The organism is Streptomyces sp. NPDC006235 (assembly GCF_040613735.1).
Taxonomy (GTDB): Bacteria; Actinomycetota; Actinomycetes; order Streptomycetales; family Streptomycetaceae; genus Streptomyces.
The window spans coordinates 1-115,343 of the sequence record NZ_JBEXSR010000004.1 but is presented as its reverse complement, the minus strand read 5'-3'; the positions used below and the strand labels follow the sequence as shown (position 1 = coordinate 115,343).

General features: G+C 71.4%; 94 protein-coding genes and 3 pseudogenes. 48 read left to right on the top strand and 49 right to left on the bottom strand.

Features of this window, described 5'->3' with window-relative positions; all coding sequences use genetic code 11:
• The first annotated feature begins 96 nt into the window (after positions 1-96).
• The 3 genes from ABZ192_RS06585 to argF all read left to right on the top strand — a co-directional run bounded on the left by ABZ192_RS06585 (position 97) and on the right by argF (position 4,231).
• Entirely contained in the window at positions 97-1,788 is a 1,692-nt protein-coding gene (locus ABZ192_RS06585; RefSeq protein ID WP_356923413.1) for an HEXXH motif domain-containing protein, read from the top strand.
• A 109-nt stretch (positions 1,789-1,897) separates the two neighbouring features.
• The gene (locus ABZ192_RS06580) at positions 1,898-3,121 is read left to right on the top strand and encodes an arginine deiminase (RefSeq protein WP_356923412.1); all 1,224 of its coding nucleotides are present in this window, start codon (positions 1,898-1,900) and stop codon (positions 3,119-3,121) included.
• A gap of 102 nt (positions 3,122-3,223) precedes the next feature.
• Entirely contained in the window at positions 3,224-4,231 is a 1,008-nt protein-coding gene (argF, locus tag ABZ192_RS06575) for an ornithine carbamoyltransferase (protein WP_356923411.1), read from the top strand.
• A 6-nt stretch (positions 4,232-4,237) separates the two neighbouring features.
• On the opposite strand, the gene ABZ192_RS06570 is transcribed toward argF, so the two are convergent.
• Positions 4,238-4,705, bottom strand: a complete 468-nt coding sequence (locus tag ABZ192_RS06570) for an ATP-binding protein (protein ID WP_356923410.1) — start codon at positions 4,703-4,705, stop codon at positions 4,238-4,240.
• A gap of 310 nt (positions 4,706-5,015) precedes the next feature.
• On the opposite strand from ABZ192_RS06570, the gene ABZ192_RS06565 reads away from it, so the two are divergent.
• Both ABZ192_RS06565 and ABZ192_RS06560 read left to right on the top strand, forming a co-directional pair.
• Entirely contained in the window at positions 5,016-5,843 is an 828-nt protein-coding gene (locus tag ABZ192_RS06565) for an enoyl-CoA hydratase family protein (RefSeq protein WP_356923409.1), read from the top strand.
• A complete protein-coding gene (locus tag ABZ192_RS06560) occupies positions 5,828-8,185 on the top strand; it encodes a bifunctional salicylyl-CoA 5-hydroxylase/oxidoreductase (protein WP_356923408.1) in 2,358 nt (785 codons plus the stop codon). Before ABZ192_RS06565 ends, ABZ192_RS06560 begins: the two co-directional genes overlap by 16 nt.
• Here the strand turns inward: ABZ192_RS06560 and ABZ192_RS06555 are convergent.
• Positions 8,169-8,996, bottom strand: coding sequence for a PaaX family transcriptional regulator C-terminal domain-containing protein (locus ABZ192_RS06555; RefSeq protein ID WP_356923407.1), 828 nt, complete (start codon positions 8,994-8,996; stop codon positions 8,169-8,171). The genes ABZ192_RS06560 and ABZ192_RS06555 overlap by 17 nt on opposite strands.
• A 1-nt stretch (position 8,997) precedes the next feature.
• The gene (locus tag ABZ192_RS06550) at positions 8,998-10,644 is read right to left on the bottom strand and encodes an AMP-binding protein (RefSeq protein WP_356923406.1); all 1,647 of its coding nucleotides are present in this window, start codon (positions 10,642-10,644) and stop codon (positions 8,998-9,000) included.
• A 128-nt stretch (positions 10,645-10,772) separates the two neighbouring features.
• Between ABZ192_RS06550 and ABZ192_RS06545 the strand changes: the two genes are divergently transcribed.
• Together ABZ192_RS06545 and ABZ192_RS06540 are read left to right on the top strand one after the other, a co-directional pair.
• Complete coding sequence (locus tag ABZ192_RS06545) at positions 10,773-12,293, top strand: acyl-CoA dehydrogenase family protein (protein WP_356923405.1); 1,521 nt, start codon at positions 10,773-10,775, stop codon at positions 12,291-12,293.
• A complete protein-coding gene (locus tag ABZ192_RS06540; protein WP_356923404.1) occupies positions 12,290-12,688 on the top strand; it encodes a RidA family protein in 399 nt (132 codons plus the stop codon). The genes ABZ192_RS06545 and ABZ192_RS06540 overlap by 4 nt, the downstream gene beginning before the upstream one ends.
• 18 nt (positions 12,689-12,706) lie before the next feature.
• On the opposite strand, the gene ABZ192_RS06535 is transcribed toward ABZ192_RS06540, so the two are convergent.
• Positions 12,707-12,901: a DUF5999 family protein gene (locus ABZ192_RS06535; protein WP_356923403.1), complete on the bottom strand. Its 195-nt coding sequence runs from the start codon at positions 12,899-12,901 to the stop codon at positions 12,707-12,709.
• A 287-nt stretch (positions 12,902-13,188) separates the two neighbouring features.
• Here ABZ192_RS06535 and ABZ192_RS06530 point away from each other — a divergent pair.
• The 6 genes and pseudogenes from ABZ192_RS06530 to ABZ192_RS06505 form a co-directional block, all read left to right on the top strand.
• A pseudogene (locus ABZ192_RS06530) lies at positions 13,189-13,430 on the top strand (DUF6299 family protein); the annotation flags it as partial.
• Between the two features lie 113 nt (positions 13,431-13,543).
• On the top strand, positions 13,544-15,136 hold the full coding sequence (locus tag ABZ192_RS06525) for an ABC transporter substrate-binding protein (protein WP_356923402.1): 1,593 nt from the start codon (positions 13,544-13,546) through the stop codon (positions 15,134-15,136).
• A 20-nt stretch (positions 15,137-15,156) separates the two neighbouring features.
• A complete protein-coding gene (locus ABZ192_RS06520) occupies positions 15,157-16,125 on the top strand; it encodes an ABC transporter permease (protein ID WP_356923596.1) in 969 nt (322 codons plus the stop codon).
• Entirely contained in the window at positions 16,115-17,014 is a 900-nt protein-coding gene (locus ABZ192_RS06515) for an ABC transporter permease (RefSeq protein WP_356923401.1), read from the top strand. The genes ABZ192_RS06520 and ABZ192_RS06515 overlap by 11 nt, the downstream gene beginning before the upstream one ends.
• Positions 17,015-17,430: 416 nt before the next feature.
• Complete coding sequence (locus tag ABZ192_RS06510) at positions 17,431-18,435, top strand: ABC transporter ATP-binding protein (protein WP_356923400.1); 1,005 nt, start codon at positions 17,431-17,433, stop codon at positions 18,433-18,435.
• On the top strand, positions 18,428-19,081 hold the full coding sequence (locus ABZ192_RS06505; protein WP_356923399.1) for an ATP-binding cassette domain-containing protein: 654 nt from the start codon (positions 18,428-18,430) through the stop codon (positions 19,079-19,081). The genes ABZ192_RS06510 and ABZ192_RS06505 overlap by 8 nt, the downstream gene beginning before the upstream one ends.
• A 6-nt stretch (positions 19,082-19,087) precedes the next feature.
• Here the strand turns inward: ABZ192_RS06505 and ABZ192_RS06500 are convergent, their stop codons facing one another.
• The 6 genes from ABZ192_RS06500 to ABZ192_RS06475 form a co-directional block, all read right to left on the bottom strand.
• The gene (locus ABZ192_RS06500; RefSeq protein WP_356923398.1) at positions 19,088-19,399 is read right to left on the bottom strand and encodes a metalloregulator ArsR/SmtB family transcription factor; all 312 of its coding nucleotides are present in this window, start codon (positions 19,397-19,399) and stop codon (positions 19,088-19,090) included.
• Between the two features lie 72 nt (positions 19,400-19,471).
• The gene (locus tag ABZ192_RS06495; protein WP_356923397.1) at positions 19,472-19,771 is read right to left on the bottom strand and encodes a hypothetical protein; all 300 of its coding nucleotides are present in this window, start codon (positions 19,769-19,771) and stop codon (positions 19,472-19,474) included.
• 150 nt (positions 19,772-19,921) lie between these two features.
• Positions 19,922-20,686: a class I SAM-dependent methyltransferase gene (locus ABZ192_RS06490; protein ID WP_356923396.1), complete on the bottom strand. Its 765-nt coding sequence runs from the start codon at positions 20,684-20,686 to the stop codon at positions 19,922-19,924.
• 113 nt (positions 20,687-20,799) lie between these two features.
• Positions 20,800-21,996 (bottom strand): aminotransferase class V-fold PLP-dependent enzyme, encoded by a 1,197-nt coding sequence (locus ABZ192_RS06485; RefSeq protein ID WP_356923395.1) that lies wholly within the window; start codon positions 21,994-21,996, stop codon positions 20,800-20,802.
• A 5-nt stretch (positions 21,997-22,001) separates the two neighbouring features.
• The gene (locus tag ABZ192_RS06480) at positions 22,002-23,321 is read right to left on the bottom strand and encodes a pyridoxal-phosphate dependent enzyme (RefSeq protein ID WP_356923394.1); all 1,320 of its coding nucleotides are present in this window, start codon (positions 23,319-23,321) and stop codon (positions 22,002-22,004) included.
• Positions 23,318-24,784, bottom strand: coding sequence for a Y4yA family PLP-dependent enzyme (locus ABZ192_RS06475; protein ID WP_356923393.1), 1,467 nt, complete (start codon positions 24,782-24,784; stop codon positions 23,318-23,320). The genes ABZ192_RS06480 and ABZ192_RS06475 overlap by 4 nt, the downstream gene beginning before the upstream one ends.
• 1,083 nt (positions 24,785-25,867) lie before the next feature.
• Between ABZ192_RS06475 and ABZ192_RS06470 the strand changes: the two genes are divergently transcribed.
• Positions 25,868-26,506 (top strand): Hsp70 family protein, encoded by a 639-nt coding sequence (locus tag ABZ192_RS06470; RefSeq protein ID WP_356923595.1) that lies wholly within the window; start codon positions 25,868-25,870, stop codon positions 26,504-26,506.
• Between the two features lie 1,102 nt (positions 26,507-27,608).
• Entirely contained in the window at positions 27,609-28,229 is a 621-nt protein-coding gene (locus ABZ192_RS06465; RefSeq protein ID WP_356923392.1) for a hypothetical protein, read from the top strand.
• A gap of 52 nt (positions 28,230-28,281) precedes the next feature.
• On the opposite strand, the gene ABZ192_RS06460 is transcribed toward ABZ192_RS06465, so the two are convergent.
• Both ABZ192_RS06460 and ABZ192_RS06455 read right to left on the bottom strand, forming a co-directional pair.
• Entirely contained in the window at positions 28,282-28,812 is a 531-nt protein-coding gene (locus ABZ192_RS06460; RefSeq protein WP_356923391.1) for a DUF488 domain-containing protein, read from the bottom strand.
• A gap of 64 nt (positions 28,813-28,876) precedes the next feature.
• Positions 28,877-29,653, bottom strand: coding sequence for an SDR family oxidoreductase (locus tag ABZ192_RS06455; RefSeq protein WP_356923390.1), 777 nt, complete (start codon positions 29,651-29,653; stop codon positions 28,877-28,879).
• 128 nt (positions 29,654-29,781) lie between these two features.
• Between ABZ192_RS06455 and ABZ192_RS06450 the strand changes: the two genes are divergently transcribed.
• From ABZ192_RS06450 to ABZ192_RS06440, 3 genes are all read left to right on the top strand, one after another.
• Entirely contained in the window at positions 29,782-30,654 is an 873-nt protein-coding gene (locus ABZ192_RS06450; protein WP_356923389.1) for a helix-turn-helix transcriptional regulator, read from the top strand.
• Positions 30,651-31,496, top strand: a complete 846-nt coding sequence (locus ABZ192_RS06445; RefSeq protein WP_356923388.1) for an oxidoreductase — start codon at positions 30,651-30,653, stop codon at positions 31,494-31,496. The genes ABZ192_RS06450 and ABZ192_RS06445 overlap by 4 nt, the downstream gene beginning before the upstream one ends.
• Positions 31,497-31,603: 107 nt before the next feature.
• On the top strand, positions 31,604-32,080 hold the full coding sequence (locus ABZ192_RS06440; protein ID WP_356923387.1) for a cupin domain-containing protein: 477 nt from the start codon (positions 31,604-31,606) through the stop codon (positions 32,078-32,080).
• A gap of 88 nt (positions 32,081-32,168) precedes the next feature.
• Here the strand turns inward: ABZ192_RS06440 and ABZ192_RS06435 are convergent, their stop codons facing one another.
• The 4 genes from ABZ192_RS06435 to ABZ192_RS06420 all read right to left on the bottom strand — a co-directional run bounded on the left by ABZ192_RS06435 (position 32,169) and on the right by ABZ192_RS06420 (position 36,234).
• The gene (locus ABZ192_RS06435; RefSeq protein WP_356923386.1) at positions 32,169-32,945 is read right to left on the bottom strand and encodes a hypothetical protein; all 777 of its coding nucleotides are present in this window, start codon (positions 32,943-32,945) and stop codon (positions 32,169-32,171) included.
• Between the two features lie 110 nt (positions 32,946-33,055).
• Entirely contained in the window at positions 33,056-34,198 is a 1,143-nt protein-coding gene (locus ABZ192_RS06430) for a hypothetical protein (RefSeq protein ID WP_356923385.1), read from the bottom strand.
• A gap of 221 nt (positions 34,199-34,419) precedes the next feature.
• Positions 34,420-35,949 carry a UDP-N-acetylglucosamine 1-carboxyvinyltransferase gene (locus ABZ192_RS06425; protein ID WP_356923384.1) on the bottom strand — a complete coding sequence of 510 codons (1,530 nt, stop codon included), beginning with the start codon at positions 35,947-35,949 and terminating at the stop codon, positions 34,420-34,422.
• Between the two features lie 84 nt (positions 35,950-36,033).
• The gene (locus tag ABZ192_RS06420; protein ID WP_086602445.1) at positions 36,034-36,234 is read right to left on the bottom strand and encodes a DUF4236 domain-containing protein; all 201 of its coding nucleotides are present in this window, start codon (positions 36,232-36,234) and stop codon (positions 36,034-36,036) included.
• A 263-nt stretch (positions 36,235-36,497) separates the two neighbouring features.
• On the opposite strand from ABZ192_RS06420, the gene ABZ192_RS06415 reads away from it, so the two are divergent.
• Entirely contained in the window at positions 36,498-39,296 is a 2,799-nt protein-coding gene (locus ABZ192_RS06415) for an aconitate hydratase (RefSeq protein WP_356923383.1), read from the top strand.
• A gap of 93 nt (positions 39,297-39,389) precedes the next feature.
• On the opposite strand, the gene ABZ192_RS06410 is transcribed toward ABZ192_RS06415, so the two are convergent.
• From ABZ192_RS06410 to ABZ192_RS06385, 6 genes and pseudogenes are all read right to left on the bottom strand, one after another.
• Positions 39,390-40,742: a sugar ABC transporter substrate-binding protein gene (locus ABZ192_RS06410; protein ID WP_356923382.1), complete on the bottom strand. Its 1,353-nt coding sequence runs from the start codon at positions 40,740-40,742 to the stop codon at positions 39,390-39,392.
• Between the two features lie 61 nt (positions 40,743-40,803).
• Entirely contained in the window at positions 40,804-42,111 is a 1,308-nt protein-coding gene (locus ABZ192_RS06405) for a sugar ABC transporter permease (RefSeq protein ID WP_356923381.1), read from the bottom strand.
• On the bottom strand, positions 42,102-42,881 hold the full coding sequence (locus ABZ192_RS06400; protein ID WP_356923380.1) for an ATP-binding cassette domain-containing protein: 780 nt from the start codon (positions 42,879-42,881) through the stop codon (positions 42,102-42,104). Before ABZ192_RS06400 ends, ABZ192_RS06405 begins: the two co-directional genes overlap by 10 nt.
• A 14-nt stretch (positions 42,882-42,895) precedes the next feature.
• A complete protein-coding gene (locus ABZ192_RS06395) occupies positions 42,896-43,978 on the bottom strand; it encodes a substrate-binding domain-containing protein (RefSeq protein ID WP_356923379.1) in 1,083 nt (360 codons plus the stop codon).
• Positions 43,979-44,531: 553 nt separating this feature from the next.
• A pseudogene (locus ABZ192_RS06390) lies at positions 44,532-47,021 on the bottom strand (SpoIIE family protein phosphatase); the annotation flags it as partial.
• 308 nt (positions 47,022-47,329) lie between these two features.
• Positions 47,330-48,421, bottom strand: coding sequence for a lytic polysaccharide monooxygenase (locus tag ABZ192_RS06385; RefSeq protein ID WP_356923378.1), 1,092 nt, complete (start codon positions 48,419-48,421; stop codon positions 47,330-47,332).
• A 257-nt stretch (positions 48,422-48,678) separates the two neighbouring features.
• Here ABZ192_RS06385 and ABZ192_RS06380 point away from each other — a divergent pair, with 257 nt between their 5' ends.
• Positions 48,679-49,107, top strand: a complete 429-nt coding sequence (locus ABZ192_RS06380) for an MmpS family transport accessory protein (protein WP_356923377.1) — start codon at positions 48,679-48,681, stop codon at positions 49,105-49,107.
• Positions 49,108-49,418: 311 nt separating this feature from the next.
• Here ABZ192_RS06380 and ABZ192_RS06375 read toward each other — a convergent pair whose 3' ends face one another.
• Positions 49,419-50,417: an acetylxylan esterase gene (locus tag ABZ192_RS06375; RefSeq protein WP_356923376.1), complete on the bottom strand. Its 999-nt coding sequence runs from the start codon at positions 50,415-50,417 to the stop codon at positions 49,419-49,421.
• 249 nt (positions 50,418-50,666) lie between these two features.
• On the opposite strand from ABZ192_RS06375, the gene ABZ192_RS06370 reads away from it, so the two are divergent.
• The 6 genes from ABZ192_RS06370 to ABZ192_RS06345 are packed head-to-tail and all read left to right on the top strand — an operon-like array spanning position 50,667 to position 57,411.
• Positions 50,667-51,659: an ABC transporter permease subunit gene (locus ABZ192_RS06370; RefSeq protein ID WP_356923375.1), complete on the top strand. Its 993-nt coding sequence runs from the start codon at positions 50,667-50,669 to the stop codon at positions 51,657-51,659.
• Positions 51,653-52,525: a carbohydrate ABC transporter permease gene (locus ABZ192_RS06365; protein WP_356923374.1), complete on the top strand. Its 873-nt coding sequence runs from the start codon at positions 51,653-51,655 to the stop codon at positions 52,523-52,525. Before ABZ192_RS06370 ends, ABZ192_RS06365 begins: the two co-directional genes overlap by 7 nt.
• A gap of 23 nt (positions 52,526-52,548) precedes the next feature.
• On the top strand, positions 52,549-54,204 hold the full coding sequence (locus ABZ192_RS06360) for an extracellular solute-binding protein (RefSeq protein WP_356923594.1): 1,656 nt from the start codon (positions 52,549-52,551) through the stop codon (positions 54,202-54,204).
• On the top strand, positions 54,201-54,728 hold the full coding sequence (locus tag ABZ192_RS06355) for a hypothetical protein (RefSeq protein WP_356923373.1): 528 nt from the start codon (positions 54,201-54,203) through the stop codon (positions 54,726-54,728). Before ABZ192_RS06360 ends, ABZ192_RS06355 begins: the two co-directional genes overlap by 4 nt.
• A complete protein-coding gene (locus tag ABZ192_RS06350) occupies positions 54,725-55,408 on the top strand; it encodes a hypothetical protein (RefSeq protein WP_356923372.1) in 684 nt (227 codons plus the stop codon). Before ABZ192_RS06355 ends, ABZ192_RS06350 begins: the two co-directional genes overlap by 4 nt.
• On the top strand, positions 55,405-57,411 hold the full coding sequence (locus ABZ192_RS06345) for a beta-galactosidase (protein WP_356923371.1): 2,007 nt from the start codon (positions 55,405-55,407) through the stop codon (positions 57,409-57,411). The genes ABZ192_RS06350 and ABZ192_RS06345 overlap by 4 nt, the downstream gene beginning before the upstream one ends.
• 19 nt (positions 57,412-57,430) lie before the next feature.
• Here the strand turns inward: ABZ192_RS06345 and ABZ192_RS06340 are convergent, their stop codons facing one another.
• Complete coding sequence (locus ABZ192_RS06340; RefSeq protein WP_356923370.1) at positions 57,431-59,413, bottom strand: alpha-glucuronidase; 1,983 nt, start codon at positions 59,411-59,413, stop codon at positions 57,431-57,433.
• 20 nt (positions 59,414-59,433) lie between these two features.
• Positions 59,434-63,231, bottom strand: a complete 3,798-nt coding sequence (locus tag ABZ192_RS06335; protein WP_356923369.1) for a GH92 family glycosyl hydrolase — start codon at positions 63,229-63,231, stop codon at positions 59,434-59,436.
• A gap of 367 nt (positions 63,232-63,598) precedes the next feature.
• On the opposite strand from ABZ192_RS06335, the gene ngcE reads away from it, so the two are divergent.
• The 9 genes from ngcE to ABZ192_RS06290 all read left to right on the top strand — a co-directional run bounded on the left by ngcE (position 63,599) and on the right by ABZ192_RS06290 (position 76,048).
• Positions 63,599-65,053, top strand: coding sequence for an N-acetylglucosamine/diacetylchitobiose ABC transporter substrate-binding protein (ngcE, locus tag ABZ192_RS06330; RefSeq protein WP_356923368.1), 1,455 nt, complete (start codon positions 63,599-63,601; stop codon positions 65,051-65,053).
• Between the two features lie 42 nt (positions 65,054-65,095).
• A complete protein-coding gene (locus ABZ192_RS06325) occupies positions 65,096-66,022 on the top strand; it encodes a sugar ABC transporter permease (protein WP_356923367.1) in 927 nt (308 codons plus the stop codon).
• Positions 66,022-66,945, top strand: a complete 924-nt coding sequence (locus tag ABZ192_RS06320; protein WP_356923366.1) for a carbohydrate ABC transporter permease — start codon at positions 66,022-66,024, stop codon at positions 66,943-66,945. Before ABZ192_RS06325 ends, ABZ192_RS06320 begins: the two co-directional genes overlap by 1 nt.
• A gap of 564 nt (positions 66,946-67,509) precedes the next feature.
• Positions 67,510-68,721, top strand: coding sequence for an ROK family transcriptional regulator (locus ABZ192_RS06315; RefSeq protein WP_356923593.1), 1,212 nt, complete (start codon positions 67,510-67,512; stop codon positions 68,719-68,721).
• A 133-nt stretch (positions 68,722-68,854) separates the two neighbouring features.
• Complete coding sequence (locus ABZ192_RS06310; protein WP_356923592.1) at positions 68,855-69,955, top strand: sugar ABC transporter substrate-binding protein; 1,101 nt, start codon at positions 68,855-68,857, stop codon at positions 69,953-69,955.
• A 188-nt stretch (positions 69,956-70,143) separates the two neighbouring features.
• Positions 70,144-70,935 (top strand): ATP-binding cassette domain-containing protein, encoded by a 792-nt coding sequence (locus ABZ192_RS06305; RefSeq protein ID WP_356923365.1) that lies wholly within the window; start codon positions 70,144-70,146, stop codon positions 70,933-70,935.
• Positions 70,932-72,224 carry a sugar ABC transporter permease gene (locus ABZ192_RS06300; RefSeq protein WP_356923364.1) on the top strand — a complete coding sequence of 431 codons (1,293 nt, stop codon included), beginning with the start codon at positions 70,932-70,934 and terminating at the stop codon, positions 72,222-72,224. Before ABZ192_RS06305 ends, ABZ192_RS06300 begins: the two co-directional genes overlap by 4 nt.
• A 255-nt stretch (positions 72,225-72,479) precedes the next feature.
• A complete protein-coding gene (gene dxs, locus ABZ192_RS06295) occupies positions 72,480-74,411 on the top strand; it encodes a 1-deoxy-D-xylulose-5-phosphate synthase (RefSeq protein WP_356923363.1) in 1,932 nt (643 codons plus the stop codon).
• A 137-nt stretch (positions 74,412-74,548) separates the two neighbouring features.
• Positions 74,549-76,048, top strand: coding sequence for an amino acid permease (locus ABZ192_RS06290; RefSeq protein ID WP_356923362.1), 1,500 nt, complete (start codon positions 74,549-74,551; stop codon positions 76,046-76,048).
• Between the two features lie 464 nt (positions 76,049-76,512).
• Here the strand turns inward: ABZ192_RS06290 and ABZ192_RS06285 are convergent, their stop codons facing one another.
• Complete coding sequence (locus ABZ192_RS06285; protein ID WP_356923361.1) at positions 76,513-76,884, bottom strand: NTP pyrophosphohydrolase; 372 nt, start codon at positions 76,882-76,884, stop codon at positions 76,513-76,515.
• An 82-nt stretch (positions 76,885-76,966) separates the two neighbouring features.
• Between ABZ192_RS06285 and ABZ192_RS06280 the strand changes: the two genes are divergently transcribed.
• Entirely contained in the window at positions 76,967-77,983 is a 1,017-nt protein-coding gene (locus ABZ192_RS06280; RefSeq protein WP_356923360.1) for a hypothetical protein, read from the top strand.
• A gap of 69 nt (positions 77,984-78,052) precedes the next feature.
• On the opposite strand, the gene ABZ192_RS06275 is transcribed toward ABZ192_RS06280, so the two are convergent.
• The 4 genes from ABZ192_RS06275 to ABZ192_RS06260 form a co-directional block, all read right to left on the bottom strand.
• Entirely contained in the window at positions 78,053-80,182 is a 2,130-nt protein-coding gene (locus tag ABZ192_RS06275; RefSeq protein WP_356923359.1) for a 3-hydroxyacyl-CoA dehydrogenase NAD-binding domain-containing protein, read from the bottom strand.
• Positions 80,179-81,396, bottom strand: a complete 1,218-nt coding sequence (locus ABZ192_RS06270; protein WP_317923974.1) for an acetyl-CoA C-acyltransferase — start codon at positions 81,394-81,396, stop codon at positions 80,179-80,181. The genes ABZ192_RS06275 and ABZ192_RS06270 overlap by 4 nt, the downstream gene beginning before the upstream one ends.
• Before the next feature lie 192 nt (positions 81,397-81,588).
• A complete protein-coding gene (locus tag ABZ192_RS06265; protein WP_356923358.1) occupies positions 81,589-82,623 on the bottom strand; it encodes a LacI family DNA-binding transcriptional regulator in 1,035 nt (344 codons plus the stop codon).
• Positions 82,620-84,989 (bottom strand): glycoside hydrolase family 2 protein, encoded by a 2,370-nt coding sequence (locus ABZ192_RS06260; RefSeq protein ID WP_356923357.1) that lies wholly within the window; start codon positions 84,987-84,989, stop codon positions 82,620-82,622. The genes ABZ192_RS06265 and ABZ192_RS06260 overlap by 4 nt, the downstream gene beginning before the upstream one ends.
• 164 nt (positions 84,990-85,153) lie before the next feature.
• Between ABZ192_RS06260 and ABZ192_RS06255 the strand changes: the two genes are divergently transcribed.
• From ABZ192_RS06255 to ABZ192_RS06245, 3 genes are read left to right on the top strand one after another with little or no spacing between them, the layout of a single operon-like run.
• The gene (locus tag ABZ192_RS06255) at positions 85,154-86,467 is read left to right on the top strand and encodes an ABC transporter substrate-binding protein (protein ID WP_356923356.1); all 1,314 of its coding nucleotides are present in this window, start codon (positions 85,154-85,156) and stop codon (positions 86,465-86,467) included.
• Positions 86,467-87,417, top strand: a complete 951-nt coding sequence (locus ABZ192_RS06250; RefSeq protein WP_356923355.1) for a sugar ABC transporter permease — start codon at positions 86,467-86,469, stop codon at positions 87,415-87,417. The genes ABZ192_RS06255 and ABZ192_RS06250 overlap by 1 nt, the downstream gene beginning before the upstream one ends.
• The gene (locus ABZ192_RS06245) at positions 87,414-88,244 is read left to right on the top strand and encodes a carbohydrate ABC transporter permease (protein ID WP_356923354.1); all 831 of its coding nucleotides are present in this window, start codon (positions 87,414-87,416) and stop codon (positions 88,242-88,244) included. The genes ABZ192_RS06250 and ABZ192_RS06245 overlap by 4 nt, the downstream gene beginning before the upstream one ends.
• 86 nt (positions 88,245-88,330) lie before the next feature.
• Here ABZ192_RS06245 and ABZ192_RS06240 read toward each other — a convergent pair whose 3' ends face one another.
• The 3 genes from ABZ192_RS06240 to ABZ192_RS06230 all read right to left on the bottom strand — a co-directional run bounded on the left by ABZ192_RS06240 (position 88,331) and on the right by ABZ192_RS06230 (position 91,470).
• Positions 88,331-89,623 carry a ribonuclease D gene (locus ABZ192_RS06240; protein WP_356923353.1) on the bottom strand — a complete coding sequence of 431 codons (1,293 nt, stop codon included), beginning with the start codon at positions 89,621-89,623 and terminating at the stop codon, positions 88,331-88,333.
• A 186-nt stretch (positions 89,624-89,809) separates the two neighbouring features.
• Positions 89,810-90,472: a response regulator transcription factor gene (locus ABZ192_RS06235; RefSeq protein ID WP_003993737.1), complete on the bottom strand. Its 663-nt coding sequence runs from the start codon at positions 90,470-90,472 to the stop codon at positions 89,810-89,812.
• A gap of 323 nt (positions 90,473-90,795) precedes the next feature.
• On the bottom strand, positions 90,796-91,470 hold the full coding sequence (locus ABZ192_RS06230; protein WP_356923352.1) for a DUF3000 domain-containing protein: 675 nt from the start codon (positions 91,468-91,470) through the stop codon (positions 90,796-90,798).
• Positions 91,471-91,571: 101 nt separating this feature from the next.
• On the opposite strand from ABZ192_RS06230, the gene hemE reads away from it, so the two are divergent.
• The gene (gene hemE, locus ABZ192_RS06225; RefSeq protein ID WP_356923351.1) at positions 91,572-92,639 is read left to right on the top strand and encodes a uroporphyrinogen decarboxylase; all 1,068 of its coding nucleotides are present in this window, start codon (positions 91,572-91,574) and stop codon (positions 92,637-92,639) included.
• Position 92,640: 1 nt separating this feature from the next.
• On the opposite strand, the gene ABZ192_RS06220 is transcribed toward hemE, so the two are convergent.
• A complete protein-coding gene (locus ABZ192_RS06220) occupies positions 92,641-93,465 on the bottom strand; it encodes a rhomboid family intramembrane serine protease (RefSeq protein WP_356923350.1) in 825 nt (274 codons plus the stop codon).
• Between the two features lie 134 nt (positions 93,466-93,599).
• On the opposite strand from ABZ192_RS06220, the gene ABZ192_RS06215 reads away from it, so the two are divergent.
• Entirely contained in the window at positions 93,600-93,932 is a 333-nt protein-coding gene (locus ABZ192_RS06215) for a hypothetical protein (RefSeq protein ID WP_356923349.1), read from the top strand.
• A 129-nt stretch (positions 93,933-94,061) separates the two neighbouring features.
• On the opposite strand, the gene ABZ192_RS06210 is transcribed toward ABZ192_RS06215, so the two are convergent.
• The gene (locus ABZ192_RS06210; RefSeq protein WP_356923348.1) at positions 94,062-95,453 is read right to left on the bottom strand and encodes an FAD-dependent oxidoreductase; all 1,392 of its coding nucleotides are present in this window, start codon (positions 95,451-95,453) and stop codon (positions 94,062-94,064) included.
• A gap of 27 nt (positions 95,454-95,480) precedes the next feature.
• Positions 95,481-96,482, bottom strand: coding sequence for a DUF4349 domain-containing protein (locus ABZ192_RS06205; protein ID WP_356923347.1), 1,002 nt, complete (start codon positions 96,480-96,482; stop codon positions 95,481-95,483).
• Positions 96,483-96,653: 171 nt separating this feature from the next.
• On the opposite strand from ABZ192_RS06205, the gene hemG reads away from it, so the two are divergent.
• Both hemG and hemQ read left to right on the top strand, forming a co-directional pair.
• Positions 96,654-98,117, top strand: coding sequence for a protoporphyrinogen oxidase (gene hemG / locus ABZ192_RS06200; protein ID WP_356923346.1), 1,464 nt, complete (start codon positions 96,654-96,656; stop codon positions 98,115-98,117).
• A 5-nt stretch (positions 98,118-98,122) separates the two neighbouring features.
• Positions 98,123-98,866, top strand: a complete 744-nt coding sequence (gene hemQ / locus ABZ192_RS06195) for a hydrogen peroxide-dependent heme synthase (RefSeq protein WP_356923345.1) — start codon at positions 98,123-98,125, stop codon at positions 98,864-98,866.
• On the opposite strand, the gene ABZ192_RS06190 is transcribed toward hemQ, so the two are convergent.
• The 4 genes from ABZ192_RS06190 to ABZ192_RS06175 all read right to left on the bottom strand — a co-directional run bounded on the left by ABZ192_RS06190 (position 98,867) and on the right by ABZ192_RS06175 (position 104,090).
• Entirely contained in the window at positions 98,867-100,537 is a 1,671-nt protein-coding gene (locus ABZ192_RS06190) for an alpha/beta hydrolase (protein WP_356923344.1), read from the bottom strand. It abuts the gene before it with no gap.
• Positions 100,538-100,673: 136 nt separating this feature from the next.
• A complete protein-coding gene (locus ABZ192_RS06185; protein WP_356923343.1) occupies positions 100,674-101,432 on the bottom strand; it encodes a TIGR04222 domain-containing membrane protein in 759 nt (252 codons plus the stop codon).
• 86 nt (positions 101,433-101,518) lie between these two features.
• Positions 101,519-102,265, bottom strand: a complete 747-nt coding sequence (locus tag ABZ192_RS06180; protein WP_356923342.1) for a DUF4142 domain-containing protein — start codon at positions 102,263-102,265, stop codon at positions 101,519-101,521.
• Between the two features lie 388 nt (positions 102,266-102,653).
• A complete protein-coding gene (locus tag ABZ192_RS06175; protein WP_356923341.1) occupies positions 102,654-104,090 on the bottom strand; it encodes a DUF692 domain-containing protein in 1,437 nt (478 codons plus the stop codon).
• A gap of 202 nt (positions 104,091-104,292) precedes the next feature.
• Here ABZ192_RS06175 and ABZ192_RS06170 point away from each other — a divergent pair, with 202 nt between their 5' ends.
• A complete protein-coding gene (locus tag ABZ192_RS06170) occupies positions 104,293-104,832 on the top strand; it encodes a potassium channel family protein (RefSeq protein WP_356923340.1) in 540 nt (179 codons plus the stop codon).
• Between the two features lie 13 nt (positions 104,833-104,845).
• Here the strand turns inward: ABZ192_RS06170 and ABZ192_RS06165 are convergent, their stop codons facing one another.
• The gene (locus ABZ192_RS06165; RefSeq protein ID WP_356923339.1) at positions 104,846-105,292 is read right to left on the bottom strand and encodes a hypothetical protein; all 447 of its coding nucleotides are present in this window, start codon (positions 105,290-105,292) and stop codon (positions 104,846-104,848) included.
• A 68-nt stretch (positions 105,293-105,360) separates the two neighbouring features.
• The gene (locus ABZ192_RS06160; protein WP_356923338.1) at positions 105,361-106,122 is read right to left on the bottom strand and encodes a peptidyl-tRNA hydrolase; all 762 of its coding nucleotides are present in this window, start codon (positions 106,120-106,122) and stop codon (positions 105,361-105,363) included.
• A gap of 42 nt (positions 106,123-106,164) precedes the next feature.
• On the opposite strand from ABZ192_RS06160, the gene ABZ192_RS06155 reads away from it, so the two are divergent.
• Both ABZ192_RS06155 and ABZ192_RS06150 read left to right on the top strand, forming a co-directional pair.
• A complete protein-coding gene (locus ABZ192_RS06155) occupies positions 106,165-107,031 on the top strand; it encodes an ATP-binding cassette domain-containing protein (RefSeq protein WP_356923337.1) in 867 nt (288 codons plus the stop codon).
• Positions 107,028-107,699, top strand: coding sequence for an ABC transporter (locus ABZ192_RS06150; RefSeq protein WP_356923336.1), 672 nt, complete (start codon positions 107,028-107,030; stop codon positions 107,697-107,699). Before ABZ192_RS06155 ends, ABZ192_RS06150 begins: the two co-directional genes overlap by 4 nt.
• On the opposite strand, the gene ABZ192_RS06145 is transcribed toward ABZ192_RS06150, so the two are convergent.
• The 3 genes from ABZ192_RS06145 to ABZ192_RS06135 all read right to left on the bottom strand — a co-directional run bounded on the left by ABZ192_RS06145 (position 107,691) and on the right by ABZ192_RS06135 (position 110,305).
• Complete coding sequence (locus ABZ192_RS06145; RefSeq protein WP_010034064.1) at positions 107,691-107,870, bottom strand: hypothetical protein; 180 nt, start codon at positions 107,868-107,870, stop codon at positions 107,691-107,693. The genes ABZ192_RS06150 and ABZ192_RS06145 overlap by 9 nt on opposite strands.
• Before the next feature lie 18 nt (positions 107,871-107,888).
• Entirely contained in the window at positions 107,889-108,722 is an 834-nt protein-coding gene (locus ABZ192_RS06140) for a polysaccharide deacetylase family protein (RefSeq protein ID WP_356923335.1), read from the bottom strand.
• Between the two features lie 62 nt (positions 108,723-108,784).
• Complete coding sequence (locus ABZ192_RS06135) at positions 108,785-110,305, bottom strand: FAD-dependent oxidoreductase (RefSeq protein ID WP_356923334.1); 1,521 nt, start codon at positions 110,303-110,305, stop codon at positions 108,785-108,787.
• A gap of 85 nt (positions 110,306-110,390) precedes the next feature.
• Here ABZ192_RS06135 and ABZ192_RS06130 point away from each other — a divergent pair, with 85 nt between their 5' ends.
• Complete coding sequence (locus ABZ192_RS06130) at positions 110,391-110,819, top strand: metalloregulator ArsR/SmtB family transcription factor (protein WP_356923333.1); 429 nt, start codon at positions 110,391-110,393, stop codon at positions 110,817-110,819.
• Positions 110,816-111,301 (top strand): SRPBCC domain-containing protein, encoded by a 486-nt coding sequence (locus ABZ192_RS06125; RefSeq protein WP_356923332.1) that lies wholly within the window; start codon positions 110,816-110,818, stop codon positions 111,299-111,301. Before ABZ192_RS06130 ends, ABZ192_RS06125 begins: the two co-directional genes overlap by 4 nt.
• A gap of 27 nt (positions 111,302-111,328) precedes the next feature.
• On the opposite strand, the gene ABZ192_RS06120 is transcribed toward ABZ192_RS06125, so the two are convergent.
• The 4 genes and pseudogenes from ABZ192_RS06120 to ABZ192_RS06105 form a co-directional block, all read right to left on the bottom strand.
• Entirely contained in the window at positions 111,329-112,213 is an 885-nt protein-coding gene (locus tag ABZ192_RS06120; protein ID WP_356923331.1) for a PPK2 family polyphosphate kinase, read from the bottom strand.
• An 86-nt stretch (positions 112,214-112,299) separates the two neighbouring features.
• On the bottom strand, positions 112,300-113,685 hold the full coding sequence (locus ABZ192_RS06115; protein ID WP_356923330.1) for a PhoX family protein: 1,386 nt from the start codon (positions 113,683-113,685) through the stop codon (positions 112,300-112,302).
• Between the two features lie 90 nt (positions 113,686-113,775).
• Positions 113,776-114,657 (bottom strand): slipin family protein, encoded by an 882-nt coding sequence (locus tag ABZ192_RS06110; RefSeq protein WP_356923329.1) that lies wholly within the window; start codon positions 114,655-114,657, stop codon positions 113,776-113,778.
• A gap of 170 nt (positions 114,658-114,827) precedes the next feature.
• Positions 114,828-115,343, bottom strand: a pseudogene (locus ABZ192_RS06105) (SulP family inorganic anion transporter); the annotation flags it as partial.

Sequence of the window (115,343 nt, the reverse complement as noted above, 5' to 3'; positions counted from 1 at the left end):
GGCCGCCGACCGTCCCGACGGCAGAGCCCCGGTGCGACACCCGCACACGCACCGGGGCCCCCGCATGTCCGCCAACCCGACCGGAGGTCCGCGACGATGACCAGCGAGCAGCACCTCGCTCCCTTCCGCATGCCGGACCGGCTCTTCGCGGAGCTGGCCGCCGGAGGCGGCTCCGCAACGGCCGTCGCCTTCCTCGAACGGGCGGAACGCGCGCGGCGGTTGCTGCTCCTGCGCACCCTCCTCGGCCACCTCGACGCCCTGCCCACCCCCCTCACCCCGGTCGCCGAGGCCTGGCGAGTGCTCAAGGAGGCGGCGGAGGAGTCCCCGGAGCCGGTCGAACGCCTCCTGCTGGCCCCGGCGACGGGAGGCTGGCTCTCACACATGCTGCGCCGGGTGCACGGCACGGCGACGGGGCCGCCGATGTGGGCGGAGGCGGGACACCTGTGTGCGCTGGCCCTCTCGGCCTCCCTGCAGGCGGGCACGGCGGCGGCCCTCGACGTTCCCCTCACCAGCGGGCGGCTGCCCCTGCCCGGTCTGGGCATGGCCCGGCTCCCCGGCGCGAGAGAGGGCCTGGCGGTCGGCCGGGCCACGACGGCCGGGGGAGAGCTGACGGTCACCGGGCCGGGGCGCACGACCGGCTCGGTGCGGATGACCTGCCGTCCGGTGACGCAGCGTGCCGACGCCGAAGGGGACACCTGGCTCCCGCTGCGGACCCTCACCCACACCGGCCCCGACGGTACAGCCCCCGTCACCGTCGTACTCGAAGACCTCGACCCCTACCGCGATCTCGACGACCACCTGCCGCCCGCCCGGCTCGACGAGGAGGAGGCCCAGGAGTGGCAGCGGTTGTTCGGGGAGGCCGCGCGGATCCTCGCCCGTCCGGGCATACCGGGCCCCGGGCGGGTCGACCCCGCCATGATCCGGGCGATCGTGCCCTTCGGGCGCACCGCCGTCAGCCCGCCACCGCCGCCCTTCGTGCAGGTGTCGGCCTCCAGCGGTGACTCCTTCGGCGGCATGCTCATCGTCCGTCCGGCCTCCGCGCTCGCCCTCGCCGAGACCTTGGTGCACGAGCTTCAGCACAGCAAACTCGCCGCCCTGCTGCACCTGTTCCCGCTGCTGGAGGACGACCGGGACGAGCGCTACTACGCTCCCTGGCGCACCGACCCGCGCCACCTCACCGGCCTGCTGCACGGCGCGTACGCCTTCACCGGCGTCGCGGGCTTCTGGCGGGACCGGCTGGCCGGTGCGCAGGGAGGCGAGGCGGTCGAGCGGGCCGCCTACTTCTTCGCCCTGCGCCGTCTGCAGAGCCGCCTGGCCGTGCGCACCCTGCTGACCAGCGGCCGGCTGACCGTACAGGGCCGGGCCCTCGTGTCGGGCCTCGCCCGCACCCTGGACGGCTGGCTGCGCGAGCCGGTCCCGCACGCCGCCCTCACCCGGGCCCGTACGGCCGCCGCGCTGCACCGCACCGAGTGGCGGTTGCGCAATGTCGCCCCGCCGTCCCCGGGACACGAAGGCCCCCGCTTCCGCCCCGACCGCACCTCCTGGCCCGATGTGCGCACGCACGCCTTCGCCACCCGCCCCGCCGCCCCGCACACCGCCGACGAGTACCTCGCCGCCGGGGACGCGACCGCCGCGCTCGCCCGGTACGCCGGACAACTGGCCGCCGACCCCGCCGAGCCGCACGCCCTGGCCGGCTGGATCGTCGCCCGGGCCGCGCTCGACCCCGGCCGGGAGACGCGGCGCATGCTGGCCCGGCCCGAGCTGCTGCAGCCGCTGCCCAGCGGCTGACCGGGGGCGTCCCGGCCCGGGCCGATTGTCGTCAGGCAGACGCAAACAAGAGTTCGCCGAAACGCGCGAGCAGCGCGTCAACGGGCGCTGTGATGGTCAGGATGGAGGCATGGCTTACCACGTCCACTCCGAGGCCGGGCGGCTGCGCCGCGTCATCCTGCACCGGCCCGATCTCGAGCTCAAAAGGCTCACCCCCAGCAACAAGACCGCGCTGCTCTTCGACGACGTGCTGTGGGTGCGCAGGGCCCGCGCCGAGCACGACGGGTTCGCCGACGTGCTGCGCGACCGGGGCGTCACCGTCCACCTCTTCGGTGACCTGCTGGCCGAGGCTCTGGAGGTCCCGGCGGCCAGGACCCTCGTCCTGGACCGGGTCTTCGACGAGAAGGAGTACGGCCCGCTGGCCACCGACCACCTGAGAGCCGCCTTCGAGAACCTGCCCGGGGCGGAGCTGGCCGAGCTCCTGGTCGGCGGCATGACCAAGCGCGAGTTCCTCGACGTGCACCCGGAGCCGACCTCGGTGCGCTTCCACGTCATGGAACTGGACGACTTCCTGCTGGACCCCCTGCCGAATCACCTCTTCACCCGCGACACCTCCGCGTGGATCTACGACGGCGTCTCCATCAACGCGATGCGCTGGCCCGCCCGGCAGCGCGAGACGGTGCACTTCGAGGCGATCTACCGGCACCATCCGCTGTTCCGCGACGAGACCTTCCACCTCTGGTCCGAGGGGCAGGCCGACTACCCGTCCACCATCGAGGGCGGGGACGTCCTCGTCATCGGCAACGGGGCGGTGCTCATCGGCATGAGCGAGCGCACCACGCCCCAGGCCGTCGAGATGCTCGCGCACAAGCTGTTCGCCGCCGGTTCCGCCGAGACGATCGTGGCCCTCGACATGCCCAAGCGGCGTGCCTTCATGCACCTCGACACCGTGATGACGATGGTCGACGGCGACACCTTCACCCAGTACGCGGGGCTCGGCATGCTGCGCTCGTACACCATCGAACCGGGCGTCGGAGAGAAGGAGCTGAAGGTCACCGACCATCCGCCGGAGCACATGCACCGCGCGATCGCCGCCGCGCTCGGCCTGAACGAGATCCGGGTGCTGACCGCCACCCAGGACGTGCACGCGGCCGAACGCGAGCAGTGGGACGACGGCTGCAACGTCCTGGCCGTCGAACCCGGCGTCGTGGTCGCCTACGAGCGGAACGCCACCACCAACACCCACCTGCGCAAACAGGGCATCGAAGTGATAGAGATCCCCGGCAGCGAGCTGGGGCGGGGCAGGGGCGGGCCGCGGTGCATGAGCTGCCCGGTCGAACGGGAGGCCGTATAGCCACTGCCGTGCAGGCACCCATGCCGTATAGGCATGCTGGGTTTCGTATAGTATTCCAGTAGTCCTGCCCGTCCCCGTCCCGCCGTATCCCTGGAGCTCCCCATGGCGACAGTCCCGACCGCCCTCGCCGGCCGCCACTTCCTCAAGGAGCTGGACTTCACCGAGGAGGAGTTCCGCGGCCTGGTCGAGCTGGCCGCCGAGCTGAAGGCCGCCAAGAAGGCCGGGGCCGAGACGCAGTACCTGCGGGGCCGGAACATCGCGCTGATCTTCGAGAAGACCTCCACCCGCACCCGCTGCGCCTTCGAGGTCGCGGCCGCCGACCAGGGCGCCTCGACGACGTACCTCGACCCGTCCGGCTCGCAGATCGGCCACAAGGAGTCGGTGCGCGACACCGCGCGGGTGCTGGGCCGGATGTACGACGGGATCGAGTACCGGGGCGACAGCCAGCAGAACGTGGAGGAACTGGCGGCGCACGCCGGTGTGCCCGTCTACAACGGGCTCACCGACGACTGGCACCCCACGCAGATGCTCGCCGACGTGCTCACCATGACGGAGCACTGCGCCAAGCCGCTGACCGGGATGACCTTCGCCTACCTGGGCGACGCCCGCTTCAACATGGGCAACTCCTACCTGGTCACCGGCGCCCTGCTCGGCATGGACGTGCGTCTCGTCGCCCCGAAGGACTACTGGCCGGCCGAGGAGGTCGTCGACCGGGCCCGCGCCCTCGCGGAAACCAGCGGCGCCCGCATCACCCTCACCGAGACCCTGGACGAGGGCGTCCGTGGCGCCGACTTCGTCGCGACCGACGTCTGGGTCTCCATGGGCGAGCCGAAGGAGGTCTGGGCCGAGCGCATCACCGCCCTCGCCCCGTACGCCGTGACCATGGACGTCCTGCGCGCCACCGGCAACCCGGACGTGAAGTTCCTGCACTGCCTGCCCGCCTTCCACGACCTCGGCACCAAGGTCGGCCAGGAGATCCACGCCGCGTACGGCCTGGAGTACCTGGAGGTGTCGGACGAGGTCTTCGAGTCGGCGCACTCCGTCGTCTTCGACGAGGCGGAGAACCGCCTGCACACGATCAAGGCGGTGCTGGTCGCGACCCTCGGCTGAACCGCGTCAGGCCGACGGCCGCCGCTGGGCCGGCACCACGGGCAGCCGGAACCACACCGCCTTGCCGGACTCGGTCGGCCGGTGCCCGCACGACGAGCTCAGGGTGCGGATGAGCAGCAGACCCCGCCCGTGCTCCTGCCAGGGGTCGGGCATCCCGCCGGACGGACAGGTCAGATCGCCGGGCGGCCGCGGGTCGGTGTCGTGCACCTCGACCTGGCAGCCCGACGGCATCAGCTCCACCACCAGCTCTATCGGCGTCTCGCCGGAGGTGTGCTCCACGGCGTTCGCCACCAGCTCCGCCGTGAGCAGCTCCGCCGTGTCGCGGTCCGCCCCGTGCTCCAGCTCGGTCAGCGCCGTACGGACCAGGGCACGGGCCACGGGCACCGCCGCGGCGGTGTGCGGCAGTGCGACGCGCCAGGAGGCGGGGGCTGAGGGGAGTTCGTACAAGGCGGGTCCGTTCATGGAGCAGGACATCCTGCTTTCAACCTTATGAATGGTACGGGGCCACTCTTCCGTGGCCTTCGAGGGGCACTGCCGGGGGACCCTGCGGCCCCCTTGCCGCACGGCTTACCCAGGTGAACGGGGTGCCGCGCACAGCTGCTCCCGCCGTTACGCCGGTGTGGACGATCTGTGACGGATGTGACCTGCCCGGGTCACGCCCGGCTCCCCAGGGAAGTCCTACCCGGACGGTCTATCGCGCACTCATGACGACAGTCACGGATAAGTGATAACTTCATGGGGTAGAGCTCAGTGAGGCAGTGCCCGCCCGAGGAGGCCGCACGTCATGAGTCCCTTCACCGGCTCCGCCGCCCGCACCCCGAGCTGGGAGCACCTGCGCGTCGACCTCACCGACGGTGTCGCCACCGTCACCCTGGCCCGCCCCGAGAAGCTCAACGCGCTCACCTTCGGCGCCTACGCCGATCTGCGCGACCTGCTCGCGGAGCTGTCCCGGGAGCGGTCCGTGCGAGCCCTGGTGCTGGCCGGCGAGGGCCGCGGCTTCTGTTCCGGCGGTGACGTCGACGAGATCATCGGCGCGACGCTGTCCATGGACACCGCCCAGCTCCTCGACTTCAACCGGATGACCGGCCAGGTGGTCCGCGCCCTCCGGGAGTGCCCCTTTCCGGTGATCGCGGCGGTCCAGGGCGTGGCGGCCGGCGCCGGAGCGGTCCTCGCCCTGGCCGCCGACTTCCGCGTGGCCGACCCCACGGCCCGCTTCGCCTTCCTCTTCACCCGCGTCGGCCTCTCCGGCGGCGACATGGGCGCGGCCTACCTCCTGCCCAGGGTCGTGGGCCTCGGCCACGCCACCCGCCTCCTGATGCTGGGCGACCCGGTTCGCGCCCCCGAGGCGGAGCGCATCGGCCTGATCAGCGAACTGACGGAGGAGGGCCAGACGGACGAGGCGGCACACCAACTGGCCCACCGCCTGGCACAGGGCCCGGCCCTGGCGTACGCCCAGACCAAGGCCCTCCTCACGGCAGAACTGGACATGCCCCTGGCGGCATCAGTGGAACTGGACGCCTCCACCCAGGCCCTCCTCATGACCGGCGAGGACTACGCGGAGTTCCACGCGGCATTCACGGAAAAGCGCCCCCCGAAATGGAGCGGACGGTGAGTGCACGTCCCTCAGGGGCGCGGGGAACTGCGCGACCAGCCCCCACGCACCCGCGGCCGCCCAGCAACACAAGCCACCCCCTACGCGTGGCCATCATCGGCGGAGGCCCCGGCGGCCTCTACGCCGCCGCCCTCCTCAAACGCCTCGACCCCACCCGCGACATCACCGTCTGGGAACGCAACGCCCCCGACGACACCTTCGGCTTCGGAGTCGTCCTCTCCGACGAAACCCTCGGCGGCATAGAACACGCAGACCCCCACGTCTACGAGGCCCTCCAAAGACACTTCATCCGCTGGGACGACATCGACATCGTCCACCGAGGTGTCCGGCACACCTCGGGCGGCCACGGATTCGCCGCACTCGGCAGAAAACGCCTCCTGGAGATCCTCCACACCCGCTGCCGCGAACTCGGCGTCGACCTCCGCTTCCACACCGAGGCCCCGCACGACCTCCCGCGAACCCACGACCTGGTCATCGCCGCGGACGGCATCCACAGCAGCACCCGCGAGGCCCACGCGGACGTCTTCCGCCCTCACGTCACCACCCACCGCTGCCGCTACATCTGGCTCGCCGCCGACTTCCCCTTCGACTCCTTCCGCTTCGAGATCGCCGAGACCGAACACGGCGTGATGCAGCTCCACGGCTACCCCTTCGCGCCGGACGCCTCCACCGTGATCATCGAGATGCGCGAAGAGGTCTGGCACGCGGCCGGCTTCGACGAGCTCGGCGAGGTCGAGTCGATCGAACGCTGCGCCAAGATCTTCGCGGAGGCACTGCGCGGCCGCCCCCTGACGTCGAACAACTCCGCCTGGACGATCTTCCGCACGGTCGTCAGCGACCGCTGGTCGCACGGCAACGTCGTCCTCCTCGGCGACGCCGCCCACACCGCCCACTTCTCCATCGGCTCCGGCACCAAGCTCGCCGTCGAGGACGCCCTGGCCCTGGCCGCTTGCCTGGAGGAACAGGACACCCTGGACGAGGCCCTGAGCGCGTACGAGGCGGAGCGGCGGCCCGTCGTCGCCTCCACGCAGCGCGCGGCCCGGGCCAGCCTGGAGTGGTTCGAGAACCTCGCCCTGTACCTGGACCAGCCGCCCCGCCAGTTCGCCTTCAACCTCCTCACCCGCAGCCGCCGCGTCACCCACGACAACCTGCGGCTGCGCGACGCCCGCTTCACCGAGGCGGTGGAGCGCGACTTCGGCTGCCCGCCCGGCACGCCCCCGATGTTCACCCCGTTCCGGCTGCGCGGACTGACCCTGCGCAACCGGGTCGTCGTCTCGCCCATGGACATGTACTCGGCGGTCGACGGCGTCCCCGGCGACTTCCACCTCGTCCATCTGGGCGCGCGGGCCATGGGCGGGGCCGGGCTGGTGATGACCGAGATGGTGTGTGTCAGCGAGGCGGGCAGGATCACGCCCGGCTGCGCCGGCCTCTACACCGGCCGGCAGGCCGAGGCCTGGAAGCGGATCACGAACTTCGTGCACGAGCGGGCGCCCGGCACGGCGATCGGCGTGCAGCTCGGCCACAGCGGCCGCAAGGGCTCCACGAAGGTGATGTGGGAGGGCATGGACGAGCCCCTGGAGGAGGGCAACTGGCCGCTCGTGGCCGCGTCCGCGCTGCCGTACAAGCCGTTCAGCCAGACCCCGCGCGAGCTGTCCCGCGCCCAGCTCACCGACATTCGCGAGCAGTTCGCGGCCGCCGCCTGCCGCGCCGCCCGGGCCGGATTCGACCTGCTCGAACTGCACTGCGCCCACGGCTATCTGCTCTCGGGCTTCCTCTCCCCGCTGACCAACCGCCGTACCGACGCCTACGGCGGCTCGCTGGACAAGCGGCTCCGCTTCCCGCTGGAGGTGTTCGACGCCGTACGGAACGCCTGGCCGGGGGAGCGGCCCATGACCGTCCGGATCTCCGCCACCGACTGGGCCGAGGGCGGGACCACCGCCGAGGACGCCGTCGAGATCGCCCGGGCCTTCGCCGCGCACGGCGCCGACGCGATCGACGTGTCGACCGGGCAGGTCGTGGCGGAGGAGCGGCCCGAGTTCGGGCGGTCGTACCAGACGCCGTTCGCGGACCGGATCCGCAACTCCACCGGCATCCCGGTGATCGCGGTCGGCGCGATCTCCTCCTGGGACGACGTCAACTCCCTGATCCTGGCGGGCCGCACCGACCTGTGCGCCCTGGCCCGCCCCCACCTCTACGACCCGCACTGGACGCTGCACGCGGCGGCCGAACAGGGCTACACGGGCCCCGGCGCCGTCTGGCCGGCCCCGTACCGCGCGGGCAGCCGCCGCCCGCAGACGGGCCGCACGGACGCGCCCAAGCCGCGCCTCACTCTGGGGAGCTGAGCAGCCCCACGAACTCCGCGCCCGCGTCCCGCAGCCGCTCGTGCAGGCCCTGGAACACCGCCGCCGACCGGGTGCCCGGCCAGTCCTCCGGGAGCAGTTCGGACGGCAGGCCGGGGTCGGTGTACGGCAGGTGGCGCCAGGAGTCCAGGGCGAGGAGGTAGTCGCGGTAGGCCTCCTCCGGCGGGGTGTCCTCGCGCGTCTCCCAGTCGTGCAGCACGCGCGCGTGGCGGTCGAGGAACGCCTCGTGCTCCTTGGCGATGGCGGCCAGGTCCCACCAGCGGGCGACGGCATCCGCGGTCGGGGCGAAGCCGAGGTGGTCGCCGCGGAAGAAGTCGACGTACGCGTCCAGCCGCAACCGCTGGAGCGTGTGCCGGGTCTCCTCGTACAGCCGCGCGGGCGCGATCCACACGCCCGGCGCGGCCGTGCCGAAACCGAGACCGGCCAGCCGGGAGCGCAGCACGTGCCGCTTCTGCCGCTCCGACTCCGGCACGGAGAACACGGCGAGCACCCAGCCCTCGTCCTCGGGCGGCGCCGTGGCGTAGATGCGCCGGTCGCCGTCGTCGAGCAACTGCCGGGCGTCCGGGGACAGTTCGTACCCGGCCGCGCCCTGGGCGGTGCGGGCGGGCACGAGCAGTCCGCGTCTCTTCAGCCGCGACACCGAGGAGCGTACGGACGGGGCGTCGACCCCGACCGCGGCGAGCAGCCGGATCAGTTCGGCGACGGGCACGGGACCCGTCGCGAAGCGGCCGTACGCGCCGTAGAGCGTGACGATGAGAGACCGTGGTGCATGCTGGTCGGACACGTTGATCATCTTAGGTCGTTCGGGTCACTCCCGGTCGTTCCCGGTCGTCTTCGGTGCCGCCGTCCGGGAGCCCGCCCGCGCGCAGCCTGAACCGCTGCAGCTTGCCGGTGGCCGTGCGCGGCAGCGCGTCCAGGAAGACGATCTCGCGCGGGCACTTGTACGGCGCCAGCTCGCTCCTCACGAAGGCGCGCAGCGCCCCGGCGTCCCGTTCCGCGCCCTCCTTGAGCACGGCGAAGGCCACCACGACCTGCCCGCGGGCCTCGTCGGGCCGTCCCACGACCGCCGCCTCCACCACGTCCGGGTGCCGAAGCAGCGCCTCCTCCACCTCGGGCCCGGCGATGTTGTACCCGGCCGAGATGATCATGTCGTCGGCGCGGGCGACGTACCGGAAGTATCCGTCGGGTTCGCGGACGTAGGTGTCCCCGGTGACGTTCCAGCCGCCGCGTACGTACTCCCGCTGCCGCGGGTCGGCGAGGTAGCGGCAGCCGACCGGTCCGCGCACCGCGAGCAGCCCCGGCTCCCCGTCGGGCACCGGCTCGCCGTGCTCGTCCTGCACGCGCGCCTGCCAGCCCGGCACGGGAACGCCCGTCGTGCCGGGCCTGATCCGTTCGTCGGCGGCGGAGATGAAGATGTGCAGCAGCTCGGTGGCGCCGATGCCGTTGATCAGACGCAGGCCGGTGCGTTCGTGCCAGGTCTCCCAGGTGGCCGCCGGCAGGTTCTCGCCCGCCGAGACGCAGCGGCGCAGGGACGAGACGTCGTGCCCGTCGAGCTCGTCGAGCATCGCGCGGTACGCCGTCGGGGCCGTGAACAGCACGGACACCCGGTGCCGGGCGATGGCCGGCAGCAACTGCTTCGGACCGGCCTGTTCGAGCAGCAGGGCACTCGCCCCGGCCCGCAGCGGGAAGACCACCAGCCCCCCGAGGCCGAAGGTGAAGCCGAGTGGGGGGCTGCCCGTGAACACGTCGTCGGCGCGCGGCCGCAGCACGTGCCGGGAGAAGGTGTCGGCGATGGCCAGGACGTCTCGGTGGAGGTGCATGCAGCCCTTGGGACGGCCGGTGGTGCCGGAGGTGAAGGCGATCAGCGCGATGTCGTCGGCCGCCGTGTCGACGGCCTCGTACGGGGTGCCGGGTGCCGGGCGGTTGAGGAGGTCGTCCGGGGCGTCACCGCCGTAGACCGTGATCCGCAGGTCCGGGATCTCGGCCTTGGCGAGGTCGTCGACGGACCGGATGTCGCACAGCGCGTGCCGGACCCGGGCGATCTCGCACATCGTGCTCAGTTCGTGCGGGCGCTGCTGGGCGAGCGCGGTGACCGCGACGGCCCCCGCCTTCAGCACGGCCAGCCAGCAGGCCGCCAGCCACGGTGTGGTGGGGCCGCGCAGCAGCACGCGGTTGCCGGGGACGACGCCGAGTTCGCCGGTGAGCAGGTGGGCGATGCGGTCGACGCGGGCGCGCAGATCGGCGTACGTCCACGCCTCTCCGGCCGGGGTGAGGAACGCCGGGCGGTCGCCGGGCGGGCCGCTGAGCAGTTCGGCGGCGCAGTTGAGCCGTTCGGGGTAGCGCAGCTCCGGCAGGTCGAAACGGAGCTCGGGCCATTGGTCCGGGGGTGGCAGATGGTCACGGGCGAAGGTGTCGACGTGGGCCGTACCCCGTGGATTCATACGATTCGCCCCCTTGGCGTGGTGGGCTCGCCCCAGGAGCGTATCGTGTTGGTGACGACAGTCAACGGTCCGCGATAGCCTCGGAGTGGCCCGGCCGGGAGGCAGGGGTGGCGGAGAAGGGACCGGCGATGACCGCATTCTCGCTCGAACCGGCACAACTCGCCTGGTGTGCCGAGCTGCGCGCCCTCGCCGCGCAGCGGCTGCGCCCGCTGGCCGAGAAGGGTGAACCGGGCCGGGTGAACCGGGCTCTGCTCACCGAGCTCGGCGGCCTCGGACTGCTCGGCCGCCTCTTCACCTCCGGCGCGCTCGACCTGTGCCTGATGCGCGAGTCCCTCGCCTACGCCTGTACGGAAGCCGAAACGGCCCTGGCCCTCCAGGGCCTGGGCGCCCACCCGGTCCACGCCCACGGCACGCAGACCCAACGCGCCCGCTGGCTCCCTCGCGTGGCCGACGGCAGCGCGGTGGCGGCGTTCGCGCTGAGCGAGCCGGGGGCGGGGTCGGACGCGGCGGCACTGGACTTGCGCGCGGAGCGGGACGGCTCACCGGGGGTGGCTGCCGGCGGTGGTGCACCGGGAGAGGCGTCCGGTGCCGGCTCACGGTGCTGTTCGGTCTCCGGTGGCAGTGCTGGGGTGGTGGTCGACGGCGGGTTCGCGGGCGGGGCGCCTTCCGGCGGTGCGGTGGCCTCCGGCGGGAACGCTCGGGCGGCGGCCGACGGTGGTTCCCGGGGGCGGGCCGCGTCCGACGGTGCTCGGGAGCAGGCCGGGCCCGATGGTGCTCAAGGGTCCCGGGCCGGTGGCGGTGGCTCACCGGGTCCGGCGGCACCCGACGGCAGTGCCCGGGGCGCGCGGGCCCCTGCCGGCGGATCTCCGGGGTCCGGGCGCTCGGTCCAGGGCGCACCGGCTCCGGCCGAACTCGCCGCCGACCCCGACGGCTCCGCCCGCTGGCGTCTCACCGGTGCGAAGTGCTGGATCTCCAACGCGCCCGAGGCCGACTTCTACACCGTCTTCGCCCGGACCACCCCGGGGGCGGGGGCGCGCGGCGTCACGGCCTTTCTCGTGCCGGCCGACCGTCCGGGCCTGACCGGTGCCGGGCTCGACATGCTCTCCCCGCATCCCATCGGTGCCCTCGACTTCGACGCCGTGCCGGTGACGGCCGACGACGTGCTCGGCGAGGTGGACCGGGGGTTTCGGGTCGCCATGGGGACGCTCAACCTGTTCCGCCCCAGCGTCGGCGCCTTCGCGGTCGGCATGGCGCAGGCGGCCCTCGACGCGACCCTCGCGCACACCGCCGGGCGGGACGCCTTCGGCGGCAAGCTGAGGGACCTCCAGGCCGTCTCCCACCAGGTCGCCGAGATGGCCCTGCGCACGGAGGCGGCCCGGCTGATGGTCTACGCGGCGGCCGCGGCGTACGACGAGGACGCCCCGGACGTCCCCCGGCGCTCCGCCATGGCGAAACTGCTCGCCACCGAGACCGCGCAGTACGTCGTCGACACGGCCGTCCAGTTGCACGGCGCCCGCGCGCTGCAACGCGGCCACCTGCTCGAACACCTCTACCGGGAGGTGCGCGCCCCTCGCATCTACGAGGGCGCCAGCGAGGTGCAACGCGGCATCATCGCCAAGGAGTTGTACGCCCAGAAGGGGGCCGAGTGACCACCGAGCGCGTCAACCCGCCCGAGCTGTCCCCGCCGGCCGGCTTCTCGCACGCCGTCGTCGCCTCCGGCTCGCGGGTGGTGTTCCTGGCGGGGCAGACCGCCCTCGACGGCGACGGCAAAGTGGTCGGCGCGACCCTGCCGGAACAGTTCGAGAAGGCCCTCACCAACCTGCTGTCCGCCCTCGCGGCGGCCGGCGGCACCCCGTCGGACCTCGCCCGCGTCACCGTCTACGCCACGGACGTCGAGGCGTACCGCGCGCACGCGCGTGAACTGGGCCGCCTGTGGCGCGAACGGGCCGGGCGCGACTACCCGGCCATGGCCGTCGTCGAGGTCGTCCGGCTGTGGGACGAGGAGGCGCTGGTGGAACTGGACGGCTTCGCGGTACTGCCGTAGGGCGGGGCGGCCTTCCGGTCAGGCCGCGACGGTCAGCCGCTGCACCGCCACCCGGCGGGGTTCCAGCACGCGTCCGTCCGGCAGCAGTTCACCGGTGTCGTCGAAGACGATCGCCCCGTCGCACAGCAGGCTCCACCCCTGCTCGGGGTGGGCGGCAACGACGTGCGCGGCGGGGGAGTCGGTCGCGGGGCACAGGGGCTGGTGGGCACACATGGCGCACCTCCACGTCGGTAGGGCCATCCGAACGGTTCGTACGGCTCTTACGGACAGACCATCCTCCCGTTCGGAACTCATCGGAACGGCGCGGCGCGAAGCGTGACAGGCCCCGGACATTCCCCGGACGGTTCCACGACGCCCGGTGCGGACTCGCCACCGAGGGGGGTGAGGGTCATGGGTGCCGGGCCGGAGGCCCGGTACGAGTGGAAGCCGTAATTCCACTCCTTTCGGGAGTTTCCCCCAGGCGTCTACGTCCCCTTCTCGGCGCGGCGGCCGGTGCCGCGCTGCTCCTGCTCACCGGCACCGCCGCGACGCCCGCCACCGCCGCGCCCACCCCGTACGAGCCGTGACGGTCGACCCGGTGGGCCGGATCGCCGCCGACGGCACCGTCACCCTCTCCGGCGCCTACCGCTGCCAGAGCTCCAGCGGCCCGGTCTTCGCCAGCTCCTCCGTGAGCCAGGGCGTCTCGACGACCCGATACGGCATCGGCGGCACCCGGGCCGTGTGCGACGGCGCCCTGCACCGCTGTCCGGTGACCTGGGCTCCCCTCGTCGCGGTGGTGCGCGACGGCCCTTCTTGACTGTTTAATTGCGAGGTCTATGCAAGAACCTGACTACAGCAACAACGGGGTGAGGTCACATGTCGACCCGTCGGATACGAGGGGCCGCCGTCATGGCGGCGCTGGCCACGGCGGTCACCGCCTGCTCGGCCCCCAGCAGCGGCGGCCGCCAGGGCGACGGCACGTCCGCCGGCTCCGTCGTCATCGGGGTGGCCTCCGAGCCGGACACCCTCAGCCCGCTGCTCGGCTACGGCAAGGACGGAAACTCCAAGATCTTCGACGGGCTCCTCGCCCGCGACGCCGACCTGAAGCTGAAGCCCGCCCTGGCGGCCGCGCTGCCCGAGGTCACCGACGGCGGCCGCACCTACACCTACACCCTGCGCGACGGGGTCGAGTTCAGCGACGGCGAACCGCTCACGGCCGACGACGTCGTCTACACGTACCGCACCGCCCGCGACCCGAAGACCAACAACACCTTCAAGAGCGAGCTGGACGCCGTGAAGGAGGTCCGGGCGAGCGGCGACGACAAGGTCGTCTTCACGCTCAAGTACCCCTACGCCCCCTTCGCCGCCCGCACGGTCCTGCCCATCGTCCCCGAGCACGTCGCGGGCGAGCAGGACCCCAACACCGGCTCCTTCAACACGAAGCCGGTCGGTACCGGCCCGTACGTCCTGGCGAACTGGAGCCAGGGCGAGAAGCTCACCTTCAAGGCCAACCCCCGCTACTGGGGCGGCGAGCCGAAGGTGAAGACCTTCACCATGGCGATCATCGGCGACGACAACGTACGCGCCACCCGGCTGCGCTCCGGCGACCTCGACGGTGCGGTCCTCCCGCCGAACCTCGCCGCCACGTTCAAGAGTGACGACGGCAAGCGCACCTACCAGGCCCGTTCCTACGACTTCCGGGCCGTCACCCTCCCCACCGCGAACAAGGTCACCGGCGACCGCGCGATCCGCCGGGCCCTCGACGCCGCCGTGGACCGCGAGGCCATGGTCGGCAAGATCCTCGACGGCGCGGGCCGCCCGGCGTACGGGCCGCTGCCCGCCGACGACCCCGCCTTCACGAAGGACATCGAACGCCCCCAGGACCTCGGCAAGGCCGCGAAGATCCTGGACGAGGCCGGCTGGAAGCCCGGCGAGGACGGCATCCGCGCCAAGGACGGCAGGCGCGCGTCCTTCACCCTGCTCTACCCCTCCGGCGACAAGGTCCGCCAGGACCACGCCCTCGCCTACGCCTCCGACGCCAAGAAGGCAGGCATCGACGTGCGGGCCGAGAGCGCCACCTGGGAGGTCATCGAGCCGCGGATGAAGGACGACGCGGTTCTCGCGGGCTTCGGCAGCACCGGCGACCCCGACTTCGGCCTCTACACCCTGCTGCACTCCTCCTTGGCCGGCGACGGCTTCAACAACATGGCCCACTACGACAACCCGGCCGTGGACCGCGCCCTCGACAACGGCCGCCGCAGCCAGGACCCGGCCGAGCGCAAGGCCGCCTACGACAAGCTCCAGCGCGCCCTCGTGCAGGACCCCGGCTACACCTTCCTCACCCACATCGACCACCTCTACGTCCTCGCCGACCGCTGGGACGGCCTGAGCACCCAGCTGGAGCCGCACGAGCACGGCTTCGCCAGCGGCCCCTGGTGGAACATCGAGGACTGGCAGCCGAAGAAGTGACCCGCCCGCCCTGGGGAGCGATGGCCCGGCTGGCGGGGCGGCGGGCGCTGTTCGCCGTCCCCGTCCTGCTCGTCGTCACCTTCGGTGTGTTCGCCATCGCCGCCGCCTCCCCCTTCGACCCCGTCAAGGCCTACGCCGGCACCGCCGCCCTCGGCGCCGACCAGCAGACGCTGGACCGGCTGCGCGAGAACCTCGGCGCCGACGAGCCCTTCGCCGCCCGCTGGTGGCACTGGCTGACCTCCGCGCTCACCGGCGACCTCGGCCACTCCGGCGTGCTGCGGCAGCCGGTCGCCCAGGTGATCGGCGAACGCCTCGTGTGGTCCGCGCTGCTCTGCGCGGTCGCCTTCGCCGCCGCCGTGCTGGTCGGCACGCTCCTCGGCGTGCTCGCCGCCCGCCGCCCCGGCTCGGCCGTCGACCGGACCGTCACGTCCCTCGCGTACACCCTGGAGGCGGCCCCGGTCTTCTGGATCGCGCTGCTCGCCGTCTGGCTGTTCGCCCTGCAATGGGACGTCCTCCCGGCGGGCGGCCTGACCGACACCGGCAGCGAACAGGTCACGCCCGGACAGGTCGCGAGCCACCTGGTGCTGCCCGCCGGTGTCCTCGCGGTCTCCCAACTGCCGTGGTTCACGCTCTACGTCCGCCAGGGCGTCGGCGACGCCCTGGCGGAGGACCACGTACGCGGCGCTCGCGCCCGCGGCCTGAGCGAACGCACCGTCCTGCTCGGGCACGCCCTGCGCTCCGGACTGCTGCCGGTGTTCACTCTCATCGGCTCCCGCGTGCCCGAACTCATCACCGGGGCGCTGCTGGTAGAGAGCGTCTTCAGCTGGCCGGGCATCGCGTCCGCCACCGTCGAGGCGGCCACCGCCGTCGACTTCCCGCTGCTCGCCGCCCTGACGACCCTGGCCACCGCCGCCGTGCTCGCCGGCAACCTGCTCGCCGACCTGCTCTACGGACTGTTCGACCCGAGGGTGAAGCTCAGTGACATGTGACGCACCGGCGTCCGCCGGTTCCCCGGCCGGGACCGAGTGGCGGTCGCACGGCCCGAAGCGCCGCTCCACCCGCGCCCTGCGCGTGCGGACCTCGGCCGTGCTGGTGGCCGCGACTGTGCTCGCCGTGCTGCTCGTGCCGCCGCTGGTCCAGCTCGACCAGCAGGCCGTCGACCTGGCCGCCAAGCTGGAACCGCCGTCCTGGGCCCACCCCTTCGGCACGGACGACGTCGGCCGCGACCTGCTGCTGCGCTGTGTCTACGGGCTGCGCGTCTCGCTGCTCGTCGGAGTGGCGGCGGCGCTGACGGCGACCGTGGTCGGCACGGCCGTGGGAGCGACGGCCGGTGCGCTGGGCGGCTGGGCCGACCGTGCGCTGATGCGGGTGGTCGACGCGTTCTCGTCCGTGCCGCATCTGCTGCTCGGCATCTTCATCGTCGCCATGTTCCGCCCCGGCGTCTGGCCGGTCGTGATCTCGGTCGCGCTCACCCACTGGCTGTCCACCGCGCGCATCGTCCGGGCCGAGGTGCTGTCCCTGCGCTCGAGGCCGTACGTCGACGCCGCGGTCTCCGGCGGGGCGTCGCGATGGCGGGTGACGGTACGGCACCTGCTGCCCGCGGTCGTTCCCCAAGCCGCCCTCGCCGCCGTACTGATGGTGCCGCACGCCATGTGGCACGAGTCGGCGCTGTCGTTCCTCGGCCTCGGCCTGCCCACGCACACGGCGAGCCTCGGCTCCCTGATCCAGACCGCCCGCGGCTCCCTCCTCGCCGGCCAGTGGTGGCCGACCCTCTTCCCGGGCCTCTTCCTCATCGTCCCGACCCTCGCCATCGCCGGACTCGCCGGCGCGTGGCGGGAGCGGATCAACCCCCGACACCGATCGGAGCTGATGCTGTGAGCAGCGGAGTTGGGCCTGTGCCGGCTGGCGGTCCCGTGCCCGTGCCGGGTCGAGGCGGCCCTGGGCCGGGCGGCAGCGGTGCCGCGCCGCCCCCAGGGGCTCCCCTGCCGACCGGAGGGGCTCCCGTGCCGAGTGCGGGCGATCCTGTACTGGCCGGAGCCGGCCCTGTGCCGGCCGGAGATGAGGCCGCGCCGCCCGGAGATGAGGCCGCGCCGCCCGGAGGTGACCCCAGGGCGGACGGAGGTGATCCCGCGTCGGCCGGAGATGAGCCTGTACCGACCAGAGATGACCCCGAGCCGCCCCGAGATGACCCCGGGGCGGACGTAGGTGACCCCGCGCCGGACGGTGACCCCGCGTCGGCCCGCCGCATTCCCAGGCCCGCTGGAGTCGGGCGCGCGGTCGCCCCCGGCGCCGGGATGAGCGCCGCGGGTGGGGCTGGGACCGCCGGAGGCGATCCCGTGCTGTCGGTGCGCGGGCTGTCCGTGCGGTTCCTGATGCCGGGCGGGCGACGGGTCGCCGCCGTGACCGGAGCCCGATTCGACGTGGCGGCGGGGGAGTGCCTGGCTCTGATCGGGGAGAGCGGCTGCGGCAAGTCCGTGCTGGCGTCCGCCCTGCTGGGACTGCTCCCCGGTAACGCGCAGACCGCCGGGTCGGCCCTTCTCGGCGACCTGGACCTGCTCAGCGCCGACGAGCGGACCCTCGCCCGTACCGTGCGCGGCCGGCTGGTCGGACTCGTGCCGCAGAGCCCGGCCGCTCATCTCACACCCGTGCGCACGGTCCGCTCCCAACTGGAGGAGACGGTCGCCGCGCTGACCGCGACCCGGGGACGCGCCGCCCTGCGTGCCGCCGCCGAGGCCGCCGCCGAACGGGCCGCGTTCCCGGCCGACCACCTCGACCGCCACCCCCACGAGCTGTCCGGCGGCCTCGCCCAGCGAGCCGCCACCGCCCTCGCCCTCGTCGGCGACGCGCCCCTGCTGCTCGCCGACGAACCGACCACCGGACTCGACCGCGACCTGGTGGACCGTACGGTCGACGAACTGCGGCGGCACGTCGACGAACCGGGGCAGGCGAACGGAGCCGGACGGGCGCTGCTGATGATCACCCACGACCTGGCCGCCGCCGAACGCATCGCCGACCGGGTCGCCGTGATGTACGCGGGCCGGATCGTCGAACTGGCCGACGCCGCCGACTTCTTCGGCTCGCCCGGCCCCCGCCACCCCTACAGCCGCGGCCTGCTCCAGGCCCTCCCCGACCGTGCCTTCACGCCCATCCCCGGCATGCCGCCCGAACTCGGTGACCTGCCCGAGGGCTGCGCCTTCGCCGCCCGCTGCGACCGGGCCACCGACACCTGCGCCGCGCCGCCGCCGGCAGGCGCGGTCGCCTGTCACCACCCGTACGTTCGGGAGGACGTCCGTGCTTGAACTGCGCTCCATCACCGCCGGATACACCAGGAACGCGCCGGTGTTCCGGGGCGTCTCCCTGACCGTGGCACCGGGCGAGGCCGTCGGCCTGCTCGGCCCGAGCGGCTGCGGCAAGTCGACCCTGGCGCGCGTCGCGGCACTGCTGCACCGGCCCGACTCGGGCACCCTCCTCCTCGACGGCACACCCGTACGGAACTGGCGCCACCGCGCCCCGCGCGCCCTGCGCACGTCCTTCGGGGTCGTGCTCCAGCAGGCGCGGCTCTCCGCCGACCCCCGGCTGCCGCTCACCGATCTGATCGCCGAACCCCTGCGCGCCACCGGCCGCGGCGAGGACATCCCCGAGAGGATCGCGGAGCTGGCGCCCGCCGTCGGCCTCACCCCGGACCTGCTGACCCGGCGGCCGCACGAGGTCAGCGACGGCCAGCTGCAACGCGCCTGCCTCGCCCGCGCCCTGGTGCTGCGCCCCCGCCTGCTGGTGTGCGACGAGATGACCGCCATGCTCGACGCCTCCACCGCCGCCGCCCTGGTCGCGGCCGTCGAGGACTACCGCGCCGCGACCGGCGCCGCCCTGCTGGCCGTCGGCCACGACCGCACGCTGCTCGGCCGCTGGTGCGACCGCACGGTCCACTGGGAGAGCCTGGCCTGAAACGCGCTATTCCTGTGCGTGCCGGATGGCGTCCAGCACGATGTGCGCCACATGGTCGTCGGTGAGGGTGTACCGCGTCTCGCGGGCCTGACGCCGGGCGCTGACGATCCGGGACGTGCGCAGCACCCGCAGATGCTGGGAGACCAGCGGCTGGCTCACGCCCAGCGCGGTCACCAGCTCATGGACGTACTTGCCGCCGCCGGACAGTTCGCGCACGATCCCCAGCCGTACGGGCGAGGCCAGCGCGCGCAGCAGCTCGCTCGCCACCTGCAGGGTCTGGTCCGGCTCGTCCGTCGGAGGAGAGGGCGTCGTTGTCATATGCACACATTAGCATATGACAACGATTTCCAGTATGTCGGCCAGGTGCCTCGGTCGTGCCGGGCAGGTGCCTCAGTGGTCGTCCCAGTGTCCCTCGTGGGCGGCGTGCCGGTGACCGTCGTGCACGTAGTCGGTGTGGTCGTCGTGCCGCACGGCCATGTGGCCGCAGTTGTCGCCGTGCTGGTGGTCGTGGTTCTGGTGCACCGCGTGGCCGCCGTTCGCGCACTCGTCGACGTGGTCCTCGTGCATCCGGTGGATGTGGCCGTCGTGGGCGTAGTCCGTGTGGTCGCCGTGCGGGAAGGCGACGTGGCCGCAGTCGTCGCCGTGGGTGTGCGCGTGGTTGTCGTGGGTGAGGTGTTCGGCGGTGGTCATGGGGGTGGCTCCTCGCGTGTGCTCGTGCTGCCCACGGCGCTCCGGCCGGGGCTGTCATGGCGACATTAACATATAGCGATTCCTGCATGTATTGTCCGGGCGGCCGGCGCCGCCCGCCAGCCGGGGGGTGGCGCAGGGGTGACGCCCGGGTCAGCGAACCGCGACGACCACGCAGCTGTCGCCGTACTGCCAGACCGGGCCCGCCGTGGCGAAGCCCGCCTGCCGCAGCAGCTCCAGATGGGCGGAGAGGGGCAGTTCGGCGGGGCGGCCGGTGCCCGCGGGCGCCTCGCGGCGGCGGCGCTCGGCGAGCAGGTCCGCCAGCTCGGGGTCGTCGGCGACGGCGGCCCACCAGGAGCCCCAGTCCTCGTGCGCGAACACCCGCTGCCGGTCCGCCCGGCACCGCCCGACGTGTGCGGCGATCCCGGCCGGGCCCGTGTCGTCCTGGGGGAGATGGTCGCCGTTGACCAGGACACCGCCGGGCCGCAGCAGCGCGGCGAGCTGCCGGTAGACGCGCAGCAGGGTGTCGCGGTCGAGGTAGTGCAGGGCCGTCGTGGAGACGGCCGCGTCCAGGGGCCGGTCCAGGTCCAGGGCCCAGGTCCAGCCGGGTGCGCCGATCTCGGCGTCGACGTAGCGGGCCGCGTCCGGGTGGTGGGTCCGGCCCAGCTCCAGCAGCACGGGATCCCGGTCCACGGCGACGATCTCCGCGTCCGGCAGCCGCCGCACCAGCCGGGCCGCCAGGGAGCCGGGCCCGCAGCCCAGGTCGACGACGAGGGGCCGGGAGTCCTGCCCGGCCGTCACGTGCTCGACGACATCGGCGATCACCGTGAACCGCTCCTCGCGGTCCACCGCGTACCGCCGCTGCTGGAGCTCCCAGCGCTCCACCCATCGCTCCGCCGTCGCCAGACTCAGCCCCATCCGGTCGCGCCACCTTGCCGTCTCGCACCTGATCCTTGCCGGTCCGAGCCTACAGGTGGAAACGGTTCCCATTACGCCTAGTTGGGGGAGTCGCCTACGCCTGGTCGGGGGAGTCACTGGAGTGAAGCCAGGACGGACAGCAGTCGGTCGATCTCCTCAACGGTGTTGTACACATGCAGACTCACCCGGACCGAACCGGTCTTCTCGCCCGCGTCGCCCTGGCAGTGGTGGTCCGAGCGGACCATGAAACCGTGGCTGAAGAGGATGAACCCCAGATCGCCCGAGTCGATGGCGCGGTGCCGCAGGGTGACGATGCCCTGGCGCCGCTGCACGGTCGAGTCGGCGGCCAGGCTCAGCGGGCAGCCGAGGATCTCGTAGGCGTCCAGATGGCGCAGCCCCTCGGTGAGCCGGGCCGCCAGGGCGACCGTCCACTCCTCGACGCGCTCCACACCGGCGGCGTCCAGCCAGTCCAGGGCCGCTTCGAGCGAGGCGATCCCGACCGTGTTCGGCGTGCCGCTCCACCCGCCGGGCGTGAACGCCGGGCCGCGCTCCTGCCGGGCCCACACCGCCCCGGACCCGGGCAGGGCCAGCGCCTTGTGCCCGGAGAAGACGACGAAGTCGACGTCCAACTCGGCCACGGACACCGGCAGATGCCCCACGCTCTGCGCCGCGTCCAGGCAGATCACCGCGTCCGGGCCGACCGCCCGGCGGATCCGCTGCACGTTCATGTCGCCGCCGTAGACATGGTGCACATGGGTCGTGGCGACGAACCGCGTGCGCGGCCCGGCCCGTTCGGCCAGCGCGCGGTGGTCGTAGTCCCCGGAGCCGCTCTGATACGGCATCGGCACCACTCGGACGTGCGTGCCCTCGCGGGCGAGCAGCCGCTGGACCTCCCGCCACGGCGCGATGTTGGCCTGGTGGTCGGCATCCGGTACGACGATCTCGTCACCGTCGCGCAGGAACCCCGGCAGCCAGTCGCGGGCGATCGTGCGCAGCCCCTCCGTCGTGCCGCTCGTGAAGTGGACGGCGGAGCGCTCCGGTTGCCGGTCTCCCAGGAACCGGGCGACGCGCTCGCGGGTGCGCTCGACCAGCTCCGTCGTCCGGTTGGCCCATGTGTAGGTGCCGCGTGCCGCGTTGGCGTTGCTGGTGGTGAGGTACCTCTGCACGGCGTCCAGCACGGCCTGCGGCTTCTGCGCCGTCGCCGCGCTGTCCAGGTACGCCAGCTCCGGGTGGCCGGTGACGATGGGGAACTGGGCGCGCAGCGCCTGCTGCCACGGGCGCAGATCCTCGCGGATCGCGGGTGCGGTCATGGCGGTCAGTCCCGCACCAGGGGCGCGCCCGCGTCCCGCCAGGCGATGATGCCGCCGGCCAGGCTGCGCACGTCGGGATGGCCCATCCGGGTCAGCAGCGCCGCGTACCGGGCGGACTGCTCGCCCACCGGGCACGCCAGCAGCACCGGACGGCTCCGGCTGAACGGCAGTCCGCCCTGGAGGAGTTCGGCGAACATCTCGTCGACGATGTTGACCGACCCGTCGATGTGCAGCGCCGCGTACGCGTACGGGCTGCGCAGGTCGACCACGAGCGGTCCCTCGGAGTCGATCCACCGCCGGGCCTCGGCCACCGTGACCGACGGCGCCCCGCCGACCTCCGCCTCGGTGAGATCGGCCGGCGAGTTCTTCCGGGGCGGCCGGCCCAGCAGGTCGGGCCGCCGCTGCCGGACGTAGCTCAGATAGCTCTCCACGCGGTCGCAGACGATGAACACCGCCGTCCGGCGCTCGGTCAACTCCTCGTCGACGGCGCGCAGATGACGGACGGCCCCGTGGTAGGCGGCGCCGCCGGTGGGTCCGCCCAGGATGCCGCAGCGGCGGTTCAGGGTCAGCATCCCCTCGATCGCCTCGTCGGAGCTGACCGACTCCATCGTGTCGTACGTCTCCGGGTCGAACAGGCCGACCTCCTGCACCTCGTCGATGGTGCGGATCCCGGGGATGAAGTCGGACTTGGCCGCGACCAGCCCGACCACCCGCACCGAGGGGTCCTCCTCCCGCAGGGCGCGGGCCACGCCCGTGGAGGAACCGGCCGTGCCCACACACGCGACGAACCAGTCCGGCACCCGGCCGTCCAGGTCCTTGACGATCTCGGGGCCGGTGCCGGTGAGATGCGCCTCGGTGTTGCGCGGGTTGAAGTACTGGTCCGTGTGGAGGTAGGCGCTGCCGGAGGCGGACAGCGTGCGGTGGAAGAGGGTCAGCGGATCGTCCGTCGCGGTCGGGTCCAGGCACTCGCTCTGCCCCGGCAGCTCCTCGATCTGAGCGCCGAGCAGCAGCAGGAGGTCCTTGATCTCCGGCACCCGCATCCGGTTGGTGACGCTCTTGAAACCGAGGCCGTGCATGCCCGCCAGGACCGCCAGTGCCTTCGCCGTGTTGCCGCTGGACAACTCCACGACCTGGCTGCCCTGTTCGACCGCCTCGGTCAGCAGCGGACGGGCCATGTTCCAGGCCGCCCGGTCCTTGACCGAGCCGAAGGGGTTGAGCATCTCCAGCTTCGCGAACAGGTCGATGTTGCGCAGGCCGTGCACGGCCGGGTCGATCCGTACCAGAGGGGTGTTGCCTATCGCATCGGTGATGCTGTCGTACCTCACTGAGCTCCCCCCGAGGGCGTGATCGGCCAGAACTGCTCGTCCAGGCACCAGCGCCAGGCGTCGCCGTCCTGCCAGGCGGCGACCTTGCGGGCGGCGGGCTGGTGCTGGGCGCGGGTGGCGTGGAAGTCCATGGCGTAGCCGGCGGTGTTGGCGAAGGCCAGCAGGTCGCCGGGGGCCGGACGGCGCGGCAGGAACACCGTGCGCCGCGTGATCAGATCGGTCTCCAGGCACAGGCCGCCGAAGAGGTGCACGGCGACGGGCCCCTCGCCCGGCCCGGCTCCGCTTCTGGGGATGACGACCGGGTCCATCAGTACTCCGTGGTCCTCCAGGGCGATGTCGTCCGCCTTCGCGGCCAGCCGTACGAGCAGTGCGCCGTCCGCCTCCTGGGAGCGGACCTCCAGCACCCTGGCCAGCGTCAGCCCGCACTGGTCCAGCAGCGCCCGGCCGGGCTCGCTGTGCAGGTCGTACAGGTGCTCCAGCAGCAGGGAGGCCAGCGGGTGGCCGCCCAGCGAGGCGGCGGGCTGCGCCAGCAGTTCGTCGAGATAGGCCGCGCCGGCGACGGACCGGTGGGCGGGGTAGAGGCCGAGCGCGCCGCGCAGGGTGCCCGCTTCGTTGCGCAGCCCGTAGCCGTGCCCGCCCCAGGTCAGCGGCGGGCGGCGGCCCAGGACAGCGGCCGTGAGCGCGCTCGTGTACGCCTCCCACTGCTCCCGCTCGGCCAGGTAACTGACGCCGAACCCGCCCCCGATGTCCACGGCCCGGGGCCGCAGCCCCCGGCTCCGGCACGCTTCCAGGGCCGCGAGGGAACCTTCGAGGGCGGTCGCCTTCTCCGCGACGCTCGTGGTGTCCAGGTGGTAGGCCACGCCCGTCGGCTCGACCGCGTCGCCGTGCCGCTCGACCGCCTTCAGCAGGGGATCCAACTCCCGTACGGGCGTGCCGAACCGGCTGCGCCGGCTCAGCATCTTCACCCCCGACGTCTCGAAGCCCGACAGCCGCAGCAGCACCCGCACCGGAACGAGCGCGTGCCCCCGCACCAGTGCGGCGAGCTGATCCAGTTCGGCGACGCCGTCGACGCCGACCGTGACGCCCGTACGGGCCGCGAGCCACAGGAACTCGGGGTTCTTCGGACCCGTGGCCATGATCCGGTCGGGTGTGAAACCGGCCCCCAGCGCGTGCTGCAACTCGCCCAGCGACGCGACGTCCACGCCCGCGTCCGTGGCGGCCAGCCGGCGCAGCAGCGCGCTGGACCGGTTCGCCTTGTGGGCGTAGTAGACCTGGCCGGACAGGTGGTGCCCGCGGTACACGGCGCGGAACCGCTCCAGGTTCTCGGCGACCTGGTCCGGCACCACGACGTGCAGGGGTGAGCCGAGCGCGTCGGTGAGCGAGTGCAGTGTCCCCGTCGCCGTCAGGAGCGACCCGAGCCGTGGTTCCAGTCGGGGTTCGAGATACAAGGGCCGGCCGTCCATGCGCGCTCCCTCCCCTGTAGCGGCTACGCCCGGCATCCGGGCACGTCCGACACTCCCCGCGTTTCGCCGTATAGCCCATATCCATTCTTCGGTCGCTTTACGCCCTGTAAGGCCCGGGCCTGTCCCCGCGCCGGTGTGAAGCGGATCACGGTTTGGCCGGGCGGCGCGCGCCGGGCGCGAGGCCGAGGCATCCGCCGTTCGGCCGGGACTTCGCAGGTCGGGCCGGTGGGTCGGGGCCGTTCGGCCGATGCGGCGGCCCTCCGCCACGACGCGGAGTGGGGGGCTGCCCGCGGCCCCCCCACCAGGGGTCCGGGCCGGACGAGTTCGCGTGCCGGAACGGGGCGTACGCCCCCTGCCCACGCCGGCCCCGGCAGTCCGGGAGGGGTCCCGGCAGGGCCTTCCTACCCTGGCGTCCCGCGCCGCCGCACCGGCGGACGGGGCGCAGTGGACCGGCGACGTCGCGGGTGGTTTCACCGGTGGGGAAGGTGCGTGAGCCCCGTGCTCGACCGCACGCAGGACACGGCGACGGGCGTGGGCAGCGCCCTGCTCCGGCAGGGGCAGCGGACCAACTCGGCGCTCGTCGTGGACCGCAGGCTGGGCGAGGGCGCATTCGCCGAGGTCTACCGGGTGCGGCACCACATCCTCGGGCGGCAGGCGCTGAAGCTGTTCAAGCACGTGGCCTCGCTGGAGGCGACGTCCCGATGCTCGACGAGGCCCGGATCCTGTCCACCCTCGGACACCCCAACGTCATCCGGGTGTTCGACGCCGGCACCGTGCAGACCGCCGGGCTCGGGGAGCACTGCCCCCTGGTCCGGAACCGACCGCCGCCGCCATCGCGTACGGCGTGCAGGACGCCTCGGAGTCCACCCACTGGATGGTGTTCGACCTGGGCGGCGGCACCTTCGACGCGGCCGTGATGAGCAAGCGCGACGGTGAACTGCAACTGCTCCAGCACATCGGGCGACCCGCGCCTGGGCGGCAAACTCATCGACTGGGCCATCGTGGAGGACCTGCTCGTCCCCGCCGTCCGGCGCGACCTGGCTCTGTCCGGCTTCGCCCGGCGCGACAACCGGTGGCGGGCCAATTTCGCCAAGCTCAAACTGGCCGCGGAAGACGCCAAGATCGAGCTGTCCCGGCGCGACACCTACGACATCGTCCTCGACCTCGCCGACGGCGAAGGCGGCACCCCCCTTCGAGTACACCCTCACCCGGGGCGCCCTCGACGACCTCGCCCAGCCCTTCTACACCCGCGCGATCAAGCTCTGCCGGGACGCCCTCGCGGAGAGCTCCCTGCGGCCCGACCACATCGACCGGCTCCTGCTCGTCGGCGGGGCGACCCCCGCCCCGGGTTCACCGTGGAACGCTCCGACGGCACCGGCACCGGCACCGGCACCCGGCAGCGGCTCGCCCCGGACACCCTGTCGATCACCCACGCCCAGGTGCTGCCCGGCGACGCCGTCCTCACCAGCACCCTCGGCATCGGCAAGGCCGACGGCTCCTTCGCGCCGATGCTGCGCAAGGGCACCGCCCTGCCGGCCTCCGTCACCAAGACGTTCGAGACGTCCATCCCGCTGCGCCGCTCCCAGCCCGACGCCGTCATCCGCATCCCGCTGCTGGAGGGCGAACGCCGGCGCGCCGACCGCAACACCCGCGTCGGGCTGCTGGAGATCCGGCCCCGGGACGTCCGCTTCGACCTGCCCGCGCAGACGCCCGTCGAGGTGACCTTCGAGATCAGCGCGACGAACCGGGAAGTCACCGTCACCGCCGACATCCCCGTCGCCGACGCCCAGTTCGAGGCGGCCATCGACCGCTCCCAGCTGGTGGCGCCCACGCACGACGAACTCGTCGACCGGCTGCACGACTTGGAGCAGCGCACGCACGCCCTGCGGGAACGCGCCGAGGAGGTGCACTCCGAGCAGGCCCTCACCCAGCTCGACGACCTGTCCGACGACAAGGCCTTCGGCCATCTGCGCAAGGAGGTCGACGCGGCGGCCGTCGACACGGGAGCGGCCGGTACCAGCGACCGGCGCATCCGCGACCTGGAGGCCCAGCTCGACGACGTCGAGGAGGCCATCGGCATCCCCGGCCTCCAGCACGAGCTGTGGGACCTCCTCAACAACTGCGAGGACCTCATCGAACAGACCGGCGGCGGACCGGCCGAACGCCGCGAACTGGAGAACCTGCGCACCCGCGCGACCAGCGCCGGCGAGGACGGCAGCCCGGCCGGACTGCGCCGGCTCGCCGACCGGGTGCGCGACTTCCAGGTCGACCTCCTGCGCCGCAGCGACCAGTGGGACTTCCTCGTCTTCCAGTCCCTCGTCGACCTGCGCGACGAGATGACCTCCGCGCCCAGGCCGACGCCGCGATCGCCGACGGCCGCCGAGCCGTCGCCGCGGGCGACCGCACGGCCCTGTCCGCCGTCAACCAGCGCCTGCGCCGCCTGCTGCCTCCGGGGGTCTCGGAGGAGCGGCGGATCGACGGGGTGCAGGAGAGCCGGTGAGCCACATGAGCGACCAGACGGGCGCGCTCGACGTCGTACTGCTGGTGTCACGGGCCGGATGCTCGCCCGGTCCGGGGAACCGGACGGTGCACTCCGGCTGTTGCGGGAGCGTACAGGGGACGTTACTCACAGTCTCCCCAGAGCCTCCATCAGCCGCACGCGCGTACGGCTGCTCGGCGAGGTCCAGGACGCCCTGTGACGGGCCGGTGACATTCGGGACGAACCCGTAGCGGGTGTACGGGGCAACGTAGTCGGGGGGTGACGGGTCGTAGTGGGTGCAAGGGCTGAAGCCCGCGCGTTCACACGAAGACCATGGGGGAAAGCATGAACGTCCGTACCCGAGGCATCCGTACCGCCGTGGCCGCGCTGGCGGCCGCCGCCGGTGTCGCCGCACTCGCCGTCCCGGCCACTGCCGTCACCGCACCGGCCTCCGACACCCCCCGGTTCCTGGAGCCGGCCGAACTGCCGCCGCACCCGACCTCGCCCTGGTACGCCGGTCCCGTCACCGCCGGCCAGCCGGACCCGCTGCCGGCCTGCGTGGGCGACGCCCTGCCGTCCATCGCCTCGCACCGCTCGTACTGGACCGAGTACGACACCAACGCCCAGCAGATCACGGTCGTGGAGCGCAGTGAACAGCGGGCCAAGGACTTCGCGGCGCTGCTGCGCAAGGACCTCGCCGGCTGCGCGAAGAAGCTGATGGAGCAGGACCCCGACATCACGGCGACGCAGAGGTACTACGGCCGGCTGAACGTCGAGGAGGGCGCCCATGTCTACGGCGTCCACACCGCTTCGGCGTGGGGTTCCTCCGACATCGGCCTGTTCTCGGTCGGCCGCGACGGCACGACCGTGACGGTCGTCCGCTGGGGCCAGATGGGCAACTTCCAGCACGCCCAGGTGTCCGACTTCAAGGCCACCACCGTCACGGCGGTCAACAAGCTGTACTGACAGTGACTGCCAGGACTGCCAGGACTGCCAGTCACTGTCAGTACTGACGGGCTCAGTCGCGCCCGTCGTACACGAGAAGCCCGTCGTCGCGCAGCCGTGCGCCGGGCGTCGGCGCGTGAGCGCTGAGACGCCCGTCGTGCATGAGGTGGTGAGCCGGTACGCCGCGCGCGAGTACCGCGAAGTCGGCGATCAGCCGGCGGTGGCAGCGCCACCACACCGCCTCGCTGCACATCACGGCGGTGCGGACGTGCGCGGCCTCGCGCAGCACCCGGTCCATCGCGGTGACGAACTCGGGGGTGCGGGTGTGGGCGGCGTAGCCGCGGAAGGAGGCGTTGCGCCAGACGGTGTCCGGGCTGTCCGCGGGAGGCGTGCGGAACCCGCCGAGAGCGGGTTCCCACCGGTAGGCGATGCCGCGGCCCGGCATCCACTCGGCGAGCCGCCGCCGCGACAGATCGGGGTCGCGGCGGCTGCCGGGAGCGGTCCGCACGTCCACGACGGCCGTGACACCGGCGTGGCCCAGCAGCTCGGCGATCCGGTCCCGGTCGGCCGTGCTGTGCCCGAAGGTCAGCAGAGGCACCTCCACAGCGCCGGACTTTCCCGTCCTGGCGGTCCTACACCTGACACCCGGTCGATGCCCGGGGCGCGGATCATCCCTGCCGCACCGGTACCACGACCATCTCCGCGACATTGACGTGCGGCGGCGCCGACACCGCGAAGGCGATGGCCTCGGCGATGTCCTCGGAGGCCAGGGGCTCCACGCCGGTGCGCAGGCGGGACAGGGCCTCGCGCATTCCGAGGTCCTGCATGTCCGCCCCGAGTTCGGTGCCGGTCACGCCGGGCTCGATGTTCTTCACGCGGACACCGCGCGGCCCGAGTTCGGCCCGCAGGTTGCGGGTGAGATGGGCGACGGCCGCCTTGGTGGCGCAGTAGACGGACCAGTCGGGAAAGAGGGCGTGCCCGCCCACCGAGCCGACGTGGACGAGGTCCGCCGGGCCGCCGCGGGCGCCCGCGGCGAGGAGGTCGTCGGCGAAGGCGCGGGAGGTGTGCAGCAGGCCCCGCAGATTGACGTCGATCATGCGGTCCCACTCGTCGGCCCGGCCGCGTTCGAAGGGTGCGCCGAGCATGACGCCGGCGTTCGCGACGACCAGGTCGACGGCGCCGAGCGCCTCGCTGACGGCGTGCGCGGCCTCGGGCACGGCCCCGGTGTCGGTGAGATCGACGGCGACCGGCAGGACGGTTCCGGGAGCGTCGCGGCGAAGTTCCCCGGCCAGAGCCTTGAGGCGGTCCTCGCGGCGGCCCAGCAGCGCGACGCTCGCGCCGCCGTCCGCCAGGCGGCGCGCCGTCGCGGCACCGATCCCGCTGGAGGCGCCGGTGACGACCGCGACCCGGCCGGTGAGGGGGAGGGAAGGGGAGGTGTGTGTCATGCCGTCCACCGTGCGTGCGCCGTGCACGCTCGACCAGGCCGCACCGCCCGGAGGAGAGCGGATCGTAGGAGTGGCGCGGCCACCTTGCGGGCTCCCGAGGTCCCACGGCCGGACCTACGGTGGAGGACATGAACAGCGACAACGGCCTCGGCCGGTTCCTGAGTGCCCGGCGTGCCCTGGTCAGCCCCGAGGAGTCGGGGCTGCCGACCGGGAGCCGGCGCCGGGTGGCGGGGCTGCGCCGGGAAGAGGTCGCGATGCTGGCGGGGGTGAGCACCGACTACTACGTCCGCCTGGAACAGGGCCGGGAACGGCACCCCTCGGCGCAGGTGGTCGACGCGCTGGCCCGGGCCCTGCGCCTGGAGGACGACGCGGTCGAGCACCTGCACCGGCTGGCACGCCCCGTCGCCGCCCGCCCGCGTGGCCGTACGCGGCCCGAGCTGGTGAGCCCGGTCCTGCTGCGCATGATGGAGGGCTGGCACAGCACTCCGGCGGTGGTCCTGGGCCGCTGTCTGACCGTGCTGGCCCACAACGCCCTGGGACGTGGGCTGTTCGCCGGTCACACTCACAGCGGTGACCTGCTGCGACTGGTCTTCCTCGACCCGGACGCGCGGGAGTTCTACCCGGACTGGGACCGCGTGGCGGTCAATACGGTGGCCGGGCTGCGGGCCGCCGCCGGGACGGGCCACGACGACCCGCTGCTCATCGCGACCGTCGGCGAACTGTCGTTGAAGAGCGAGGAGTTCCGCCGACTCTGGGCCCGCCACGACATCCGCCAGAAGACCCGTGAGACCAAGCGCTTCCGGCACCCGCAGGTCGGTGAACTGACGCTGGACTACGAGTCGCTCACCGTCAACAGCGCCCCCGGCCAGCAACTCGTCGTCTACCAGGCCGCCCCGGGCAGCCCGTCCGAACAGGCGCTCACCCTGCTGGGCAGCCTCGGTGCCGGCGAGCGGCACCCCACCGATACGACCACGGAATCAACCAAGGACTCTCGCACATGAACGACAGCACGCCCGTCTGGCTCATCACCGGCTGTTCCAGCGGCCTCGGCCGCGCCCTCGCCACCACCCTCCTCGAACGCGGCCACCGGGCGGCGGTCACCGCTCGCGATCCGCGCGCCGTCGCCGACCTGGCCGCAGGCCACGGCGACCGGGCCCTCGCCCTGGCCCTCGACGTCACGGATCCCGCTCAGGTCACCGAAGCCGTCGAGCGGGCGGAAGCACGGTTCGGGCGGATTGATGTCCTGGTGAACAACGCCGGCTACGGCTATCTCGCCGCCGTCGAGGAAGGGGAGGACGCGGAGATCCGGGCCCTGTTCGACACCAACGTCTTCGGGCTCGTCGAGACCACCCGGGCCGTCCTGCCGGGCATGCGCGCCCGCCGGGCCGGTCACATCGTGAACATCTCCTCCCTCGGCGGCCTGGCGGCCTTCGGAGCCACCGGTTACTACCACGCCACCAAGTTCGCGGTGGAGGGGCTGTCCGAGTCGCTCGCCGCCGAAGTCGCCCCGCTCGGCATCGGGGTGACGATCGTCGAGCCCGCCGCGTTCCGCACCGACTGGTCCGGCCCCTCCATGCGCCAGTCGGCCACCGAGATCGAGGACTACGCGGCGACGGCCGGCGCACGCCGTGCCGCCACCCTGGCCACCTACGGTCACCAGCCGGGCGATCCACTGCGCGCGGCCGCGGCCGTCATCGACGCCGTCGAGTCCCCCGAGCCCCCGTTGCGCCTGCTGCTGGGCAAGGCCGCGTACGACATCGCCACCGCGCGGCTGGACACGCTCCGGGCCGGCTTCGACACCTGGCGGGACGTCACCGTCGGCGCCGACTACCCGGCAGCCTGAACGGCTGATTCCAGGCACGCGAACAAGCCAACCCGGCCCCAGTCCCTGGTGTGCCCCCTCCCCTCGGGTGATGATTGAATCATTAACTAAACCGGAGGAGGACTCGGATGAGCATCGCCCTCGTGCGCAACCCGGGCGAAGGCACCCTCTACCGCTACTACGACAGCGTCCAGGAGCAGGTCGTGTCGGCTTCCGAGACGAACGGAGTCGTCAGCGTCCTGCGGCTGACCATGCGCCAGGCGGACGCGCCGCCCCTGCACACCCACAGCCGTGAGGACGAAAGCTGGGTCGTTCTGTCCGGCCGCGTCCGGTTCTGGGTCGGCTCGGCCTCACTCGACGCGTGCGACGTCCATGACGCCGAGCCGGGCGCCTACGTCTTCGGCCCCCGGTCGGTCCCTCACACCTTCCAGCCGCTCACCACGACGGCGGACCTGCTGGTCATCAACAACCCCGGCGCCATCGAAGGCTACTTCCGGTCGGTCGGCCCCGCCGACGCGCGTCATGACACGGACCACGCCGAGATGCTTGCCCGGTACGGGGTGACACTCCTGGACGCTCCGCCCACGCGGCCACGTTCGTCGTGACCCGCATCCGTCGTCCAGATGTCCCGGAAGAGACCTGTGGCTTTCTGACCCGCCGCCGTGGGCCGACGGCGAGCAGGGCGTCGCGGAGCTATTGCGGCAGTTGACGCACCTGACCGTCGTCTGTCACCTCGTAAAGGTCGACGCGCAGGAGCCGCCGCACATGTGCCGGGACACGCTCGGCGGCCTTGACCGATGAGGTCGGCACGACCAGCGCGTACCGTACTTCCGGTGACTCGCCGGTCATACGGCGCAGGAGCTGCCCGTAGGCGATGTCGGCGTCGATGCCCTTCTCGCTGGTCCGTCCCCTGGCTTCGCACACCAGCCGTTCGCTGCCGCGGACCGCTTCGAGATCGGTCCAGCGGTCCGTCGGGTCCACCGGTGTCCAGCCCTGGGCCAGGAGCCAGGTGCGAAAGGCGTCCGTGACCCGCTCCTCGTCGCTGTCGCGGGCCAGGATCTTCCTCAGCGCCGATAGGTCCGCCTCCGGGTTGCGGCGCAGGCGGCCGCGGCTGTCCGCGTCGAGGTCGGCGGGGCGGACCACCACCAGCCGCAGGCCGTGGGCGGGGATCTCGGTGTCGCGTCGGGCGTCGTACAGAGCCCGCTGCTCGCCCCGGTGGACGCCGCTGATGGTCAGCCTGTCCGGCTTGTCGAAGTGCGGCACGGGCTGGTCGTGCTGCAGTTCCCGGTATTCGACGACGAGTCGGTGCCCAGGCCAGTAGGCGTCGACGGGCAGTTTGGCCCGCCGCCCGCTCGTCCCGGCGTCACCCAGCAGCCAGTCGAACTTGTGCTGGGCCAGGGCCGCTTCCCCCAGCACCTTGTTGCACAGATCGACGACATACGCTTCGTCGCTTTCGGGTCTCTGTCCCATGGTCGGCATGATGTCACCGGCTGACGGCACCGAGCGGCTCAGTCGTCGAGGCGCGGCTACTGCTACATGACGGACCAGGGGATCGTCATGCCCGGGGCGCGCGGGTCCGGTCAGGCTGCTTGGGCCTGCGTCGCGGCTGGGGCAGACGGTTGCGGGCGGGCGCGCAGCCGCACGGTCAGCGCGCTCACACAGCCGGCGAGGGTGCCGAAGACGAGCGCCGCAGACACACCTGAGCCCACGGAGACGTAGTACAGCAGTGGCCCGCCGGTGCTGCCCTGATAGGACAGCAGCGAGTTCCAGATCCCACTCACTCCGACGCCGAGGGTGGTGGCGGCGACGGCGCCGAGCGCATAGGCAGGGTAGGTCACGCGGTCGAGCAGGACGGCCAGCAGCCGCAGACCCCACCAGACCAGGGCGAGCAGCGCCACATCACCCAGCCGGTACAGCAGCCAGCGTCCGTCGAGGGAGCTGGTGGGCATGGCCCAGGCGCTGAGCTGGACCCACTGCCGCAGCAGATCACCGGGCTCGGACAGCCGCCCTCCGCCACCGAACCCGGTCTGGATGCGCCCGGCGACCCGGTCGTTGGAGAGCACGATGAGGGCGAAAGCGACCACAGCGGTGCCCAGGGTCGCGGCGAGCCGGGCGGTGGCGGTGGTCGGCACGGCCGGGCGTGGTTCTGCTGTCGCCTCGCGCCGCAGCAGGGTCATCAGGCCGGTGGCCGCCGCTGCGGCCACCAAAGCGGCACCCATCGGGAGTTCGCGGCCCTGGGACATGGCGCTCGCGAGGTTGGGGAGCAGCCGGAATGCCGCCGAGCCGCCGGAAGCGACCATCCACGGCGCGGAGACGGTGACAGCCAGCATGGCCGCCGCGATGCCCCAGCCCCACAGGGCTGCCACGGTGACCACAGCGCGCCTGACACCGTGCCCCGAGAGCCGACGCAACAACGGCAGCGCGCCGCAGGGGAAGAGAAGGACGAGCGCTGCGTAGCGCACCCGCATGGCGCTCTCTCTCAGAGCCGCGTAGTCCGCGCCGTGACCGACCGCGCCGGCGGGATCGGTGAACTGAGTTGAGGACGGGAGGTCGGTCGACCACGGCATCGTCCACGCCAACAGGCGGTTTGCCTGGTCGGGGCCGAAGAAGCGCGTGGCGCCGGGCAAACTGAGTGCGTGGGCGCTGGAGCCCGCCCACCAGAGCAGTCCAGCCAGCAACAGCGCCCCGAAGAGCGCCGGTCCAAGCGCACGCCGATACGCCATTGCTTGATCCCCCCTCTGCCCGCTGCTGCGGGTTCCGCTTCCGCCCGGTCGGCGGAGGCATGACAACGGCGACAGATGTACCAGACACTGAAGGCGCGGTCACCTTCGTGGGGCAAGAGCCGGGTCCCGGCCCGAAGTCCCAGAGAGGTCCCAGACGTGCCGCCGCACCCCTCCAGACCTGCATCAGCGCAGGTTGGGCAGGGTGCGGCGGCACCCGCTGGTCAGATGTCCCGGAAGATCTCGATCTGCGCCCCGATCGAGTTCAGCCGCTCCGCCAGGTCCTCGTAACCCCGGTTGATGACATACACGTTGCGCAGCACCGACGTGCCCTCCGCCGCCATCATCGCCAGCAGGACGACCACCGCGGGGCGCAGGGCCGGCGGGCACATCATCTCGGCGGCGCGCCAGCGGGTCGGGCCCTCCACCAGGACGCGGTGGGGGTCCAGCAACTGCAGCCGGCCGCCCAGGCGGTTCAGGTCCGTCAGGTAGATCGCGCGGTTGTCGTAGACCCAGTCGTGGATGAGGGTCTTGCCCTGGGCGACCGCCGCGATCGCCGCGAAGAACGGGACGTTGTCGATGTTCAGGCCGGGGAACGGCATGGGGTGGATCTTGTCGATCGGCGCCTCCAGCTTGGAGGGCCGGACGGTGAGGTCCACCAGCCGGGTGCGGCCGTTGTCGGCGAAGTACTCGGGCGTGCGGTCGTGGTCGAGGCCCATCTCCTCCAGGACCGCGAGCTCGATCTCCAGGAACTCGATGGGCACGCGGCGCACCGTCAGCTCCGACTCCGTCACCACGGCCGCGGCCACCAGGCTCATCGCCTCGACCGGGTCCTCGGAGGGGGAGTAGTCCACGTCGACGTCGATGGTGGGCACGCCGTGCACGGTGAGCGTGGTGGTGCCGATGCCGTCGACCTTGACGCCGAGGGCCTCCAGGAAGAAGCACAGGTCCTGGACCATGTAGTTGGAGGAGGCGTTGCGGATGACGGTGGTGCCGTCGTGCCGGGCGGCGGCGAGCAGCGCGTTCTCGGTGACCGTGTCGCCGCGCTCGGTCAGCACGATGGGGCGGTCGGGACGCACCGAGCGGTCGACGATCGCGTGGTACTGGCCCTCGGTGGCCGCGATGTCGAGACCGAACCGGCGCAGCGCGATCATGTGCGGCTCGACCGTGCGCGTACCGAGGTCGCAGCCGCCGGCGTAGGGCAGCTTGAAGTGGTCCATGCGGTGCAGCAGCGGACCGAGGAACATGATGATGGAGCGGGTGCGGCGGGCCGCGTCCGCGTCGATGGCCGACAGGTCCAGCTCGGCGGACGGGACGATCTCCAGGTCGACACCGTCGTTGATCCACCGGGTGCGGACGCCGATCGAGCCCAGCACCTCCAGGAGGCGGTACACCTCCTCGATGCGGGCGACGCGGCGCAGCACCGTGCGCCCCTGGTTGAGCAGCGAGGCGCACAGCAGCGCGACACACGCGTTCTTGCTCGTCTTCACGTCGATGGCGCCGGACAGCCGGCGGCCGCCGACCACCCGCAGGTGCATCGGACCGGCGTAGCCGAGGGACACGATCTCGCTGTCGAGGGCCTCCCCTATGCGCGCGATCATCTCAAGGCTGATGTTCTGGTTGCCGCGCTCGATCCGGTTCACGGCGCTCTGGCTGGTTCCGAGCGCCTCCGCCAGCTGCGACTGGGTCCAGCCCCGGTGCTGCCGGGCGTCACGGATGAGCTTGCCGATGCGTACGAGGTAATCGTCTGCCATGCGGTCGAGGTTATCTCAGATATGAGATGGCACCCGGCCGGGGGGTCCGTTCGGGTGACGGGAAGTCAATCCTCCCCGGTGGCTTCAGGGTCGGCGACTCGTGCGCGTGCGTCGCCACCCGAAAGGTCCGGGCAAATCCATGGATGTCGTACGACGTCCCGTACTGCTGCGGGTGTAACGCGGGCCGTTCTTTCCGCCGCCGGTCGTGATGGACCAGGAACGCTTGTTGATGTTCAGGCGCACCCCCGGAAGGATCCGGAAACTCTTGCGGAACGTGAGCGGCATGCCTGTCTCCCCTCCATTTGTGGTGTGGACTCCTGGTTCGGATACCCCGGAGAGGGATGGGCATGACCGCGTGGCGGACGCCGGGGCATGACCTACCGGCCCCGGTGTACTAGAGTTATCTCGACATCGAGATATCTGCCGGGGAGCACCGCAGCCGCCAGCCCGGTAAGGCGTACCTAACTTAGCCTTACCTTAGCGGATCGGCCGAGATGCCGTGGCGGCAGGATCGTGGTGGTACGCGCACATCAATGAAGGAGACTGTCGTGTCGGCGAACAGCTTCGACGCCCGCAGCACGCTGCAGGTGGGCGACGAGTCGTACGAGATCTTCCGGCTGGACAAGGTGGAGGGCTCGGCCCGCCTTCCGTACAGCCTCAAGGTCCTGCTGGAGAACCTGCTCCGCACCGAGGACGGCGCGAACATCACCGCCGACCACATCCGTGCCCTCGGCGGATGGGACTCGCAGGCCCAGCCCAGCCAGGAGATCCAGTTCACGCCGGCCCGCGTGATCATGCAGGACTTCACCGGCGTTCCCTGTGTCGTGGACCTCGCGACCATGCGTGAGGCCGTGAAGGAGCTGGGCGGCGACCCGGCGAAGGTCAACCCCCTCTCCCCGGCCGAGCTGGTCATCGACCACTCCGTCATCGCCGACAAGTTCGGCACGAACGAGGCCTTCGCGCAGAACGTCGAGCTGGAGTACGGCCGCAACAAGGAGCGCTACCAGTTCCTGCGCTGGGGCCAGACCGCCTTCGACGACTTCAAGGTCGTCCCGCCCGGCACCGGCATCGTCCACCAGGTGAACATCGAGCACCTGGCCCGTACGGTCATGGTCCGCAACGGCCAGGCGTACCCCGACACGCTCGTCGGCACCGACTCGCACACCACCATGGTCAACGGCCTCGGTGTGCTGGGCTGGGGCGTCGGCGGCATCGAGGCCGAGGCCGCCATGCTCGGCCAGCCGGTCTCCATGCTCATCCCGCGCGTCGTCGGCTTCAAGCTCACCGGTGAGCTCACGCCCGGCACCACCGCCACCGACCTCGTGCTGACCATCACCGAGATGCTGCGCAAGCACGGCGTCGTCGGCAAGTTCGTCGAGTTCTACGGCGAGGGCGTCGCCGCCACCTCCCTGGCCAACCGCGCCACCATCGGCAACATGTCGCCGGAGTTCGGCTCGACCGCCGCGATCTTCCCGATCGACGACGAGACGATCAAGTACCTCAAGCTCACCGGCCGTTCCGAGCAGCAGCTCGCCCTCGTCGAGGCGTACGCCAAGGAGCAGGGCCTCTGGCTGGACCCGGCCGCCGAGCCCGACTTCTCCGAGAAGCTGGAGCTCGACCTGTCGACGGTCGTGCCCTCCATCGCCGGCCCGAAGCGCCCGCAGGACCGCATCGTCCTCGCCGAGGCCGCCCAGCAGTTCGCGAAGGACGTCCTCAACTACGTCGACGCCCCCGTCGCCCAGCAGGCCGCCGCCTCGGCCTCCCCGGTGGACGAGGCGAGCGCCGAGTCCTTCCCGGCCTCCGACGCCCCGGCCTACGGCAGCCAGGAGAACGGTGCCGGCGCCCCGCAGCACGCCGACGGCACCGGTGCCGTCGTCCCGTCCAACCCGGTCACCGTCACCGCCCCCGACGGTACGAAGTACGAGCTGGACCACGGCGCGGTGACGGTCGCGGCCATCACCTCCTGCACCAACACCTCCAACCCGTACGTCATGGTCGCCGCCGCGCTGGTGGCCAAGAAGGCGGTGGAGAAGGGCCTGACCCGCAAGCCGTGGGTCAAGACCACCCTCGCCCCGGGTTCCAAGGTCGTCACCGACTACTTCGAGAAGGCGGGCCTGACCCCGTACCTCGACAAGGTCGGCTTCAACCTCGTCGGCTACGGCTGCACCACCTGCATCGGCAACTCCGGCCCGCTGCCGGAGGAGGTCTCCAAGGCCGTCAACGACCACGACCTCGCGGTCACCTCGGTCCTCTCCGGCAACCGGAACTTCGAGGGCCGGATCAACCCCGACGTCAAGATGAACTACCTGGCGTCCCCGCCGCTGGTCGTGGCCTACGCGCTCGCCGGTTCCATGAAGGTGGACATCACCCGTGACGCCCTGGGCACCGACCAGGATGGCAACCCCGTCTTCCTGAAGGACATCTGGCCCTCCGAGGCCGAGGTGAACGAGGTCGTCGCCAACGCCATCGGCGAGGACATGTTCTCCAAGTCCTACTCGGACGTCTTCGCGGGCGACGCCCAGTGGCAGGCGCTGCCGATCCCGACCGGCAACACCTTCGAGTGGGACCCGCAGTCCACCTACGTGCGCAAGCCCCCGTACTTCGAGGGCATGACGATGGAGACCACCCCGGTCTCCGACATCTCCGGCGCCCGTGTGCTGGCCAAGCTGGGCGACTCGGTCACCACCGACCACATCTCCCCGGCCGGTGCCATCAAGGCCGACACGCCGGCCGGCAAGTACCTCACGGAGCACGGCGTCGAGCGTCGCGACTTCAACAGCTACGGCTCGCGCCGAGGCAACCACGAGGTCATGATCCGCGGCACGTTCGCCAACATCCGCCTGCGCAACCAGATCGCGCCGGGCACCGAGGGCGGCTACACGCGTGACTTCACGCAGGAGGGCGGCCCGGTCTCCTTCATCTACGACGCCTCGCAGAACTACCAGGCCGCCGGCATCCCGCTGGTCGTCCTGGCCGGCAAGGAGTACGGCTCCGGCTCGTCCCGCGACTGGGCCGCCAAGGGCACCGCGCTCCTGGGCGTCAAGGCCGTCATCGCCGAGTCCTACGAGCGCATCCACCGCTCGAACCTCATCGGCATGGGCGTCCTCCCGCTGCAGTTCCCGGAGGGCCAGTCCGCCGAGTCCCTCGGCCTGACCGGTGAGGAGACCTTCTCCATCTCCGGCGTCACCGAGCTCAACGAGGGCACCACCCCGCGCACGGTGAAGGTCACCACCGACACCGGCGTCGAGTTCGACGCGGTCGTCCGCATCGACACCCCCGGCGAGGCGGACTACTACCGCAACGGCGGCATCATGCAGTACGTGCTGCGCAGCCTGATCCGCAAGTAAGCGGACCCGTAAGGCAGTTCAGTGAAGTTCGAGGGCCGCGTTCCCGGGTGACCGGGGGCGCGGTCCTCGCCTTGGTGCAGGTCCTGGACCGGGTCACTCGCCCCGGTACTTCGCCGCCGCCGCGTGTGCGAGGTCCTGCGATTTCTCCAGGGCCTTGTCCACCGACTGCTGCCCGGCGATGGCCGCGGCGATCTGTTCGGAGACCGCCGTACCGAGCACGGCGAACTCGGGGATGCCGAGGAAGCCGATACCGCTGTAGGGGCGGGGGCCGACGCCGGGGTTCTTCGGGTCGGCGGAGTCGGTCGCCGCCGTGTACTCCTGCCGGTACCAGGCGTCGGCCGCCTGCTGGTACTGGGGGTTGGAGTAGAGCGACTTGCGGTTCCCGGCGGGCGCCGCGGTCCAGCCCACCTCCTGCCCGACCAGCTCCTGGTACTCCTTGGAGGAGGCCCAGGAGATGAACTCCCAGGCGGCGTCCTTGTTCTCGGCCGCCTGCTGGATGCCCCACGCCCAGGTCCACAGCCAGCCGGCCTTCTCGGTCCGGTCGTGCGGGGCCGGGACGTAGCCGACCTTGCCCTTGACCGCGGAACCGTCGGCCTCGATCGACGAGGCCAGCGACGTGGCGTCGTACATCATGGCGCACTTGCCCTGGACGAACCTGTCGAGGATCTCCAGCACGCCCGTCCGGTGGGCGCCGGGCTGACCGTGGGAGCGGAGCAGGTCGACGTAGAACCCGACGGCCTTCCTGACCTCGGGGGAGGTCAGGCGCGCGTTCCAGTCCATGTCGTACCAGGCGCCGCCGAAGGTGTTGACGACCGTGTTGAGGGGGGCGAGGTTCTGGCCCCAGCCGGGCAGGCCGCGCAGGCAGATGCCGCTCGCGCCGTCGGTGCCGTCGACCCGGGCGGCGAGGCCGGCGACCTGCTGCCAGGTCGGGTTCGGCGGCATGGTCAGGCCGTCCTTGCGGAAGAGGTCCTTGCGGTACATGAGGAAGGAACCCTCGCCGTAGAACGGCTCGGCGTAGAGCTTGCCGTCCTCGCCGGTCAGTGAGGACACCAGGTTGGGGAAGACGTCGTCCTGGTCGAAGTCCTCGTCCGCCTTCACGTAGGAGTCCAGCGGGGCGAGCCAGCCGTTGTCCGCGTAGATCGGCACCTCGTAGGCGCTCACGCTCGCCACGTCGTAGGTGCCGGCCTGGGTCGCGAACTCGCGGTTCATCCGCTCCCGCGCCTCGTTCTCCGGCAGCAGGGTGTAGTCGACCGTGATGCCCGTCTGCGCGGTGAAGTGCCTCTTGGTGAGCTTCTTCAGGGTCTGCATCTGGGACGCGTCCATCGCGAGCACCCTGATGTCGGCCTGCTCGTCGCCAGGCGCGTCCGTGTCACCGCATCCGGCGAGGACCAGGCCTGCGACAGCCGTGGCGGCCACGGCCGCCCGGGCGAGGCGACTGCGTTTCATGACACTCCGGCCCCTACCCATCTTTGCTGTTTCATAGGCATTTCGGGACAAATCGTATTACTCAGGAACGGCCCCGCCGGGCCGCCGCGCGTCTGGAGAGCGCGTCGGCCGCGACGGCGGCCAGCAGCACCCCACCCGTGATCATGAACTGCACGGCGTCCTCCACCCCCAGCAGCCCCATGCCGGAGGCGACCGACTGGATGACCAGCACGCCGAGCAGCACGGACCAGGGCGAGCCACGCCCGCCGAACAGGCTCGTACCGCCGATGACCGCCGCCGCGATCGCGTTGATCAGCAGCATCCCGGAGCCGGCCGCCCGGGCCGTCGTGGGGCTCGCCGAGGTCAGGCCCGAGGCCACGAACAGCCCGCCGATCGCGGCCAGCGTCCCCGACAGCATGAACATCGCGACCCGCACCCGCTCCACCGAGATGCCCGCCCGGCGCGCCGCCTCGACGCCGCCGCCGAGCGCGAACACCCGCCGCCCGTACCGCGTACGGCGCAGTACGTAGTCCGAGACGACGAGAACCACCAGGAAGATCAGCAGCGCCAGCGGCAGCCCCTGGAAGCGGTTGAGCGTGTAGGCGGCGGTGAAGGCGAGCGCCGCGAGGACACCGGTGCGCACCCAGATCTCGACCGGCGGCCGGTACGGCATCCCGGCGGCCCGGTGCCGGGCACGCTTGTGGTGGGCGGCCAGGACGTACCCGGCCGTACCGAGCGCAGCCACCGCGTAGGCCGCGATGTCGTCCCCGAAGTGCCGGCTGGTCAGGGAGGCGACCAGACCCTCCTCGTCGATGTTGATCGTGCCGCTCGCGCCCAGCAGGTCGAGCGTCAGGCCGTTCCAGATCAGCAGCCCCGCGAGGGTCACGACGAACGCGGGCACGCCGAGCCAGGCGAAGAAGAACCCGTGGAAGGCGCCCACCGCCATGCCCCCGGCGATCGCGACGAGCACCGCGAGCCACTCCGGCATCCCGTGGTTCACGTTCAGCACGGCGAACACGGCACCCGCCAGCCCGCTGACCGAACCGACCGACAGATCGATCTCCCGGATCAGCAGCACGAACACGATGCCGACGGCGACCAGGCCGGTCCCGACGATGTCCACGCTGATGTTGGACAGGTTCCGCGGCGAGAGGAAGTTGTCGTCCAGCGCCTGGAAGAGGCAACAGATCAGGATCAGCCCGGCGATCACCAGGAGCGGCCCGCGCTCGCCGTCCCGCACACTGCCGCGCATCTCCAGGGCGTAGCGGCGCAGCGTGCCGGACCAGCCGCGGATGTGCGGCGGACGGCCGGACTCGACCGGCGTCCCGGCGCCACCGCCCGGCGCGGTCGGCCCGCCGCCGCGGTGCGGCCCGCCCCCGGTCACGGCCACGCCTCCTCGCCGCCCTTCGCGCGATGTGCCACGGCGTTGTCCGCCGCCCCGGTGACGGAGGAGATGATCTGCTCCTGCGTCACGGTGCTCACATCGAACAGACCGTTGTTGCGGCCGAGGCGCAGCACGGCGACCCGGTCCGCGACGGCCTTGATGTCGCCCATGTTGTGGCTGATGAGGATGATGGCCATACCGCGGTCGCGCACCTCCTCGATGAGGTCGAGCAGATGGCTGGTCTGCTCGACGCCCAGGGCGGCGGTGGGCTCGTCGAGCAGCAGGACCTTGGGCGCGCCCATGAGCGAGCGGGAGATCGCGACGGCCTGCCGCTGCCCCGCGGACAGCGCCGCGACCGGCATCCGCACGTCGGGGATACGGATCGACAGGGTCCGCATCAGGTCGCGGGCCCGGCGCTCCATCTCCACCTCGTCGAGGATGCCCACCCGGTCGATCTCCCGGCCGAGGAAGAGATTGCCCACGACGTCGAGGTTGTCGCACATGGCGAGGTCCTGGTAGACGGTCGCGATGCCCAGGGCGTGGGCGTCGTGGGGGCGTTTGATCTGCACGAGGTGCCCCTCCCACTCGATGACGCCCCGGTCGGCGGGACTGACGCCCGAGATCACCTTGATCAGCGTGGACTTGCCGGCGCCGTTGTCGCCCGCCAGGGCCACGACCTCACCGGCCCGGACCTGGAGATCGACGTCCACGAGAGCCTGCACGCCACCGAACCGCTTGGAGATGCCGCGCAACGCGAGTACGGGCGGATGGGCCACGGGGATCACCTCCCTCACCGGGTGAGCCCGATCCGGTCGCAGGCCGGCCGGAGCTTCGGAGTGCAGATCTGGTCGATCGTGTAGATGCCGTCCCGGACGAGCGTCCGCCCGATGGTCTCGGCCGTCACGGCGACCGGGTCGAGCAGCACCGCCGGGACGTCCCGCGTGGTGGGGCTGTCCACGGTCGACGTCACGAGCACGCCCAGGTCGTTGCCGCGCGCCAGGGCGACGGCCATGGCGGAGGCCGCCTCGGTCTCCTGCCGGAAGGGCTTGTAGACGGTCATGTACTGCTCGCCCTTGACGATGCGCCGCACGGCGTCGAGGTCGGCGTCCTGGCCGGTGACCGGGGGCAGCGGCGAGACGCGGGCGCTCTTGAGCGACGCGATGACGCCGGCGGCGATCGAGTCGTTGGCCGCGAGCACCCCGTCGATCTGGTTCGGGCCGAGGGAGCTGATCGCGGCGGACATGTGGTCATGCGCGTTCTCCGTGCGCCAGCCGAGGGTGTTGTACGACTTGAGGATCCGCACCTTGTCCCGGAGGACGGACCGGGCGCCGCCCTCGTACCAGGCGGCGTTGGGGCTGGACGGGTCGCCGTTCACCATGACGACGCCGCCGTCGTCGGCCCGGGCCCCCATGCCCTTGAGCAGCGCCTCGCCCTGGAGCCTGCCGACCCGGTCACCGTCGAAACTGACGAAACCCGAGATCGGGCCCTCGGCGAGCCGGTCGTAGGCGACGACCGGGATGCCCGCGCGGTCCGCCGCGCGGACGGAGGAGCGCAGCGCCTTGGGGTCGACGACGTCCAGGATCAGGACGGACACACCCCTGGTGATCATGGAGTTCATCTGCTGCCGCTGGCTCGCCGCGTCGTTCTCCGCGTTGGCGTACAGGACCCGGCAGTCGGCGCACAGCTCCTTCACCCGCTTCTCGATCATGGGCTTGTCGGACTGCTCCCAGCGGGGCACCGCGCGGCTCGGCAGCAGCAGCCCGACGGTGAACCCGCCCTCGCCCGCGCCGCCGTCCTCGCTGCAGCCGGCCAGCGCCACCGCCATGACAGCCGCGACGAGTCCGGCCCCCACCCGCCACCTACGGCCGCTCATCCCGCCCCTCCCTCCTGGACCCGGCGTCGTCCCCGGCGGCGCCCCGGCCCTGGCTCGCCCTCGTGTCGGGGCGCCCGACCTGGCCCTCATCGCGATCCGGAGTCCGGGCTCCGTTCGGTTCCGGGTTCGGGTTCCGGTTCTGGTTCCGGCCCTGGGCCCGGTCGTCATGGCTGTCCCGGGCGCTGCCGTCGCCCGGGCCCGGGCCCGACTCGCGGTCACGGTCACGGTCGCGGTTGCGGTTCCGGCCCGATCCGGGGGGCTGGCCTTCGCCCGGGTTCGGGTTCCGGTTTCGGTCCCGGGCCCGGTCATCGTGACTGTCCCGGGCGCTGCCGTCGTCCGTGCCCGGCTCGCGGTCGCGGTCCCGGTTCCGGATTCGGCCTGAGCCCCTGGTGCCTCCCCTCCGGTCGCGGCTTCGGCCCATGACCCAGTCCCGGCTGCGGCCGATGCCCCAGCCCCGGTCCCGGGACGGCTGCGGTTCCTCCGTCGGCACGATCGCCGGCGCCGCCTCCGGCGCCGGTTCCGCTTCCGGTTCACCGTCCGCCTCCGGGCGGGACACGACGATCTCGCTCCACACCTGCTTGCCGCCGCCGACCGGCACCGAGCCCCACGCCGCCGACAGCGCCTCGACCAGGAAGAGCCCACGGCCGCCGGTCGACTCCCAGTCGACGACCACCGGCTTGGCCGGCGCCCGTGGCGAGGAGTCGCTCACGGTCACCCGCAGCCGGTCCGCGGCCAGGGTCAGGTCCAGCCGGAGCGCGCCCTGCGTGTGCACGAGCGCGTTCGTGACCAGTTCCGACACCACCAGCAGCACGGTGTCGGCCTCGTCCACGACGCCCCACGACCGCAGCGTGCGCGCGCTGAACCGGCGGGCGTGCATGACCGCGTCCGGCAGCCGCCACACGACCCAGCCCGCCCGCACCGGCCGTACCCGCATCCCGTCGTAGCGCAGCAGCAGCAAAGCGACGTCGTCCTCCCGGCGCCCGGCCTCGCCCAGCAGGTCGTCGGCCATCCGCCCCGGGTCGGCAGGATCCGCCGCGGCGAGCAGCTCGCGCACGATCCGCATGCCCTCGTCCAGGTTCAGTTCGGCCGACTCGACCAGGCCGTCCGTCACCAGCGCGAGCACCGAGCCGGGCGCCAGTGCCAGCGCCGTCAGCGGGAACTCCGCGTCCTCCAGCACGCCCAGCGGAAGCCCGCCCTCGACCGCGATCTCCTCCGTGCCGCCGTCGGGATGACGCACCAGCGGGGACAGATGTCCGGCCCGCACGAACAGCGCGTTGCCCTCCTCCATGTCCAGCTCGACATAGCAGCACGTGGCGAACAGGTCGGTCTCCATGCCCACGAGCAGCCGGTTGGCGTGCGCGACGACCACGTCCGGCGGATGACCCTCCACCGCGTAGGCCCGGACCGCCGTGCGCATCTGGCCCATGATCGTCGCGGCCCCGGCACTGTGCCCCTGCACATCCCCGATGACCAGGGCGACCTTCCCCTCCGACAGGGCGATCACGTCGTACCAGTCGCCGCCCACCTGGAGGCCGCGCCGGGCGGGCAGATAGCGGGCCACAGCGATGCCCCCGGGCAGCTGGGGGAGGCGGCGCGGCAGCAGGCTGCGCTGGAGCATCGTCGCGAGTTCCTGCTCGGCGTCGTAGGCGTGCGCGCGGATCAGGGCCTGCCCCACGAGTCCCGCGGTCGCCGTCAGCAGGGCCCGCTCCTCGGGCGCGAACTCGTGCGGCGCGTCCCAGCCGACCAGGCACACCCCGGCCACCCTGCTCTTGGCCGGCAGCGGCAGGACCGCGAGTCCGCCGGGGCCGATCCCCGCGAGGCCGGGTTCCAGCGCGGTACCCGCCGGCCACAGGCTCATCCGCCCGTCCCGCAACGCCGCATGGAGCGTGGGCAGAGCCGTGACCGGCGCGTCGGGCCACTCCGAGCGCCACTCGGAACGCCACAGCTCCGGCCAGGCACCGGCACCCGGCGGATCGAGCACGGTGACCGCCAGCCGGTCCTCCAGCAGTTCGGCGAGCGCCACCCGGTCGGCACCCAGCGGCTCGCGCAGCGCGGCGACCACCACGCGACTGACGTCCCGGACGGTCGTGGCGTCGTCGAGCGCGGCCGTCAACCACTGGATCCGGGCGACGTCGCTGGCGCTCCGCCGCAGCACCGGGGCCGCGGTCACCACGCCCAGCACCCGCTCCGGGGCACCGTCGGGCCGCTTCAGCACCCGGCAGCTCAGGCGCAGCCAGCACAGTTCACCGGTGGCCCGGCGGGTCCGGAACTCCAGCTCCCGGCGCCCGGGGGTCTGCGGGGACGGTTCGATGACCGACAGCAGCGCCGGGACGTCCTCCGGGAGGCTGTACGAGAGCAGGGTGTCGGTCTTGCCGTCGAAGCCGCCCTCGGGGATACCGACCAGTTCGAGCAGCGCCGGGTCGGTCTCGACCAGCCCGGTGCCGGGTGTCAGGGCGAAGGAGCCCACCCCCAGGGCACGCAGCGCGGAATCCAGCAGGGGCGTGGGGGCGGACCGGTCGGCCTCTCCCCGGAGCCGCCCGGAGACCGCCTCGGCGTACCGCTCCAGGAACTCGCGCTGCTCGGCGCCGAACCCCTCCCCGGACTCTCCCACCACGGCCAGGCACCCCAGCCACCCGCCGGCCGCGCCCAGCGGCACCGCCCCCAGCGGCGCGCCCGTGGCCCCGCCCTCCTGCCGGCCCGCGAGCCACAGCGGCCGCCCGCTGCGGAAGGCCTCGACCACGGCGGACCCGCTGTCCCCGGACACCGCCGCATAGCCAGGCGCCGGAGTGGGCGAGGTGCCCCCGCCGTGCCGCACCCGGCCCGGCAGCCCGTACCGCTCCGGCTCGGCACCGGCGGACTCCACCAGCTGGAGCTCCGCCCCGTCCTCGCTCCGTACGTACACCGCCGCCATCGCCACTCCGGCGAACGCCAGGACCCGCTCCCGCGCGGCGGACTCCGGCGTGGGGCCGGGCGAACCGGCGCCCCCGTTCCCCGGCACCCGAAGACCGGGAACCGCGGCCTGGGCATCGCCGTAATGGGGCATGTCCGCATCCACCTCCCGTCCATGCCGCAGCCACCGGCAGGTGGGAGTCCCCGGAACTCAGGCGACGACGACGCGGAGGATCCACGCCCACGTGAGCGGCAGGACACCCTCACAACAGAATCGCATACCTGGATAACAGCGACATATGGGATGGAGGCAGGGGATCGGGCCAGGGGCCCCGTCATCCAGGGCGACAGGTCGCTCGGGGACCAGGAGACCGGCTGATGAGGCGCGGGGAAGCGTGAGCAGCCTGCTGCGGCGAACGGGCCCGGTGACCGACGTCCACCGGGCCCGCCCGCAGCGACGGTTCAGCCGACCCGGCAGGGCAGGCTCGTCGTGCTGTCACCGCCCGAGCCCGAGACGGTGTATCCGAACGTCGCACTCCTGCCCGGATCGAGGGAGCCGTTCCAGCCGGCGTTGTGGACCATCACCGACTGGCCGTTGTAGGTGGCGTTGCCGCTCCACAAGCTCTCGATCTTCTGGCCGGACGGCAGCGTCCAGTCGACCATCCAGCCGAGCATCGGGACGGTGCCGGTGTTGGTGACGGTCACCTCGGACTGGTAGCCGCCGTTCCAGCTGCCGGTCGTCTTGCGGGTGGCCGTGCAGGTGCCGGGCACCGGCTCGGACGGGGTGCCCGGCTGCTTGATGCCGGTCACCTCGCCGTTGCCGCCGTCGAAGACGACGTCCGAGCAGGAGTAGAAGGTCTCCTGGCTGTCGGAGCGCTGCCAGACCATGTAGATGATGTGGCGGCCCGACTTGCCCTCGGGGAGCTTGCCCGTCCAGGCGTAGTTGGCCTCGACCGTGCCCGGGGAGCCGTTCAGCGGCGGGTGGTCGACGCTCAGGAACGGCCGCTCCTCCATGTCGTTCCAGGTGAGGGTCTTCGTCGGGTCGAAGCCGTCCTTGGTGATGTAGACGTAGAACCAGCCCGGGTGCGCCGCCCAGGCGTTGTACGAGAAGTCGACCGTCGCGCCCGAGGTGAGGTGGGTGAGCGGCCAGTCCTTGCTGGGCGTGTTGAAGCCGGTGAAGTTGGTGTTGCCGCCGCTGCACAGCTCGCCGTCCGGTACGAAGCCCCGGGTGCGGCCGGCGCCGTCCGAGCGGAGCACCGAGAACCAGTTGTAGAACGGCGTGGTGCCGCTGACCTGCTGCGCGGCCCGGCAGGCCGGGTTGACCGGCTTGATCTCGCCGGTGTCGGTCAGACCGTCCTGCCAGCACAGGAAGGTACGGCTGCCGGGCTTCATGGGCGTGCCGTGCGCCTCTGCCTCGCCACCGACCGACATGACCAGGCCGAGGGCCGGAACGGTGACGAGGAGGGAGAGCAGGACCAGGAAGAGGGCTCTGGTCCGGGTGGAGAGCGCTGATCGGGGCGTGGGGGATCCCCCCGCGTTTCTTGTCAGGATCATGACAGCATCGTCCGTTCCTCGAGGTACGGGCCTGTGGATGCGTGTACGCGGATGCGCGGGGCGGGGGCACTCGAGGGCGGGTTCCGGTCCACCGTTATGGGAGCGCTCCCACCCCGCTGTTGCGGAAGTTAGCGCCGGACCGCGCGATTGTCTACGGCCGCGGCGCAGACCAACCGCCGTCGGGTTTTGTGAAGTTGACTTTGCTTCCCCTTCACGATTGGCTGCCGATCCGACCTTTCATGATCGGGGGGATCCCTTTGAACCACACCGTCCGTGCGAACCGCACCATCCGTACCGCCGTCTGTGCCGTCGCCGCTGCCGGTCTCGCGCTCGCTCTCAGCTCCTGCTCCGAGGCGGTCGACCAGGTCGACAAGGCGGTGGACGAGACGTACGAGGTCACCTACGAGGTCACGGGCAAGAACGTCGACTCGATCGAGTTCCACGGCGGTGGCGGCAAGGCCATGGAGCCGAAGATCGAGTCGGTGTCGAAGCCCGAACTGCCCTGGAAGAAGACGGTCACGCTGCGCGGCATCATGCCCGCGGCGGTCATGCCGGTCGCGGCCGATCCCGAAGGCGCCCAGGTCACCTGCAAGATCATCCATAAGGGCAAGGTGCTCGAGGAGCAGAGCGCCGACGGGCTGGTGACCGCCGGCGGCTGCACCGCGGAGTCCCCGATCGGTAAGTAGCCCGAGTCGCGAGGGCCCCGGGCGGCCCGCTGTCCCACGCGCGGAGTCCCGGCCGGGCTCAGGTCGACGAACCGAGTCCCGCCGAACCTCCGGGTCGACGAACCGAGTTCCTCCAGGCCTCCGGGTCGACGAGCCGAGCCCCGGCCGGTCTTAGGTCAGCGAGCCGAGTCCCGGCCGGGCTCAGGTCGACGAACCGAGTCCCGCCGAATCTCCGGGTCGACGAGCCGAGTCCCGGGGCCGGACCTCAGGTCGACGCACCCCGAACGGTGACCGACCGATGACCGACCGATGACCGCGAACCCCTGCGGTCATCACTCCGGGCCGCCCAACACCTCCCGCACCCATCCCAGTTGACGCCTCACCTGCACCGCGTCGCCCCCCTCGTGCCCGTTGAACGGATACGCGTGGATCTCCTTGCGAGGAGCAGCCGTGCCCGTCAGCTCGGCATAGCGGTTGAACGCCGCGTACGCCCCGCTCGGCGGGCACACCGTGTCCCGCAGCCCCACACCGAAGTGGGCCGGGGTCTGGGCGCGACGGGCGAAGGAGACGCCCTCGACGTAGGACAGCGTGCGGTAGGCGTGATGCTCGGCGCCCCGGTGGACGGCGAGGTAGGACGCGATCTCGCCGTACGGCCCCGCGTCCGTGAGGTCGAGCGCGCGGCGGATGCCGCACAGCAGCGGGGCGGTGACGAGCAGCGCCGCCAGGTCCGGGACCAGTCCCGCGACCGCCAGGGCCAGTCCGCCGCCCTGGCTGTTGCCGACGGCGACGGTCCGCGCGGGGTCGACGCCGGGCAGTTCCCGTACCGCCGTGACCGCGCGGACCGCATCCGTGATCAGACGGCGGTAGTGGTAGTCCTCGGGTGAGAGCAGGCCGCGTACCGCCGGGCCGGGCCCGCCGGGCGCGGTGGCGTGCGGATCGGGCGTGTCACCGCCGCACCCGTACTCGTCGCCCTGGCCGCGGTTGTCCATGAGCAGGTGCGCGTACCCGGCGTTGACCCAGGTGAGGCGTTCGTGGGGGAGGCCCCGGCCGCGCCCGTACCCGGCGAACTCCACGACGGCGGGAAGGGGTTCGTCCACCCCGGCGGGTCTGCTGAACCAGGCGCGCACCGGGTCGCCCGCGAAACCCCGGAACGTCACGTCCCAGGTCCGGATCAGCCGAAGCCCCGTCTCCACCGGCCGCACCGACACCAGCGGGTCCCCTTGGTCGGCCTCCTTCAGGGTGCGCAGCCAGAACGCGTCGAAGTCGGCGGGCTCCCCGATGTCCGGGCGATGGCGCTCCAGTTCCGTCAGCGGCAGATCGAACGCGGGCACAGCGGCACCTCGCAGGAGTCGGTGGTCATCGCAGGAGTCGGTGGTCATCCAGAAACTTGCGAGGACGGCGGGCGCAGGTCCCTGGGGCCTACCCAGGTTTGACGCGATTCCAACGCGGCACAGACGCCCCAGCCGACTACCGTCGCCCCCATTGACAGCGCTTTCTGCTGCCCTTAAGTTGCCGCGAAGTTACCGGTAAGAGCTCGAAAGTTTCGGTTCCGCGTCCCATGCCCACGGGAGGCCCGAGCAATGAGCACGTCCACCACATCGGCCCCGCCGGGCACCGAGGATCCGCCTCCGGCCAGAGCCGCACCCCGACGCGGCGAGCGGGCACCCGCCCGGACCGGCTGGCGGCGGGCGCTGCGCCGCGACTGGCAGTTGTACTCGCTGGCGGTCCTGCCCCTGCTGTTCTTCCTGGTCTTCCGCTACCTGCCGATGATCGGCAACGTCATCGCCTTCCGGCGTTTCGAGCCGGGCGGGTCGATCTTCGGCGAGGAGTGGGTGGGGCTGCGCTATGTGCAGATGTTCCTCGACGACCCCACCTTCTGGCAGGTGTTCCGCAACACCCTGTGGATCGGCGGGCTCACTCTGCTGTTCTGCTTCCCGGTCCCCATCGTGCTGGCGCTGCTGCTCAACGAGGTGCGCCGGCGCTCCCTGAAGCGGTTCGTGCAGTCGGTGTCGTACCTGCCGCACTTCCTGTCGATCGTGATCGTCGCCGGCATCACGATGCAGATGCTGGCCAGTGAAGGTCCCGTCAACCACGTCCTCGGCTGGTTCGGGCACGAACCGATCCGCTTCATCCAGGAACCCGAGTGGTTCCGCACGATCTACGTCGGCTCGGAGATCTGGCAGACGGCCGGCTGGGGCACGATCCTCTACCTCGCCGCGCTCACCACGATCGACGAGGACCTGTACGAAGCCGCGCGCATCGACGGCGCCAACCGCTGGCAGCAGATCTGGCACGTCACCCTGCCCGGCATTCGGCCCACCATGGTCACGCTGCTGATCCTCAACATCGGCACGTTCATGGCGGTCGGCTTCGAGAAGGTCCTGCTGCTGTACAACCCGCTGACGTACCCGACCGCCGACGTGATCTCGACGTACGTCTACCGGGCCGGTGTGGAGTCCAACAGCTTCAGCTACGCCGCCGCCATCGGACTGTTCGAGGCGATCATCGGCCTGGTCCTCATCACGTCCGCCAACCAGCTCTCGCGCCGCACAGTGGGGACGAGCCTGTGGTGAAGCCGAGCCGTTCCTACCGGGTCTTCCAGGGCGTCAACGGGGTGGTGCTCACCCTCGTCGTGCTGGTGACGCTGTACCCCTTCGTCAACATCCTCGCGCGGTCCTTCAGCGGGGAGCGGCAGATCCGGGCCGGTGAGGTGACCCTGCTGCCCAAGGGGTTCAACCTCACCACGTACGAGATCGTGTTCCAGGACTCGATGTTCTGGCGGAACTACGGCAACACCGTGCTCTACACGGTCGTGGCGACGGCCGTGGCCATGGTGCTGACGACCTGCTACGCCTACGTGCTGTCGAAGAAGCAGCTCAAGGGCCGCGGCCTGCTCGTCGGTATCGCCGTGTTCACCATGTTCTTCACCGGCGGTCTGATCCCCAACTACGTCCTGGTCACCAACCTCGGACTGAAGAACAGCGTCTGGGCGATCGCCCTGCCCAACGCGATCAGCGTCTTCAACCTCCTGGTCATGAAGGCCTTCTTCGAGAGCCTGCCGACCGAACTGGAGGAGGCCGCGCAGATCGACGGCCTCAGCACGTACGGCACTCTGCTCAGGATCGTCCTGCCGCTGTCCAAGGCGGTCGTCGCGACGATGGTGCTGTTCTACTCGGTGTCCTTCTGGAACTCCTGGTTCAGCGCCTTCCTCTACCTGGACAAGTCCGAGCTCATGCCGGTCACCGTCTATCTGCGCAACCTCATCTCCGGCGCCACCACGGGCGGCAACGCCGGTGCCGCCGACGCACAGCTCAGCCAGGTCGGGGCCAACATCCAGGCGGTCACCATCGTGCTGACCTCGCTGCCCATTCTCTGCGTGTACCCGTTCGTCCAGCGCTACTTCGTCTCGGGCGTGATGCTCGGCGCGGTCAAGGGCTAACAAGGGAGTTTTCCGTGTCATCCGTGAAGAACGCAGGACAGCTGTCGCGGCGCCAGATCCTGGCCGCCGCCGGTTTCATCGGCCTCGCCACCGTCACCGGCTGTGGCAGCGGTGACGACGGCGGGGACTCCAAGGACCTGTCGAAGAAGAGAGACGGCGCGATGAAGGAGTACCGGGCCGGCCAGCAGTTCAAGGCGACAAAGCCGTTCTCCTTCTCCGTGCTGCACAACAACAACCCGGTCTATCCGATGAAGAACGGCTGGCTGTTCTGGAAGGAGCTGACCAAGCGCACCGGCATCACCCTGGAGCCCGTGGCCGTCCCCCTGGTCGACTACGAGAAGAAGAGAAGCGTCCTGATCGGCTCGGGCGACGCCCCGTTCCTCATTCCCAAGACGTACCACCCTTCGGAGGTCGCCTTCGTGTCGTCGGGCGCGGTCCTCCCGGTCAGCGACTACCTGCACCTGATGCCGAACTTCCGGGACAAGGTCAGGAAGTGGAAGCTGGAGCCGGAGATCGACTCCATCCGTCAGTCCGACGGCAAGTTCTACCTGCTGCCCGGCCTGCACGAACGGGTCAGGTCCGGCTACTCGCTGGCGCTGCGCACGGATGTTCTCGACCGGCTCGGGCTGAGCCGGCCCGGCACCTGGGAGGAGGTGCACGAGGTCTTCAAGGCCATCAAGGAGGAGTACCCGGACCGCTATCCCTTCTCGGACCGCTGGAGCAAGAACACGCCCTACCCGGCCGCCGCCCTCTTCAGCTACCTCGGCCAGGCGTACGGCGTCCGGGCCGGATGGACGTACGACAACATCAGCTGGGACGCGAAGGCGCAGACGTTCGCTTTCACCGGAGCGACGGACGCCTTCCGGCAGATGATCGAGTACGTGCGGAAGCTGGTCGCCGAGAAGCTGGTGGACCCGGAGAGCTTCACCCAGACCGACGACGAGGCCGCACAGAAGCTGCTGGCCGAGAAGTCGTTCGCGATCAGCGCCAACCCGCAGGTACTGGTGCAGGAATACCGGTACAACCTGCAGAAGCAGGTCAAGGGCGCGAAGATCGAGATGATCCCGGTGCCGCTGGGGCCCGCCGGCCCGGTCGTGTTGGGCGGCGCCCGGCTGGAGAACGGCGTCATGATCTCGAGCAAGGCGCTGAAGAGCGACAGTTTCGTCGCGATGATGCAGTTCGTGGACTGGCTCTGGTATTCGGACGAGGGCCAGCGGTTCGCCCGGTGGGGCGTCGAGGGCGTCACCTACACCCGCTCCGGTGGCCGGTACAGGACCAAGGACGGCATCAGCCTCATGGGCTCCGACCCGGACGCCCCGAAGGACCTGCAGAAGGACTACGGCTTCTACAACGGCGTCTTCGCCTACGGCGGCAGCTGGGAGCTCGTCTCCTCCATGTTCGGCCCGGACGAGAAGAAGTTCCAGGACGTCATGTCCCAGCGCGAGCAGACGCCCATCGCCCCGGCCCACCCGTTGCAGTCCTTCGAGCAGGAGCAGGCCTCCCTGTGGGAGACGCCCCTGAGGGACCACGTCACCCAGAACACCCTCAAGTTCGCCCTCGGTGAGCGCCCGCTGTCCGACTGGGACGCGTACGTCACCGAGCTGAAGGCGAAGAACATGCAGCAGTTCGTCGACCTGCACAACAAGGCCTACGAGCGGTTCAAGAAGGAGAACGGGTGATCCGCCGCCCCGACGCGCAGCCCGGGCGGCTGACCGGCCCCCGGCGACACCCCGCCGACGCCGGCCACCACGACCTCGCCCTGCGCCGCGACATCCAGGACTCGGCCGGACCCGCCCGCCCTTGTCGGTGGTCGGCCGTTGAGGCTGCCTTCGTCGGTTCGGTTCTGCGCGGCGGTGGAGAGGTCTTGGCTGAGCTTGCGCGTCGCTGTCGGTGGTCGGCCGTTGAGGCCGGCCTCGTCGGTCCGGCCCTGCGCCGCGATGTCCAGGACTCGGCCGAGCCCGCGCGCACCCGTCGGCGGCCGGCCTCTGACACCGGCCCCGTCGGTCCGGTCCTGCCACGCGGCGTCCAGGTCTCGGCCGAGCCTGCCTGCCCGCACCGGCAGCCGACCACCGACGCCGGCCGCGTCTACCTGCCCCTGATCCCGAGCCGTCACGAGAGCCCTCTCGTCGAACTCGCCCCGGTCGCCGACGAGATCCCGCCCTGGTGGGGCGAGCGGCGCCCGTCCGGCCGGAAGGCGGCATGAGCACCGTACGCAGCTCAGACTTCGGCACCGGAGCCCTCTCCCGCGCCTCCGCCCTGATCCACACCCTCCTCACCGTCGAGGCGCTGCTGCTTATCGCCGCCTCGCCGGGCCTGGCCGGACTGCTCCTGCTCGACCCCGACCCGGCCAACCTCCCCCTCGCGGCCCTGTGCCTGCTGCCCCTCGGCCCGGCCCTGTCCGCCGCGCTCTACGCCCTCCACCACCGCAGCCGCGACCTCACCGAACTGCGTCCGGCCCGCGCCTACCTGCGCGGCTGGCGGCTCAACGCCGTACCGGCGCTGAAGCTGTGGGCACCGCTGCTGGCCTGGCTGACGGTCATCGCCTTCACCCTGACCCACTTCTCCGCCACCGGCCTGCCCGGCTGGTGGGCGCTGCTGCTCGTGGCGATCGGCGCCGGCTCCCTCCTGTGGGGCGCGCACGCCCTCGTCCTCACCTCGCTGTTCGCCTTCCGCGCCCGGGACACCGCCCGCCTCGCCGGGTACTTCCTGTTCCGGCACGGCCGCGCCACCCTCGCCGCCGCCTCCCTGCTCGTCCTGGCGGCAGCGATGACCGCCCTGCTGACCGAGGCCCTGCCCGCCCTGCTGGCCGCCCCGCTGCTGCTGTCCCTGCTGCACGGCAGCCGCACGGTGATCACCGAGACCCAGGAGGACTTCACGGCATGACTGCGCCCCGCACGCCGAAGATTCCGTACGGCGGTGACTACAACCCCGAGCAGTGGCCCGAGACCGTCCGGGACGACGACCACCGCCTGTTCACCCGGGCCGGCATCGACACCCTCACCGTCGGCGTGTTCACCTGGTCCCTCACCCAACCGGCCCCGGACACCTACGACTTCACGGTCCTGGACCGCAGCCTGGACCGGGCCGCCGCCGAGGGACGCCAGGTCTGCCTGGCCACCGGCACCGCCGCCCTCCCGCCCTGGCTCGCCAAGCGGCACCCCGAGGTCAACCGCACCGACTTCGAGGGCCGCCGCCACCGCTACGGCCAGCGCCACAACTTCTGCCCCAGCTCACCGGTGTACCGCCGGCACGCCACCGCGCTGGCCTCCCGCCTCGCCGAGCGGTACGCCGACCACCCCGCCCTGCTCGCCTGGCACATCAACAACGAGTACGGCGGCGCCTGTTACTGCGAGCTGTGCGCCGAGGCGTTCCGCGAGTGGCTCCGTGACCGGCACGGCACCCTCGACGCCATCAACGACGCCTGGTGGACCACCTTCTGGTCCCACCGCTACACCGACTGGGACCAGATCGAGCCGCCCAGCGCCCTCACCGAACACTGGCGCGGCCCCGACCACACCGCCTTCCAGGGCATCACCCTCGATTACTTCCGCTTCACCACCGACGCCCTCCTCGGCTGCTTCCTGGCCGAGAAGGAGGTGATCCGCGCCCACGACCAGGACACACCGGTCACCACCAACTTCATGGGCACCTTTCGCCCCCTCGACTACCACCGCTGGGCGCCCCACCTCGACTTCGCCTCCTGGGACAACTATCCGCCCCTGGACGCCCCGCCGACCCGGCCCGCCCTCGCCCACGACCTGATGCGCGGCCTGAAGGACGGTGCCCCTTTCTGGCTCATGGAGCAGACCCCGTCCACGACGGCCTGCCGTGACGTCAACCCGCTCCGGCGGCCCGGCGAACTCCGCCTCGCCACCTTCCAGGCCATCGCCCACGGCGCGGACGCCGCCCTCTACTTCCAGATGCGCGCCTCACGCGGCGCCTGCGAGAAGTACCACGGGGCCGTCATCGCCCACGCGGGCCGCGACGACACCCGCGTCTTCCATGAAGTAGCCGGACTGGGCCGGGAGTTGGAGTCCCTGGGCGACCGGACCCTCGGTGCCCGCACCCCGGCCCGCACCGCCCTCCTCTTCGACTGGGACAGCTGGTGGGCCCTGGAGATCTCCGACGGCCCGTCCCGGCTGGTCAAGTACCCGGACGTGGTCCACGCCTACTACCGGGCCGCCCGCGAGGCCGGAGCCGACGTGGACGTGATCCCGCAGACCGCCGACCTCACGCCCTACGACGTGGTGCTCGCCCCCGCCCTCCACATGATCAAGGGCGACCTCGCCACCCGCCTCGAAGAAGTAGCCGCACGCGGCGGCACGGTCCTGGCCACCTTCCTCTCCGGTCGCGTCGACGAACACGACCGCGCCTTCCTCACTGACGTCCCCGGCCCGCTCGCGCCGCTGATGGGCGTCCGCGTGGACGAATGGGACGCCCGCCCATCGGAGTTCACCCAGCCCATCCCCGAACTGCAGGCCGAGGCACGGCTCGTCTTCGAGCTCGTGCTGCCCCGCGGCGCCGAACCGGTGGCCACCTACGGCACCGACTTCTACGCCGGCACCCCCGCCGTCACCCGCAACCGCTTCGGCGACGGCGAGGCCTGGTACGTCGCCACCGCCCTCGACCAACCGGGCGCCGACCGGATCGTCCGCCGCATCCTGGCCTGCCACGACCTGCTCGGCCCCTACGCCGACCACCCCGCGGTGGAGACCGCCACCCGTGTCACCCCCCAAGGCACCCCGCTCCTCTTCCTCCTCAACCACGCCCCCGAACCGGCCCGTCTGACGGCTCACGCCACGGCCACCGACCTGCTCACCGGCAAACGGGTGGACCAGGGCGAGCCCCTGGTCCTCGACCCCTTGGGCGTCGCGATCCTTCAATGAGGTCCTTCAACGGGGTCCTTCAATGGATCTGCCGCCCCCGCTCGTCCCGCACCCCCGACTTGCGGAAGAAGTAGCTGTTGATCTGGTCGCGCCACTCGCGGGCACTGCGGAGCTGCTCCTCGTACCGCTCCGCCACCCGCGCGTGCCGCGCCGGCTCGACCAGGTCCGCCAGGCCCGCCCACACGCGACGGGCCTCCTCGACCTCCTCCACCCCCTCGAAGTGCGTGTCGTAGATGTGCTGGATCACGGTCTTCCCGCTCTTCAGCAGATGCCCGTACGGCACGTGGTGGAAGAACAGCAGCAGCTCGTCGGGGCAGGTGTCCGGCGACTCGTACAGCCCGGCCCACGGCTCGGCGTACTGCCCGGCGTACCCGGTCCCGCTCGCCACGCTGCGGTCGACGCCGATGCCGTCCCGGTCGGCGAAGTGGTAGGTGCCCCACGGGCTGTACTCGTACCCGTCGACGCTCGGCCCGTAGTGGTGGCCCGGCTGCACCATGAACCCCACGCCCAAGGGCGCGGTGTACTTCTCGTACGTCCGCCACGAGCCGTCGAGCACCGCGTGCAGCCCGTCCGACAGGCGCTCGGGGGCCTCGGGGAAGGTCAGCCCGATCCACTCGTCGAGCACCTCACGCGGCTCGGCGTCCGGCCGCCAGGCCAGCCGTCCGAAGGTGTACAGGTTGGCCTGGGCGAGGGGATGCCCCGTCCAGAACCGGTCGTCACCGGCGTTGGACACCGCGACCAGCCCGCCCCGCGCCCGTTCCCCCACGGACGACTCCGGTTCGTGCCGGAACCGCAGCACCTCGCTCCACATCGGCCCCAGCCAGCAGACGTGCCGCTGCTGCCCGGTGTACTCCTGGGTGACCTGCAGCTCCACCGCCAGCCGGGTGCGCGGCATCGCGCCGATCAGCGGCGAGACCGGCTCGCGCACCTGGAAGTCCATCGGCCCGTGCTTCACCTGGAGCACGGCGTTCGGCGCGAACTCGCCGTCCAGCGGCACGAAGTGGTCGTACGCGGCCCGGGCCCGGTCCGTCGTACGGTCCCGCCAGTCCTGACGGTGGTCGTAGACGAACGCCCGCCAGTGCACGGTACCGCCGTACTGCTCCACAGCCGCGGCCAGCGTGTTCGCCCCGTCCGCGTGACTGCGGCCGTAGGCGAACGGGCCCGGCTGACCCTCCGAGTCGGCCTTCACCACGTACCCGCCGAAGTCGGGGATCGCCTCGTACACCCGTCGTGTCGCCGTGGCCCACCAACTCCGCACCGCCTCGTCCAGCGGATCGGCCGTGGGGAGTCCGCCGAGCACCACCGGCGCGGCGAAGGACACGGACAGGCGGGTGCGGATCCCATAGGGCCGCAGCACGTCGGCGATCGCGGCGACTTCGCCGATCCGGTCGGTCAGCAGGTGCGCCTCGGTCTCGTGCACGTTGACGTTGTTGACGGCGACCGCGTTGATCCCGCACGCCGCGAGCAGCCTGCCGTACGCCCGCACCCGCTCCAGGTCGCCGCGCGCCCGCCCGTCCTCCCAGAACAGCGAGCCGCCCGCGTACCCGCGCTCCACCTGGCCCATGACCGGGTGCACGGCGACGTTGTCCCAGTGGTCGAGCATGCGCAGGGCGAGCGCGGGGCGGTGCGTCTCCGGCGCCCACGCACCGGCGAACGCCGCCTCCCCGAGCCGTACGACGTGGAACAGCCCGTACAGCAGCCCCCGCCCGCCGGAGGCGGTGACGGCCGTCGTGCCGCCGTCGCGCGCGCACGTGAAGCCCTCGTCACCGAGGCTCTCGTCACCGACGTCGAGGACCAGGTCGTAGGTGCCGTCCGCTACGGCACCCCGCACGACCCGGCCCCCGAACCGCCGGCAGGCCTCCGCCACCTCCCCGTGCACCGTCTCCACCAGCAGCCCCGACCCACGGATCAGGGTCCGCCGGCTGCCGACCGCACGGAAGGCGGCGGGCGGCAGCCAGGCCGGGTCGACACCCTCGGGCAGGACGGGCACGGGAAGCGGCATCGGACCCCCAACTCGGCTGCTCAGGCGAGCAGTTCGACCTCCGCCAGCGTGCCCTCGCCGTCGAGGACCAGGCGGTACCTCTCGTACGTACCCGGCGACCTCACGCTGAACGCGCGTGTCTGTCTGTCCCAGGCGAAGGACTCACCGGAGCGCCGGTCCAGCGTCCGCCAGGTCGTGCCGTCGGAGGATCCCTGGAGCGTCCAGCCGCTCGGCGCCTTCGCACGGTCCACCGACGACGTCAGCGTGTACTGGACCGCTTCGGCGCGCTCGGGGACCGGCAGGTCCACGGACGTCACCGCCGTGTCCGTCGCCGACGTGTCGTCGAACAGGGCGCCCTCACCGTCGAGCACGTCCGCCCGGGGCGCCGGCACCTCGTCGTCCTGAGTGATCGACACCGGCGCGGCGTGCCCGCCCGTGCCCCAGGACGACGGCCGCGGACCCATGTCGAACTCCAGGACACCGCCCTTGGCGACCAGCGAGTGGGGCAGCGAGGTCTTCGTCCACGTCCGGCCGTTGACCTTCAGCCCCTGCACGTACACGTTCCGCGCGCTGTTCTCCGGCGCCTTCACCACCAGCTCGCGTCCGTTCTCCAGATGGACGGTCGCCTTCCTGAACAGCGGTGAGCCGATCGCGTACTCACCGCTGCCCATCACCAGCGGGTAGAAGCCGAGCGCGGAGAACAGGTACCAGGCCGACTGCTCGCCGTTGTCCTCGTCGCCGTGGTACCCCTGCCCGATCTCGCTGCCGGTGTAGAGCCGGGACAGCACCTCGCGGACCTTCTCCTGCGCCTTCCAGGGCTGCCCGGCCGCGTCGTACATGTAGATCGCGTGGTGGGCCACCTGGTTGGAGTGCCCGTACATGCCCATCCGCACGTCCCGCGCCTCGGTCATCTCGTGGATGACACCGCCGTAGGAGCCGACGAACTCGGGGGAGGCCGTCTCGGGCGTGGAGAAGTACGCGTCGAGCTTGTCGGCGAGACCCTTCCGGCCGCCGTACAGATTGGCCAGACCGCGACTGTCCTGCGGGGCGGTGAACGCGTACCCCCAGCCGTTGGTCTCGGTGTAGTCGTGGCCCCACACCCGCGGGTCGTACTTCGACGACTCGACCCGCCAGTCGCCCTTGGCGTCGCGGCCCTGGAAGAAACCGGCCTTCGGATCGAAGAGGTTCACATAGTCACGGGCGCGGTCCAGGAAGTACTCCGACTCCTCCTTGTAGCGCCGCTCGCCGGTCTCCTCGTACAGCTTCCGTCCCATGCGGGAGATGCCGTAGTCGTTGAGGTAGCCCTCCAGCGCCCAGGACAGGCCCTCGTGGGTCTCGGTGCTCGTGTAGCCGAGGAAGGGGGAGGTGGCCATGCCCTTGCGGCCGACGCCCGGGTTCGGGGGCACGACCGTCGCGTTCTTCACGGCCGCGTCGTACGCCGCCTTCGCGTCGAAGCCGACGCCCTTGACGTAGGCGTCCGCGAACGCCACGTCCGAGGAGGTGCCGGTCATGAGGTCGGCGTAGCCGGGGGAGGACCAGCGCGAGGTCCAGCCGCCGTCCTTGTACTGCTGCACGAACCCGTCGACCAGCTCGCCCGCCCTGCTCGGCGTGAGGAACGAGTACGCCGGCCAGGTCGTCCGGTAGGTGTCCCAGAAGCCGTTGTTGACGTACACCTTGCCGTCGACGATCTTCGCGCCGGTGTGCGTCGGGGTGTCCGGGTTCGGCATGGGGGAGAAGGGCGAGGCGTACTGGTACTTCCCGCCGACCTTCTCGAAACCGGAATTCGGGTACAGATACAGCCGGTACAGGCTGGAGTACAGCGTCGTCAGCTGGTCGGGGGTCGCGCCCTCGACCTCCACCTTGCCCAGCAGCCGGTCCCACTGCCGCTGGGCGCTGCGCTTCACCGCCTCGAAGGAGGTGCCGTCCGGGATCTCCTGGCGGAGGTTGTCCCTTGCCTGGTCGACGCTGATGAGCGAGGTCGCCAGGCGCAGGGTGACGGTCCGGTCGTCGGCCTTGAAGCGGAGGTGGCCCTTGACGCCGGACGACGAGCCCTCGGTCACCGGCTTGTCGAACTCGCCGTGGACGAACAGCCGGGTCGCGCCCGTCGACAGACCGGACTTCACGTCCGAGTAGCCGGTGACGATCCCGTTCTCCTTGTCCAGAGTCAGCCCCGCCTGGTCCGTCACATTGTCGAAGAGGACACTCGCGTCGTCGCCCGGGTAGGTGAAGCGCAGGACCGCCGCGTGGTCGGTCGGCGTCATCTCGGCCTTCAGCCCGTTCTCGAACCGCACCCCGTAGTAGTACGGCCGCGCGGTCTCGTTCTCGTGCCGGAAGGCCAGCTCCCGCGCCTCCCGGCCGGTGTCCGGAGTGCCGGAGGCGGCCGACGGCATCACCTGGAAGGTCTGCCGGTCACCCATCCAGGGACTCGGCTCGTGGCTCGCGCTGAACGCCTGGATCGTCGGCAGGTTGTCCGCGTTGTTCGCACGTGCGTAGTCGTACAGCCAGCTCAGCGAGCCCGCGTTGGTCACCGGCGTCCAGAAGTTGAAGCCGTGCGGCACCGCCGTCGCCGGGAAGTTGTTGCCCCGCGAGAAGCCGCCGCTGGAGTTGGTGCCGCGCGTCGTCACCGCGTAGTCGGACAGGTGCGCCTTCGGCCGCTCGGGGGCGACGGACTCGATGGTGACGTCGTCCAGCCAGCCCCGGAACCTCGCCGGGCCCTTGGGGGAGTCGTACGCCACCAGGATGCGGTCCACGGTCTTCCCGGCCGCCACCGACCCGATCCGCGCCTCTACGTTGTTCCACTGGTTGACGTAGAGGATCTTCGCCGCGCCTTGCCCCCGCGGGGTCAGCGGGAAGCCGTGCTGGTCCGTCGCCCTCAGGTCGCTCAGATGGGTGCCGTCGGTGAAGGCGAGGTCGACGGAGACGTTCGTCGCGTCGTAGTCGAGGTCGCCGTCCGCCATCGACGGGAAGACGCGATAGGCCAGCCGCGTGTTCCGGTCGACGGCCACGTTCACGTCGAAGACCTTGTTGTACGAGTAGGCCCGCCCGTCGGCGGTGTGCCGGCCGGCGTACCGCAGGGCGCGCTTTCCGGTGAACCCGGCGCCCGCCTTGGCGGTGGGGGAGCCGCTCGGGCCGCGGTCGACGAGGGAGAGCATGTCCTGCGGGACGGGCCCGTCACCGCCGCCGGTGGAGAACTGGACGTCGGCGAGCTGGAGGATGTCGCCGCCGTTGTTGCCGGTGACGTCGAGCCGGAAGTGCCGGTACTCCGCCGGTTCCGCAACGTCGTACGTCTTCGTCTGGAACCGTTCGGAGAAGAACTCCCCGGAGCGGGCGTCGAGCGTCTTCCACTCCTTGCCGTCGGCGGAGCCCTTCAGGGTCCAGTCCTTCGGGTCGCGCTCGTCGTGGTCGTTGGCCGATGTCAGTGCGTATCGCACCAGTTTGACCGGCTTGTCCAGGTCGAACTCCACCCAGCCGGTGGGCTCGAAGGTGAGCCACTTGGTGCTCGGCTCTCCGTCGACGAGGTTCTCCTTCACCTCGCCCCCGCCCGTGTTCTCGGCGCCGGCCCGGACTTCGGTGACATGGTCGGTCACATTGCCCGGTATGCCGCTGCTGTAGCCGCCGTCGACACCCGAGGCGCGTTTGCCGCCGTCGGGACCGGTGTCCACGGTGTTCAACCAGTCCGGAACCGGGTCGTCCGCCTCGAACGAGGACGCGAACCTCCGGTCGGTCTTCCCGGGGGCTTCGGGCAGTGCGACCGCAACGCCCTGGGATCCCAGGGTCACAGCGAAGGCGGTCGCCGACACGACCGCCGTACCCCATCTGTGCCGAGCTTTCCGTTGCATCAACGGGTACCCTCCCTGCGCAGTGGACAACGTTGTCAACTTCGATGCGCAAGGACCAGTAGTTGCCCAAGTGCCGGGGAGTGTCAAGGGTGTTGCTTGTGGCATTCGGGGGTGATGACCGGGATATTTCCGCCGAGAAACAGACGGAGCGCCTGACTTTCCGCCAGGTCTCAACTCGGATAAGACCCACGGTCAACCCTGTGTTCGATCTTGATCCGCTGGCGGGAAGTGGACTATACCTGTCGCACGCTTCACACGATCCGCACGTCATCACCCGCACTTTCCTGCACGACCCAGCTTGACCCGAACGCGGTGCCGGAAGGATCCGGTTCACCGCCTGAGTCCTGGAGAAGGCGAGGACTTGAGCATGGGATCCACTTCCGCCGAGAACCGCGGCACCGAGGGTGTCGGCCGCCGTGATCTGATCAAGAGGTCCGCCGCGCTCGGGCTGATCTCCGTCCCCACGATGAGCTTCCTGTCCGCCTGCGCCAGCAGCGGCGGGGACGACAGCGGGGACAAGGCCAAGGCCGGCAAGAAGACCGCGAAGAACCCGCTCGGCGTCAATGACACCGCGGGCATGGAATTCGTCCTGTTCGACGGCGGTTTCGGCAAGGAGTATGCCGAGGACGCCGTGAAGATCTATGAGAAGAACTTCCCCAAGGCGAAGGTGAAGTTCTCCGCCACCCAGAAGATCCAGTCCACCCTCCAGCCCCGCTTCAACCAGGGCACCCCGCCGGACCTCATCGACAACTCCGGCGCCGAGCAGATCGACATGGGCGTCCTGGTCGGCAAGAACCAGCTCACCGACCTCACCCCGCTCCTGGACGCGCCCTCCTACGACGACCCGAACAAGAAGGTCCGCGACACGCTGCGCCCCGGCATCGTCGAGATGGGCCAGTTCGACGGCGAGAAGGTCTGGGTCTTCTACTACGCCTACACGGTCTACGGCGTCTGGTACTCGCAGAAGGCCCTGGACTCGCTCGACGAGCAGTACCCCGAGACCTGGGACCAGATGCTCGCGGTCTGCGAGAAGGCCAAGAAGAAGGGCATGGCGGGCTGGACGTACGCGGGCAAATACCCGTACTACCTCCCCTTCTCGCTCTACCCGATGATCGGCAAGGTCGGCGGCCGCGAAGTCCTCGACGCCATCGACAACCTGGAGCCGAACGCCTGGAAGCACCCGGCCGTCAAGGCCTGCTTCGACGCGTACTACGAGCTCTACAAGAAGGGCTACGTCCTGAAGGGCACGCCGGGCCTGGACCACATCCAGTCGCAGACCGCCTGGGCCCAGGGCAAGGCGCTGTTCATCCCGAACGGCTCCTGGGTGGAGAACGAGTCGGCGAAGGTCATCCCCAAGGACTTCGACCTGGCCGTCTCCGCGCCCACCGGCATCGACTCCTCCGACAAGATGCCCTTCGGCACGATCTGGGCCTCAGGCGGCGAGCCCTTCATCGTCCCGGCGAAGGCGAAGAACGCCGAGGGCGGCATGGAGCAGCTGCGCATCATGCTCAGCGAGGCCTCCTCGAAGAACTTCACCAGCAAGGTGAAGTCGCTGACCGCGTACAACGGTGGCACCGACGGCATCGCCCTCACCCCCGGCCTCAAGTCGGGTGTCGCGGCACTGGAGAAGGCCGGCGAGAACGTGGTGAACCCTCGCCTTCAGGACTGGTACGTGCAGTTGCAGAAGGAGAAGATCGGTGTTTCCGGCCTCGGCGAGATGATGGCCGGCCGCCTCACCCCGGCCGAGGCCATCAAGAAGATCCAGAACTTCGCCGACGAGACCGCCAAGGACGACTCGGTCAAGCACTACAAGCACCAGTAACGGCACCGGAAACCCAATTTCCGCAACGGCACCGGAGTGGCGATGCAGCACGGCAAGTACCGGTTCATCGTGGGCTTCCTCGCGCTGCCCCTGGGACTGTACGCGCTCTTCGTGATCTGGCCGTTCATCCAGTCCATCTACTACTCGTTCACGGACTGGACCGGCCTGAGTCCCGAATTCAAGATGGTCGGTTTCGACAACTACAGCCGCATGCTCGACGACGAGATCTTCTGGAAGTCGTTGCAACACAGCCTGCTGTTCGCCCTCCTGGTGCCGTTGGTGACGATCAGCCTCGCGCTGTTCTTCGCCTTCATGATCAACGTGGGCGGCAGAAAGAGAAAGAACGGCCCGGTCATCGCCGGCGTCCGCGGCTCCTCCTTCTACAAAATCGTCTATTTCTTCCCCCAGGTCCTCTCGATCGCCATCGTCGCGCTGCTGTTCGCGTTCGCGTACAACCCGGACAGCGGCGCGATCAACTCGATCCTGCGCGGCATCGGCCTCGACGACGTCCAGCCCCTGTGGCTCGGCGACCCCGACCTCGCGCTGTGGGCCGTGATGGCGGTCCTCGTCTGGTCCACGGTCGGCTTCTTCGTGGTCCTCTTCTCCGCCGGCATGGCCTCCATCCCGGCGGACATGTACGAGGCGGCCCTACTGGACGGCGCGAACCGGTTCACCACGTTCTTCCGCATCACCCTGCCCCTGCTCTGGGACACCGTGCAGTCGGGCTGGGTCTACATGGGCATCCTCGCCCTGGGCGCCGAGTCGTTCGCGGTCGTGCAGATCATGACGACCGGTCCGGGCGGTCCCGACTACTCGACCACCGTCATGGTCCTGTACGTGTACCAGAAGGCGTTCCGTGACGGGCAGGCCGCGTACGCCACCACCATCGGTGTCGCCCTGCTCGTCGTCACGCTGGCCTTCGCCGCCGTGGTGATGCGGCTGGGCCGTCGCGAGCGGCTGGAGTACTGATGAAGACGACGGAGTCCCCCGCGCCCGTGCCGGCCGAGTCCGGCGTGCCCGTCACCAAGGCCGATCTCCCGCCGGGCCCACCGCCGAAGGAGAAGAAAGAGGGCACGGTCCTCAACGCCTTCTCCCACGGCATCCTCGTCATCTGGGCGTTCATGGTGGTGATGCCCCTGCTCTGGGCGGTCATGACGTCCTTCAAGGACGACCGCTCGATCTTCTCCTCGCCCTGGTCGCTGCCGGACACGCTGCACTTCGACAACTGGTCGCGGGCGTGGACCGAGGCCAACATGAGCGACTACTTCCTCAACACGGTCCTCGTGGTCGGCGGTTCGCTCATCGGCACGCTCGTCCTCGGCTCCATGGCGGCCTACGTCCTGGCCCGGTTCGACTTCCCGGGCAACCGCTTCATCTACTACCTGTTCATCGGCGGCATGAGCTTCCCGATCATGCTCGCGCTGGTCCCGCTGTTCTACGTCGTGAACAACATGGGCCTGCTGAACACCATCCACGGCCTGATCCTCGTCTACATCGCCTACTCGCTGCCCTTCACGGTCTTCTTCCTGACGGCGTTCTTCCGCACGCTGCCGACGTCGATCGCCGAAGCGGCCTTCGTCGACGGCGCCTCGCACAGCCGTACGTTCTTCCAGATCATGCTGCCGATGGCCAAGCCGGGCCTAGTCAGCGTCGGCATCTTCAACTTCCTCGGCCAGTGGAACCAGTACATGCTGCCCACGGTCCTCAACACCGACCCCGACAAGCGCGTGCTCACCCAGGGCCTGGTCCAGCTGGCGGTCAGCCAGGGCTACAAGGGCGACTGGTCGGGCCTCTTCGCGGGCCTTGTGATGGCCATGCTCCCGGTCCTCGCGGCGTACATCATCTTCCAGCGCCAGGTGGTACAGGGCCTGACGGCGGGGGCGCTGAAGTAACCACTGCCGGGGCGCGGGGCGCTGCCCAACCCGTCGCCGAGGGATGCTGCCGACGGCTGCCCGGGGCGGGTGGGTGCGCAACCCGGCGGAGCGGGGTGCCGCTGCGCCCACCCGTGCCGCCTGGGGGGCACCTCCCAGGCCCTTAAGGCACTGGGGGAGGCACGACTGCCCGCAGCTAGGGCGGCCACGGCGGCCTGCGGCAGCTCAGGCGGGACGCGCCCGCAGCCGCGTACGCACGGAAGGGGACGTGTCGGGGGGTGTCCGCCCGCAGCGGTTGGCGCGTCAACGGACAGTCAGTCGGTATCCGACCCCATCGCGCCGTTCCGAGGACGGACACCCCCCGGCGCCGCCCCGACCCACCGCACCCCGGTAGGCGCAACGCGCACCCCCGCCGAAGCAGCCACAGGCCGCCGCAGGCACCCGTAGCCCTCCGCGACCACACGCACACACCGAGGAATCGGCTCAACCTCTTGACGGGAGGCAACCCGAACGGCTCAGCTTAGAGTTCACTAGTTGGACATGGACGGGGCCTCATCGATGCGGCCCCGCGCGCAGGAGGTCGTCGTGGAGACTCCGGGGTCGCAGTCGTCGCTGCACCGAGCCAACCTGGAGCGGGTCGTACGAGCCGTGCGCCTGGCGGGCTCCCTCACCCAGGCCGAGATCGCCCGGACGACGGGCCTGTCCGCCGCGACGGTGTCCAATATCGTCCGGGAGTTGAAGGAAGGCGGCACGGTCGAGGTCACACCCACCTCGGCGGGCGGCCGCAGGGCCCGCAGCGTGTCCCTCAGCGGGGACGCCGGCATCGTCATAGGGGTCGACTTCGGCCACACCCACCTGCGCGTCGCCATCGGCAACCTCGCCCACCAGGTGCTCGCCGAGGAGTCCGAGCCCCTCGACGTCGACGCCTCGTCGACCCAGGGCTTCGACCGGGCGGAACAACTGGTCAGCCGGCTGATCGAGGCCACCGGCGTCGACCGTACCAAGATCGCCGGCGTCGGCCTCGGCGTCCCCGGCCCCATCGACGTCGAGTCCGGCACCCTCGGCTCGACCGCGATCCTGCCCGGCTGGACCGGCACCAAGCCCGCCGAGGAACTGCGCGAGCGGCTCGGCGTACCCGTGCACGTGGACAACGACGCCAACCTCGGCGCCCTAGGCGAGATGGTCTGGGGCAGCGGCCGCGGCGTGCGCGACCTGGCGTACATCAAGGTCGCCAGCGGTGTCGGCGCGGGCCTGGTCATCAACGGAAAGATTTACCGCGGCCCCGGCGGTACCGCAGGAGAAATCGGACATATTACACTCGATGAATCCGGCCCCGTCTGCCGCTGCGGCAACCGCGGCTGCCTGGAGACCTTCGCGGCCGCGCGCTACGTGCTCCCGCTCCTCCAGTCCAGCCACGGCACCGACCTGACGATGGAAGGCGTCGTGCGGCTCGCGCGGGACGGAGACCCGGGCTGCCGTCGGGTGATCGCCGACGTCGGCCGCCACGTCGGCAGTGGAGTCGCCAATCTCTGCAACCTGCTGAACCCGAGCCGTGTGGTCCTCGGCGGTGATCTCGCCGAGGCCGGTGAGCTGGTGCTCGGGCCGATCCGGGAGTCCGTCGGCCGCTACGCCATTCCGAGCGCGGCACGCCAGCTGTCCGTTCTCCCCGGGGCACTCGGCGGCCGTGCGGAGGTACTCGGAGCGCTCGCGCTGGCCCTCAGCGAGATGGGTGATTCAACCCTTTTGGACGGGACCGCCGTCGGGGCGCTGCAGGCGGCGACCCCTGCCTTCACTTAGAGAACGGATGGCACCGTTGCCATCTCGTTAAGGATTTACTTCTTGACGTCGCACGTGTGGCCGAGTTGACTTCCAGCCACCTCGGCCGCAATGTCGCGGCCTCGTCAGGGAGGTTTCTGAAGTGAACACGCGTATGCGTCGCGCCGCTGTTGCGATTGCCGCCGGTGCGATGGCCGTTTCGCTTGCTGCCTGTGGCAGCGCCAAGGAGTCCGGCGACAACGCCGACTCCACCGGGTCCGCCAAGAAGGGCGACGACATCAAGGTCGGCCTGCTCCTTCCGGAGAACGCGACCGCCCGTTACGAGAAGTTCGACCGGCCGCTCATCCAGAAGAAGGTCAAGGAACTCACCAACGGCAAGGGCGAGGTCGTCTACGCCAACGCCAAGCAGGACGCCAGCACGCAGAACCAGCAGGTCGACACGATGGTGACCAACAAGGTCGACGTGCTGATCGTGGACGCGGTGGACTCCAAGGCGATCGCCGGCTCGGTGAAGAAGGCCAAGGACGCGGGCATCCCCGTCGTCGCCTACGACCGTCTGGCCGAGGGCCCGATCGATGCCTACACCTCGTTCGACAACGAGACCGTCGGCAAGACCCAGGGCGAGGCCCTGCTGAAGGCCCTGGGCGACAAGGCCAAGGACGGCCAGATCGTCATGATGAACGGGTCGTCCACCGACCCGAACGCCGCCCAGTTCAAGAAGGGCGCGCACTCCGTCCTCGACGGCAAGGTGAAGATCGGCCGCGAGTACGACACCAAGGAGTGGAAGCCGGAGAACGCCAACGCCAACATGGAGGGCGCCATCTCCGCCCTCGGCAAGGACAAGATCGTCGGCGTCTACTCCGCCAACGACGGCATGGCGGGCGGCATCATCACGGCCCTGAAGGCCGCCGGCATCGCCGACATCCCGGTCACCGGCCAGGACGCCGAACTCTCCGGCGTGCAGCGCATCGTCACCGGCGAGCAGTACATGAGCGTCTACAAGCCCTACCCGCAGGAGGCGGACGTCGCGGCCGAGATGGCCGTCGCCCTCGCCCAGGGCAAGTCGCTCGACTCGATCGCCAAGGACAAGGTCGACAGCCCGACCACCAAGGCCATCCCGTCCGTCCTGGTCCCGGTCGTCTCGCTGACCAAGGACAACATCAACGACACCGTGATCAAGGACGGCATCTACACCGTGAGCGAGATCTGCTCCGGCAAGTACAAGGCCGCCTGCGACAAGATCGGTCTCAAGTAAGCAGCCGTCACGTCCCCTGAGGGGCACGGGAGTCCGAACCGGGCTCCCGTCACCCCCGTCCGGGACCCGCTGCCCCCGAGTTCCTCCGGCGCCCCGCCACACCAGCCCCGCAAGCTCCGCGGGGCGCCGGAGTGATCACTCCTCCCACACTTCTGCACAACCTCCCGCCGGGTCAGGCGGCGAAGGAGATGGTTCACTTGTCCGCTACGCCCGTGCTGGCGTTGCGCGGGGTCTCCAAGCGGTTCGGTGCCGTACAGGCGCTCACCGACGTAGAGCTTGAGGTCCACGCCGGTGAGGTGGTCGCCCTCGTCGGCGACAACGGCGCCGGAAAGTCCACGCTGGTCAAGACGATCGCCGGCGTGCACCCCATCGATGAGGGCGTCATCGAATGGGACGGCAGGTCCGTCCAGATCAACAAACCGCACGACGCCCAGAACCTGGGCATCGCGACCGTCTACCAGGACCTCGCGCTGTGCGACAACATCGACGTCGTCGGCAACCTCTACCTGGGCCGGGAGATCCGCAAGCGCGGTGTCCTGGACGAGGTGGAGATGGAGCGCCGCTCCCGCGAGCTGCTCGACACGCTGTCGATCCGCATCCCCAGTGTCCGCATCCCGATCGCCTCGCTCTCCGGCGGCCAGCGCCAGACCGTGGCCATCGCCCGGTCCATGCTCGGCGAGCCCAAGCTGGTGATCCTCGACGAGCCCACCGCGGCCCTCGGCGTCGAGCAGACCGCGCAGGTCCTCGACCTGGTCGAGCGGCTGCGCGAGCGCGGCCACGCCGTGATCCTCATCAGCCACAACATGGCCGATGTGAAGGCCGTCGCGGACAAGGTCGCCGTGCTGCGCCTCGGGCGCAACAACGGCGTCTTCGAGGTCAAGTCGACCTCGCAGGAAGAGATCATCTCCGCCATCACCGGCGCCACCGACAACGCCGTGACCCGCCGTGCGGCGCGCACGAACGGGGAGGTTTCCAAGTGAGCATCGACAAGACCTCCGCGGCTCCGGACGACCACGTCGTCGAGAACCCCGAGGCGGCCAAGGCCGCCGTCACGGTCGTCGACCCCCGGCTGCTCGTGCGCGAGCAGGGGCTCGCCGGCTACGTCACCGAGTTCAAGCGCAAGATGAAGTCCGGCGACCTGGGCTCCATCCCGGTCGTCATCGGCCTGGCGATCATCTGGCTCATCTTCACGAGCCTGAACTCCAACTTCCTCACCGCGGGCAACCTGTCCGACATGTCCGTCGCCATGGTCGGCACGGGCATGATCGCCGTCGGCATCGTGTTCGTGCTGCTGCTGGGTGAGATCGACCTGTCGGTCGGCTCGGTCAGCGGTGTCGCGGGTGCGAGCTTCGCCGTGCTGAACGTCACCAACGGCATGAACGAGTGGCTCGCCTTCGTGCTGGCCATCCTCACCGGCACGGTCGCCGGCGTGCTGCACGGCTTCTTCTTCGCGAAGATCGGCGTCCCCGCGTTCGCCGTCACCCTGGCCGGTCTGCTGTTCTGGAACGGCTTCATGCTCCAGATCCTCGGCGACAACGGCACGATCAACCTCGACCCGGACGGGGTCGTGGCCCAGCTGACCAGCTACTACTTCTCCGACGTGGCCGCAGCCTACGGCCTGGCCGCCGTGGTGACCGCCGGGTTCTTCCTCAGCTCCTTCCTCGGCAACCGGCGCCGCGAGGCCGCCGGAGTGCCGTCGCGGCCGCTGAGCGAGACCATCGTGCGGACGGTGCTGCTCGCGATCGTCGCGTTCGCCGTCGCCATCGTCTTCAACCAGTACAAGGGCCTGCCCCTGGCCGTGGTGATCTTCATCGTGGTGCTGCTGGCCACGGACTTCGTACTGCGGCGCACGGCGTACGGGCGGAAGGTGTTCGCGCTCGGCGGCAGCGTCGAGGCGTCGCGACGGGCCGGCATCAACGTGGAGATGGTCCGGATCTCGGTGTTCGCGATCTCCGGCACGTTCGCGGCGGTCGGCGGCCTGTTCATCGCGTCGAAGATCGCCGCGGCGAACCAGGGCGCCGGTGGCGGTGACCTGCTGATGAACGCGATCGCGGCCGCGGTCATCGGCGGTACGTCGCTGTTCGGCGGTCGTGGCCGCACGTGGAACGCGCTGCTCGGTGTGCTGGTGATCGTGTCGATCCAGTACGGGCTCGCGCTGGAGGGCATCGCCTCTCCGGTGCAGTACATGATCACCGGCGGTGTGCTGTTGGCCACGGTCGTGATCGACGCCGTTACGCGTAAGACGCAGAAGACGGCGGGGCGGGCGTAACGCCTTAGGAGTGCCCCGGCTGCCCGGCCGCGGGTGCGCTGTGGCTTGTCGCGCAGTTCCCCGCGCTCCTTGGGGACATGACTGTGCCCGGCACCGTGAGGTGTCGGGCACAGTTGTGTCGTAGGTGTGGCACAAGTTGGGTACAGCCGAATGCGTGACGTATGACGCACCGTCTCGGCGCAGTCCTCAGGGGCGGAACATTAGACTCGACAAGCCCGGCAACTGCTCGAACAGCTCTACTGCAAGGAGGCACGGGTGCCGCTGCTGACCCGTATCAGGGGACCGCGCGATCTGGACCGGCTCAGCCTGGAAGAGCTGAACCAGCTGGCGGAGGAGATCCGGACCTTCCTTGTCGAAGCGGTCTCCAAGACCGGCGGTCACCTCGGCCCCAACCTCGGCGTGGTGGAGCTCACCATCGCCCTGCACCGGGTCTTCGAATCGCCCAAGGACAAGGTGCTCTGGGACACCGGACACCAGTCCTACGTGCACAAACTGCTCACCGGCCGTCAGGACTTCTCGAAGCTGAAGATGAAGGGCGGCCTGTCCGGCTACCCCTCGCAGGCCGAGTCCGAGCACGACATCATCGAGAACTCGCACGCCTCGACCGTCCTCGGCTGGGCCGACGGCATCGCCAAGGCCAACGAGCTCCTCGAGCGCGACAGTCACGTCGTCGCCGTGATCGGTGACGGGGCGCTGACCGGCGGCATGGCCTGGGAGGCGCTGAACAACATCGCCGACGCCAAGGACCGGCCCCTCGTCATCGTCGTCAACGACAACGAGCGGTCCTACGCGCCGACCATCGGCGGCCTCGCCAACCACCTCGCGACGCTGCGGACGACGGACGGCTACGAGCGGTTCCTCGCCCGCACCAAGGAGGTGCTGGAGCGCACCCCCGTCGTCGGCCGGCCGCTCTACGACACTCTGCACGGCGCCAAGAAGGGCCTCAAGGATTTCATCGCCCCCCAGGGCATGTTCGAGGACCTCGGCCTGAAGTACGTCGGCCCGATCGACGGACACGACCTGGAGGCCCTGGAGTCCGCCCTCGCGCGGGCCAAGCGGTTCGGCGGGCCCGTCATCGTGCACTGCCTCACCGAGAAGGGCCGCGGCTATCAGCCCGCCCTCCAGGACGAGGCCGACCGCTTCCACGCCGTCGGCAAGATCCACCCTGACACGGGTCTGCCGATCGCCTCCTCCGGAGCCGACTGGACGTCCGTGTTCGGCGAGGAGATGGTCAAGCTCGGCGAGGAGCGCGAGGACATCGTCGCCATCACGGCCGCCATGCTCCAGCCGGTGGGCCTGGAGAAGTTCGCCAAGCGCTTCCCCAAGCGGGTCTACGACGTCGGCATCGCCGAGCAGCACGGCGCCGTGTCCGCCGCGGGCCTGGCGACGGGCGGAGTGCACCCGGTGTTCGCGGTGTACGCCACCTTCCTCAACCGCGCCTTCGACCAGGTGCTGATGGACGTGGCCCTGCACAAGTGCGGGGTGACCTTCGTCCTGGACCGGGCCGGTGTCACCGGCACCGACGGGGCGTCCCACAACGGCATGTGGGACATGTCGATCCTCCAGGTCGTGCCGGGGCTGCGGCTGGCCGCGCCGCGTGACGCCGACCAGGTCCGCGCGCAACTGCGGGAGGCCGTCGCCGTCGACGACGCGCCGACCGTGGTCCGCTTCTCCAAGGGCGCCGTCGGCCCCGCCGTTCCCGCCGTGGGGCGGGTCGGCGGCATGGACGTGCTGCGCGAGCCCGGCACCGACCGGCCCGACGTGCTGCTGGTCTCCGTCGGCGCTCTCGCGCCGATGTGCCTGGAGATCGCAGGCCTGCTCGACAAGCAGGGCATCTCCACCACCGTCGTCGACCCGCGCTGGGTCAAACCCGTCGACGAGGCCATGGCCCCGCTCGCCGAGCAGCACCGCGTGGTCGTCACCGTCGAGGACAACAGCCGGGTCGGCGGAGTGGGATCGGCGATCGCGCAGGCGCTGCGGGACGCGGGCGTCGACGTGCCGCTGCGCGACTTCGGCATCCCGCCGCGCTTCCTCGACCATGCCTCGCGCGCCGAGGTCATGGCCGAGATCGGCCTCACCGCGCCGGACATCGCCCGCCAGGTGACCGGGCTGGTCGCCAGGCTGGACGGCAGGTACGAGCGCTCCGCGGCCGACGCCGTCGACTCCGTGGAGCCCGCGCGCGACTGACACCGCTGAATGGGCCGGTTCCGCCACCGTGAAGGGTGGCGGAACCGGCCCATTGGCGTGAATCCGTCCGTGCCGGGGCATACGAACGGTGCCACCTCTCGATCATGGCGAGGACGACGAGCGTGGGAGGTAACCCCGTGAGCAGTACCCTCTTCCGGACGAAGAAGGTCGAGCAGTCCATCCTCGACACCGAGGAGCCAGAGCACGCGCTCAAGAAATCCTTGTCCGCGCTGGATCTGACCGTTTTCGGCGTCGGCGTGATCATCGGCACCGGCATCTTCGTCCTCACCGGAACAGTCGCGAAGAACAACGCCGGGCCCGCCACGGCTCTGGCGTTCGTCGCGGCCGGCGTCGCGTGCGCGCTGGCCGCGCTCTGCTACGCCGAGTTCGCGTCGACGGTCCCGGTCGCCGGGTCCGCCTACACGTTCTCGTACGCCTCCCTCGGTGAGCTGCCCGCCTGGATCATCGGCTGGGACCTGGTCCTGGAGTTCGCGCTCGGTACGGCGGTGGTGGCCGTCGGCTGGTCGGGCTACATCCAGTCGCTCATGGACAACGCGGGCTGGGAGATGCCCGCGGCCCTGGGCAGCAGAGAGGGCTCCGACGTCTTCGGCTTCGACATCCTCGCCGCCGCGCTCGTCCTCGTCCTCACCGGCATCCTCGTGCTCGGCATGAAGCTGTCCGCGCGGATCACGTCGCTCGTCGTCGCCATCAAGGTGACGGTCGTCCTCGTCGTGATCATCGCCGGCGCGTTCCTCATCAAGGGCGACAACTACGACCCGTTCATCCCGAAGGAGCAGCCGGTGGAGGCCGGGGCGAGTCTCGACTCCCCGCTGATCCAGCTCATGTTCGGCTGGGCGCCCTCCAACTTCGGCGTGATGGGCATCTTCACCGCCGCGTCGGTCGTGTTCTTCGCGTTCATCGGCTTCGACGTCGTGGCCACCGCGGCGGAGGAGACCCGGAACCCGCAGCGTGACATGCCGCGCGGCATTCTCGGCTCGCTGCTCATCTGCACCGCGCTGTACGTCGCCGTGTCGATCGTCGTCACGGGCATGCAGCACTACAGCCGGCTGTCCGTCGACGCGCCGCTCGCCGACGCGTTCAAGGCCACCGGGCATCCCTGGTACGCGGGGTTCATCAGCTTCGGCGCCGCGGTCGGTCTGACGACGGTGTGCATGATCCTGTTGCTCGGGCAGACCCGGGTGTTCTTCGCGATGAGCCGTGACGGGCTGCTGCCGCGGTTCTTCTCGCACGTGCACCCGCGGTTCAGGACCCCGCACCGGCCGACCATCCTGCTGGGTGTGGTCATCGCGGTCCTGGCCGGCTTCACTCCGCTGACGGAGCTCGCCGCCCTGGTGAACATCGGCACGCTGTTCGCCTTCGTGGTGGTCGCCATCGGTGTGCTCGTCCTCCGCAGGACCCGCCCCGACCTGCACCGGGCGTTCCGCACGCCGTGGGTGCCGGTCATCCCGATCCTGTCGGTGTGCGCCTCGCTGTGGCTGATGATCAACCTGCCCGCCGAGACGTGGGTGCGGTTCGGCATCTGGATGGCCGCCGGGTTCTTGGTGTACTTCCTGTACGGCCGCACGCACAGCCGCCTGGCGAAGGGTGAGGAGACAAGGCCCGAGCAGACGCTCTAGCCTCCGGCGGTCGGGCGGGGTGCCTGCGGCGGCCTGTGGCTGCTTCGGCGGGGGTGCGCGTTGCGCCTACCGGGGTGCGGTGGGTCGGGCACGTGCCGGGGGGTGTCCGTCCTCGGAACGGCGCGATGGGGTCGGATACCGACTGACTGTCCGTTGACGCGCCAACCGCTGCGGGCGGACACCCCCCGACACGTCCCCTTCCGTGCGTACGCGGCTGCGGGCGCGTCCCGCCTGAGCTGCCGCAGGTCGCCGTGGCCGCCCTAGCTGCGGGCAGTCGTGCCTCCCCCAGTGCCTTAAGGGCCTGGGAGGTGCCCCCCAGGCGGCACGGGTGGGCGCAGCGGCACCCCGCTCCGCCGGGTTGCGCACCCACCCGCCCCGGGCAGCCGTCGGCAGCATCCCTCGGCGACGGGTTGGGCAGCGCCCCGCGCCCCGGCAGTAGCCCGACCCAGCAACAAAGCCCGGCCCTACGGCCGTACCGACCGCGGTCCCGTCACCTCCGCCCCCAGCTCCCCGACCCGCCTCCGCAGCTCCCGGTCCGCCGTGACCACCAGCACCGGACGCGCCCCCGCCCCCGCGACCACGTCCACGATGTGATCGTCCCCGCTGCCCGCCGCCGACTCCACCCGCACTCCGGCCACGGACTCGACTCCCCGCGCCGCCCCCTCCACCACGAGCACGACCTCCACAGGCTCGTCCATCCCCGGCACCCCGTCCGACGCCAACCGGTCCCGCAGCCGCTCTGCCGCCCCCTTCCGGTCCCGCCACCACCCGTCCGGCACCGACCCGACGACATTCGCGGCGTCGACGACGACAAGCAGGGGAGCGTTGCTGTTCATGTGGTCAGGGTCGCACGGCGGATCCCGGCCAGGCAGGGGGCGGGCGCGGCGGCCGGCCGTCCCGCCCGCGTAAAGTGAACTGGTGAACGGCGACTGGCTCATGCGCGGCCGCGACGGCCGCCTCACCGTCTACCTGTCCTGCGGCGAAGCCGTCCTGTGCCGTGCGGAACGCGGTCCCGCCGGCTCCTGGGACGGCCCCCGAACCGTCGGCGGCACCCAGAAGCTGCACCCGGGCTTCGCGGTCGGCCAGGGCGCCGACGGCTACGCCCATCTGGCCGCCTGGCGGCCCACCGTGCCCGGCGAGTCCGGACTCGTGCACTCCACCCACTTCCGGCCACATCTCGCACCCTTGGACTGGGTCCCGATCGGGCACCCCGACAAGAAGGGCGACCGGACGGGCGAGCCGGCCGTCGCCGTCGACGCGCAGGGGCGTTGCCATGTCTTCGTCCGTGACAAGGGCGGCGGAGTGAGCCTTCGCAACCAGAAGGAGAAGGGCGGCTGGGGCGGCTGGCAGGACCTGGAGGGGCACGACGTGCAGGGGGAGTTGGCCGCCGTGACGGGGGAGTCGGGTCTGGTCGAGGTGTACGCCGCCGCCGACGGCGGGATTGCGCACTGGCGGCAGGAGGAGCCGGGCCGGACCCCGGTGCGGGGGGAGGGGGCCGACGTGCCCGTGCGTCCGGGGACCCTGCGCGCGCTCGCCACGTCTCCTGAGCACACCACCCTCTTCTTCACGGACACCTCCGGCGACCTGTGCGCCTGGCGCCCGGGGGAGAAGCCGGTGACGCTCATCGCCTCCGCCGGGCCGGGGCCCGTGTCCGCCGTGCGCTGCGAGATCGAGGGGTACGACTGCACCGTGCTCGCCCAGCGGTCCTCGAGCGGCCGGGTCGCCTTCGCCGCCTATCCGACCGAACAGGAGTCCGCCGGGGCCTGGTGGACCGAGTCCGGCCCTCAGCTGTCCGCCGACGCCACGGTGTCGCTGGCGCTCGACGAACACGACGAGGTCGTCGCGGCCTCCCTCTCCCCGTCGACCGGGAAGGTGCTGTTCACCCGCCGCAAGGACGAGCCGGGGCTCGCACTGGAGGCCTGGCGGGAGATCTGATCGGCATGCAGAAGGGGGGTGGGGCGTCCGGATCGTTACCGTACGCCCCACCCCCTCAGGGGTTACGCGTTACGCGGGGACGCTCGCCACGCCCTGCGCCAGGAACCTCTTGCCGTTGACCCGCTCGGAGACGCCCTCGCGGTCCAGGTACGGCGTGATGCCGCCCAGGTGGAACGGCCAGCCGGCGCCCGTGATCAGGCACAGGTCGATGTCCTGCGCCTCGGCGACGACGCCCTCGTCGAGCATGAGGCCGATCTCCTGCGCCACCGCGTCCAGGACGCGGTCGCGGACCTGCTCCTCCGTCAGGACGGTGTCGCCCTGCTTCAGCAGCGCGGCGACCTCGGGGTCCAGCTCGGGCTTGCCGCTGTCGTAGACGTAGAAGCCGCGCTTGCCCGCCTCGACGACCGCCTTGAGGTTCGGGGAGACCGTGAAGCGGTCCGGGAACGCCTTGTTGAGCGTCTCGGAGACGTGCAGGCCGATTGCCGGGCCGACCAGCTCCAGAAGGACGAGAGGAGACATCGGCAGGCCCAGGGGCTCCACCGCCTTCTCCGCCACCTCGACCGGGGTGCCCTCGTCGATGACGTTCTGGATCTCGCCCATGAAGCGGGTCAGGATGCGGTTCACGACGAACGCCGGGGCGTCCTTGACGAGCACCGCGGTCTTCTTCAGCTTCTTGGCGACGCCGAACGCCGTGGCCAGGGAGGCCTCGTCGGTCTGCTCGCCGCGGACGATCTCCAGCAGCGGCAGCACCGCGACCGGGTTGAAGAAGTGGAAGCCGACGACCCGCTCGGGGTGCTTCAGCTTGGACGCCATCTCCGACACCGACAGCGAGGAGGTGTTGGTGGCCAGGATCGCGTGCGCCGGGGCGACCGCCTCGACCTCCGCGAACACCTTCTGCTTGACGCCCATCTCCTCGAACACGGCCTCGATGATGAAGTCCGCGTCCGCGAAGCCCTCGGCCTTGTCCAGGACACCGGTCACCAGCGCCTTGAGGCGGTTGGCCTTGTCCTGGTTGATGCGGCCCTTGCCGAGCAGCTTGTCGATCTCGGCGTGGACGTAGCCCACACCCTTGTCGACGCGCTCCTGGTCGATGTCCGTGAGGACGACCGGGACCTCCAGGCGGCGCAGGAACAGCAGCGCGAGCTGGGAGGCCATCAGACCGGCGCCGACGACGCCGACCTTGGTGACCGGGCGGGCCAGGTTCTTGTCCGGGGCACCGGCCGGGCGCTTCCCGCGCTTCTGTACCAGGTTGAAGGCGTAGATGCCGGCCCGCAGTTCACCGCCCATGATCAGGTCGGCGAGCGCCTTGTCCTCGGCGTCGTAGCCCTGCTGGAGGTCGCCGTTCTTGGCGGCGGCGATGATGTCCAGCGCGCGGTAGGCGGCCGGAGCGGCGCCGTGCACCTTGGAGTCCGCGATGAAACGGCCCTTGGCGACGGCCTGGTCCCAGCCCTCGCCGCGGTCGATCACCGGGCGCTCGACCTCGATCTCGCCCTTGAGGACGGACGCGGTCCAGATCAGCGACTGCTCCAGGAAGTCCGCGCCCTCGAAGAGCGCGTCGGCGATCCCGAGCTCGTAGACCTGCTTGCCCTTGAGCTGCTTGTTCTGGTTGAGGCTGTTCTCGATGATCACCGAGACGGCCTTGTCGGCGCCGATCAGGTTCGGCAGCAGCGTGCAGCCGCCCCAGCCCGGGACCAGGCCGAGGAACACCTCGGGGAGCGAGAACGCCGGGAGGGCCGCGGAGACGGTCCGGTAGGTGCAGTGCAGACCGACCTCGACACCGCCGCCCATCGCGGCGCCGTTGTAGTACGCGAACGTCGGCACGGCCAGCTTGGACAGCCGCTTGAAGACCTCGTGGCCGCCCTTGCCGATGGCGAGGGCGTGCTCGTACTCCTTGAGGATCTCCACGCCCTTGAGGTCGGCGCCGACCGCGAAGATGAACGGCTTGCCGGTGATGCCGGCGCCGACGATCTCGCCGTCCGCGGCCTCCTTCTCCACCTGGTCGATCGCGGCGTTCAGGTTCGCCAGCGAGGCCGGGCCGAAGGTGGTCGGCTTGGTGTGGTCCAGGCCGTTGTCCAGGGTGATCAGGGCGAAGCGCCCGGCACCCAGAGGGAGGTCGAAGTGGCGTACGTGCGCCTGCGTGACGACCTCGTCCGGGAACAGCTCGGAAGCCTGCTTCAGAAGCTCGGCGGTGGTGCTCACTTGTCCCCCTCGAAGTGCGGGTTCTCCCAGATGACCGTCGCGCCCATGCCGAAGCCGACGCACATGGTCGTCAGGCCGTAGCGGACGTGCGGCTGCTCCTCGAACTGGCGGGCCAGCTGCGTCATCAGACGGACACCGGAGGAGGCCAGCGGGTGGCCGAAGGCGATGGCGCCGCCGTACTGGTTGACGCGCTCGTCGTCGTCGGCGATGCCGTAGTGGTCGAGGAAGGCCAGCACCTGGACGGCGAAGGCCTCGTTGATCTCGAACAGGCCGATGTCGGAGATCGACAGGCCCGCCTGGGCCAGCGCCTTCTCCGTCGCCGGGATCGGGCCGTAGCCCATGACCTCCGGCTCCACACCCGCGAAGGAGTAGGAGACCAGGCGCATCTTCACGGGGAGGTCGTTCTCCCGCGCGAACTCCTCGGAGGCGATCAGCGAGGCGGTGGCGCCGTCGTTCAGACCGGCCGCGTTACCGGCGGTGACCCGGCCGTGGACGCGGAACGGGGTCTTGAGGCCCTGAAGGTTCTCCAGGGTCGTGCCCGGGCGCATCGGCTCGTCGGCGGTGACCAGGCCCCAGCCCGTCTCACCGGCCTCGGGGGAGGTGCGGCGGACCGAGACCGGCACCAGGTCGGCCTGGATCTTGCCGTTGGCGTACGCCTTGGCGGCCTTCTCCTGGGAGCGCACGGCGTACTCGTCGGCGCGCAGCTTGGTGATCTGCGGATACCGGTCGTGCAGGTTCTCCGCGGTCATGCCCATGAACAGAGCCGACTCGTCGACCAGCTTCTCGCTGACGAAGCGCGGGTTCGGGTCGACGCCCTCGCCCATGGGGTGGCGGCCCATGTGCTCGACACCGCCGGCGATGGCGACGTCGTAGGCACCGAAGGCGACGGAACCGGCGACCGTGGTCACGGCCGTCAGGGCGCCCGCGCACATGCGGTCGATGGAGTAACCCGGCACGGACTGCGGCAGGCCCGCGAGGATGCCGGCCGTGCGGCCGATGGTGAGGCCCTGGTCGCCGATCTGGGTGGTCGCGGCGATGGCGACCTCGTCGATCTTCTTCGGGTCGAGGCCGGGGTTGCGGCGCAGCAGCTCCCGGATCGCCTTCACGACGAGGTCGTCGGCACGGGTCTCGTGGTAGATGCCCTTCGGGCCCGCCTTGCCGAACGGGGTGCGGACGCCGTCTACGAAGACGACGTCCCTGACGGTACGAGGCACGATGGCTCTCCTCCAGGGGTCCAGGACGCTGAGCGCTTGCTCATCCCATGCTACTTATGAGTAACGTAGCTGCCCAGTCCTGACATGGCGAGCGGCGAAGGTCACACAAAAAACGCCGGTGGAGCAGTTGCCCTTCAGGGGCGCGGGGAACTGTGCGACCAGCCACAACGCACCCGCACTTCCCTACGGCGCTCACCGAGGCGGCGCAGTGGACCCCCGAGGCGTCAGAACAGGCGTCGGCACAGGATGCGACCCGCCCTCACCCCCGGTGATCACCGAGAACAGCGTCCGAGCCACCTCCGCCCCGAAACCATGCACGTCATGACTCATCGCGGACAGCGTCGGATGCGTCAACCGGCACAGCTGCGAGTCGTCCCAGGCCAGCAGCGACACATCCTCCGGCACCCGCAACCCCATCTCCGCCGCCACTGACAACCCCGCCACCGCCATGACGTCGTTGTCGTACACGATCGCCGTCGGCCGCTCCGGCGGCGCGGCCGTCAGCAGGGACCGCGTCGCCCGCGCCCCCGCGTCCCCGGAGAAGTCCGTCGCCACCTGCCACGCCCCGGCCAGCGCCAGCGCCCCCGCCGCCTCGTCGAACGCCGCCGTCCGGATGGCCGTGTGCCCGAGAGCCGCCGCCCCGCCCACCCGGGCGATCCGCCGGTGCCCCAGCGCGGCCAGATACCGCACCGCCTCCGTCACGGCCGTCGCGTCGTCGGTCCACACCGAGGTGAGCCCCCCGGTCAGCGAGGGATGCCCGACCGCGACCACCGGCAGCCCGAGCCGCTCCACCAGGGCGGCCCGGGGATCGTCGGCCCGGAAGTCGACGAGGATCGACCCGCCGATCTGCCGGCCCCGCCACCACGCCTCCTGGACCCCCAGCTCCTCGTCCAGATTCCGTACGAGTCTGAGCAGCAGGGAGCAGGAGTGCTCGGCCAGGACGCTCTCCACGCCCGAGACGAACTCCATGTACCAGGGTTCCAGCCCGAGCGACCGCGCCGGCCGGCACACCGCGAGCCCCACCACGTCCACGCGCGAACCGGCCAGCGTCCGCGCCGTGAGGTTCGGCGCCCAGCCCAGCTCCCGCGCCGCCCGGAAGATCCGGTCCCGGGTCGCCTCCGACAGCCCGGGCTTGTGGTTGAACGCCAGCGACACGGCCCCCTTGGACACGCCGGCGCGCGCGGCGACGTCCTTGATGGTGACGCGGGGGGCCGGGGTCGCCGTCATCGGGTGGGCTCCACGCAGTACAGGGCCGCACGAGCACGCTCCGCGTCCGGGGTCTTCCAGCCGCGCACCCCGATGGTCACCTCTTCACCCGGCAGCAGCGTGACCAGCCCCCGGTCGGCCCGCGCCCCCGGATCCAGCCGGTCGGCCTGGAGCAGCAGGTCCCGTACCAGGGTGCGGGCGGTGACGGTGACGCCGTCGGGGGCGAGCGAGACATCGAACTCCGGCGTGGGGTAGGGGGCCTCACGGTCCGGCACCGGGAAGTGCACCGCACGCATACCGTCCGCGTCCGCCACCAGGAATTCCTCAGGCCCGGCCGGCACCAGCTCGCCCGGAACATCGACACGGGCCACCGCCCGCCCCCCGGCCGTCACCTCCACGGCCGCCTGCCCCAGCACCTCGCCCCCGACGGACATCCGCCGCAGGGTCAGCGCCGGCGTCCAGTCCCCGGCCGCCTGGTTGACGGCGGCCAGCACCAGCCCGCCGTCCCGCGGCTGGAGCGTCAGCAACCGGTCCGCGTACAGCCGCCTCAGCTCGTGGTACAGCGGCTTCTCCCGTCCGTCGCCGTCGATCGCCGCCCAGGACGTCACCGGCCAGCAGTCGTTGAGCTGCCAGACGACCGTGCCCGCGCACACCGGCCAGTGCGAGCGCCAGTGCTCGATCCCGGCCGCGACCGCACGCGCCTGGTTGACCTGCGTCAGGTAGTGCCAGCGGTCGAAGTCCCCCTTCGGCACGGCGAAGTGCCGGGCCAGCCCCCGCTCCAGCTTCCCGTTGCCGTCGTCGGCCTTCTGGTGGTGCAGCACGCCGGGGGAGTCCGGCGCGAGCTCCTCCCCGGGCAGCGCCCGCCGCAGCGTGGCGTACGCGGGCGGCGCCTGCCAGCCGAACTCGGCGACGAACCGGGGCACGCTGAGCCGGTAGTCGGCGTAGTCCTCACGGTTCCACACCTCCCAGGAGTGGTGCGTGCCGTGCGCCGGATCGTTGGGATGCCGGTCCCAGGACCCGGACCAGGGACTCCCCGCCGTATACGGCCGTGTCGGATCCAACTCGGCCACCACGCGCGGCAGGAGTCCCAGGTAGTACCCCTCGCCCCAGGAGTCCCCCGCCAGTCGCGGCTCCCAGCCCCAGTCCCGAAAGCCCCAGAGGTTCTCGTTGTTGCCGTTCCACAGCACCAGCGACGGGTGCGGCATCAGCCGTACGACGTTCTCCCGGGCCTCGGCCTCCACCTCGCCGCGCAGCGGCTGTTCCTCCGGGTAGGCCGCGCACGCGAACGGGAAGTCCTGCCAGACCAGCAGCCCGAGTTCGTCGCAGGCGTCGTAGAAGTCCTCGCTCTCGTAGACCCCGCCGCCCCAGATGCGTACGAGGTCCACGCCCGCCCCGGCCGCCTGCTCCAGCCGCTCCCGGTACCGCTCGCGGTTGATCCGGGACGGGAAGACGTCGTCGGGGATCCAGTTGACGCCCCGCGCGAAGAGCCGCTCGCCGTTGACGACGAGGGTGAAGCCGGTGCCGTGCGCGTCGGGCCGCCGGTCCAGCTCGACGGTCCGGAAGCCGATCCGCCGCCGCCATGCGTCCAGCGCGGCATCGCCGTGCAGCAGCCGCAACTCCACGTCGTACAGCGGCTGTTCGCCGTAGCCGCGCGGCCACCACAGCCGCACGTCCGGTACACGCAGCCGTACCACCCCGCCCGACCCGTCGATCCTGGCCCGGGCCCGCACCCCGCCCACCGTCGCCTCCAGGGCGAGCGGCACCTCGACCCGGGTCCGCTCGACGTCCACGGCCAACTCGACGACGCCGACGCCCTCGTCGACGGTGACCAGCGGACGCACCCGGGCGATCCGGGCCGTCGACCAGTGCTCCAGGCGCACCGGGCGCCAGATCCCGGCCGTCACCAGGGTCGGCCCCCAGTCCCAGCCGAAGGAGCAGGCCATCTTGCGCAGGTACTGGTACGGCTCGGCGTAGGCGGCGGGCCGCTCGCCCAGCCGTCCCCGCACGGCCTCGGCCTCGGCGTAGGCGGAGACGAACCGCACGGACAGCCGCCCGGACAGCCCCGTCACGTCGAACCGGTACGAGCGGTGCATGTTGCGCACCTTGCCCAGCAGCCGCCCGTCCAGGGAGATCTCGGCGACGGTGTCGAGCCCGTCGAAGACCAGGTCCGTCTGCTCCTGCGCGGACGCGCTCGTGAGCTCGCGCTCGTACGTCCAGTCCCGGCGCCCCACCCACGCCACCTCGGACTCGCCCAGGCCCAGGAACGGGTCCGGGATCACCCCGGCCGCCATCAGGTCGGTGTGCACGCAGCCCGGGACGGACGCCGGGAGCGGGTCCGGCCCGTGCCGCAGGATCCATCCGTCGCCGAGCGGTGTGGCCTCCAGCATGCGCACTCCCTTAACCGGTCCAGTGACGAGTCGTGTACAGGTCTTCGCAGCGTTGGCGGGAATGGGACTTTACCGGTTGAGAAAGCGCTGTCAGAGTGCCGAACCAGCCATACCGCACGTGCTCTTCCGTCCCGAGTTCCTCTCCGCGAACGGAGCTGATGCACATGAACCGCCGTACCGTCCTCGCCCTCGCCGTGGGCGCTGCCCTGCTGGCCTCGGGCTGTACCGGCACCGGAGGCACCTCCAAGGGCGCGGATGCCGAGGCTCCCGACGATCCCGCCAAGGTCGAAGGGACCATCACCGTCCTCACCCACCGGACCGACCTCGTGCAGGACGGGACGATGAAGAAGTACGCCGCCGAGTTCAACAAGACCTACCCCAAGGTGAAGGTCGAGTTCGACGGCCTCACCGACTACGAGGGTGAGGTCAAGATCCGTATGAACACGGAGAACTACGGCGACGTCCTGATGATCCCGGCCGTGATCGAGAAGAAGGACTACCCGAAGTTCTTCGCCTCCCTCGGCACCCAGGCCGAGCGCAGCAAGAAGTACCGCTTCACCGACTACTCCACCGTCCAGGGCAAGGTCTACGGGCAGAGCCCGATCGGCGTGGTCCCGGGCTTCGTCTACAACAAGAAGGTCTGGAGCGCGGCCGGCGTCACCGACTGGCCCACGACCCCGGCCGAGTTCCTCGACGACCTCAAGGCCATCAAGGCCAAGACCGACGCGGTCCCGTACTACACCAACTTCAAGGACATGTGGCCGCTGACCCAGTGGACGAACGTCAACGGCTCGGTCGGCTGCGACACGCAGGCCACCACCCGGCTCGCCGAGGGGAACCCCTGGGCGGAAGGCGCCGACCTGCGGGTCGGTGACGCGCTGCTCCACGACATCGTGAAGTCGGACCTCATCGAGAAGGACCCGACGACCACCAACTGGGAGGCCTCCAAGTCCCGCCTGACGAAGGGCCAGATCGCCACGATGTGGCTCGGCTCCTGGGCGATCGTGCAGATGCAGGACGCGGCGAAGCAGGCCGGCACCGACCCGGCCGACATCGGCTTCATGCCGTTCCCCGCCCAGAAGAACGGCACGTTCTGCGCGGTGGCCTCGCCCGACTACCAGCAGGCCGTCAACGCCAACTCCGACCACAAGGCCGCCGCCCGCGCCTGGATCGACTGGTTCACCGACAAGTCCGGCTACGCGAACGCCAACCTCGCCCTCTCGCCCCTCAAGGACGCCCCGCTGCCCGACGTCCTGGGGCCGTACCAGGAGGCGGGTGTGAAGCTCCTCGACCTCGACGACACCAAGGGCGCCGAGGTCAAGTCCATCGACAACCAGTCCGAGGTCGGCATCTACAAGCCCGACTACCGCCAGGAACTCGTCGACCTCGCCCGCGGTGCCCGCAAGGGCAGCCTGGACGACTTCCTGACCGGGCTGGGCGAGAAGTGGACCGAGGCGCAGAAGAACCTGGGGTCCTGATGACGGACACCACCCGGAAGGCGGCGCGGCCGGTGTCGCAGGCCGCGCCCGCCGGGCCGACACCGCCGTCCGCCGCGCGCCGGCCGCGGCGGTGGCGGGGCGTGACCCCCTGGCTGTTCCTGATCGCCCCGCTCGTCCTGCTGATCGCCTTCACCTACGCGCCGATCGTCAACATGGTCGCGTACAGCTTCACCGACTGGGACGGTGTCAGCCCCGAGCTGCGCTACACGGGCGCCGAGAACTACACCGAACTCTTCACCCGGCCCGAGCTGTTCGAGGTGTTCTTCGTCAGCGGCTACTACCTCGCCGCGTCCGTGGTGCAGATCGGCGCCGCCCTCTACTTCGCCACCGTCCTGAGCTTCAACGTCCGCTTCCGCAACTTCTTCAAGGGCGTGCTCTTCTTCCCGTACCTGATCAACGGCGTCGCGATCGGGTTCGTCTTCCTGTACTTCTTCCAGGACGGCGGCACCCTCGACGCGATCCTGAGCCTCTTCGGCTACGACGGTGACCGGTCCTGGCTCGGCACACCCACGTCGGCCAACGTCTCCCTCGCCGGCGTCTCGGTCTGGCGCTATCTGGGCCTGAACTTCGTCCTCTTCCTCGGCGCGATCCAGTCCATCCCCGGGGAGCTGTACGAGGCGGCCGAACTGGACGGGGCGAACCGCTGGCAGCAGTTCCGCCACATCATCGCGCCCGGCATCCGGCCCGTGCTGAGCCTGTCGGTGATCCTGTCCGTCTCCGGGTCGCTGTCCGTCTTCGAGATCCCGTACATCATGACCGGCGGCGCGACCGGCACCGAGACCTTCGTGATCCAGACCGTGAAGCTGGCCTTCCAGTTCAACAAGACGGGCCTCGCCTCGGCGGCGGCCGTCGTGCTGCTGCTGATCATCCTGGCGGTGACCTGGGTGCAGCGGCGCCTCGTCCCGGACGACAAGGTGGACCTCGTATGACGCGCCGTGCCGTGGCCCGTGCCCTCGTGTACCTGTCCCTGGTCCTCGCGACGCTGGTCGTGCTCCTGCCGCTCACCGTGGTCTTCCTGACCTCGCTGAAGACCTCCGGGGAGATGGCGGGCGACAGCGGCGCCCTCACGCTGCCCGACGACCCGCTCAACTTCGGCAACTACGTGACGGCGTTCCAGGACGGCCGCATGCTCTCGGCGTTCGGCAACACGGCGCTGATCCTGGTCGTCGCCATCGGGGGCACGGTGCTCATCGGCTCGATGACGGCGTACGCCATCGACCGCTTCCGGTTCCGCTTCCGGAAGCTGGTCCTGGCCCTGTTCCTGGTCGCCGCGCTGGTCCCCGGGGTGACCACCCAGGTGGCCACCTTCCAGATCGTGAACAGCTTCGGGATGTTCGACAGTCTTTGGGCGCCGATCGCGCTCTACACGGGCACGGACATCGTGTCGATCTACATCTTCCTGCAGTTCGTCCGGGCCATCCCCGTCTCACTGGACGAGTCGGCCCGCATCGACGGCGCCAACGCCTTCACGGTCTACTGGAAGATCATTTTCCCGCTGCTCAAGCCGGCGATCGCGACGGTCGTGATCGTGAAGGGGATCAACGTCTACAACGACTTCTACATCCCCTTCCTCTACATGCCCTCCGAAGATCTTGGCGTGATCTCGACGTCCCTGTTCCGCTTCAAGGGCCCCTTCGGAGCCCACTGGGAGACCATCTCGGCAGGCGCGATCCTCGTCATCGCCCCTACCTTGATCGTCTTCCTGTTCCTCCAGCGCTTCATCTACAACGGTTTCACGCAAGGCGCCACGAAGTAACGGACCTTCTTTCAAGGGGCGCGGGGAACTGCGCGAACAACCCCATACAACCCGCAGCCGCCGTACGCCGCGAAGCGCTACGGCGGCTAGGGGGTGTCCTTGACGGACAGAGCCTCCACCAACACCGGCGTCACCAACTCCACCTGCCACGGTCGCGCCCCGTACCCGGCGAGCGCGGCCCCCACGGACTCCGCATCCACCACCGCCGGCGGCTCCCAGCACACCCGCCGAACCGTGTCCGGCGTCATCAGATTCTCCTGCGGCATGGAAAGCTCCTCGGCCAGCGCCGAAACCCCGGCCCGGGCCGCACTGAGGCGCGCCGCAGCCGCGGGATCCTTGTCCGCCCAGGCCCGCGGCGGCGGAGGCCCGGTCACCGGCTGCCCCGGCTGCGGCAACTGCGCCTCGCTCAACGCCTTCGCCCGGTCGACGGCCGCCTGCCACTGCTCCAGCTGCCGCTTGCTCATCCGGTGTCCGAAACCGTTCAGCGTGGCCAGCGCGTGCACGTTGGCCGGAATCGCCAGCGCGGCCTCCACGATCGCCGCGTCCCCGAGCACCTTGCCCGGCGAGACGTCCCGCCGCTGCGCGATCCGGTCCCGGGTCTGCCACAGCTCCCGTACGACGGCCAGCTGCCGCCGCCGGCGCACCTTGTGCATGCCGGACGTACGCCGCCAGGGGTCCTTGCGCGGCTCGGGCGGCGGGGCGGAGGCGATCGCGTCGAACTCCTGGCGGGCCCACTCCAGCTTGCCCTGCCGGTCCAGCTCCTTCTCCAGCGCGTCGCGCAGGTCGACGAGCAGCTCGACGTCCAGCGCCGCGTACCGCAGCCAGGGCTCGGGCAGCGGCCGGGTCGACCAGTCGACGGCGGAGTGTCCCTTCTCCAGGACGAAGCCGAGGACGCCCTCGACCATCGCGCCGAGGCCGACCCGGGGGAACCCGGCGAGCCGTCCGGCCAGCTCCGTGTCGAACAGCCGCGTCGGCACCATGCCTATCTCGCGCAGGCAGGGCAGGTCCTGGGTGGCGGCGTGCAGCACCCACTCGACGCCGGACAGGGCCTCGCCGAGGGCGGACAGGTCGGGGCAGGCGACGGGGTCGATGAGAGCCGTTCCGGCGCCCTGGCGGCGCAGCTGGACCAGGTAGGCGCGCTGGCCGTAGCGGTAGCCGGACGCCCGCTCGGCGTCGACGGCGACCGGTCCGGAGCCCGCCTCGAAGGCGGCGATCACCCGCGCCAGGGCGGCCTCGTCCGCGATCACGGGCGGAATGCCCTCACGCGGTTCCAGCAAAGGGATCGGCGCCTCCGTAGCAGAAGATCCGCCGTCGTCCGGAGGAGCGCCTCCGGTGGTTCGCAGTGAGCTGTCTGCTGCGGTCTCGTGGGCGTCGGTCACATGTCAAGGGTATCCGTGTATGGACAGCGCCCGTCGACGGAACGTTCCGTCGACGGGCGCCGAGGGGTCGCAAACCAGTCAGGTCGGGGAAGTGTCGGGCTCGCGAACCGTGAGTGACACGAGCGGGAGCCGCTGCCGGTCCCGTTCACGTGAGTGAATGATCACGAAGGGTCATCGTGGAGCGGGTCAGTGGATGATTCCGGTCCGCAGGGCCACCGCGACCATCCCGGCGCGGTCGCCCGTGCCGAGCTTGCGGGCGATGCGGGCGAGGTGGCTCTTGACGGTCAGCGCGGACAGGCCCATCGAGACGCCGATGGCCTTGTTCGACTGGCCTTCCGCGACCAGCCGCAGCACCTCGACCTCGCGGCCGGACAGTTCGCGGTAGCCGCCCGGGTGGCTCGGAGCACCCGGGGGGCGGCGGTGCAGGCGCGCGGCGGCGGCGCCGATGGGGGCGGCGCCCGGTCGGGTGGGGAGCCCGACGTTGGTGCGCGTGCCGGTGACGACGTAGCCCTTCACGCCGCCGGCGAGCGCGTTGCGCACGGCGCCGATGTCGTCGGCCGCGGAGAGGGCGAGCCCGTTGGGCCAGCCCGCGGCGCGGGTCTCCGACAGCAGGGTGAGGCCGGAGCCGTCGGGCAGGTGGACGTCGGCGACGCAGATGTCGCGGGGGTTGCCGATGCGGGGACGAGCCTCCGCGATGGACGAGGCCTCGATGACATCGCGCACACCGAGCGCCCACAGGTGGCGGGTGACGGTGGAGCGGACGCGCGGGTCGGCCACGACCACCATGGCGGTCGGCTTGTTCGGGCGGTAGGCGACCAGGCTTGCGGGCTGCTCGAGGAGAACGGACACCAGGCCTCCTGGGGTGCGGGACGGGGCCGGCTCGTGGGGGTGAAGCCGGGACGAACCGTGCTTTCAAGGTCACAGTCGTCTTCGGCACCCAACCCGTCCGCCTTTAGAGAATGATCACGAATCGGTGATAACAATCCGTGCAATTCGGACAGGCGGTCGATCATTCGAAGGCGGGACGGTTTCGGTCTGCGTCGGTACGCGGTCGAAAGTGGCCGTATCGACAAAGTGATTCGGCCAAGAGGGGGACGCAGGTGTGATCGTCGACAGGGCAGCGTTGACCGCCCCGTACAGGTTCGATCAGTACGGGGTCGGAACAGGTTCGATCAGCGGGACTGCGGGCCTCTCCGCTGCGGCAGCGTCACCACCGACGCGTCGCCCGGGACGGCCGGCGGCAGCCCGGCGACCTGGGCCAGCAGATCGCACCAGGACGCCAGGTGCGCGGCCGTGTCCGGGACCCCGCCCAGACCCTCACGCGGCGTCCAGGAGGCGCGGATCTCGATCTGCGAGGCGGCCGGGCGCGCGGCCAGGCCGCCGAAGTAGTGCGAACTCGCCCGCGTGACGGTGCCGCTCGGCTCCCCGTAGGTCAGCCCGCGCGTCTGGAGCGCGCCGGTCAGCCAGGACCAGCACACCTCCGGCAGCAGCGGGTCCGCGGCCATCTCCGGCTCCAGTTCCGCGCGCACCAGCGTCACCAGCCGGAACGTGCCCTGCCAGGCGTCGTGTCCCGCCGGGTCGTGCAGCAGCACCAGCCGGCCGTCGGCCAGGTCCTGGTCGCCGTCGACGACCGCGGCCTCCAGCGCGTAGGCATGGGGGGCGAGCCGCTTGGGCGGAGGCGTGGGCTCCACCTCGATCTGGGGCCGCAGCCGCGCCGCCCTGAGCGCGTCGACGGCGGCCCGAAAGGGCGGCGGGGCGGTGTCCGCCTCCCGCCGGTCTTTCTCGGTGTCCTTCGCTTCGTCCATTCCGCCAGCGCCGTCCGACAGTCGTCCCTGAGCCGCAGCCATGCCGGAAGGTTACGGGGACGGGAGCCCGGGCGCCGGGCTAGACACCCCGCGCCCCTCCAGGGGCTGAATCACGCCCATCGGGGGCGTGCGAAACTTGGCCCGTGAGTGCCAACGACGCCCCCCGGGCCCAGCAGCCGTCCGCCCCGTACGACTCCGCCTTCCTCAAGGCCTGCCGGCGCGAACCCGTGCCGCACACGCCGGTGTGGTTCATGCGGCAGGCCGGGCGCTCACTGCCGGAGTACCGCAAGGTGCGCGAGGGCATCGGGATGCTCGAGTCCTGCATGCGGCCCGAGCTGGTCACCGAGATCACGCTCCAGCCGGTGCGCCGGCACGGCGTCGACGCGGCGATCTACTTCAGCGACATCGTCGTCCCGCTCAAGGCCATCGGCATCGACCTCGACATCAAGCCAGGCGTCGGCCCGGTCGTCGAGCGCCCGATCCGCACCCGCGCGGACCTCGCCCAGCTGCGCGACCTGACCCCCGAGGACGTCTCCTACGTCACCGAGGCCATCGGCCTGCTCACCCGCGAACTCGGCGCCACGCCCCTGATCGGCTTCGCCGGCGCCCCCTTCACCCTCGCCAGCTACCTCGTCGAGGGCGGCCCGTCCCGCACGTACGAGAACGCCAAGGCGATGATGTACGGCGACCCCGAGCTGTGGGCCGACCTGCTCGACCGCCTCGCGGACATCACGGCCGCCTTCCTGAAGGTCCAGATCGAGGCGGGCGCCTCGGCGGTCCAGCTGTTCGACTCCTGGGCCGGGGCACTGGCCCCCGTCGACTACCGGCGCTCGGTGCTGCCCGCGTCGGCGAAGGTCTTCGAGGCCGTGGCCGGATACGGCCTCCCGCGCATCCACTTCGGCGTCGGCACCGGCGAGCTGCTGCGGCTCATGGGCGAGGCCGGCGCGGACGTCGTCGGCGTCGACTGGCGCGTCCCGCTGGACGAGGCCGCCCGCCGCGTCGGCCCCGGCAAGGCGCTGCAGGGCAACCTGGACCCGACCGTGCTGTTCGCCTCGACGGAGGCCGTCGAGGCGAAGACCCGCGAGGTCCTGGACTCGGCGAAGGACCTGGAAGGCCACGTCTTCAACCTCGGCCACGGCGTCATGCCGTCCACGGACCCGGACGCGCTGACGCGGCTCGTGGAGTACGTGCACACGCACACCGCCCGCTGACTCACCAGGTGTGCCGGGGCCGCGCCCGCCTGCCGAAGAGGATGCCGGGCGGCTCCGGCGGCGGTGGTGTGCCGGGGCGCAGCGGCCAGGCGATCAGCATGCCGGCGACAAAACCCACGACGTGCGCCGCGTACGCCACCGTGCCGGCGTCGGAGATGCCCTCGCCGGAGGAGTACACCGCCTGGAGCGCGAACCACAGCCCCAGCACGATCCAGGCGGGCAGCCGCAGCGGCAGGAAGATCAGGAACGGGACGAGCACCCAGACCCTGGCCCTCGGATACAGCACCAGATAGGCGCCCAGCACCCCGGCGATCGCCCCCGAGGCGCCGATCAGCGGTGCGCCCGAGTCGGAGTTGAGGAGCGCGAAGCCGTACGACGCCGCGTAACCGCAGACCACGTAGAAGAGCAGGAAGCGTACGTGGCCCATGCGGTCCTCGATGTTGTTGCCGAAGATCCACAGGAACAGCATGTTGCCCAGCAGATGCAGCCAGCTGCCGTGCAGGAACATCGCCGTCAGAACGCTCAGCTCCGGCGACTTGTCGTAGGGCGGCGGACCGACCACGCAGCCGGCTCCCTGCGGGCCCACCCCGATGTCGCCCGTGGGCACCAGCCGGGGCATCTGATGGTGGATCAGCTCCCGGGGCACCGCCGCGTAGTGGTCGAGGAACGCCTGGAGGTGACACAGCTGGGCCAGGCTGCTCTCGCCCACCACGGAACCGGCCATGCCGGGAGTGAGCAGGAACACGACGATGGCGGCGGCGAGCAGCGCGTACGTCACCCAGGGGGTGCGCCGCACCGGGTTCACGTCATGAACGGGAATGACCACGCCACACGTGTGCCCGGGGCGTCGCCGGTGAATCGGTCCGGCCGGTGAACGCAGCCGTCAGGGCGTGCGTATGTCTCGTCAACCGCCCGCGGCGCGGGGAAGGCGGGTCGCGGGGCCGACGTGAGGAACAGGCGATGAACGACCGAGTTACTCCTCCGATGCACGCACTGCCCGACGGCGAGGCGGAGCTGACGCTGGTGGTGCGGCTCCCCTGGGAGGACGTGGCCCGGCTGGGCCAGGACGCCGGGCGGCTGGCGGCCCAGATGCGGCGGCCGGTGACGCTGGAGGAGGCGGTGAGTCACCGGTTGCGGTCGACCCGGGTGGCTTCCCACGCGAAGCCGGCCGGGGAGCAGCCGCCGGCGGTGACGGCGGCTTCGGCGTCGGTGTCGTCCTTGCCGTCTCGGCCGCCGGCGGAGCAGGCGAGGCAGGCCATTGATCGGATCAACGGTACGGCTGGGACTGCGTAGGGGCTTCGCCGTAGGGGTGCGGGTTCGCTGCCGGGTGCGGGTTCGTCGTGGTCGTTCGCGCCCACGCGGCGGAGCCGCAGATCGACACAGCCCCGCGCCCCTGAAAAGAAGGGCATCGCCCCGCCGCCCCTACGAAGTCTCGCGCACCTTTGCCGCCGCCTTGCGGGCCGCTACCAGGACCGGGTCCCAGACCGGGGAGAACGGTGGGGCGTAGCCGAGGTCCAGGGTCGTCATCTGTTCTGCCGTCATGCCCGCCGTGAGGGCGACCGCCGCGATGTCGACCCGTTTGCCCGCGCCCTCCCGGCCGACGATCTGGACGCCGAGGAGGCGGCCCGTGCGCAGTTCGGCGAGCATCTTGACCGTCATGAGGGAGGCGTCCGGGTAGTAGCCCGCGCGGCTGGTCGACTCGATGGTGACCGCCTCGAAGCGCAGGCCCACGCGGTGGGCGTCCTTCTCGCGCAGTCCCGTGCGCGCGATCTCCAGGTCGCAGACCTTGCTGACCGCCGTGCCGACCACGCCCGGGAAGGTGGCGTAGCCGCCGCCCACGTTGGTGCCGATGGCCTGGCCGTGCTTGTTGGCGTGGGTGCCGAGCGCGATGTGCCGTTCCTGGCCGGAGACCAGGTCGAGGACCTCGACGCAGTCGCCGCCCGCCCAGACGTTCTCATGGCCGCGCACCCGCATCGAGCGGTCCGTGAGGAGGCCGCCGTGGGTACCGAGGGGCAGGCCGGCCGCTTTCGCGAGAGCCGTCTCGGGGCGGACGCCGATGCCGAGCACGACGACGTCCGCCGGGAAGTCGCGGTCCTGGGTGGCCACCGCCCGGACCCGGCCGTCGTCCCCGGTCACGATTCCCGTGACCGCGGCGTCGTTCACCATCGTGATGCCCAGGCCCTCCATGGCCTTGTGCACCAGGCGGCCCATGTCGGGGTCGAGAGTCGACATGGGCTCGCTGCCGCGGTTGACGACCGTCACCTCGTAGCCGCGGTTGATGAGCGCCTCGGCCATCTCCACGCCGATGTAGCCGGCCCCGACGACCACCGCGCGGCGGCCACGCGTGCGTGCCAGCGTGTCGAGCAGCGCCTGGCCGTCGTCCAGCGTCTGCACGCCGTGCACCCCGGGCGCGTCCATGCCGGGCATGTCCGGCCGGATCGGCCGGGCGCCGGTCGCGATCACGAGCTTGTCGTACGAGGTCCAGGACTCGGCGCCGGAGTCGACGTCACGCGCGCGTACCCGCTGCCCGTCGAGGTCGATGTCCGTGACCTCGGTGCGCAGTCGCAGATCGATGTCCCGCGCGCGGTGCTCCTCGGGGGTGCGGGCGATGAGCCGGTCCCGGTCGGTGACGTCACCGCCCACCCAGTACGGGATGCCGCACGCGGAGTACGACGTGAAATGGCCGCGTTCGAACGCCACGATCTCCAGCTCGTCGGGACCTTTCAGGCGGCGCGCCTGCGACGCCGCGGACATCCCCGCGGCGTCGGCGCCGATCACGACCAGTCGCTCCCTGCGCGTACGGCTCATGTTCATGCGAACACGCTACGGGAGCAGGGCATTTCAGTCCTGCTCGTCCGGCTCGTCAGGAGTGCGCGCGGGCGTGGACCGCGGGGCCGGCCGGGCCGTCGGCAGCGGGCCCAGGGCACTCATGGCGGGCGCGGGGCGCGGGCGGCGCGGAAGGCGGGGGCGGACGACGCGCAGCCACAGCAGCGCGAGCAGGGCGGCCACCGCCGCGAACGGCAGGACCGCGCCGAGGGCCACCGCGAGCCAGCGCAGCATCGTCACGAACGCGTTCCAGCCGCCCGCGAGCGCGTCCACGAACCCCGGGTCGTCGTCCTTCGCCTCTTTCTTCACCGGGGTCTCGGACAGCGACAGGGTGATGGTGGCCAGGCTCGTGCGGTCCTTCAGGGACTCCTGGCGGGCGAGCAGCGCCTCCAAGTCGGCCTGGCGGGTGCTCAGCTCGCCCTCCAGGGTCACCACGTCGCTGAGCTTGGTGGCCTGGTCCATCAGCTCGCGGATCCGGGCCACACTCGCGCGCTGGGACTTGATCCGGCTCTCCACGTCCACGACCTGGTCGGTGACGTCCTCCGCCTTGGCGCTGCGGTCGAGGAGCTTGCCCGCGCCCTCCAATTCGGTGAGGACCTCGTCGTACTTCTCGACGGGCACACGCAGTACGACCCGGGTGCGCTCGCGGCCCTCCGCGTCCCGGGTGGTGGTCTCGTTGCCGACGTAGCCGCCCGCGTTCTCCGTGCCGGTGCGGGCCTCATCCAGGGCCTTCGGGACGTCCTTGACCTGCACGGTCAGCGAGGCCGTGCGGATGATGTGGCTCGTGGGGAGCTTCGGCGGGGCGGTCGCCCGGGCTCCGCTTCCGGCGCCGCCGGGGGCGGCCTCGTTCGCGCCGGCCTTGGCGTCCGACTGCGGGGCGGCGGCCCCGCGGTCGGCGGCACTGCCGCCGGCGGAGTCCTCTCCGGCGCCGCTGCATCCGGTGAGCGTGAGAGCCGCGGCCAGCAGGAGCGCTGCGAGCGCCGGGACGGGGTGGCGGGCGGATCGGCGTGTGCGCATGTGGGCATCCCCCGGGGATCGGTTCGGCTGACGCTTCTTCGACGCCCGAGCGGTGCCGGACGTTTGGTCCGGGACGGTTCCGATGCGGTCACGGTCGGGACTCGTACCGGACACCGGTGCCGGACACCGGGGCGGGGAAGCGCTGTCAGTGGGGTCTGAGAAGCTGGGGGCATGCGCGAAGTTCAAGCCCGTGCGGGCATGGGGCAGGTCGTCGTCATCGGGGCGGGCATCGCGGGACTGGCCGCGGCGCACCGGCTGCTGGAGCGCGGGGCGCGGGTGACCGTGCTGGAGGCCTCCGGCCGGGTGGGCGGCAAGCTGCTGCCCGGTGAGGTCGCGGGCGCGCGCGTGGACCTCGGCGCCGAGTCGATGCTGGCCCGCCGCCCCGAGGCGGTGGCGCTCGCCCGGGAGGTGGGCCTCGCCGACCGGCTCCAGCCGCCCGCGACGGCGACGGCCTCGATCTGGACCCGCGGCGCGCTGCGCCCCATGCCCAAGGGCCATGTGATGGGCGTGCCCGGCACCGCCGCCGCCCTGTCGGGTGTGCTCTCCGACGAGGGCCTCGCCCGCATCGACCGCGACGCCGAACTGCCCCGCACGGAAGTCGGCGACGACGTCGCCGTCGGGGAGTACGTGGCGGAGCGCCTCGGCCGCGAGGTCGTCGACCGCCTGGTGGAACCCCTGCTGGGCGGCGTCTACGCGGGCGACGCGTACCGCATCTCGATGCGCTCGGCCGTCCCGCAGCTCTTCCAGGCGGCCCGCAGCCACGCCTCCCTGACGGAGGGGGTCCGCGAGATCCAGGCGAAGGCGGCCGCAGCCCGGCAGACCGGCCCGGTGTTCATGGGCATCCAGGGCGGCGTCGGCACGCTGCCCCTCGCGGTGGCCGAATCAGTGCGCGCCCGCGGGGGCGAGATCCTCACGGGCACGCCGGTGACGGAGCTGAGCCACAACGCCGCCGACGGCGGATGGCGCGTGGTCGCGGGCGAGCGGGTGCTGCGCGCGGACGCGGTGGTGCTCGCCGTCCCGGCCCCCGCCGCCGCCCGGCTCCTGCGCACGGAGTCCCCGGGGGCCGCCGCCGAGCTCGGCGGCGTCGAGTACGCCTCCATGGCGCTGGTCACCCTCGCTTACCGCCGTGCCGAGGCGGGCCTGCCCGAGGGCAGCGGCTTTCTGGTGCCGCCGGTGGAGGGGCGCACCATCAAGGCGTCCACGTTCGCTTCGCAGAAGTGGGGCTGGATCGCCGGTGAGAACCCCGACCTCGTCGTCCTGCGCACCTCCGTCGGACGGTATGGCGAGACGGAGATCCTCCAGCGTGACGACAGCGAGCTGGTGGCGGTCTCCCGCCAGGACCTGAAGGCGGCCACCGGCCTGGACGCCGCACCCGTCGCGGCCCGCGTCACCCGCTGGGACGACGGCCTGCCCCAGTACCCCGTCGGCCACCACACGCGCGTGGCCCGCATCCGCGAGCACGTGGCGAAGCTCCCGGGCCTCGCCGTGTGCGGCGCGCCCTACGACGGCGTCGGCATCCCGGCGTGCATCGCGAGCGCGTACGCCGCCGTCGACCAGATCCACGGTGACCTGCGGGGTGTGCAGGAGCTCACCGCCCACCCGGTGCAGAGCCTGCACGGGGGAGCGGGAGAATGAGGAGCATGAGTGACGACGCCTCCACCACGGCCTCCAGCGCCGAGCCCGACCGCATCCCGAACAAGGGCAAGCTGGCCAAGGACCTCAACGAGGTCATCCGCTACACGCTCTGGTCCGTCTTCAAGCTGAAGGACGTCCTCCCCGAGGACCGCGCCGGGTACGCCGACGAGGTCCAGGAGCTGTTCGACCAGCTCGCCGCCAAGGACGTGACCATCCGCGGCACGTACGACGTCTCCGGCCTGCGCGCCGACGCCGATCTCATGATCTGGTGGCACGCGGAGACCAGCGACGCGCTGCAGGAGGCGTACAACCTCTTCCGCCGCACGCGGCTGGGCCGGGCCCTCACGCCCGTGTGGTCGAACATGGCGCTGCACCGCCCCGCCGAGTTCAACCGCTCGCACATCCCGGCGTTCCTCGCCGACGAGACGCCCCGCAACTACGTGAGCGTCTACCCCTTCGTGCGCTCCTACGACTGGTACCTGCTGCCCGACGAGGACCGCCGCCGCATGCTCGCCGACCACGGCAAGATGGCCCGCGGCTTCCCGGACGTGCGCGCCAACACGGTCGCCTCGTTCTCCCTCGGCGACTACGAGTGGATCCTCGCCTTCGAGGCCGACGAGCTGTACCGCATCGTCGACCTCATGCGTCACCTGCGCGCCTCGGAGGCCCGTCGGCACGTCCGCGAGGAGGTCCCGTTCTTCACGGGCCGCCGCAAGGACATCGCCGAGCTGGTCGCGGGCCTGGCCTGATCAGCCGAGCGGTCCGCCGGCCCCGGGCTGCCCCGGGGCCGCCGACCGCGGCTGGGGCTGCGACTGCGGCTGGAACGGCGGCCGGGACTGCGACCGCGGCTGTGGCTGCGGTTTCGGTTCGGGATGCGCGGCGCAGTCCGTGCGCCGTGCCGGCAGCCGGCCCTCCAGCAGATACGCCTCCACATGGCCGTTGACGCAGGCGTTCGGTCCGCCCGCCAGGCCGTGCGCGCCGGCGTCCCGCTCCGTCACCAGGACCGAGCCCTCGAGACGGCGGCGGAGTTCGAGGGCGCCGTCGTACGGCGTGGCGGCGTCCCGCTCGGCGGCCAGGATCAGCGTCGGCGGCAGTTCCCCCGGCCCGGTGCCGACGTCGAGCGGCCGCTGCCGCGGCCCCTCCCAGTAGGCGCAGGGCAGGTTCGTCCACACGTTGTCCCAGGTCTCGAAGGGCGCCAGCCGCGCGAGCCGGGTGTTGTCCCGGTCCCACACCTCCCATTCCGTCGGCCAGGGGGCGTCGTTGCACTCGACGGCGACGTAGACCGCGCGTGAGTTCTCCGCCTCGGCAGCGGCCTCCGGGTAGTGCTGGGCCTGTTCGACCAGCGGCCCGGGATCGCCCTTGAGGTACGCCGACAGCGCGTGCGCCCGGTGCGGCCACTGGTCGTCGTAGTACCCCGCCTGGAGGAACGCCCCCTGCAACTGCCCGGGTCCGACCTTCCCGCCGGCCGGCTCGGCGGCCAGCCGCGCGCTCGCCCGCTCGTAGCTGCGCCGCACCTCCCGCGCGGTCCTGCCCAGCCCGTACACGTCGTCGTGCCGGGCGATCCACTTCCGGAAGTCCCGCCAGCGGCCCTCGAACGCCGCCGACTGGTCGAGGTTGTTGCGGTACCAGATCTGCTCCGGGTCGGGGTCGACCGCCGAGTCGAACACCATCCTCCGTACGTGGCCGGGGAACAGGGTCGCGTACAGGGCTCCGAAGTACGTGCCGTACGACGAGCCCATGAAGGTCAGGCGTTCCTCGCCGAGGGCGGCGCGCAGGACGTCGAGGTCGCGGGCGTTGTTGAGCGAGTGGTAGTGCCGCAGGGCGTCGCCGGCCCGCTCGGCGCAGCCGCGCGCGTACGCCTTGGCCTGCGCGATGCGTTCCTTCTTGTAGGACTCGGAGGGGTGCGCCGGTGACTGCGTGGGCCCCTCGAAGAACGTCTTGGGGTCCTTGCAGGACAGCGGTGCGGAACGGCCGACTCCGCGCGGGGCGTAGCCGACGAGGTCGTACGCGGCCGCGATCCGCTTCCACTCGGGGAGCAGGCCGACGAGGGGGAAGTACAGGCCCGAGGCGCCCGGACCGCCCGGGTTGTAGACCAGGGCGCCCTGGCGGCCGACCGCGCGCTTGCCCTGGTGCGGGTCCTTGCGCGTGGCCCGGGCGCGGCCGACGGCGAGTTCGATCTGCCGGCCGTCGGGCCGGGCGTAGTCCAGCGGGACGGTGACCGTACCGCACTGCATGCTGCCCGGGAGGTCCTGTGCGTCGGGGCAGGGGCCGAAGTCGATGCCGGCGGCCTTCGCCCGTGCGGCCGCCACCGCGGTGCCGCGCAGCTCGGCCGCCGCTCTCGCGCCGTCGGTGTCCGGGGCGGCGGTGAGGGCGCTCAGCAGCAAGGATCCCGCGGCCGAGTAGAGGAGGGCGGCTCTCATCGCGTATCCCTTCGGTGCACGGTGGCGACAAAAGGGATGTTTGGTGCGGCGGTTGGGGAAGGCAAGCACCGTCGGCCGGTGTCGGCGCCCATGCCCCTGTGCGCCCCCGGTCGGTCAGTCGCGTCCCGGACACGCCCTAGCGGTGCGTGAAGGCGGCGCGCAGGTCCGGTTCGCCGATCGCGCTGACGCCGCGTACGGCCACGGAGGTGAGGTACGTGCGGTCGTCGGCGGTGCCGTCCGCGTTCCGGGTCAGTGCGCCGAGCAGCCGCTGGCCGGCCGGGGACGCCCAGCGCGAGTACGGGTGGATCTCGATGCGGGCGACGGCGAGGGAGCTCAGGGTCAGGGTGAGTGGCAGCGCGAACCACAGGGCGACCAGATGGCGCGGCATGTCCGGCGGAGCGGGCGTCAGCAGCGCGGCGACGCCGAGAGCGAGGACGGCGACAGCCGCCGAGCGCACCTGCCGGACGGCCGCCGCGACCGTCGTACGGGCGCTGTCGGGCACCGCGAGTCCCGCGCGCACCAGCCGGTCGGCGATACCGCGCACCGCGTCCGCCGTGGCGGCGGCGGACCGCACCGGCGCTATCCGGGACTGCCCCTCGGGGCCGATGGCGCCGATGACCGACCGCTCCATCTCGTCGCGCCCGCGCGGATCGACGACCGTCGCCCAGCCGGTGTGGGCCAGGAGCAGCCGGCGCTGGCGCGCCATGGCGACGAGGGTCACGTCGGCGACCCGCCGGGGCCCGCCGGAGAGGAACGCGGCCTCGTACAGCGTGAGTTCATGGATCCGGCCGGTGTTCGTGTCGCCGGCCGCGGCGCGTACGGCTGCCAGGCACAGGCGCGTGCACGCCGTGCCGGCCACGGCCCAGGCCGCCAGCAGGAAAAGAACCCAGAGCATATGTTGTTTGTATGTGACACGATCCCGAAAACACCATGCCCTGTTCACGATCCGGACAGAGCGTTGTCGGTATGTGACGTTCCGTTTCACTGGTCCGGCGGCGGGCGGAACGTCGGTGGCGGAAGCGTGGTGGCCGGGTCCGGGGCCGGAATCGAGGGTGCGGCCGGAGCGGGGGCGGCCGTCGGGAGCGTGCTCGCGCCGGCCATGTCGCGGGCCATGGCGTCGAAGTCGACGTAGCCCGTGGCCTCCAGAACCTTGATGTGGTCCAGGACGGTCGTGTTGGCGTCGTCGGCGAGGTCGCGCACCAGGGAGTTGCGGGTGCTCGCGCGGACCTGGGCGACGACCGAGAAGACCCTGCCGTGCGCCAGCCGCAGGATGTTGGCGAACTGGCGGTCGTACTCGGCGCCCTGGGCCGCGTCCAGCGTTTCCAGCCACTGCTTCTGCTGGTCGCTGGGCTCGTCAGGCAGGGCGAGGTTCAGCCGCGCGGCGACGCCGCGGACCCGTTCGTCGAGGAACCCGTGCCCCTCGACGAGATGCCGGCCCGCCGTCCGGACGGCCGGCGTGGTCCCCTTCGTCTGTGCCTGCCGCCCCGCCGGCAGCTCCCACAGCCCGGCCAGCCGGACCTTGACGAGGAAGTCCTGGTCGAGTGCGGACAGCGGGCCGTAGCTCGTGCGCAGAGTCTGGGCGCTCAGCACGTCCGGTCCCGTCCCCGGCCGGTCGGTGTACGACCAGAGGGAGAAGACCAGCGCGGCGAGCGTCGCCGTCAGACACGTGACGATGAGCCCCGTGCCGCTGACGATGCCTCGGCCCTTGACGGGCGGTCGCGGTCGCATGGTGGTGCCTCCTGGTACGGCACCGCACGCTAATGGGCTTCAGGTGCGGAGTTGACATGTTACTGCGGGGTCTACGTCAACTTCCGTACAGGGGCGAATCATTGTATCGGGGGCAGGGCGGGCGATCGGTGGAGACGGACCGGGGGATCCGCCGGGGAAAAGAGGTGCAAAACATTCCATGGTTCCGGGCGGGCGAGACCCGGCTGTGAACCCCGACACACTCGGGTGCGCACGGGCGAGACCGGGTGACCAGCCCACCCGGGTCCCATGGGTCACCGGGACGCCGGCGCGGTGGCGCGGCCACGGGCCCGCGTCCTCTGCGGCTGCGTGGCCGCCGAGGACGCGGTGCCGAAGGGTGAGGCCGTATCGAGGAGCTGACGTCCCCGGCTCAGCGCCGGAGCAACACCTTCCGGGTGGCGCGGACCATCCGACGGACCGGGCGCCGCGAGCGCGGCGCCGGTCCCGACCGCTCCAGCCACCACTCCCGCAGCTCCCGCCGCGCCGCGGCGTCCCCGGGCCGCCCGGCGGACAGCAGGTGTTCGGCGAAGGTGAGCGCGTCGCGCCGGTAGCCGCCGGTCATCGGCTGCATCTGGGCGTACGAGAGGAAGGCCGTACGGTAGTCCGCCCCCAGGATCTCCGGCAGCTCGGGCGCGACCTTCGCCACGACGTCGGCCCGCTTCGCGGCGAGCGCCCGTGCCTGTACGCCGACCCGCACCCGGTCGAACCCCTCGGGCACGGGCGTCCCCGCGACCAGCGCGGACAGCAGCGCGGCCTGCGCGACCCCGAGCCGCTGCCGGGCCTCGTCGGTGCCCCAGTGTTCGGGTCGGCCGGTGGCGCCCCGTGTCGCCCCGGCCGCCCCGGTCTCATGGCCCCGCGGAGGCGCCCCGTCACTGCGCGCGGGGGCGTCGGCGCGGACCTCGCTCCAGTCGGGCGCTGTCCCCGGCCGCCCCGCGGCGACCGCGTGGCCCGCCGCGCGCACCTGCGCCTTCACCCGCTCGACGGCCCCCGCCTCCACGGCCCGCCGGATCGAGGCCAGCTCGGCCTCCAACTCGGCGGGTTCCGGGAAGTTCTCGTCGCGTTCCAGCAGGACCCCCGGAGGGGACACGCGGGACGCGAGGTCGGTCAGGATGTCCAGGACCGGACGGGGGACGGAGTGGGCGTGGCTGTCGTGCCAGACGCCGTCGCGTTCGAAGCCGCCGGCGACATGGACGTAGGCGATGGCCTCCAGGGGCAGCTCGGCCAGGGCCTTGGCCGGGTCCTCGGCGCGGTTGACGTGGTTGGTGTGCAGGTTGGCCACGTCGATGAGGAGCCGGACGCCCGTGCGGTCGGCGAGTTCGTACAGGAACTGGCCCTCCGTCATCTCCTCGCCCGGCCAGGAGACGAGCGCGGCGATGTTCTCGACGGCCAGCGGCACCGGCAGCGCCTGCTGCGCGATGCGCACGTTCTCGCACAGCACGTCGAGGGCGTCCCGGGTCCGGGGGACGGGCAGCAGATGGCCCGCCTCCAGGTGCGGCGTCGCCGTCAGGGAACCACCGGCCCGTACGAACGCGATGTGCTCGGTGACCAGCGGCGAGCCGAGTGCCTCCACCCGTTCGGCCAGTGCGGTCAGACGGCCTTCGTCGGGCCGGTCCGCACCCCCGAGGCCGAGCGAGACGCCGTGCGGCACCACGGTGACGCCGCGCTCGCGCAGCCGCCGCAGCGAGTCGGGCAGATGGCCGGGGCAGACGTTCTCGGCCACGGTCTCGACCCAGTCGATGCCGGGCATGCGCTCCACGGCGTCCGCGATCTCCGGTCGCCATCCGATGCCCGTCCCCAGTCGCTCCATCGTCCCCTCCTCCGCACCGCCGGTTCCTCGAACGTGAGGGGGGTATGGCCCAGCCGCCCGCCCCCGAACCCCGCCATGGGCGCCTTCAGAGGAACATTTGAGGTTCGGGCCCCCGACGGCACCGGCTCCACAGGCGGACACCGGCCCCACCGACGGAGGCACCGGGGTCGCGCCACCTCCTGAAGCGTCGTAGACCGGACGCATGAGCGATGGCAGCGAACAGGCGGCCCCGGCCTCGAACCGGTGGGTGTGGGCCGCCGCCGGGGGACTGGTGGTCGCCGTCGGCACGGCCTACTTCCTGCTCCCGCTGGAGGGCCTCGGCGACGACCGCTCCTGGCTGGGCTGGCCGCTGTTCGCCCTGTGCCTGGGGCTGCTGGCCGTGCTGCTGCTGCGCCAGGTGCGCGACGTCGTCCTGGAGAAACCGCACACCCGGCCCGGCGTCATGATCCCGCTGCTGATGTGCTTGGCCGTGCTGGTGTTCTCGTCGGGGTACTACACCCTCGCTCAACGGCCGGGCCAGTTCACCGGCCTGAGCACCCGCGTCGACGCGCTGTACTTCACCGTAGTCACGCTCGCGACCGTCGGCTACGGGGACATCACGCCGAGTGGGCAGGAGGCCCGTCTGGTGACGGTCGCTCAGATCCTGTACACGTTCGTCTTCCTCACGGCGGCGGCCACCGCGCTGTCGCGCCGGCTGCACGCGGTGGTCGCCGCACGCGACCGGCGTCCGCCGCCCTCCTGACCCGGGCGGCTCGTCACACCGCGCGGGTGGAGCGGTAGTTGAACACCGACCACAGCACGAACAGGCCGGTCAGGATCATGATGATCGACCAGAACGGCTGGTACGGCAGCCACATGAAGTTCGCGATCAGTGCCAGTCCGACCACGATCGCGCCCACGACCCGGGCCCAGGTGACCCCGGTGAACAGGCCGAATCCGGCCGCCACCACGAGCACACCGACGATCAGGTGGATCCAGCCCCACGCGGTCAGGTCGAACTCGAAGACGTACTCGCCGAAGCTCGTGTACACCTCGTCGTCGGCGATGGCCGTGATGCCCTGCAGCACCGCGAACAGGCCGTAGACGACCATCAGGGTGCCGCCGAGAGCGAGACCCCCGGTCGCCAGGGGGTCGCCGGGGCCGCCGGGTGTCCGGTCGTCGGGGGCGGGCGGAGCGGGGGGAGGGGGCGCGGCGCTGGTCATGGCTGCCTCCTGGTCGGGTTGTCTGGTAACCCCACTGGAGCACCCGGCCGCGACCGGCGCGCCTGCGGCTACTCCGAACGGGTGGCCGCCGGGCCGCCCGGAGCGTACGGCTCCCGGCGCAGCGCCGGGTGGTCCGCGACCACCGTGCACGAGCCGGGCGCGATCTCCGTGAACCCCGCGTCGCGGACCAACGGCAGCCCGCCGCCCGTCAGTCCGGGCCAGCGGGCCGGGTCGGCCGTCCGCACGGCGAGCGGGAAGCCCGCGTCGTGCCAGGCGACCCGCTCCTCGTCGGGCAGCTCCCACCAGGCCAGTTGCGCGGCGTGTCCGGCCTGGGCCATCGCCTTGCCCGCCGACATGCCGAGGTCTGGGTTGAGCCACAGCACCGGAGCGGCCGGGTCCGCCTCCACAGGCGGTTCCGGGTCGTCCAGGTCGGTGCCGGAGACCTGGAGACGGGCCAGGTCCTTGGGCCAGCCGTCCAGCGGGACCGGCGGGAAGACCCGCACCTCGGCCGCCTTGCCGGTGACCGTGATGCCGGGCAGGGCCTCGGCCCGCCGCCACTCGGCGCCGCGCGCCCGCCGCACCACCTTGCGGATCCGCGCGTCCTGCCAGTCCCGCACCGCCTGCGCCCACGGGCCGTCGCCGGCCGCCCGCTCGTCACTGAGGATCGTCAGCACGGCCCGCGCGGCCGTCTCCAGCGCGTCCGTGCGCGCCGGCGGGTCCGCACGCTCGATCCGCACGACCAGCGGCAGCACGAACTGTGGCGCCGTGTCGCGGTCCGAGGGCTCGGAACGGAAGGGGCTGTCACTCACGGGCGTCGGGTCTTCGCTCACGAATCCCAGTGTGCCAGCCGGAAGATCGTGGAGGATGGGCCCATGCGACCCGACCTGTGCCTGGAGAACGCGGGCCGCCGCTACGGCCTGCGCGGTCCCTGGGTGTTACGTGGTGTCGACCTGACGGTGGCCCCGGGCCGGCTCGTCCGCGTCGAGGGCGGCAACGGCACCGGCAAGTCGACACTGCTGCGGCTGCTCGCCGGCATCGACGCCCCCAGCGAGGGCCGGATCACCGGCCGCCCGCGCACCGCGTACGTCCCCGAGCGGTTCCCGCCCGCCCTGCCGTTCACCGCCGCCGGCTACCTCACCCACCTCGGCACCGTCCACGGCCTGACCCGCACGAGGGCCGCCCGTGCCGCCGCCGAGTGGCTGGAGCGCCTCGGGGCCGCCGCCTACGCCGAGACGCCGATGGCGCGGCTGTCGAAGGGCAGCAGCCAGAAGGTCGCGGTCGCCCAGGCCCTGCTCGCGGAGCCGGAGCTGCTGGTGCTGGACGAAGCGTGGACCGGCCTGGACAGCGCCGCCCGCGCCGAGCTGGAGCGGGCGGTCGCCGAGCGCACGGCGGCCGGCGGATCCGTGGTGTTCGTCGACCACGACCCGCGCCGCCTCGCCGGTCTGCCCGACGCGACGTACAGCGTGCGTGACGGGAGCCTCGTCGAGCGTGCCGAGCCGGGACCGCCGCCGTCAGGACCGCAAGTCACGATCGAGGTCCAGGGCCCGCCGGACGGACGGCTGCCCGACGACGTACGGCGGACCGTCACCGCCGCCGAGGAGACCGCGCCGGGCAGTCACCGCCTCACCGTCCCCGCCCCGCACTCCGACGTCCTGCTCCGCACCCTGCTCACGGCCCGCCCGCCCTGGCACGTGGTGCGTGTGGAGCGGCAGGCCGACGCCCCCGGGAGCCGACGATGACCGCCCTCCTGCGCTACCACGCCGCCCTGCTGCTGCGCTCCCAGCGCTGGCTGCCGCCGTTCCTGCTGTACGCCGCCTTCCTCGCGATCAGCGTCCAGGCGGGGCAGCCGGTGCTCGACTCGCTCGGCTACTCCGCCGCCGCGCTGCTGCCCGTCGCCGCCTGGCTGGCGCGGATCTGTGTCACGGCCGAGCCGCAGGCCGCGCGCGGCTGCGTGGCGGCGGCCGTGGGGCCCGCGCGCGCCCATGTGGCCTGCCTGCTGGTGGCGTTGTCCGGCGCGGCGGCGCTCGGCACGGTCGCGACCCTCGGCGTGACGCTGCTGAGCGCTCCGGTCGCCTCGGACCACCGCACCCCGGTGCCGCTCGCCCCCGCCTGCGGGGCCGGGCTGCTCGCCGCCCTGGCCTGCGCCCTGCTCGGCACGGCCGTCGGCGCGCTCACCAGCCCGCCGCTGCTGCGCTCCCGGGGCCGTGCCGTCCTGGCGCTGCTGCTCGCGGCGCTGGCGTCCCTCGTCGCGACCGGCTCCCCGGCGCAGGCGGCGGTGCAGGGCCTGGTGACCGGCTCACGGTCGGGGACCGTCCCGCTGCCGCTGCTGCCCCTGGCCGCGGCAGCCCTGGTCACGGCCGCCGCGCTGGCCCTGGCCGGTGCGCTCGCCGCCCGCAGGTCACCCTGAGCAGGCGGTGCGCTGCGCCTCCTGCCATTCACACACGGGGCAGAGGGTGATGCCCTTGTACGACTCCGGGTACTCCGTCGGCTCCCGGCACAGCACGCACTCCGCGTACGGCGGCCCGTCCGCCCGGGGCGGCCTGGTCGCGTCGATCAGGCAGTAGTCGTCCTCGCTCATACGTCCAGCGTAGGCCGGTCAGAGCTGTGCGCCCACGGCCTCGATCAGCTCGGACACCTTCACGAACCTGTAGCCCTCGCGGCGCAGCCCGGGCACGATCGCGCGCACCGCCCGTTCGGTCGCCGGGGCGGCGCTGCGCGTGCAGTGGAGCACCACCACCGACCCCGGCCGCACGCCGCCCAGGACCTGCCGGGCGACCACGTCCGGGTCCGTCTCGAACGCGTCGCCGCCGACCACGTCCCACTGCACGGCGGTCACGCCGGTCGGCGTCAGCGCCTTCAGCGCCCGCCGGTCGTAACAGCCGCCCGGGAAACGGAAGTACGGCATCGGATCCACCACACCGGCCTTCCGGAAGGCGGCGTACGCCCGCTCCACGTCCGACCGCATCATCTGCTCGGGCACGGTCGGCAGGCCGTAACAGTCCCGCGTGTAGGCGTAGTGGCTGTAGGAGTGGTTGGCGACCTCGAAGAGGGGGTCCCGGCCGATGGAGCGGGCCTGGTCCGGGTACTGCTCGGCCCACCGCCCGGTCATGAACACGGTGGCGGGGACCTTCAGCGTCCGCAGTGTCGCGATCAGCCGCGGGTGGTCGAACCGCTCACCCGCCGCCGCCCGGGCCCCCTGTCCGGCGGTCATGTCGGCGTCGAAGGTGAGCGCGACGGTCCTGCCGCGGGTGCGGGGACCGTGCTCGAAGACCGGGGTCAGTCCGGCGGGGCCGGGCGCGAGGGTCGCAGGGCGCGAGGGCGGAGCGGACTCCGGCGGCGGGGCCGCCCGCGGGGGACGGCCGGTGCCGCAGGCGGCGAGGACCGCGCTCAGGGCGCACACGGCGGCCGCACGGCGGAGGAGGATGATCACCGTATAGATGTATGAACGGGATTGTCCTCTTATGTGCGTCGGCTGCGGGCGTCACCCGGCCGTCAGATGTCCCGCTGCTCCAGCGGCTTGGTCGCCGGGCCCTGGATGACCTTGCCGTCCGTGTCGAAACGGGAGCCGTGGCAGGGGCACTCCCAGGCGCGTTCGGCGGAGTTGAAGGCGACCAGGCAGCCCAGGTGGGTGCAGCGGGCGGAGACGGAGTGCAGGTTGCCGTCCTCGTCCCGGTAAACCGCGAGGCGGTGGTGCCCGTCGGCGCGGACCACGGCGCCCTCACCGGGCGGCAGGGACTCCACCGGCGGCGAGGGCCGCAGCCGGTCCCCGACGAAGTGGCCGGCGACCTTGGCCTGAGTCTTGAGGAACGACGGCGCCTCCCGCACGGCGGGCTTCAGCCGACGCGGGTCGTACAGCCCGCTCCACTCGCGCTCCTCACCCCTGATCTGCGCGGCGAGGAGGCTGCCCGCCATGATGCCGCCGGTCATGCCCCAGCCGCCGAAGCCGGTGGCCACGTAGGCGTGCCGGGCGCCCGGGTGCAGCGGGCCGACCATCGGCACGGTGTCGGTCGGAGTGTTGTCCTGCGTGGCCCACCGGTTGGTGACGTTCAAGTCCGGGAAGTGCTCGACGGCCCAGGCGGTGAGGCGTTCGAAAGCGGCCCGCGGGTCGCCCGTGCCCGGCGTGAAGTGCTCACCGGTGACGATGAGCAGACGCCGGTCCCCGTCGTACGGTGCCGTGCGCACCGAGCGGGTGTTCTCGTCGGGCGTGATGAACATGCCGTCCGGGTCCTGGTCCGCGGGGATCGTCCCGGCGACGACCAGTTCGCGCTTCGGCGTGAGCCGGGTGAACAGCAGCGCCCGGTCGAAGATCGGGTAGTGCGTCGCGACGACGACGTCCCGGGCCCGCACCGTCGCCCCGGTCGTGGTCGACAGCCGGCACGGCTCGCCCTCGTCCAGGCCGAGCACCGTGGTCTCCTCGAAGATCCGCCCACCGTGCTCGACGAGGTCGGCGGCGAGCGCCAGCAGATACTTGCGGGGGTGGAACTGGGCCTGGCCGGTGACCCGGACCGCACCCGCCACCGGGAAGGGCAGCCCGGTTTCCTCCACGAACGCGGCGGGCAGCCCGGCCTCGGCGGCCGCCCGCGCCTCGGCCCGCAGCTCGTCGACCCGGCCGGGGTCGCGCGCGTACGTGTAGGCGCTCCTGGCCTCCCAGTCGCAGTCGATGCCCAGTTCCCCGGCGATCCCGGCCGCGCGCTCGATCGCCTCGGACTGCGAACGGGCGTACAGCCGCGCGCCCTCGGGGCCGCGGGTGCGGCGCAGCTTGTCGTAGACGAGTGTGTGCAGGGCGGTGACCTTGGCGGTGGTGTGCCCGGTGACCCCGGCCGCGACCCGCCCGGCCTCCAGCACCGCCACGCTCCGCCCGGCCCGCGTCAGTTCCCACGCCGTGCTCAGGCCGGCGATGCCGGCGCCGATCACCGCCACGTCGACGTCCAGGTCCTCCGCCAGGGCAGGATGGCGGCCGTCCGGTGCGGTCTCCATCCAGTACGAGCTGCTGACCTGCTGCTTCTCGCTCATGGGCCACCGAGTACCCCCGACTGTCCGCTTCAGTGTCCGGAGTGCCGCTTTACAGAAGGGGCCGGCAGGGCTAACGTACAACCAAATGGTTGTAGATATGGACGGGCTGAACGACGAGACGGTGGACCGGCTGTTCCACGCCCTGGCCGACACCACCCGCCGGGACATACTCCGCCGCTGCGGGCGCGGGGAGCTGTCGGTCTCGCGGCTGGCCGAGGCCTATCCGATGAGCTTCGCGGCCGTGCAGAAGCACGTCGCGGTGCTGGAACGGGCCGGCCTCGTAGCCAAGCAGCGCAGCGGACGGGAGCAGCTCGTGCGCACCGACCCCGACGCGGTGGGCCGCGCCCGTCAGGCCCTGGACGAACTCGAGTCGGCGTGGCGCGGACGCGTGGACCGGATGGCCCGGCTGCTCGCGGAGGATCCCGGCAGCCAAGAGCCGGAAGAGCCCGGCGTCGAAGGACCGGGAACTCCCGGTACCGAAGAGAACGACACCCCGGAAGGACCCCGGAGATGAGCGTCACCAGTGTCGACAAGGACCTCGACAACCTCACCCTCACCCTGATCGCCGACTTCGCCGCCCCCGTGGAGCGGGTGTGGCGGCTGTGGGCCGACCCCCGGCAGCTGGAGCGCTGGTGGGGCCCGCCGACCTACCCGGCGACCGTGGAGGAGCACGACCTGACTCCCGGCGGAGAGGTCACGTACTTCATGACCGGCCCGGAGGGCGACCGGCACCGCGGCTGGTGGCGGATCACCTCGGTCAGCGAGCCGACCTCCCTGGAGTTCACCGACGGCTTCGCCGACGACGACGGAAAGCCCAAGGACGACATGCCGACCATGTCCGTGACGGTGCGGCTCAGCGAACACGGCGGCGGCACCCGGATGGAGATGCGCTCCCTCTTCGACTCCCGTGAGCAGATGGAGCAGCTGGTCTCCATGGGCATGGAGGAGGGCCTGCAGGAGGCCGTCGGCCAGATCGACGCCCTGCTGGCCGCCTGACCGCCCGGCTCAGGACCGCCGCCCCGGTCAGGACTCCCGCAGCAGCCGCTTCCGGCACTCCGCCACGTCGAAGTCCGGCTCCGGATACCGCGGATCCAGCTCCCGCAGATGCTCCAGGAGCAGCGTGCTGACCGCCCAGTTGCGGTACCACTTGCGGTCGGCCGGGACCAGATACCAGGGCGCGTACGAGGTGCCGCAGCGCTCCAGGGCCCTCTCGTAGGCGTCCTGGTACGCGGGCCACAGGGCGCGGTCGTCGATGTCGGACGGGGTGAACTTCCAGCGCTTCTCGGGCTTGTCGAGGCGCCTGAGCAGGCGGCGGCGCTGCTCGTCGTAGGAGAGGTGCAGGAAGCACTTCACCAGCGTCACGCCGTCGTCGGCGAGGGACCGCTCGAAACGGTTGATCCGCTCGTAGCGGCCCTCGACCACGGCGCGGGGCGCGAGCTCCCGTACCCGGGCGACCAGCACGTCCTCGTAGTGCGAGCGGTCGAAGATCCCCAGTTCGCCGGGGAGCGGGAGCGCCTTCTCCACGCGCCACAGGAAGGAGTGCGCGCGTTCCTCGGCGGTCGGGGCCCTGAACGCCGTGATCCGGCAGCCGGCCGGGTTGAGCAGCCCGATGACGTGCTTGACCGTGCCGCCCTTGCCACTGGTGTCCATGCCCTGCAGGACCAGCAGGACGCGGCGGCGGTCACCCGCGGTGCTCGCCGCCCACAGCCGTTCCTGAAGGCCGGCGAGCCGCTCGCCGATCCGGGCCGTGGCCGCCTTGCCCGCGGCCTTGCCGTCCGGGCCGCCGGGGGTGGCGGTGGCGTCGTGGCGGGACAGGTCGACCGGCTCATCGGCGGGGAGGCGCAGCCGCTGCCGCAGCGGGGCCCCGCGCTCGTCCCCGTCCTGCTGCTCTGTGTCCTTCTCCGTCACCGGGCCCCCTTCCGGTCCTGTGTCTCGATCGTCCGCCGGGGCGCCGGGTCGCGCATCCGGCGCCCCGGACGGGAGCGGAGCCGTGCTTACCGGCGCCAGGGGCCGGTCACCGCGAACGTGGTGCCGGGGGTGTAGCAGTTGACGTACATCGTGTCGCCGTCGGGCGAGAAGGTCACCCCGGCGAACTCGCCCCACTCGGGCTCCTCCGGGGTGCCGATGTTCTGCCGGTTGCGGGCCATCGCGTACACCTGGCCGCGCCTGGTCACTCCGTAGACGTGCTGGACGCCTTCACCGTCCTCGCAGACCATCAGACCGCCGCTGGGCGCGAGGCAGATGTTGTCCGGCGACTCTCCCGGCAGCTGGACGTCGGTGTCCGGGCCGAAGACGATCACCAGGGTGAGCCGTCGCCGGTCCGGATCGTAGCGCCAGATCTGCCCGAAGTGGTCGGCCGCCGACCCCTCCGCGCTGCGGGCGAACGACGACACGAAGTACACCGACCGGCCGCCCCAGTAGCAGCCCTCCAGCTTCTGCGCGTGCGTGATACCCCCGCGGCCGAAGTCCTGGAGCCGGATCGGGGTCTGCGCCGCCTGCGGGTCCGGTACGTCCACCCACTCGATGCCGTCGAACTCCGCGCCGATCTCCTGGACCGAGGACAGGTCGGGCACGCCGGGCACGCGCATGGCCTGGAGCCGGCCGCCCGCGCGCAGCGAACCCCGCCCGCCGAGCGGCCGGTCCGGCAGGAAGCGGTAGAACAGGCCGAAGGGCTTCTGGAAGGCGTCCTCCGTCTCGTACACCACGCCCCGCCGGGGGTCGACGGCGATCGCCTCGTGCTGGAAGCGGCCCATCGCGGTCAGCGGTACGGCTCCCGTGCGGTGCGGGTCGGCCGGGTCGACCTCGAAGATGAAGCCGTGGTCCTTGGTGTAGCCGTTGGTGCCCGCCCGGTCCTCGGTCTCCTCACAGGTCAGCCAGGTGCCCCAGGGTGTGGGGCCGCCCGCGCAGTTCACGGCCGTGCCGGCGATCGCGACGCGTTCCGACAGGACGTGATTGCGGGAGTCCAGTGTCAGGACCGTGCAGCCGCCCTTGCCCGCCGGGTCGTAGGTGAGGCCCTCGACCGTCGGGACGGGGACCCTGCCGCCGGCGCGGTTCTCGTGGTTGCGGACCAGATGGACCCGGCCGCCTCTGCCCGCGAAGGCCGACATGCCGTCGTGGTTGGAGGGGACCGCGCCCTCGCCGGAGCGCAGCGGGTCACCCTCGCGGGACAGGACCCGGTAGCGGAAGCCCTCCGGCAGGTCGAGCAGGCCCTTCGGGTCGGGGACGAGCGGTCCGTAGCCGCCGCCGTGGCCGAGGTCCTGGGCGGCGGCGGTGCCGGCGAAGAGTTCGGACAGGGCACCGGAGAATGCGATCCCGACGCCCAGGGCGCCCGTCCCGGCGAGTACCTGACGTCGTGTGGTGATACGACCGGATTTGGTCATGGGGAAACCTTCCTGCTGGCGGACAGGAACTGTGATCCCGCTGTGTCTATCACCTGGTGCGGATCGCGGGAACCACGCGCGTAGCGTGGCTCACTGCTCGACCGCGCGCCGCAGCTCGTCGATGGCCTGTTCGGTCGTGTCGACGGGGCGGTCCGCCGGCGCCGGTGCCGGCCGATCCCCCTCCTGGTGGGTCCCTTCCTGGTGGGCCGACTCCTGGTGGCCCCTCTCCAGGAACCGCAGCAGCTCCACCGGGATGGGTAGCACCAGCGTGGAGTTCTTCTCCGCAGCCACGGCCATGACCGTCTGGAGCAGGCGGAGTTGGAGCGCGGAGGGTGTGTCGGCCATCTGCTGGGCGGCCTGGGACAGCTTCTTCGAGGCCTGGTACTCCGCGTCGGCGTTGATCACCCGGGCCCGCCGCTCGCGGTCGGCCTCGGCCTGGCGGGCCATGGAGCGCTTCATCGTGTCCGGCAGGGACACGTCCTTGATCTCCACGCGGTCGATGGTCACGCCCCACTCCACGGCCGGGCTGTCGATCATCAGCTCCAGGCCCTGGTTGAGCTTCTCCCGGTTGGACAGCAGGTCGTCCAGCTCGCTCTTGCCGATGATCGAGCGCAGGGAGGTCTGCGCCATCTGGGAGACGGCGAAACGGTAGTCCTCGACGTTGACGACCGCGGCCGCCGGGTCCACGACCTTGAAGTACACGACCGCGTCGACCCGCACGGTCACGTTGTCCCGGGTGATGCCCTCCTGGGCGGGCACCGGCATGGTCACGATCTGCAGGTTGACCTTACGCATCCGGTCCACCGCGGGGACGATCAGGTTGAACCCGGGCCGCCGCACCTCCCCGTGCAGCCGCCCGAGCCGGAACACGACCCCGCGCTCGTACTGCTTGACGACCCGCGCCGCCGAGGCCAGATACACCAGCCCCCCGGCTCCGGCCGCCACTACCGCCCCGACCAGCTCTTCGACCATGCCGACCTCCCCGTCCAGAGGTCCCGATTCGTCCGTTGCTGTAACGATATGCCTGGAACAGGGGTCGGGGCCATGCCCCCGGGAGCCGGGCCGTACACGCGAAGGTCCGGGGCGCACCGCTGGGGTGCGCCCCGGACCAGGGGGTGCCGGAGTGGCTTCCGGCTACGTCACTACGCGGCCGTGACCTTCTCGGCCTCCGGTGCAGGCTCCGGCTCGGTGACCTTCACCGGCTCCGTGCCCGTCGCGCTGTGGCGCTCCGCCCAGCTCTCCAGGGCCGTGCGGCAGGCGTGGTCGAGGTGGTGCAGACCCGACAGGTCCAGCTCGACCGGGCGGTCCTGCGGCAGCGCCTCCAGGCTGTCGAGGATCTTCGGCAGCCGCAGGAACGTCGCGTTGCCCGACAGGTACGCCTGGATCGGGCCGGCGCCCTTGTCTATGACCTCCAGCTTGACGTGCGAGGCCTCCCAGGCGGTCTTGACGACCGACAGGGCCAGACCGATCAGGACGCCCTCGAACATGTTCACCGCGACGATCGACACGGCCGTGACCACGAGGATCAGTGCCTCGCCCTTGTGAGCCCGCCACAGCGCGACAACCTGGCGGAACGGGATCAGCTTCCAGCCCGCGTGCACCAGGATGCCGGCGAGGGCGGGCAGCGGGATCAGGGCCAGGGCCCACGGCATCGCGGC

Coding starts and splice junctions, on each gene's coding strand:
- ABZ192_RS06585 (WP_356923413.1), top strand. CDS start 97: ATGACCAGCGAGCAGCACCTCGCTCCCTTCCGCATGCCGGACCGGCTC.
- ABZ192_RS06580 (WP_356923412.1), top strand. CDS start 1,898: ATGGCTTACCACGTCCACTCCGAGGCCGGGCGGCTGCGCCGCGTCATC.
- argF (WP_356923411.1), top strand. CDS start 3,224: ATGGCGACAGTCCCGACCGCCCTCGCCGGCCGCCACTTCCTCAAGGAG.
- ABZ192_RS06570 (WP_356923410.1), bottom strand. CDS start 4,705: ATGTCCTGCTCCATGAACGGACCCGCCTTGTACGAACTCCCCTCAGCC.
- ABZ192_RS06565 (WP_356923409.1), top strand. CDS start 5,016: ATGAGTCCCTTCACCGGCTCCGCCGCCCGCACCCCGAGCTGGGAGCAC.
- ABZ192_RS06560 (WP_356923408.1), top strand. CDS start 5,828: ATGGAGCGGACGGTGAGTGCACGTCCCTCAGGGGCGCGGGGAACTGCG.
- ABZ192_RS06555 (WP_356923407.1), bottom strand. CDS start 8,996: ATGATCAACGTGTCCGACCAGCATGCACCACGGTCTCTCATCGTCACG.
- ABZ192_RS06550 (WP_356923406.1), bottom strand. CDS start 10,644: ATGAATCCACGGGGTACGGCCCACGTCGACACCTTCGCCCGTGACCAT.
- ABZ192_RS06545 (WP_356923405.1), top strand. CDS start 10,773: ATGACCGCATTCTCGCTCGAACCGGCACAACTCGCCTGGTGTGCCGAG.
- ABZ192_RS06535 (WP_356923403.1), bottom strand. CDS start 12,901: ATGTGTGCCCACCAGCCCCTGTGCCCCGCGACCGACTCCCCCGCCGCG.
- ABZ192_RS06525 (WP_356923402.1), top strand. CDS start 13,544: ATGTCGACCCGTCGGATACGAGGGGCCGCCGTCATGGCGGCGCTGGCC.
- ABZ192_RS06520 (WP_356923596.1), top strand. CDS start 15,157: ATGGCCCGGCTGGCGGGGCGGCGGGCGCTGTTCGCCGTCCCCGTCCTG.
- ABZ192_RS06510 (WP_356923400.1), top strand. CDS start 17,431: ATGAGCGCCGCGGGTGGGGCTGGGACCGCCGGAGGCGATCCCGTGCTG.
- ABZ192_RS06500 (WP_356923398.1), bottom strand. CDS start 19,399: ATGACAACGACGCCCTCTCCTCCGACGGACGAGCCGGACCAGACCCTG.
- ABZ192_RS06495 (WP_356923397.1), bottom strand. CDS start 19,771: ATGACCACCGCCGAACACCTCACCCACGACAACCACGCGCACACCCAC.
- ABZ192_RS06490 (WP_356923396.1), bottom strand. CDS start 20,686: ATGGGGCTGAGTCTGGCGACGGCGGAGCGATGGGTGGAGCGCTGGGAG.
- ABZ192_RS06485 (WP_356923395.1), bottom strand. CDS start 21,996: ATGACCGCACCCGCGATCCGCGAGGATCTGCGCCCGTGGCAGCAGGCG.
- ABZ192_RS06475 (WP_356923393.1), bottom strand. CDS start 24,784: ATGGACGGCCGGCCCTTGTATCTCGAACCCCGACTGGAACCACGGCTC.
- ABZ192_RS06465 (WP_356923392.1), top strand. CDS start 27,609: ATGAACGTCCGTACCCGAGGCATCCGTACCGCCGTGGCCGCGCTGGCG.
- ABZ192_RS06455 (WP_356923390.1), bottom strand. CDS start 29,653: ATGACACACACCTCCCCTTCCCTCCCCCTCACCGGCCGGGTCGCGGTC.
- ABZ192_RS06450 (WP_356923389.1), top strand. CDS start 29,782: ATGAACAGCGACAACGGCCTCGGCCGGTTCCTGAGTGCCCGGCGTGCC.
- ABZ192_RS06445 (WP_356923388.1), top strand. CDS start 30,651: ATGAACGACAGCACGCCCGTCTGGCTCATCACCGGCTGTTCCAGCGGC.
- ABZ192_RS06440 (WP_356923387.1), top strand. CDS start 31,604: ATGAGCATCGCCCTCGTGCGCAACCCGGGCGAAGGCACCCTCTACCGC.
- ABZ192_RS06435 (WP_356923386.1), bottom strand. CDS start 32,945: ATGGGACAGAGACCCGAAAGCGACGAAGCGTATGTCGTCGATCTGTGC.
- ABZ192_RS06430 (WP_356923385.1), bottom strand. CDS start 34,198: ATGGCGTATCGGCGTGCGCTTGGACCGGCGCTCTTCGGGGCGCTGTTG.
- ABZ192_RS06425 (WP_356923384.1), bottom strand. CDS start 35,949: ATGGCAGACGATTACCTCGTACGCATCGGCAAGCTCATCCGTGACGCC.
- ABZ192_RS06420 (WP_086602445.1), bottom strand. CDS start 36,234: ATGCCGCTCACGTTCCGCAAGAGTTTCCGGATCCTTCCGGGGGTGCGC.
- ABZ192_RS06410 (WP_356923382.1), bottom strand. CDS start 40,742: ATGAAACGCAGTCGCCTCGCCCGGGCGGCCGTGGCCGCCACGGCTGTC.
- ABZ192_RS06395 (WP_356923379.1), bottom strand. CDS start 43,978: ATGAGCGGCCGTAGGTGGCGGGTGGGGGCCGGACTCGTCGCGGCTGTC.
- ABZ192_RS06385 (WP_356923378.1), bottom strand. CDS start 48,421: ATGATCCTGACAAGAAACGCGGGGGGATCCCCCACGCCCCGATCAGCG.
- ABZ192_RS06370 (WP_356923375.1), top strand. CDS start 50,667: ATGAGCACGTCCACCACATCGGCCCCGCCGGGCACCGAGGATCCGCCT.
- ABZ192_RS06350 (WP_356923372.1), top strand. CDS start 54,725: ATGAGCACCGTACGCAGCTCAGACTTCGGCACCGGAGCCCTCTCCCGC.
- ABZ192_RS06345 (WP_356923371.1), top strand. CDS start 55,405: ATGACTGCGCCCCGCACGCCGAAGATTCCGTACGGCGGTGACTACAAC.
- ABZ192_RS06340 (WP_356923370.1), bottom strand. CDS start 59,413: ATGCCGCTTCCCGTGCCCGTCCTGCCCGAGGGTGTCGACCCGGCCTGG.
- ABZ192_RS06335 (WP_356923369.1), bottom strand. CDS start 63,231: ATGCAACGGAAAGCTCGGCACAGATGGGGTACGGCGGTCGTGTCGGCG.
- ngcE (WP_356923368.1), top strand. CDS start 63,599: ATGGGATCCACTTCCGCCGAGAACCGCGGCACCGAGGGTGTCGGCCGC.
- ABZ192_RS06325 (WP_356923367.1), top strand. CDS start 65,096: ATGCAGCACGGCAAGTACCGGTTCATCGTGGGCTTCCTCGCGCTGCCC.
- ABZ192_RS06320 (WP_356923366.1), top strand. CDS start 66,022: ATGAAGACGACGGAGTCCCCCGCGCCCGTGCCGGCCGAGTCCGGCGTG.
- ABZ192_RS06310 (WP_356923592.1), top strand. CDS start 68,855: ATGCGTCGCGCCGCTGTTGCGATTGCCGCCGGTGCGATGGCCGTTTCG.
- ABZ192_RS06305 (WP_356923365.1), top strand. CDS start 70,144: ATGGTTCACTTGTCCGCTACGCCCGTGCTGGCGTTGCGCGGGGTCTCC.
- ABZ192_RS06285 (WP_356923361.1), bottom strand. CDS start 76,884: ATGAACAGCAACGCTCCCCTGCTTGTCGTCGTCGACGCCGCGAATGTC.
- ABZ192_RS06265 (WP_356923358.1), bottom strand. CDS start 82,623: ATGACGGCGACCCCGGCCCCCCGCGTCACCATCAAGGACGTCGCCGCG.
- ABZ192_RS06260 (WP_356923357.1), bottom strand. CDS start 84,989: ATGCTGGAGGCCACACCGCTCGGCGACGGATGGATCCTGCGGCACGGG.
- ABZ192_RS06255 (WP_356923356.1), top strand. CDS start 85,154: ATGAACCGCCGTACCGTCCTCGCCCTCGCCGTGGGCGCTGCCCTGCTG.
- ABZ192_RS06250 (WP_356923355.1), top strand. CDS start 86,467: ATGACGGACACCACCCGGAAGGCGGCGCGGCCGGTGTCGCAGGCCGCG.
- ABZ192_RS06245 (WP_356923354.1), top strand. CDS start 87,414: ATGACGCGCCGTGCCGTGGCCCGTGCCCTCGTGTACCTGTCCCTGGTC.
- ABZ192_RS06230 (WP_356923352.1), bottom strand. CDS start 91,470: ATGGCTGCGGCTCAGGGACGACTGTCGGACGGCGCTGGCGGAATGGAC.
- ABZ192_RS06215 (WP_356923349.1), top strand. CDS start 93,600: ATGAACGACCGAGTTACTCCTCCGATGCACGCACTGCCCGACGGCGAG.
- ABZ192_RS06210 (WP_356923348.1), bottom strand. CDS start 95,453: ATGAACATGAGCCGTACGCGCAGGGAGCGACTGGTCGTGATCGGCGCC.
- ABZ192_RS06205 (WP_356923347.1), bottom strand. CDS start 96,482: ATGCGCACACGCCGATCCGCCCGCCACCCCGTCCCGGCGCTCGCAGCG.
- hemG (WP_356923346.1), top strand. CDS start 96,654: ATGCGCGAAGTTCAAGCCCGTGCGGGCATGGGGCAGGTCGTCGTCATC.
- hemQ (WP_356923345.1), top strand. CDS start 98,123: ATGAGTGACGACGCCTCCACCACGGCCTCCAGCGCCGAGCCCGACCGC.
- ABZ192_RS06190 (WP_356923344.1), bottom strand. CDS start 100,537: ATGAGAGCCGCCCTCCTCTACTCGGCCGCGGGATCCTTGCTGCTGAGC.
- ABZ192_RS06185 (WP_356923343.1), bottom strand. CDS start 101,432: ATGCTCTGGGTTCTTTTCCTGCTGGCGGCCTGGGCCGTGGCCGGCACG.
- ABZ192_RS06180 (WP_356923342.1), bottom strand. CDS start 102,265: ATGCGACCGCGACCGCCCGTCAAGGGCCGAGGCATCGTCAGCGGCACG.
- ABZ192_RS06175 (WP_356923341.1), bottom strand. CDS start 104,090: ATGGAGCGACTGGGGACGGGCATCGGATGGCGACCGGAGATCGCGGAC.
- ABZ192_RS06170 (WP_356923340.1), top strand. CDS start 104,293: ATGAGCGATGGCAGCGAACAGGCGGCCCCGGCCTCGAACCGGTGGGTG.
- ABZ192_RS06165 (WP_356923339.1), bottom strand. CDS start 105,292: ATGACCAGCGCCGCGCCCCCTCCCCCCGCTCCGCCCGCCCCCGACGAC.
- ABZ192_RS06155 (WP_356923337.1), top strand. CDS start 106,165: ATGCGACCCGACCTGTGCCTGGAGAACGCGGGCCGCCGCTACGGCCTG.
- ABZ192_RS06150 (WP_356923336.1), top strand. CDS start 107,028: ATGACCGCCCTCCTGCGCTACCACGCCGCCCTGCTGCTGCGCTCCCAG.
- ABZ192_RS06145 (WP_010034064.1), bottom strand. CDS start 107,870: ATGAGCGAGGACGACTACTGCCTGATCGACGCGACCAGGCCGCCCCGG.
- ABZ192_RS06135 (WP_356923334.1), bottom strand. CDS start 110,305: ATGAGCGAGAAGCAGCAGGTCAGCAGCTCGTACTGGATGGAGACCGCA.
- ABZ192_RS06130 (WP_356923333.1), top strand. CDS start 110,391: ATGGTTGTAGATATGGACGGGCTGAACGACGAGACGGTGGACCGGCTG.
- ABZ192_RS06125 (WP_356923332.1), top strand. CDS start 110,816: ATGAGCGTCACCAGTGTCGACAAGGACCTCGACAACCTCACCCTCACC.
- ABZ192_RS06115 (WP_356923330.1), bottom strand. CDS start 113,685: ATGACCAAATCCGGTCGTATCACCACACGACGTCAGGTACTCGCCGGG.
- ABZ192_RS06110 (WP_356923329.1), bottom strand. CDS start 114,657: ATGGTCGAAGAGCTGGTCGGGGCGGTAGTGGCGGCCGGAGCCGGGGGG.